At 67.0% G+C, this 106,312-nt stretch carries 92 protein-coding genes, 2 tRNA genes and 4 rRNA genes (1 of these 98 cut by a window edge); 43 read left to right on the top strand and 55 right to left on the bottom strand.

Translation table 11 applies throughout. The annotated features are described in order from the left end of the window. The 3 genes from AACH00_RS03995 to AACH00_RS04005 form a co-directional block, all read left to right on the top strand. Positions 1-559: the end of a hypothetical protein gene (locus tag AACH00_RS03995; RefSeq protein ID WP_341397704.1), read on the top strand. It extends 602 nt beyond the left edge of the window; the window shows 559 of its 1,161 coding nt (coding positions 603-1,161); its start codon lies beyond the left edge, outside the window; the stop codon is at positions 557-559. Beyond that, a complete protein-coding gene (locus AACH00_RS04000) occupies positions 556-1,191 on the top strand; it encodes an ABC transporter ATP-binding protein (protein ID WP_341397706.1) in 636 nt (211 codons plus the stop codon). Before AACH00_RS03995 ends, AACH00_RS04000 begins: the two co-directional genes overlap by 4 nt. Positions 1,192-1,294: 103 nt before the next feature. Further along, the gene (locus AACH00_RS04005; RefSeq protein ID WP_341397707.1) at positions 1,295-1,537 is read left to right on the top strand and encodes a hypothetical protein; all 243 of its coding nucleotides are present in this window, start codon (positions 1,295-1,297) and stop codon (positions 1,535-1,537) included. On the opposite strand, the gene AACH00_RS04010 is transcribed toward AACH00_RS04005, so the two are convergent. Beyond that, complete coding sequence (locus tag AACH00_RS04010; RefSeq protein WP_341397708.1) at positions 1,538-2,404, bottom strand: hypothetical protein; 867 nt, start codon at positions 2,402-2,404, stop codon at positions 1,538-1,540. It abuts the gene before it with no gap. Continuing rightward, on the bottom strand, positions 2,401-4,662 hold the full coding sequence (locus tag AACH00_RS04015) for a M1 family metallopeptidase (protein WP_341397710.1): 2,262 nt from the start codon (positions 4,660-4,662) through the stop codon (positions 2,401-2,403). The genes AACH00_RS04010 and AACH00_RS04015 overlap by 4 nt, the downstream gene beginning before the upstream one ends. A gap of 132 nt (positions 4,663-4,794) precedes the next feature. On the opposite strand from AACH00_RS04015, the gene AACH00_RS04020 reads away from it, so the two are divergent. After that, a complete protein-coding gene (locus tag AACH00_RS04020; protein WP_341397712.1) occupies positions 4,795-5,082 on the top strand; it encodes a YciI family protein in 288 nt (95 codons plus the stop codon). A 19-nt stretch (positions 5,083-5,101) separates the two neighbouring features. On the opposite strand, the gene AACH00_RS04025 is transcribed toward AACH00_RS04020, so the two are convergent. The 3 genes from AACH00_RS04025 to AACH00_RS04035 all read right to left on the bottom strand — a co-directional run bounded on the left by AACH00_RS04025 (position 5,102) and on the right by AACH00_RS04035 (position 8,481). After that, the gene (locus AACH00_RS04025; protein ID WP_341397714.1) at positions 5,102-5,923 is read right to left on the bottom strand and encodes a nuclear transport factor 2 family protein; all 822 of its coding nucleotides are present in this window, start codon (positions 5,921-5,923) and stop codon (positions 5,102-5,104) included. 353 nt (positions 5,924-6,276) lie between these two features. After that, positions 6,277-7,044 carry an SDR family oxidoreductase gene (locus tag AACH00_RS04030; protein ID WP_341397716.1) on the bottom strand — a complete coding sequence of 256 codons (768 nt, stop codon included), beginning with the start codon at positions 7,042-7,044 and terminating at the stop codon, positions 6,277-6,279. A gap of 63 nt (positions 7,045-7,107) precedes the next feature. After that, positions 7,108-8,481 carry an NnrS family protein gene (locus AACH00_RS04035; RefSeq protein ID WP_341397717.1) on the bottom strand — a complete coding sequence of 458 codons (1,374 nt, stop codon included), beginning with the start codon at positions 8,479-8,481 and terminating at the stop codon, positions 7,108-7,110. 203 nt (positions 8,482-8,684) lie between these two features. Between AACH00_RS04035 and AACH00_RS04040 the strand changes: the two genes are divergently transcribed. Further along, positions 8,685-10,010 carry a DEAD/DEAH box helicase gene (locus AACH00_RS04040; RefSeq protein ID WP_341397719.1) on the top strand — a complete coding sequence of 442 codons (1,326 nt, stop codon included), beginning with the start codon at positions 8,685-8,687 and terminating at the stop codon, positions 10,008-10,010. Positions 10,011-10,100: 90 nt separating this feature from the next. After that, positions 10,101-10,310, top strand: a complete 210-nt coding sequence (locus AACH00_RS04045) for a hypothetical protein (protein WP_341397720.1) — start codon at positions 10,101-10,103, stop codon at positions 10,308-10,310. Between the two features lie 7 nt (positions 10,311-10,317). Here AACH00_RS04045 and fghA read toward each other — a convergent pair whose 3' ends face one another. From fghA to AACH00_RS04085, 8 genes are all read right to left on the bottom strand, one after another. Then, positions 10,318-11,190, bottom strand: coding sequence for an S-formylglutathione hydrolase (gene fghA / locus AACH00_RS04050; RefSeq protein WP_341397721.1), 873 nt, complete (start codon positions 11,188-11,190; stop codon positions 10,318-10,320). Positions 11,191-11,200: 10 nt separating this feature from the next. Further along, positions 11,201-12,307: an S-(hydroxymethyl)glutathione dehydrogenase/class III alcohol dehydrogenase gene (locus AACH00_RS04055; RefSeq protein WP_341397849.1), complete on the bottom strand. Its 1,107-nt coding sequence runs from the start codon at positions 12,305-12,307 to the stop codon at positions 11,201-11,203. A 93-nt stretch (positions 12,308-12,400) separates the two neighbouring features. Beyond that, positions 12,401-12,646, bottom strand: a complete 246-nt coding sequence (locus tag AACH00_RS04060; protein WP_341397723.1) for a formate dehydrogenase subunit delta — start codon at positions 12,644-12,646, stop codon at positions 12,401-12,403. Positions 12,647-12,658: 12 nt separating this feature from the next. Next, positions 12,659-13,558: a formate dehydrogenase accessory sulfurtransferase FdhD gene (gene fdhD / locus AACH00_RS04065; RefSeq protein WP_423221890.1), complete on the bottom strand. Its 900-nt coding sequence runs from the start codon at positions 13,556-13,558 to the stop codon at positions 12,659-12,661. Continuing rightward, positions 13,555-16,467 (bottom strand): formate dehydrogenase subunit alpha, encoded by a 2,913-nt coding sequence (gene fdhF / locus AACH00_RS04070; RefSeq protein WP_341397724.1) that lies wholly within the window; start codon positions 16,465-16,467, stop codon positions 13,555-13,557. Before fdhF ends, fdhD begins: the two co-directional genes overlap by 4 nt. 11 nt (positions 16,468-16,478) lie before the next feature. Next, positions 16,479-18,059 carry a formate dehydrogenase beta subunit gene (locus AACH00_RS04075; protein WP_341397725.1) on the bottom strand — a complete coding sequence of 527 codons (1,581 nt, stop codon included), beginning with the start codon at positions 18,057-18,059 and terminating at the stop codon, positions 16,479-16,481. Further along, positions 18,056-18,562, bottom strand: coding sequence for a formate dehydrogenase subunit gamma (locus tag AACH00_RS04080; RefSeq protein WP_423221893.1), 507 nt, complete (start codon positions 18,560-18,562; stop codon positions 18,056-18,058). Before AACH00_RS04080 ends, AACH00_RS04075 begins: the two co-directional genes overlap by 4 nt. 224 nt (positions 18,563-18,786) lie before the next feature. Then, complete coding sequence (locus AACH00_RS04085) at positions 18,787-20,469, bottom strand: OFA family MFS transporter (RefSeq protein WP_341397727.1); 1,683 nt, start codon at positions 20,467-20,469, stop codon at positions 18,787-18,789. A 160-nt stretch (positions 20,470-20,629) separates the two neighbouring features. On the opposite strand from AACH00_RS04085, the gene AACH00_RS04090 reads away from it, so the two are divergent. Both AACH00_RS04090 and AACH00_RS04095 read left to right on the top strand, forming a co-directional pair. Then, entirely contained in the window at positions 20,630-21,706 is a 1,077-nt protein-coding gene (locus AACH00_RS04090; RefSeq protein WP_341397729.1) for a substrate-binding domain-containing protein, read from the top strand. Between the two features lie 4 nt (positions 21,707-21,710). Continuing rightward, positions 21,711-22,820 (top strand): NAD(P)/FAD-dependent oxidoreductase, encoded by a 1,110-nt coding sequence (locus tag AACH00_RS04095; RefSeq protein WP_341397730.1) that lies wholly within the window; start codon positions 21,711-21,713, stop codon positions 22,818-22,820. On the opposite strand, the gene AACH00_RS04100 is transcribed toward AACH00_RS04095, so the two are convergent. The 4 genes from AACH00_RS04100 to AACH00_RS04115 all read right to left on the bottom strand — a co-directional run bounded on the left by AACH00_RS04100 (position 22,809) and on the right by AACH00_RS04115 (position 25,760). Next, positions 22,809-23,012: a hypothetical protein gene (locus AACH00_RS04100; RefSeq protein ID WP_341397731.1), complete on the bottom strand. Its 204-nt coding sequence runs from the start codon at positions 23,010-23,012 to the stop codon at positions 22,809-22,811. The genes AACH00_RS04095 and AACH00_RS04100 overlap by 12 nt on opposite strands. 162 nt (positions 23,013-23,174) lie before the next feature. Further along, positions 23,175-24,938, bottom strand: coding sequence for an MFS transporter (locus AACH00_RS04105; RefSeq protein WP_341397732.1), 1,764 nt, complete (start codon positions 24,936-24,938; stop codon positions 23,175-23,177). A 136-nt stretch (positions 24,939-25,074) separates the two neighbouring features. After that, on the bottom strand, positions 25,075-25,323 hold the full coding sequence (locus tag AACH00_RS04110; protein WP_341397734.1) for a DUF1289 domain-containing protein: 249 nt from the start codon (positions 25,321-25,323) through the stop codon (positions 25,075-25,077). Then, the gene (locus AACH00_RS04115) at positions 25,320-25,760 is read right to left on the bottom strand and encodes a YbaK/EbsC family protein (RefSeq protein ID WP_423221894.1); all 441 of its coding nucleotides are present in this window, start codon (positions 25,758-25,760) and stop codon (positions 25,320-25,322) included. Before AACH00_RS04115 ends, AACH00_RS04110 begins: the two co-directional genes overlap by 4 nt. Positions 25,761-25,931: 171 nt before the next feature. Here AACH00_RS04115 and AACH00_RS04120 point away from each other — a divergent pair, with 171 nt between their 5' ends. After that, positions 25,932-26,534: a DUF1415 domain-containing protein gene (locus AACH00_RS04120; protein WP_341397738.1), complete on the top strand. Its 603-nt coding sequence runs from the start codon at positions 25,932-25,934 to the stop codon at positions 26,532-26,534. A 23-nt stretch (positions 26,535-26,557) separates the two neighbouring features. Here AACH00_RS04120 and AACH00_RS04125 read toward each other — a convergent pair whose 3' ends face one another. From AACH00_RS04125 to AACH00_RS04155, 7 genes are all read right to left on the bottom strand, one after another. Beyond that, positions 26,558-27,472 (bottom strand): hydroxymethylglutaryl-CoA lyase, encoded by a 915-nt coding sequence (locus AACH00_RS04125; RefSeq protein ID WP_341397740.1) that lies wholly within the window; start codon positions 27,470-27,472, stop codon positions 26,558-26,560. A 4-nt stretch (positions 27,473-27,476) separates the two neighbouring features. Then, positions 27,477-29,504, bottom strand: a complete 2,028-nt coding sequence (locus AACH00_RS04130; protein ID WP_341397741.1) for an acetyl/propionyl/methylcrotonyl-CoA carboxylase subunit alpha — start codon at positions 29,502-29,504, stop codon at positions 27,477-27,479. Between the two features lie 14 nt (positions 29,505-29,518). Beyond that, positions 29,519-30,166 carry a DUF4126 domain-containing protein gene (locus AACH00_RS04135; RefSeq protein WP_341397743.1) on the bottom strand — a complete coding sequence of 216 codons (648 nt, stop codon included), beginning with the start codon at positions 30,164-30,166 and terminating at the stop codon, positions 29,519-29,521. After that, complete coding sequence (locus AACH00_RS04140; RefSeq protein ID WP_341397745.1) at positions 30,166-30,948, bottom strand: enoyl-CoA hydratase/isomerase family protein; 783 nt, start codon at positions 30,946-30,948, stop codon at positions 30,166-30,168. Before AACH00_RS04140 ends, AACH00_RS04135 begins: the two co-directional genes overlap by 1 nt. 33 nt (positions 30,949-30,981) lie before the next feature. Continuing rightward, positions 30,982-31,929 carry a hypothetical protein gene (locus tag AACH00_RS04145; RefSeq protein WP_341397747.1) on the bottom strand — a complete coding sequence of 316 codons (948 nt, stop codon included), beginning with the start codon at positions 31,927-31,929 and terminating at the stop codon, positions 30,982-30,984. A gap of 15 nt (positions 31,930-31,944) precedes the next feature. Further along, positions 31,945-33,579 carry a carboxyl transferase domain-containing protein gene (locus AACH00_RS04150; RefSeq protein WP_341397749.1) on the bottom strand — a complete coding sequence of 545 codons (1,635 nt, stop codon included), beginning with the start codon at positions 33,577-33,579 and terminating at the stop codon, positions 31,945-31,947. Between the two features lie 73 nt (positions 33,580-33,652). Beyond that, a complete protein-coding gene (locus AACH00_RS04155) occupies positions 33,653-34,825 on the bottom strand; it encodes an isovaleryl-CoA dehydrogenase (protein WP_341397750.1) in 1,173 nt (390 codons plus the stop codon). A gap of 156 nt (positions 34,826-34,981) precedes the next feature. Here AACH00_RS04155 and AACH00_RS04160 point away from each other — a divergent pair, with 156 nt between their 5' ends. Further along, positions 34,982-35,695, top strand: a complete 714-nt coding sequence (locus AACH00_RS04160) for a TetR/AcrR family transcriptional regulator (RefSeq protein WP_341397751.1) — start codon at positions 34,982-34,984, stop codon at positions 35,693-35,695. Between the two features lie 24 nt (positions 35,696-35,719). Here AACH00_RS04160 and AACH00_RS04165 read toward each other — a convergent pair whose 3' ends face one another. Continuing rightward, entirely contained in the window at positions 35,720-36,802 is a 1,083-nt protein-coding gene (locus AACH00_RS04165) for an acyltransferase family protein (RefSeq protein WP_341397753.1), read from the bottom strand. A 393-nt stretch (positions 36,803-37,195) separates the two neighbouring features. Here AACH00_RS04165 and AACH00_RS04170 point away from each other — a divergent pair, with 393 nt between their 5' ends. Then, entirely contained in the window at positions 37,196-38,560 is a 1,365-nt protein-coding gene (locus tag AACH00_RS04170) for a dicarboxylate/amino acid:cation symporter (protein ID WP_341397755.1), read from the top strand. Between the two features lie 11 nt (positions 38,561-38,571). Here AACH00_RS04170 and AACH00_RS04175 read toward each other — a convergent pair whose 3' ends face one another. After that, positions 38,572-39,177, bottom strand: coding sequence for a 2-hydroxychromene-2-carboxylate isomerase (locus tag AACH00_RS04175; RefSeq protein ID WP_341397756.1), 606 nt, complete (start codon positions 39,175-39,177; stop codon positions 38,572-38,574). Positions 39,178-39,307: 130 nt separating this feature from the next. Here AACH00_RS04175 and AACH00_RS04180 point away from each other — a divergent pair, with 130 nt between their 5' ends. Then, positions 39,308-39,922, top strand: a complete 615-nt coding sequence (locus AACH00_RS04180; protein WP_341397757.1) for a hypothetical protein — start codon at positions 39,308-39,310, stop codon at positions 39,920-39,922. Between the two features lie 198 nt (positions 39,923-40,120). Further along, complete coding sequence (locus AACH00_RS04185) at positions 40,121-40,981, top strand: amino acid ABC transporter substrate-binding protein (protein WP_341397854.1); 861 nt, start codon at positions 40,121-40,123, stop codon at positions 40,979-40,981. Here AACH00_RS04185 and AACH00_RS04190 read toward each other — a convergent pair. The 8 genes from AACH00_RS04190 to AACH00_RS04225 all read right to left on the bottom strand — a co-directional run bounded on the left by AACH00_RS04190 (position 40,974) and on the right by AACH00_RS04225 (position 47,951). Beyond that, positions 40,974-42,161, bottom strand: coding sequence for a methyltransferase (locus AACH00_RS04190; RefSeq protein ID WP_341397856.1), 1,188 nt, complete (start codon positions 42,159-42,161; stop codon positions 40,974-40,976). The two genes, AACH00_RS04185 and AACH00_RS04190, sit on opposite strands and share 8 nt — an antisense overlap. 141 nt (positions 42,162-42,302) lie before the next feature. Continuing rightward, the gene (locus AACH00_RS04195; RefSeq protein WP_341397759.1) at positions 42,303-43,433 is read right to left on the bottom strand and encodes an acyl-CoA dehydrogenase family protein; all 1,131 of its coding nucleotides are present in this window, start codon (positions 43,431-43,433) and stop codon (positions 42,303-42,305) included. Between the two features lies 1 nt (position 43,434). Further along, on the bottom strand, positions 43,435-43,938 hold the full coding sequence (locus AACH00_RS04200) for a MaoC family dehydratase (protein WP_341397760.1): 504 nt from the start codon (positions 43,936-43,938) through the stop codon (positions 43,435-43,437). A 22-nt stretch (positions 43,939-43,960) separates the two neighbouring features. After that, positions 43,961-44,665, bottom strand: coding sequence for an SDR family oxidoreductase (locus AACH00_RS04205; protein ID WP_341397761.1), 705 nt, complete (start codon positions 44,663-44,665; stop codon positions 43,961-43,963). Continuing rightward, positions 44,662-45,390, bottom strand: coding sequence for a LysE family translocator (locus AACH00_RS04210; RefSeq protein WP_341397762.1), 729 nt, complete (start codon positions 45,388-45,390; stop codon positions 44,662-44,664). The genes AACH00_RS04205 and AACH00_RS04210 overlap by 4 nt, the downstream gene beginning before the upstream one ends. Beyond that, on the bottom strand, positions 45,356-46,534 hold the full coding sequence (locus tag AACH00_RS04215) for an acetyl-CoA C-acyltransferase (RefSeq protein ID WP_341397764.1): 1,179 nt from the start codon (positions 46,532-46,534) through the stop codon (positions 45,356-45,358). The genes AACH00_RS04210 and AACH00_RS04215 overlap by 35 nt, the downstream gene beginning before the upstream one ends. A gap of 57 nt (positions 46,535-46,591) precedes the next feature. Next, the gene (can, locus tag AACH00_RS04220; protein ID WP_341397765.1) at positions 46,592-47,254 is read right to left on the bottom strand and encodes a carbonate dehydratase; all 663 of its coding nucleotides are present in this window, start codon (positions 47,252-47,254) and stop codon (positions 46,592-46,594) included. A gap of 160 nt (positions 47,255-47,414) precedes the next feature. Next, a complete protein-coding gene (locus AACH00_RS04225; protein WP_341397766.1) occupies positions 47,415-47,951 on the bottom strand; it encodes a MerR family transcriptional regulator in 537 nt (178 codons plus the stop codon). A gap of 173 nt (positions 47,952-48,124) precedes the next feature. Here AACH00_RS04225 and AACH00_RS04230 point away from each other — a divergent pair, with 173 nt between their 5' ends. After that, positions 48,125-49,186, top strand: coding sequence for an MBL fold metallo-hydrolase (locus AACH00_RS04230; RefSeq protein ID WP_341397768.1), 1,062 nt, complete (start codon positions 48,125-48,127; stop codon positions 49,184-49,186). A gap of 216 nt (positions 49,187-49,402) precedes the next feature. Here the strand turns inward: AACH00_RS04230 and AACH00_RS04235 are convergent, their stop codons facing one another. The 7 genes from AACH00_RS04235 to AACH00_RS04265 form a co-directional block, all read right to left on the bottom strand. Further along, on the bottom strand, positions 49,403-50,350 hold the full coding sequence (locus tag AACH00_RS04235; protein WP_341397769.1) for a M48 family metallopeptidase: 948 nt from the start codon (positions 50,348-50,350) through the stop codon (positions 49,403-49,405). Between the two features lie 27 nt (positions 50,351-50,377). After that, positions 50,378-51,157: a lysophospholipid acyltransferase family protein gene (locus AACH00_RS04240; protein ID WP_341397770.1), complete on the bottom strand. Its 780-nt coding sequence runs from the start codon at positions 51,155-51,157 to the stop codon at positions 50,378-50,380. Positions 51,158-51,162: 5 nt separating this feature from the next. Next, entirely contained in the window at positions 51,163-51,747 is a 585-nt protein-coding gene (gene gmhB / locus AACH00_RS04245; protein ID WP_341397772.1) for a D-glycero-beta-D-manno-heptose 1,7-bisphosphate 7-phosphatase, read from the bottom strand. Positions 51,748-51,772: 25 nt separating this feature from the next. Beyond that, entirely contained in the window at positions 51,773-53,917 is a 2,145-nt protein-coding gene (gene glyS, locus AACH00_RS04250) for a glycine--tRNA ligase subunit beta (protein WP_341397774.1), read from the bottom strand. 6 nt (positions 53,918-53,923) lie between these two features. Further along, the gene (gene glyQ / locus AACH00_RS04255) at positions 53,924-54,886 is read right to left on the bottom strand and encodes a glycine--tRNA ligase subunit alpha (RefSeq protein ID WP_341397775.1); all 963 of its coding nucleotides are present in this window, start codon (positions 54,884-54,886) and stop codon (positions 53,924-53,926) included. Between the two features lie 92 nt (positions 54,887-54,978). After that, entirely contained in the window at positions 54,979-56,511 is a 1,533-nt protein-coding gene (gene lnt, locus AACH00_RS04260; RefSeq protein WP_341397777.1) for an apolipoprotein N-acyltransferase, read from the bottom strand. Continuing rightward, the gene (locus AACH00_RS04265; RefSeq protein ID WP_341397778.1) at positions 56,508-57,398 is read right to left on the bottom strand and encodes an HlyC/CorC family transporter; all 891 of its coding nucleotides are present in this window, start codon (positions 57,396-57,398) and stop codon (positions 56,508-56,510) included. Before AACH00_RS04265 ends, lnt begins: the two co-directional genes overlap by 4 nt. 147 nt (positions 57,399-57,545) lie before the next feature. Here AACH00_RS04265 and AACH00_RS04270 point away from each other — a divergent pair, with 147 nt between their 5' ends. The 6 genes from AACH00_RS04270 to AACH00_RS04300 all read left to right on the top strand — a co-directional run bounded on the left by AACH00_RS04270 (position 57,546) and on the right by AACH00_RS04300 (position 64,238). Beyond that, positions 57,546-58,586, top strand: coding sequence for a CobW family GTP-binding protein (locus AACH00_RS04270; protein ID WP_341397780.1), 1,041 nt, complete (start codon positions 57,546-57,548; stop codon positions 58,584-58,586). A 121-nt stretch (positions 58,587-58,707) separates the two neighbouring features. Beyond that, positions 58,708-59,508: an RNA polymerase-binding protein DksA gene (gene dksA, locus AACH00_RS19870; protein ID WP_423221895.1), complete on the top strand. Its 801-nt coding sequence runs from the start codon at positions 58,708-58,710 to the stop codon at positions 59,506-59,508. A 75-nt stretch (positions 59,509-59,583) separates the two neighbouring features. Further along, positions 59,584-61,242, top strand: a complete 1,659-nt coding sequence (locus tag AACH00_RS04285; RefSeq protein WP_341397785.1) for an STAS domain-containing protein — start codon at positions 59,584-59,586, stop codon at positions 61,240-61,242. A 103-nt stretch (positions 61,243-61,345) separates the two neighbouring features. Then, entirely contained in the window at positions 61,346-61,939 is a 594-nt protein-coding gene (hslV, locus tag AACH00_RS04290) for an ATP-dependent protease subunit HslV (protein ID WP_341397787.1), read from the top strand. Further along, positions 61,936-63,303: an ATP-dependent protease ATPase subunit HslU gene (gene hslU / locus AACH00_RS04295; protein WP_341397789.1), complete on the top strand. Its 1,368-nt coding sequence runs from the start codon at positions 61,936-61,938 to the stop codon at positions 63,301-63,303. Before hslV ends, hslU begins: the two co-directional genes overlap by 4 nt. Positions 63,304-63,365: 62 nt before the next feature. After that, positions 63,366-64,238 carry a potassium channel family protein gene (locus AACH00_RS04300; RefSeq protein WP_341397791.1) on the top strand — a complete coding sequence of 291 codons (873 nt, stop codon included), beginning with the start codon at positions 63,366-63,368 and terminating at the stop codon, positions 64,236-64,238. On the opposite strand, the gene AACH00_RS04305 is transcribed toward AACH00_RS04300, so the two are convergent. After that, positions 64,239-65,006: a type III pantothenate kinase gene (locus AACH00_RS04305; protein ID WP_341397792.1), complete on the bottom strand. Its 768-nt coding sequence runs from the start codon at positions 65,004-65,006 to the stop codon at positions 64,239-64,241. Positions 65,007-65,175: 169 nt separating this feature from the next. Between AACH00_RS04305 and icmF the strand changes: the two genes are divergently transcribed. The 3 genes from icmF (at position 65,176) to AACH00_RS04320 (ending at position 70,517) form a co-directional block, all read left to right on the top strand. Further along, positions 65,176-68,466 carry a fused isobutyryl-CoA mutase/GTPase IcmF gene (icmF, locus tag AACH00_RS04310; RefSeq protein ID WP_341397794.1) on the top strand — a complete coding sequence of 1,097 codons (3,291 nt, stop codon included), beginning with the start codon at positions 65,176-65,178 and terminating at the stop codon, positions 68,464-68,466. A 94-nt stretch (positions 68,467-68,560) separates the two neighbouring features. Further along, positions 68,561-68,728: a hypothetical protein gene (locus AACH00_RS04315; RefSeq protein ID WP_341397796.1), complete on the top strand. Its 168-nt coding sequence runs from the start codon at positions 68,561-68,563 to the stop codon at positions 68,726-68,728. Between the two features lie 115 nt (positions 68,729-68,843). Continuing rightward, the gene (locus tag AACH00_RS04320) at positions 68,844-70,517 is read left to right on the top strand and encodes an NAD(P)/FAD-dependent oxidoreductase (RefSeq protein ID WP_341397797.1); all 1,674 of its coding nucleotides are present in this window, start codon (positions 68,844-68,846) and stop codon (positions 70,515-70,517) included. 14 nt (positions 70,518-70,531) lie between these two features. Here AACH00_RS04320 and AACH00_RS04325 read toward each other — a convergent pair whose 3' ends face one another. From AACH00_RS04325 to AACH00_RS04345, 5 genes are all read right to left on the bottom strand, one after another. Next, positions 70,532-71,761, bottom strand: coding sequence for a lytic murein transglycosylase (locus AACH00_RS04325; protein WP_423221896.1), 1,230 nt, complete (start codon positions 71,759-71,761; stop codon positions 70,532-70,534). Positions 71,762-71,831: 70 nt separating this feature from the next. Beyond that, on the bottom strand, positions 71,832-72,758 hold the full coding sequence (locus tag AACH00_RS04330) for a sigma-70 family RNA polymerase sigma factor (protein WP_341397858.1): 927 nt from the start codon (positions 72,756-72,758) through the stop codon (positions 71,832-71,834). 110 nt (positions 72,759-72,868) lie between these two features. Beyond that, a complete protein-coding gene (locus AACH00_RS04335; protein WP_341397800.1) occupies positions 72,869-76,435 on the bottom strand; it encodes a PAS domain-containing protein in 3,567 nt (1,188 codons plus the stop codon). Positions 76,436-76,563: 128 nt separating this feature from the next. Further along, positions 76,564-77,118 (bottom strand): pyruvoyl-dependent arginine decarboxylase, encoded by a 555-nt coding sequence (locus AACH00_RS04340; RefSeq protein ID WP_341397801.1) that lies wholly within the window; start codon positions 77,116-77,118, stop codon positions 76,564-76,566. Between the two features lie 150 nt (positions 77,119-77,268). Beyond that, positions 77,269-78,213, bottom strand: a complete 945-nt coding sequence (locus tag AACH00_RS04345) for a M14 family zinc carboxypeptidase (RefSeq protein WP_341397803.1) — start codon at positions 78,211-78,213, stop codon at positions 77,269-77,271. A gap of 123 nt (positions 78,214-78,336) precedes the next feature. Between AACH00_RS04345 and AACH00_RS04350 the strand changes: the two genes are divergently transcribed. The 12 genes from AACH00_RS04350 (at position 78,337) to AACH00_RS04405 (ending at position 89,349) form a co-directional block, all read left to right on the top strand. Then, on the top strand, positions 78,337-79,806 hold the full coding sequence (locus AACH00_RS04350) for an AMP nucleosidase (protein WP_341397806.1): 1,470 nt from the start codon (positions 78,337-78,339) through the stop codon (positions 79,804-79,806). A 169-nt stretch (positions 79,807-79,975) separates the two neighbouring features. Beyond that, positions 79,976-80,716, top strand: coding sequence for an energy transducer TonB (locus AACH00_RS04355; RefSeq protein WP_341397807.1), 741 nt, complete (start codon positions 79,976-79,978; stop codon positions 80,714-80,716). Positions 80,717-80,754: 38 nt separating this feature from the next. Further along, positions 80,755-81,534, top strand: a complete 780-nt coding sequence (locus AACH00_RS04360) for a MotA/TolQ/ExbB proton channel family protein (RefSeq protein WP_341397809.1) — start codon at positions 80,755-80,757, stop codon at positions 81,532-81,534. A 10-nt stretch (positions 81,535-81,544) separates the two neighbouring features. Beyond that, the gene (locus tag AACH00_RS04365) at positions 81,545-81,964 is read left to right on the top strand and encodes an ExbD/TolR family protein (RefSeq protein ID WP_341397810.1); all 420 of its coding nucleotides are present in this window, start codon (positions 81,545-81,547) and stop codon (positions 81,962-81,964) included. Between the two features lie 159 nt (positions 81,965-82,123). Further along, positions 82,124-84,304: a TonB-dependent receptor gene (locus AACH00_RS04370; protein WP_341397812.1), complete on the top strand. Its 2,181-nt coding sequence runs from the start codon at positions 82,124-82,126 to the stop codon at positions 84,302-84,304. Positions 84,305-84,325: 21 nt separating this feature from the next. Then, positions 84,326-85,009, top strand: a complete 684-nt coding sequence (locus AACH00_RS04375; RefSeq protein ID WP_341397813.1) for a Fe2+-dependent dioxygenase — start codon at positions 84,326-84,328, stop codon at positions 85,007-85,009. Beyond that, entirely contained in the window at positions 85,006-86,085 is a 1,080-nt protein-coding gene (locus AACH00_RS04380) for an alpha-hydroxy acid oxidase (RefSeq protein ID WP_341397815.1), read from the top strand. The genes AACH00_RS04375 and AACH00_RS04380 overlap by 4 nt, the downstream gene beginning before the upstream one ends. Before the next feature lie 73 nt (positions 86,086-86,158). Beyond that, positions 86,159-86,761: a hypothetical protein gene (locus AACH00_RS04385; protein WP_341397817.1), complete on the top strand. Its 603-nt coding sequence runs from the start codon at positions 86,159-86,161 to the stop codon at positions 86,759-86,761. Positions 86,762-87,107: 346 nt separating this feature from the next. Next, on the top strand, positions 87,108-87,275 hold the full coding sequence (locus tag AACH00_RS04390) for a hypothetical protein (protein ID WP_341397818.1): 168 nt from the start codon (positions 87,108-87,110) through the stop codon (positions 87,273-87,275). A gap of 67 nt (positions 87,276-87,342) precedes the next feature. Then, the gene (locus AACH00_RS04395) at positions 87,343-87,615 is read left to right on the top strand and encodes a hypothetical protein (protein ID WP_341397820.1); all 273 of its coding nucleotides are present in this window, start codon (positions 87,343-87,345) and stop codon (positions 87,613-87,615) included. Between the two features lie 108 nt (positions 87,616-87,723). Further along, a complete protein-coding gene (locus AACH00_RS04400) occupies positions 87,724-88,575 on the top strand; it encodes an HDOD domain-containing protein (protein ID WP_341397822.1) in 852 nt (283 codons plus the stop codon). Positions 88,576-88,686: 111 nt separating this feature from the next. Continuing rightward, a complete protein-coding gene (locus tag AACH00_RS04405) occupies positions 88,687-89,349 on the top strand; it encodes a hypothetical protein (protein ID WP_341397824.1) in 663 nt (220 codons plus the stop codon). Between the two features lie 4 nt (positions 89,350-89,353). Here the strand turns inward: AACH00_RS04405 and AACH00_RS04410 are convergent, their stop codons facing one another. Next, on the bottom strand, positions 89,354-91,006 hold the full coding sequence (locus tag AACH00_RS04410; protein ID WP_341397826.1) for a GMC family oxidoreductase N-terminal domain-containing protein: 1,653 nt from the start codon (positions 91,004-91,006) through the stop codon (positions 89,354-89,356). Positions 91,007-91,020: 14 nt separating this feature from the next. Then, the gene (locus AACH00_RS04415) at positions 91,021-91,527 is read right to left on the bottom strand and encodes a hypothetical protein (RefSeq protein WP_341397827.1); all 507 of its coding nucleotides are present in this window, start codon (positions 91,525-91,527) and stop codon (positions 91,021-91,023) included. A 94-nt stretch (positions 91,528-91,621) separates the two neighbouring features. Between AACH00_RS04415 and AACH00_RS04420 the strand changes: the two genes are divergently transcribed. The 8 genes from AACH00_RS04420 to AACH00_RS04455 all read left to right on the top strand — a co-directional run bounded on the left by AACH00_RS04420 (position 91,622) and on the right by AACH00_RS04455 (position 100,504). Then, entirely contained in the window at positions 91,622-92,347 is a 726-nt protein-coding gene (locus tag AACH00_RS04420; RefSeq protein ID WP_341397829.1) for a DUF8198 family protein, read from the top strand. A gap of 80 nt (positions 92,348-92,427) precedes the next feature. Further along, positions 92,428-94,119 (top strand): long-chain-fatty-acid--CoA ligase, encoded by a 1,692-nt coding sequence (locus tag AACH00_RS04425; protein ID WP_341397860.1) that lies wholly within the window; start codon positions 92,428-92,430, stop codon positions 94,117-94,119. Beyond that, complete coding sequence (locus AACH00_RS04430; protein ID WP_341397830.1) at positions 94,116-95,078, top strand: MBL fold metallo-hydrolase; 963 nt, start codon at positions 94,116-94,118, stop codon at positions 95,076-95,078. Before AACH00_RS04425 ends, AACH00_RS04430 begins: the two co-directional genes overlap by 4 nt. 27 nt (positions 95,079-95,105) lie before the next feature. Beyond that, positions 95,106-96,266 carry a hypothetical protein gene (locus AACH00_RS04435; protein WP_341397832.1) on the top strand — a complete coding sequence of 387 codons (1,161 nt, stop codon included), beginning with the start codon at positions 95,106-95,108 and terminating at the stop codon, positions 96,264-96,266. Beyond that, positions 96,263-97,675: a cytochrome P450 gene (locus tag AACH00_RS04440; protein WP_341397834.1), complete on the top strand. Its 1,413-nt coding sequence runs from the start codon at positions 96,263-96,265 to the stop codon at positions 97,673-97,675. Before AACH00_RS04435 ends, AACH00_RS04440 begins: the two co-directional genes overlap by 4 nt. Continuing rightward, complete coding sequence (locus AACH00_RS04445) at positions 97,672-98,016, top strand: hypothetical protein (protein WP_341397836.1); 345 nt, start codon at positions 97,672-97,674, stop codon at positions 98,014-98,016. Before AACH00_RS04440 ends, AACH00_RS04445 begins: the two co-directional genes overlap by 4 nt. After that, entirely contained in the window at positions 98,016-99,293 is a 1,278-nt protein-coding gene (locus AACH00_RS04450; protein WP_341397838.1) for a hypothetical protein, read from the top strand. Before AACH00_RS04445 ends, AACH00_RS04450 begins: the two co-directional genes overlap by 1 nt. Next, positions 99,290-100,504, top strand: a complete 1,215-nt coding sequence (locus tag AACH00_RS04455; RefSeq protein WP_341397839.1) for a glycosyltransferase — start codon at positions 99,290-99,292, stop codon at positions 100,502-100,504. The genes AACH00_RS04450 and AACH00_RS04455 overlap by 4 nt, the downstream gene beginning before the upstream one ends. Before the next feature lie 90 nt (positions 100,505-100,594). Here AACH00_RS04455 and rrf (AACH00_RS04460) read toward each other — a convergent pair. The 6 genes from rrf (AACH00_RS04460) to rrf (AACH00_RS04485) form a co-directional block, all read right to left on the bottom strand. Beyond that, positions 100,595-100,707 (bottom strand): 5S ribosomal RNA (rrf, locus tag AACH00_RS04460). Between the two features lie 182 nt (positions 100,708-100,889). Further along, positions 100,890-103,769 (bottom strand): 23S ribosomal RNA (locus AACH00_RS04465). A 320-nt stretch (positions 103,770-104,089) separates the two neighbouring features. After that, positions 104,090-104,165, bottom strand: a tRNA-Ala gene (locus AACH00_RS04470). 18 nt (positions 104,166-104,183) lie between these two features. Beyond that, a tRNA-Ile gene (locus AACH00_RS04475) sits at positions 104,184-104,260 on the bottom strand. A gap of 165 nt (positions 104,261-104,425) precedes the next feature. After that, positions 104,426-105,954 (bottom strand): 16S ribosomal RNA (locus tag AACH00_RS04480). 251 nt (positions 105,955-106,205) lie between these two features. Beyond that, positions 106,206-106,312 (bottom strand): 5S ribosomal RNA (rrf, locus tag AACH00_RS04485); the annotation flags it as partial.

Here is a 106,312-nt window from a genome sequence, read left to right on the forward strand (position 1 = left end):
GTCCACCACGTCACGCCGCCGGTTCAGCCCGCCGTGGGCAGGCTGGCGCTGGGCCCTGCTCTGGCAACCGCTGTGGCGCGGGCCGGCGCAAGCGCTGGGCCGCTGGCTGCTGGTGGCTGCTCTGGCACCGGTCTCGGTGGCGGTGGTGTTGACGGTGCTGGCCACACACCCCGCCGGGCCCAACTGGGCACTGGCCGCCGCCGGCCTGCTCCTCTGGGTGTGGGTGGGCCGGGCGCAGGCCTTGTCCCGCGCCCTGCTATCACCGCTGTTGCTCACGGCCGCTTCGGTGTGGCCCCTGCCCCTGCACCGCCTCGAAGCCGCGCGGCGCCATCAACTGATGCTGGCCGCGGCCGCCGGCGGCCTGTGCACCGTGCTGAGCCTGATGGCCTGTGCGCCTGCGCCCCTGCGCAGCGGGGTGTTGCTGGCCTGGTGCGCTTGCTGGACGTCCCTGAGCCTGCTGGAAATCAGCAGCCACCCCCAAGCCACAGGCGACCATGCCGCCCGCTGGTGGTTCGGCCTGGTCTTGTTGCTGGCCTTGAGTTCGGAGATCACCCCATGAGCGCCCAACTGCTGATCAACGATCTGGTGTTTGGCTGGCCCGGCCGCCCGCTTTTTGCCGGCTGGAGCAGCCATGTCGAGGCTGGCGTGACCTGGCTGCAAGGCCCCAACGGTTGCGGCAAATCGACCTTGCTGAAGCTGCTGGCCGGCGCCTTGCCGATGGCCCATGGCAGCGCGCGCCTGCGCCTGCCGGGTCAGCCCGAGATGCAAGCGGCAGACGACCCGCTGGCCTGGCGGCAGCAAGTGGTGTGGAGCGGCCCTGACGGCCCGCCCTTCACCCACCTGACTGCGGCCGAACAGGGCGGCTTGCTGCAGCAGCTGTACCCGGCCTTCGATGCCAAAGCCTGGCACGCCGCCGTGGATGCGCTGGGCCTGTGGCCGGCCCTCGGGCAAACCGTGGCGGAGCTGTCGAGCGGCACGCGGCGCAAGGTCGGGCTCGCAGGTGCACTGGCGATCGCAGCGCCGGTGCTGCTGCTGGACGAGCCGCTGGCGGCGCTGGACGCCGCCTCGATGGCTTATGTGCGGCAGGTGCTGGAGACCGAACTAGCGGCTGCACGCCGCATCGTTTTGGTGGTCAGCCATGAGCCGGTGCCGGCCTCCCGGGTGCAGATCATCCGGGCTGCCGGCGACTGATCACGCTGCTTCGTCGCTTCGTCGCTCAGGGCGTGCAAGGGGCCGGGGCGACTCCTAAAGTGCACTCATCGAACAACGCCTGACGCACCCCAAGGAGCCCACCATGACCCGCTTTGCAGCCCCCACGTCGCTGACCACTTCGCAGACCACCCACACCGCCCCGTTGAGCACGCCTGTGGCGGTACGCGCCAGCGCACTGGCCCTGGCGATGGTCGTCACGTTCAGCGTGCTGGCCGGTCTGGGCGGCACGGCGGATCACCAGTTTGATTCGGCCGTGATGGCCCAGGGCCGCAGCTGCAGCCCGGGCGTGGCGCTCTGGGTGAAGCCCGCCACGCCGCGGGCCTGATCAGCGGCCGCGCTCGCGGCCCGCTTCGATCAAGGCAAACAGGCGGGCACCGCGCATCCACGCGGTCAGCACCACCAGCGCCAGGCCCAGCAGCACGGCAGCCGACACACCCAGCACGCCGACAGGCGCAGCGTGCAAGCGCAGCAGCGCGAGCAGCCCCAGCCCCGCCAGCGCGGGCAGGCTGATCAGCAGATACACCCACAGGCCACGGCCACGCTGGCCGAGCAACAGGCGCCAGCCGCGCCACCAGGCCACCACGGCCGAGCGCGCATGCGGGTTCAGCGCCAGCACCGCACGGCCGGCGTCCAGGCTGGCCTGCGCCACCAGCACCAGCAAGGCCGTGAAGCCCAGCGCCAGGTGCTGCAACAGCTCACCATCGGCCTCCAGCGTGGCCGAGGCGCCGTGTTCACCGGCGGCGTCCAGCAGCACGCCGCCCAGGCCTGCCGCGATGCCCAGCGGCACCACCGACCACAGCAGCATGCGGCCCAGCCGGCCGTACTCGCGCCAGCCGCCCAGGAACAGATCCCCCATGCCCAGCGGGCGGTTGGCCCGCGCCGAGGTGACGAGCAGGCCGGTCAGCCAAGGCGACAGCAACAACGTCAGCAGCAAACCGGCGAGGCCCAGATCGACCGCCGAAAAGCGTTGCTTCTCCAGACCGGCCAGTGCTTCCACCAGCATCGCCGGGTCGAAGTTCAAGGCCAGCGCCGACGACGCCAGCGCATGGTTGAGCAGGCCGCTAAAGGCGCGCCACAGCGGCAGCACCACCAGCAAGGTGGGCAGCGCCAGCGCCAGCACCCACCACAGCAACAGGCGCCATTGCAGCGCGGCACCGGCCGCGCGGCGCCACAAGACCAGGATCGACTTCATAGCGTGGCCACCAAGGCAAACAGGGTGTGAATCAGGCTGGCCCCTTCCAGGGTCCAGCGCGTGGAGGCGACACGATCAGCCTTGACCGTGCGTCCGTTGTCCAGCAGGCGCGTGTCCATCAGGTTCTGCTTGAGCGGGTCGAGCTCGGCCGACACCAGCTTGGCCGGCTTGACCACGCTGAAGCGCTTCCAGCGGCTGTCGTCTGCCCAGCTGAATCGCTCTACGGTGCCGTCTTCGAAACGCAGCACCACCGTCTGCGGCACGGCGATGCCGGCACGTCGCACCTCCACCGTGCTGCGCCACGGGAACGGCCCGTCGTCCTTCTTCGCGTTCGGGTTCGCCTTTTTCCAGGCCTTGCGCAACTCGGACACGCGCTTGTCGACGTCCTCGCTGGTCAGCTCCTTCCAGCCGCCGGGGCCGGCGCTGGTGCCGGCCTGCAGGGGCAGCTCTTCTTCGCTGACGATCTTCTCGATGCGGTCGTCAACCCGGCTGGCCGCATACACATGGCGGTTGAAGATGGCGGCCACCACGTCCGGCTTGCCGCTGGACTGCGACAGGCTGGCCTGCAGGTCGGCGATGCCGGGGTGGCGGAACTTCCAGGTCTGGTAGTAGGCCTTGAAGGCCTTTTCCGTGGCTTCCTTGCCCAGCTGCGCTTCCAGGTCGCGCATGGCGCTGGCGGTGCGGGCATAGACGCTGCCGTAGCTGCCGCTGGAATGGCGGTGCCAGGAGTTGGCGCCCAGCGGGTCCAGCGGCTCGCCCAGTACGCCTTGCAGGCGCTCGAAGGCGAATGCGTCGATCTGGCTGCCCAGGCCCAGCTTGCGCAGGAAGGCCGTGGTCAGCGGAATCTGCTGGCCGCGGTCGCGGATCATGCGCAGGTTCCAGTACTCGTTCAGGCCTTCGTCGAGCATCGGCTCTTCAAACTCGTTGGAGCCGAGGATGCCGTAGAAGTAGCCATGGCCGAATTCGTGGATGGTCACGAAGTCGAGCTGGTAGCCGTTCATCGTGCCGGCGTCCGAGTTGGCATAGCTGCTGGCGGTGAAGAACGTCGGGTACTCCATGCCGCCGGCTTCTTCGGCATTCCAGGGCGGCACCACCGCGGTCACCGTCTTGTACGGATAGCGGCCCAGCGTGTCGGAGAAGTAGGTCAGCGAGTCGAGCGTGGCCTTCAGCACCGGCTGCGCGTTCTGCGCGTACTCGGGCGGGAACAGCACCGTCACCTTCACCTCCGGCGCATCGGGCGCGTGGCGCCAGGTGGCGGTCAGGGGCTCGGCAAAGCGCTTGTCGGCGGTCCAGGCGAAGTCGTGCACGTCGCCCTGCACGAAGCGCTGGGTGACCCAGCCGTCCTGTTCAACCGGCGCGCCCTGCGGCTCACCGGTGGCGCCGACGCGGTAGCCCTTGGGTACCGTGATCGCCACATCGAACAGGCCGTAATCGGCGAAGAACTCGCTGTGCATGTGGAACTCATGCGCGTTCCAGCGCGGCGCCGTCAGGCCCCGCTCGCCGGGCAATTCCAGCACGGCGATCTTCGGGAACCACTGGCCCACCAGGTGGAAGCTGCCGAAGTGGCCGGTGCGGGCCAGCACGCGCGGCAACTTCGCATTGAAGTCGATGTTCAGCGCGGTGGAGGCGCCGGGCGCCACCGCCTGCGGCAGGTCCATACGCACCACGGTGTGGTCGGTCGACGGGCCGCCATCAGGCTGCACGAAGTGCCAGGGCACCGCCTGGCCGGCCTGCTTCACGGAGGTCATCTGGATGTGACCCCAGTCGCCGTCCTTCACGTCCACATCGCTGCGGAAGCCGAAGCCCAGGCGCCGCTTCTCGGTCATGAAGGTGCTGCCCTGGCCCTCGAAGGCATTCAGGTAGAGGTGCACGTACACCGAGCGCACCGGCACGGCGCTGCGGTTGCGCCAGGTGAGCTGCTGGCGGCCATCGAGCGTGTGCTTGTCGGGGTCGAGCTTGGCCTCGATGCGGTACTCGACCACGCGGTCAGACAGCGTGGCCTGCTGGTCGGTGCGCGGACCGCCCCAGGCGTTGGCGGCGCTGGGCACCGTCACGAAGGCCGCGTCGGCCGTGGCCAGCGGAATGCCGTCGAGCGACGGCGGCACGGCGGAGGCCGCAGGTGCCACCACGGGCACAACAGATGCGGATGTGGCGGTGGACAGATCACCCGGATCACGGGTCTTCCACCAAACCACCCCTGCCACCACGATCAGCAAGGCCGATAGGCCGCCGATCTGCAGAGTTTTACGACGGGACATGTCAATCCAGCTCATGAGAAAGGGTGGTGGCATGTTAGGGGCGTTCGAGGGTGTTGTGAGACCACCCCGATGGCCGAGGCACCGAGGGGATTCACCCAGATGCGCCCGTGCAACGGCCTAAACTTGCGCGCCATGTACCTGATCCTGCTGACCTACATCCGCCCGCTGCCTGAAGTGGAGGCCGTGCTCGAAGCCCACCGCGCCTACCTGCGTGAGGCGCCCGAGGCTGCCAGCATCGTGCTGACCGGGCGCAAGGCCACCCGCGACGGCGGGCTGGTGATGCTGCGGGCACCCAGCCGCGCCGCCGTCGACGACTTCATCGTCCGCGACCCGTACGCCACCGCAGGTGTGGCCGCGTTCGAGGTGATCGAGTTCGACGTGGCCCAGGTGGGCGCGGGGCTGGAAGCGCTGAAGGGTTGAACCCGGCCGGGCCGGAGGCTCAGGCCGTGAGGCTGTCGCCCCGCTCAGCGGGCAAGCGCGCCCCGAAGTTGAACACCGCATTGCGGATCAGCCCGCCCTGCACCTGGTAGATGGCCTGCAGCGCCACCCAGCCGGGGCCGTCGTCGAACGGGCGGGCCACCGACTCGTCGTCGATCACCAGATCTCCCCGCACGGTGCGGCTGAGCAGCCGCGCATGCAGCAGCGGGTCGGCAAAGCGGGGCGCCATGCGCTCGCTGATCTGCGCGTGGCCCTGCGCCAGCAAGGTCGCCGGGAAGGCGTACTGGCTGGCGTCGGGGGCGTAGGTGACCAGCCAGGCGGGCAGGTCGCGGGCGTTGTAGGCATCGAGCTGCCGCTGCACCACGGCCACCGGGCTGTCGGGGCCTTCGGCCAGCCAGGTGTCGTGGCGCTCGCGCCGCTCGCCCCGCAGGTTGGTCACCTCCAGGCGAATGCCGTCGGGGTCGTCGAGGTAGGTCGCCACGTAATCGGGCGCGTAATCGGGCATCCGCGTGGCGGGCGTGCAGGCCACGCCGCGCTGCTGCAGGGCCTGCGCCACGGCCCGCACCTCGCTCGCATGATCCACCCGCAGACACAGATGGTGCAGGCCCGGGGCATAGGGCTGGTGCGCCTGCTGCACCCGGGCGGGCCGCAGCACCAGGCCGAAATGCGCATTGAAGTAATGCACATGCGGCTCGCCGTTCAGCGCAAACCGGTTCTTGCGGTGGCCCAGCACCTCGCCAAGCAGCAGGTCGTAAAACGCCTCCGAGCGCGACAGCTCGCTGACGCTGAGGTAGATGTGGTCTATGCCTTGAAGTTGGATCATCAGACAGCCTCTGCTGGCGCCCGCAGACGCCCATTCCGGGGTGACTGCCTCATCTGGAGGCAGCGGAAGAAAACACTTTGAAGATCAAGCACTTGGCAGATCGCCACACGGCTTTTCCACATGGTTGCTCCCCTCTGGCGGGGACAAGCATGAGCGCACTCGCCCCGGTGGACAAGGCTGTGGGCGCGCCTGTGGATCGTCATGTGGACAGCCCTGTTGGCAAGTCTGTTCACAACCCTGTTGAAAACCTGTTTCCACCTTGTTCAAAACCTGTGGCCAGGGTGCTTTCAGGTTGTGCGTGAGTTGTGGATCAGGTGTGGATGGCCTGTGGATGCGCTGTGGAGGACGCGGCCTCAGCCCCGCCCCACATACGGCATGCCGGTGGCCATCACGGTCATGAATAGCACGTTGGCGTTGAGCGGCATGTTGGCCACATGCACCAGGGTGTCCGCCACATGCTTCACGTCCATGCGCGCCTCGGCCTTCACCGAGCCATCGGCCTGGCGCATGCCGGCGGCCATGGCGGTGGTCATGTCGGTGGCGGCGTTGCCGATGTCGATCTGGCCGACGGCGATGTCGAAGTCACGCCCGTCCAGCGCAGCCGAGCGGGTCAGGCCGGTCATGGCGTGTTTGGTGGCGGTGTAGGACACGGCATTCGGCCGGGGCACATGGGCCGCGATCGAGCCGTTGTTGACGATGCGCCCGCCCCGCGGCACCTGCGCCTTCATCAGGCGGAACGCGGCGCGCAGGCACAGGAAGGCGCCGGTGAGGTTGGTGTCCACGGCCGCGCGCCAGTCGGCCAGCGGCAACTCGTCGATGGGCACACCCGCGGTGAACACGCCAGCGTTGTTGAACAGCAGATCAAGCCGGCCATGGCGGGCCTGGATGCCGTCGAACAGCGCCTGCACCGAAGCTTCGTCAGTGACGTCGCACACGCAGGCCTCGGCCTTGGCCGGATGTTCAGACGCGGCGATGGCCGCCTGCAGCGTGGCCAGACGGCGACCGGCGAACACCACGGTCCAGCCGTCCGCCAGCAGGGCGCGGGCACACGACAGACCGATGCCACTGCCCGCCCCGGTGACCAGGGCGATGCGGGAGCGGGAAGAAGACGCGAGGGACATGGCAGGCACCGGCTGAAGAAGTGGATCAACAGCCGGTGAGTCTGCCATGCTCGGTTGCCAGCCTCAGCCGGCGCCGCCGTCGACGCGCAGGCGCCCCATCCACGGGCCATGGCGCACACCCCAGGTCAGGGCCGCCACCACGAAGAACTGCGCCGCGAGCAGCGTCAGGGGCGTGGCTGCAGCCGGGAACAAGCCCGCCAGCACCTGGCACGACACCCCCACCTGCACCACGCCGCACAGCACCCACAGCCAGGCATCCGCCCGCAAGGCCCGGCCCGACAGCTGCAGCGCCTGCTGCGACGCCAGCGCGAGGGCGCCCGCCCCCAGAAAGCCCAGCGTGTAGGCATGCACCGGCGCGAGGCCCAGCGACATCTGACCGCCGGTGAGTGCCATCAGCGTCAGTGACACGCCGTTGAGCGTGAACGCGACCGCCAGCCAGAACAGCGCGACGTGCAGCATCGCCAGCAGACGCAATGCGCTGCGCGGCACCGTCACGGCACGGCCTTCGGCATCGACGCCCGGCGCGCTGCGGCGCAGGCTCACCCGCAGGCCCCAGCGCAAGGACAACCACATCAGCAGCAAGCCCCCGGCCAGCGACGGCCCCGCGGCCAGCACGGCTGCGCCGCCCGCCAGCGCCCCGCCACCCAGCACCTGGGCCGCTGCGAACGGCGCCTGCCACGCCACCAGCGCGGCCAGCACGCCCAGCAGCATGCGCGAACGCCACACGCCCATCGCCGGCAGCAGCAAGCCGCTGAAAGCCGGCAGGCTGCGGTGCAGCACCGCCACCATGGCCAGTCCCAGGCCCGCCCACAGCGCCACGGGGGCACAGGCGCGCACCAAGGTGTCGTGGCCGAGCGCCAGGAAGATGGCCGCCGCCCACAGGCTCACGGCCATCACGCCCTGGCCCAGCAACAGCAGGCGGGCGTGGTCGCGGTCAGGCTGGCGGCTCTCCAGCAGCAGCACGGCCTGCCGGCCAGCCAGCAAGGCCAGGCCCAGGGCCACGACACACAGGCCCGCTGCCGCCAGCGCGCGGTGGACATGAAAGCCGACCAGCGCCAGTGCCCAGCCAGCCAGCAGGGCCAGCACCGGCAACAAGAGTGAGCGCGCGGACACGGCGGGCACCGCGAGCCAGCGCGGCACCACGCTGAACGCCACGCCCGCCAGAAACAGGGGCAGCGCCCCGAACGTGCCAGCCAGCGCGTGCGCAGCAGCCGGTTCCACCGCCCAGGGCAGCGCCAGGCTGTAGGCCTGCGCCAGCAAGGCCAGTCCCCACCACACGGCCAGCACCGCCAGCAGCAGGGTGGCGGCGGCCATCGTCAGACGCGCGGGCGCGGCCAGCAGGCGACGAAACTGCCACCCCTGGGCACCGGAGCGGGCACGGCGGCCACCGATGGTGCCGGAAGGCAGGCCGGCGGGCTGAGGCTGGGACGGGATCATCAGGGCTCCAGGCGAGTGGATCGCGGCCAGAACCGCGGGAAAACCCTATTTTCGCTGCAGCGCAGCAAAAAAGGTTCAATCCCGACCACGGTACGGGCGCTTGCGCACACGGCTTTGCGGACTTATTCAACAGCCCGCCGGGCGACGCCGTCTACACTCCCCGGCCACCCCGCCCCTTGTTTTGCCTTTCCCGGACACCCGCCATGCCGTTTTCCTCCCTGGGCCTGTTGCCCGTTCTGCAGCGCGCGGTCGAAGAGCTGGGGTTCGTGCAACCCACGCCGGTGCAGGCCGCGGCCATCGGGCCGATGCTGGCAGGCCGTGACCTGCTGGTGCAGGCGCGCACAGGCTCCGGCAAGACGGCCGCCTTTGCGCTGCCCTTGCTGCAGCAATGGCTGAACGGTGCCCCGCAGGCGCCGAAGCCAGTGCGTGGCCTGGTGCTGGTGCCCACGCGTGAGCTGGCTCTTCAGGTGGGCCAGGTGCTGCGGGATGTGTCCAGCCGGATGCCGGGCCTCGCGAAGATTGCGGTGGTGTTTGGCGGCGTGTCCATCAACCCGCAGATGATGGGCCTGCGCGGTGGCGCCGACATCGTCGTGGCCACGCCCGGCCGACTGCTGGATCTGGTGCGGAACAACGCACTGAAGCTCGGCCAGGTGGAGACGCTGGTGCTTGACGAAGCCGACCGCCTGCTCGACCTGGGCTTCAACGAAGAATTGAGCGAAGTGCTGGCACTGCTGCCGGCGCAGCGCCAGACGGTGTTCTGCTCGGCCACCTTCCCGCCGGCCGTGAAGGCCCTGGCCGCACAGTTGCTGGTGGAGCCGCAAGAGGTGCGCATCGCCGAGCTGGTGGCCGCTCTGCCTGACATCGAACAACGCGCCATCACGGTGGACGCCGAGCGCCGCACCAGCCTGCTGAAGCACCTGGTGCTGGCCAGCCCGGACGACCGCGCGCTGGTGTTCGTGGCCACCAAGTACGCCACCGAGCTGGTGGCTGACAAACTCGGCCGCGTCGGCATTCGCGCCGGTTATTTCCATGGCGAGATGAGCCAGGGCGCGCGCACGGCCACGCTGGACGCGTTCAAGGCCGGCGAGCTGCAGGTGCTGGTGGCCACCGACATGGCGGCCCGCGGCCTGCACATTGATGCGCTGCCGGTGGTGGTGAATTACGACCTGCCGCGCGCCGCCGAAGACCACATCCACCGCATCGGCCGCACGGGCCGCGCCGGTGGCAAGGGCCTGGCCATCAGCTTCATCACCACCGACTCGGAAGCGCATTTCCGGCTGATTGAAAAGCGCCAGGGGCAGCGGGTGCCGCGCGAGGTGGTGGCGGGCTTCGAGCCGACTGCTGTGCAGGCTGCCGTGGCCGACGAGTCAGCAGGCGCTGACGACAACGCCAGCACCACACCCGCCGGCGCCGGCACGGGCCTTGACCCGAACGGTGGCGTCAAGGGCAAGCGCCCGAGCAAGAAGGACAAGCTGCGTGCCGCTGCGGCCGATGCCGCCAGCGACCGCGCTGCGCGCAAACCACGCTGAACTTCCCGGCCGCCGCCGACCCGCGTTGCTGCCAGCAGCACCCGCCAGGCGGCATGCGATGATCCAGACAGACCAGAGAAAGGCCGGGCGATGTTGACCTTGGACGAAATGCTGAGCCGCAGCCTGCTCACCCCCGAGCAGCATGCAGAGATCGGCGCCTGGACGCGTCAGGCACGCACCCCCGAAGCCATCATGGCGATGCCCGAGCCGCTGTGGCGCGCGCTCTCGCTGGCCAGCATGCTGATGAACGTGGATGCTGACCTGCAGCAGCCACCCTGCTTCGAACACGCCGAACCCTGAAGCCGCCTCAGGCGCGCAATTGCGCCGCGTGGTGGCGCAGGTGGTCGTCAATGACGCTGGCGATGAAGTAATAGCCGTGGTCATACCCGGCATGGCGGCGCAGCGTCAGTGGCTGCCCGACCTGTGCGCAGGCGGCCTCCAGCAACTCGGGCTTGAGTTGCTCCACCAGGAATTTGTCGGCCAGGCCCTGGTCGATCAGCACACCCGCCGGGTAGGGCGCTGCGGTTTGCGCGGCCATCAAGGCGGTGGCGTCATGCGCGGCCCAGGTGCTGCGGTCGTCGCCCAGATAACCGCCCAGCGCCTTGTGGCCCCAGGGGCACTGCGTGGGCGCACAGATCGGCGCCAGCGCTGACAAACTCGCGAAGCGGCCGGGGTGGCGCAGCGCCAGCGTCAACGCCCCATGCCCGCCCATCGAATGGCCAGACAGGCCCAGCCGCTGGGCGTCCACCGGGAAGGTGGCGCACACGCCCGGCAGCAACTCGTTCAGCAGGTAGCTTTCCATGCGCCAGTGCGGCGCCCACGGCGCTTGCGTGGCATCCAGGTAGAAGCCTGCCGCCAGGCCGAAGTCCCAGGCGTCCGCCTCACCCGGCACACCGGCACCACGCGGGCTGGTGTCGGGCATCAGCAGCGCCAGGCCCAGCTCGGCGGCCAGACGCTGGGCGCCGGCCTTCATCGCGAAGGTTTCTTCCGTGCAGGTCAGCCCTGCCAGAAAGGTGAGCAGCGGCACCCGGGCACCGGCCAGCGCCTGCGGCGGCAGGTACAGCGCGAAGCGCATCGGCAAGCCGATCTCTGCCGACGCGTGTTGATAAAAGCGCTGTTCGCCACCGAAGCTGGCGTGCTGCGACTGCAGGGCCAGACCGGCCAGGGTGATGCTGCTCATGCGGGGGCGCTCAGAACTCGACGACCGCGCGGATCGACTCGCCGCGCTTCATCAGATCGAAGCCTTCGTTGATCTGCTCCAGCTTGAGCTTGTGGGTGATCAGGTCATCGATGTTGAGCTTGCCGTCCATGTACCAGTCGACGATCTTCGGCACGTCGGTGCGGCCGCGTGCGCCACCGAAGGCCGAGCCTTCCCACTTGCGGCCGGTGACCAGCTGGAACGGCCGCGTGCTGATCTCGGCGCCGGCTTCCGCCACGCCGATGATGATGCTGCGGCCCCAGCCCTTGTGGGTGCACTCCAGCGCGTCGCGCATGACCTTGGTGTTGCCGATGCACTCGAAGCTGTAGTCGGCGCCGCCATCGGTCAGCTGCACGATCGCATCGACCGTGTTCGGCACGTCCTTCGGGTTGATGAAGTGGGTCATGCCGAAACGGCGTGCCATGGCTTCACGGCCCGGGTTGATGTCGACGCCGATGATCTTGTCGGCGCCCACCATCTTCGCGGCCTGGATCACGTTCAGGCCGATGCCGCCGAGGCCGAACACGACCACGTTCGCACCCGCCTCGACCTTGGCCGAGAACAGCACGGCCCCCACCCCTGTGGTGACGCCGCAGCCGATGTAGCAGACCTTGTCGAACGGTGCGTCCGGGCGGATCTTGGCCAGCGCGATGCCCGGCACCACGATGTGGTTGGCGAAGGTGCTGGTGCCCATGTAATGGAAGATCGGCTCGCCATTAAGAGAGAAGCGGCTGGAGCCGTCCGGCATCAGGCCCTTGCCCTGCGTGCTGCGGATGGCCTGGCACAGGTTGGTCTTCTTCGACAGGCAGAACTTGCACTGGCGGCATTCGGGCGTGTAGAGCGGAATGACGTGGTCGCCCGGCTTCAGCCAGGTCACGCCCTTGCCCACTTCCAGCACCACACCGGCGCCTTCATGGCCGAGGATGGCCGGGAAGATGCCTTCGGGGTCCGCACCGCTGAGGGTGTAGTAGTCGGTGTGGCAGATGCCGGTGGCCTTGACCTCGACCAGCACCTCGCCGTCGCGCGGGCCCGCGAGTTCAACTTCTTCGATGGTGAGTGGGGCGCCGGCCTTCCAGGCCACGGCTGCGCGAGTCTTGATCACGGTGTTCTCCAGTGGGTAAATCGTTCAATCGCTGCACTATATGCAATATCGATGGCGCAGCGTGCGAGGCGGGGCTTGCCCGCCGATGGTTCAGGGATTCACGACCTCAGCCACCACCAGCACATCGGGCCGGGCCGCCAGGGCCTCGCGCACGATGGGCAGCAGCTCATGGGTTTCGGGGGCCGCCAGCGCGTTGGCCAGACCGCGCCGCATGCGCGGCTCCCAGAACTTGCGGATGTGGTTGGCGATGCCGTCCAGCGCCTCGGCGCGGTCGGGCATGGCTTCAAAGAATTGGCCGATGCGGTTGGCCATGTGAACCAGGTTGGCAATGTCCATGGGGTTCTCGGGTCAGGTGTTCAAGGCCGTGGGAGCGGCAGGCGCCGGTGCTGCCGCAGTGGCCTGGGCGGCCAAGCCCAGGCGCTCAGGATAGGTGTAGGCCACCAGGTCGTCGCCGCGCACGAAACCGGCCAGCAGCACGCCGGCTTCCAGCGCCACATCCACCGCCAGCGCGGTGGGGGCCGACACAGCCGCCAGCACGCCGATGCCGGCCATGGCCGCCTTCTGCACCATCTCGAAGCTGGCGCGGCTGGTGATGCAGGCAAAGCCCGGCGCTGCCGCCAGACCGCCCTCGACGGGCGTACACACGCCCTGCTGTACCAGGGCGCCGATGAGCTTGTCGAGCGCGTTGTGGCGCCCCACGTCTTCGCGCACGCACAGCACCTCACCGGCTGGAGAGCACCAGGCGGCGGCATGCGTGGCGCCGGTGAGTTGCTGCAGGGCCTGCCAGGCACGCAGGCCTTGCTGCGCGCGCGCCAGTGCTTCGGGCAACACCTGCTGCGGCACTACAGCCGGCAAGGCCCGGCGAACCTGGGCCAGGCTGTCGGTGCCGCACAAGCCGCAACCGGTGCGGCCCGCCAGGGTGCGGCGCCGCTCAGCCAGCCGGTGCGCGCAGGCCGAAGCCACGGTCATGTGCAACTCGATGCCGGCGGGCACGGTCTGCACCTCCACGCCATACAACTCGGCGGGCCGCGCCAGCAAGCCTTCGGTCAGGCCGAAGCCCAGCGCGAACGCTTCCAGGTTGTCCGGCGTGGCCATCATCACCGCATGCGAAATGCCGTTGAGCACCAAGGCCACCGGCACCTCTTCAGCCAGCCAGTCCCGGGCCGCCGCAGCGCGCCCGCCGCGCACATGGCTCACCACCGCCTGGCGAACGCCCGGCGGCAGCGGCGGGTCGCCCAGCTCGCTCACCGGCCGCCCGCTTCCACCGGGTAGGTGGCCTGGGCCAGCAGGTCGAGCTGCTGGCGGTTGAAGTCGGCGTAGCCCTGCTGCCAACTGCTGGGCTGGCTGACCGGCATGACCTGCACCGCCGTCACCTTGTACTCCGGGCAATTGGTGGCCCAGTCGGACGAGTCGGTGGTGATGACGTTGGCCCCGCTCTCGGGGAAGTGGAAGGTGGTGTAGACCACGCCCGGCTGCATGCGCTCGCTGACCCGCGCGCGCAGCACCGTCTCGCCGGCCCGGCTTTGAATGCCGACCCAGTCGCCGTCCTTCACGCCGCGTTCTTCCGCGTCATGCGGATGCAGCTCGAGCAGGTCTTCGTCATGCCACTGGTTGTTGGGCGTGCGGCGGGTTTGCGCGCCCACGTTGTACTGGCTCAGGATGCGGCCGGTGGTGAGCAGCAGCGGGAAGCGGCGGGTCACCTTTTCATCGCTCGCCACATACTGCGTGACGAAGAACTTGCCCTTGCCGCGCACGAACTGCTCGCGGTGCATGATGGCCGTGCCGGCTTCGTCGGTGTTGCTGTTGCAGGGCCATTGCACGCTGCCCAGGCGCTCGATCTTGGCGTAGTTCACACCGGCAAAGCTCGGCGTGAGGGCGGCGATCTCCTGCATGATCTGCTCGGGGTGCTCGTAGTGCATGGGGTAGCCCAGCGCGGTGCTGAGGCGCGCAGTCACTTCCCAGTCGCCCAGGCCCGACATCGGCGGCATCACCTGACGCACGCGGCTGATGCGGCGCTCGGCATTGGTGAAGGTGCCGTCCTTCTCCAGGAACGACGAGCCCGGCAGGAAGACATGCGCGTACTTCGCGGTTTCGTTCAGGAAGATGTCTTGCACCACGATGCAGTCCATCTTCTCGAGCGCCGCCGCCACATGCTGGGTGTTGGGGTCACTCTGGACGATGTCTTCGCCCTGGCAATACAAGCCGCGGAAGCTGCCGTCGAGGGCGGCCTCGAACATGTTGGGAATGCGCAGGCCGGGCTCGGGGCTGAGCGTCACGCCCCAGGCGGCTTCGAACTGGCCACGCACGGTGCTGTCGCTGATGTGGCGATAGCCCGGCAGCTCGTGCGGGAAGCTTCCCATGTCACAGCTGCCCTGCACATTGTTCTGGCCGCGCAGCGGGTTCACGCCCACGCCTTCGCGGCCGACCATGCCGCAGGCCATCGCCAGATTGGCAATGCCCATCACCATGGTGGAGCCCTGCGCATGCTCGGTCACGCCCAGGCCGTAGTAGATGGCCGAGTTCGGGCCGGCGGCGTACAGCCGCGCAGCGGCACGCACCTCGGCCGCTGGCACGCCGGTCACGGCCTCGAAGGCCTCGGGCGAGTTCTCCGGCCGGGACACAAAAGCGCGCCAGTCATTGAAGCTCTTGGTCTCGCAACGCTCGGCCACATAGGCCTCGTTCACCAGGCCTTCGGTCACCACCACATGGGCCATGGCGGTGATCACGGCCACGTTGGTGCCGGGCTTGAGTGCCAGGTGGTGATCGGCGCGCACATGCGGCGACTTCACCAGGTCGATGCGACGAGGATCGACCACCACCAGCCGCGCCTTGCCGGCCACGCTGCCGTCGCTGCGCAGGCGACGCTTCATGCGGGAGGCGAACACCGGGTGGGCATCGGTCGGGTTGGCGCCGATGACGACGATCACATCGGCCTGCTCGACGCTCTTGAAGGTTTGTGTGCCGGCCGAGGTGCCGAAGGTCTGGCCCATGCCGTAGCCGGTGGGGCTGTGGCAGACGCGGGCGCAGGTGTCGACGTTGTTGGTGTTGAAGGCGGCGCGGATCAGCTTCTGGACCAGGTACACCTCTTCGTTGGTGCAGCGGCTGGAGGTAATGCCGCCCACCGAATCCTTGCCGTACTGCGCCTGGATGGCCTTGAAGCGGCCGGCCGCAAAGCCGATGGCCTCGTCCCAGCTCACCTCGCGCCAAGGGTCGGTGATGCGCTCGCGGATCATCGGCGTGGTGATGCGGTCAGCGTGGGTGGCATAGCCCCAGGCGAAGCGGCCCTTGACACAGCTGTGGCCCTCGTTGGCCTTGCCGTCCTTCCACGGCACCATGCGCACCACCGTGTTGCCCTTCATCTCGGCCTTGAAGCCGCAGCCCACGCCGCAGTAGGCGCAGGTGGTGATGACGCTGTGCTCGGGCTGGCCGAGCTCGATCACGCTCTTCTCCTGCAGCGTGGCGGTGGGGCAGGCCTCGACGCAGGCGCCGCAGCTCACGCACTCGCTGTCCATGAACGACTGGCTTTGGCCCGGCGACACCCGGCTCTCGAAACCGCGGCCCGAGATGGTGAGCGCGAAGGTGCCCTGCGTTTCTTCGCAGGCCCGCACACAGCGGTTGCAGACGATGCACTTCGATGCGTCGTAGGTGAAGTACGGGTTGGACTCGTCCTTCTCCGCATCGCAGTGGTGGGCGCCCGAGACACCATCAACTTCCTTGCCGGCCACGCCGTAGCGCACATTGCGCAGGCCGGTCACGCCGGCCATGTCCTGCAGCTCGCAGTTGCCGTTGGCGCTGCAGGTCAGGCAGTCGAGCGGGTGGTCAGAGATGTAGAGCTCCATCACGCCCTTGCGCAGCTCCTGCAGGCGCGGCGTCTGGGTGTGCACCACCATGCCGTTGTCGGCCGGGGTGGTGCAGCTGGCCGGAAAGCCCTTGCGGCCGTCGATCTCCACCAGGCACAGCCGGCAGGAGCCAAAGGGCTCCAGGCTGTCGGTGGCGCACAGCTTGGGCACGCGGATGCCCGCATCCACGGCGGCACGCATCAGCGACGTGCCCTTGGGCACCGTCACCGGGTAGCCGTCGATCTTCAGGGTGACGGTCTCGGCGGCCTCACGGGCCGGGGTGCCGAAATCAATGTCCTGCTTCAGGTGGTCCAACATGGCGGGTCTCCTCAGGCGGTCGCCGCCGGGGCGGTGGAGGTGGTGGGTGAGTTGGTGGGCAGGCCGAAATCTTCGGGATAGTGAGTCAGCGCCGACAGCACCGGATAGGGCGTCATGCCGCCCATCGCGCACAGGCTGCCGTGCATCATCGTGTCGCACAGGTCGCGCAGCAAGTGCACCTGCTGCGCCTTGTTGGGGCCATGGGCGATGCGGTCGATCACCTCCACGCCGCGGGTGGAGCCGATGCGGCAGGGTGTGCACTTGCCACAGCTCTCCAGCGCGCAGAACTCCATCGCGTAGCGGGCCAGGCCGGCCATGTTGGCCGTGTCGTCATGCACCACGATGCCGCCGTGGCCCACCACCGCGCCCATCGCGGCGTAGGCTTCGTAGTCGAGCGGCACGTCCCACTGCGATTCAGGGATGTAGGCGCCCAGCGGCCCACCCACCTGCACCGCCTTCACCGGCCGGCCACTGCGGGTGCCGCCGCCAAAACCGTAGATCAGCTCGCGCAGCGTCAGACCGAAGGCCTTTTCCACCAGGCCGCCCTGACGGATGTTGCCGGCCAGCTGGAACGGCAGCGTGCCGTGCGAACGGCCGACGCCGTAGTCGCGGTAGGCCTGCGCCCCGCGCGCCAGGATGATGGGCACGGTGGCCAGGGTGATGACGTTGTTGATGACGGTGGGCAAGCCGAACAGGCCCTCAATGGCTGGCAGCGGCGGCTTGGCGCGCACGATGCCGCGCTTGCCCTCGATGCTTTCAAGCATCGCGGTTTCTTCACCGCACACATAGGCGCCTGCGGCCTTGCGCACTTCCAGCTCGAAGCTGCGGCCACTGCCCAGCACGTTGGCACCGAGAAAGCCGGCCTCGCGGGCCAGCACGATGGCCTGGGTCATCGTGGCCACCGCGTGCGGGTACTCGCTGCGGATGTAGACATAGCCTTGCGTGGCGCCCACGGCCAGCGCGGCAATCAACATGCCTTCGATCAGCATGAAGGGATCCCCCTCCATGGTCATGCGGTCCGAGTAGGTGCCGGAGTCGCCTTCGTCGGCATTGCAGACCACAACCTTCTGCGGCGCCATCGCGCCCGCCACGGTCTGCCATTTGATGCCGGCCGGGAAGGCCGCACCGCCCCGGCCGCGCAGGCCCGAGTGCGTCACTTCCGCCAGCAGCTCGGTGGCCGACAGGGTCAGCGCGCGGCGCAGGCCGGCCCAGCCTTCATGGGCTTCGTAATCTGCCAGCGAGAGGGGATCGGTCACGCCCATGCGACGGAAGGTCAGGCGCTCCTGCAGCGCGAGGAAAGGGATCTGCTCGGTCACGCCCAGCCGCAAGGCGTGCGCCGCGCCCTGCAGCACGCCGGCGTCCAGCAAGCCCGGCACGTCCTCGGGGGTGAGCGGCCCGTAGGCGATGCGGCCCTCGGGCGTGGCCACCTCCAGCAGCGGCTCCAGCCAGAACATTCCACGTGAGCTGTTGCGCACCAGCTTGATGGCCAGTCCGCGCTGGCTGCATTGCGCCAGCAATTCCAGCGCGACGTCGTCGGCGCCTGCGGCCAGGGCCGCGGAGTCGCGCGGCAGGTAGAGCGTCACGGCGCTCATGGCTGCACCGCCATGTCGCTCACCAGGCGAGCCAGTCGCTCGGGTGTGACCCGCGCATGCACCCGGTCATTGATCTGGATGGCTGGCGACGAGGCGCACAAGCCCAGGCAGTACACCGGCTCCAGCGACACGGCGCCGTCAGCGCGGGTGGCGTGTGGCGCGCAGCCCAGCAGCCGCTCGGCCTGAGCCATCAAGGCCTCCGAGCCGCAGGCCTGGCAGGCCTCTGCGCGGCACACCTGGACCACCTGTCGACCCGGCGGGGTGCTGCGGAAGAAGTGGTAATAACTGATGACGCCATGCACTTCGGCGCGCGACAGGCCCAGCCCTTCGGAGATCAGCGGCACGCTGTCGGCGGGCACGTAGCCGAGCGCGTCCTGCACGTCATGCAGCAGCGGCAGCAAGGCGCCGGGGCGCTGCGCATGCCGCGCCAGCAGCGTGGCCATCAGGGCCGGCAGCTCAGGCAGGCCGCACGAGGGCGGTGTCACGGGGGTTGGCAGAGACATCATCAGCTTTCGTTTCAATGCGACGGACACAGAAGGCCCGGGCACAGGCAGGGCAAGCGTCCGCGACTGTAGGCAAGCGCTTGGCCGTCCACAATATGCGCCGGTTGGCGCTGCGCATGTGCCCTGCGCCGCATAAAAGGTTTACCCGTAGGCTTCGGCGGAAAAAAGGGGCCTTCGAACGTGCGTCGAAGGCCCCTTCCGCTTTCAGTCACACCGAGTCAGGCTCAGTGGAAGAACTTGGCCACGCTCAGGCCGGTGCGGTAAACGCCCCAGGCCATCGGCAGGCCCACGGCCAGCCAGCCCAGCACCACCAGCAAAGCCGGCGTGGCTGAGCCACCGCCCGCACCCGCACCCACTTCAGCCGCCGCTGCGCGCTCATGTGCCAGGCGCTTTTCCTCGGCCAGCTCGGACGCGCTCATGAAGTGCCTGGCGGCCACCGGACGGATCATCAGGTTGGCGATCAGGCCGATCACCAGCATGCCCACCAGGATGTACATGGTCTGGTTGTAGACCTGCTCACGCGGAATGCCCAAGCCCAGCTGGTAGTCACGCATGTAGCCCACCACCACCGGGCCGAGCACGCCGGCCGTGGCCCAGGCGGTCAGCAGGCGACCGTGGATGGCGCCCACCATCTGCGTGCCGAACAGGTCAGCCAGGTAAGCCGGCACGGTGGCAAAACCGCCGCCATACATGCTCAGGATGACGCAAGCCGCACCGACGAACAGCAGCTGGTTGCCCGCTGCAGCGCTGGCCGGCATGCTGGCGTACATCACGCCACCCAGCACGAAGAAGATCGCGTAGGTCAGCTTGCGGCCGAGCTTGTCAGACAGGCTGGCCCAGAAGAAACGGCCACCGATGTTGAACAGGCTCAGCAGTGCGGTGAAACCTGCCGCCACACCGGCGATGGCCGTGAGCTGGGTCTTGTCGAGCGCACCGAAACGCGCACCTTCGCCGCTCAGGCCGATCAGGCTGCCGCCGAAGATTTCCTGCAGCATCGGGCTCGCCATGCCGATCACGCCGATGCCGGCGGACACGTTCATGCACAGCACCACCCACACCAGCCAGAACTGCGGAATGCCCCACACCTTGCGCACATGCACATGGCCCTGGGTGATCATGGCGTTGGACGCCTGCACGGCCGGCGGGGTCCAGCCTTCAGGCTTCCAGCCGGTGGCCGGCACGCGGTAGGCCAGCGCGCCACCCATCATGAAGACGAAGTACACCAGCGCCATCACGACGAAGGTGGAGGCCACACCCACATCGGTCGGGGTGGCGAAGTGCTTCATCAGCTCGGCGGCCATCGGCGAGCCGATCATCGCGCCGCCGCCGAAGCCCATGATGGCCATGCCGGTGGCCATGCCCCGCTTGTCCGGGAACCACTTGATCAGCGTGCTGACCGGCGAGATGTAGCCCAGGCCCAGCCCGATGCCACCGATCACGCCAGAGCCCAGCAGCATCATCCAGAACTGATGCTGCGCCACGCCGACCGCCGAGATCAGCATGCCGCCACACCAGCACACCGCGCTGACCACACCGGCCTTGCGCGGGCCGGCACGTTCCAGCCAGCCGCCCCAGATGGCGGCCGAGCTGCCGAGCAGCACGAAGAACAGCGTGTACATCCACTGCAGCGTCGAGATCTTCCAGTCACAGGTGGTGACAAAAAGTTCCTGCAGCAATCCGACTTCCGGGCCGCACTTGATCGACTCCTTGATGCCCAGGGCCTTGGACAGCGGCAGCCAGAACACGGAAAAACCGTAGGCCATGCCGATGCACAGGTGAATCGCCAGCGCAGCCGGTGGCACCAGCCAGCGGTTGAAGCCGGGGGCGGCGATGATGCGCTCCTTCGATAGAAAGCCTGTCTCGGCGGTAGCGCCTGACAGCGCGCCGTTGGCCTGGGCAGTGGACATTCAAACTCCTCAAGATTTGGTATGAAGGCTGGCTTGTGGCCAGCTCGCGCACATACAGTGAGCGGATCGCATGCTCGCTGCAACGCGGGCCCGCCGCAATATGCAAGGCTTTGCAGGTGGCTCTCCACACAACACTGCGCTTTCCCTTGGGGAAAACGACATGAAACGCATCTCCATCAAACCCGTCTGGACGCTGCTCGACACCGACGGCAACGCCCTGCCGCCGCGCCTGCTTGAATTGCTCGTGCAGGTGCAGGCGCACGGCAGCCTGCTGGCGGCCTGCCAGCACCTGGGCCTGTCGTACCGCCATGCCTGGGACCTGGTTCGCCAGGGCGAAGCGCACTTCAACGCGGCCCTGCTGCACATGGCCCGCGGCAAGGGCTCGACGCTGTCGGCGCTGGGCGAAAAACTGGTCTGGGCTGACCACCGCATCAGCGCCCGGCTCAAGCCGGTGCTGGATTCATTGGCGTCAGAGCTGGCCGTCGAGATCCACCGCGCCGTCGTGGGTGAGCCCATCGCGCTGCGCGTGCAGGCGAGCCACGGCTACGCCATCGCCCACCTGCTCGACCAGCTCGTGGCCGGCGGCATGGCGGTGGAGCGCAAGTACGGCAGCAGCATCGAGGCCGTGGCCGCGCTGCGCGACGGGGCCTGCGACGCCGCCGGCCTGCACCTGCCGATCGGCCCGCTGCAGGCCGGCGTGCTGGCGCACTACCAGACCTGGCTGCAAGACCGCGACGTGGTGGTGGTGGACATCGCCACCCGCCGTCAGGGCCTGATGGTGGCACCGGGCAACCCCTGCAAGATTTATGAGCTGCGCGACCTGCTGCGCAGCGATGTGCGCTTCATCAATCGCCAGGCGGGCTCCGGCACGCGCTTCCTGATCGAGCAGCTGCTGCAGGCCCAAGGCCTGGCTCACGACCTGATCCCGGGCTTCGAGCAAGGCGAGTTCACCCACGCCGCCGTGGCTGCCTACGTGGCCAGTGGCATGGCCGACGTGGGCTTCGGCCTGGAAACCCCGGCGCGCCAGTTCAAGCTGGATTTCCTGCCACTGGCCCATGAGCGCTACTTCCTGCTGACCCATGCCGACACACTGGCGCAGGCACCGATGCAGGCGCTGCTCGCGGCCCTGCAGCAGCCCGAGCTGCGCGACGCCATCCATGCCCTGCCCGGCTACCAGACCACAGATGCCGGCCGCGTGACGCCACTGGCGCAGGCCTTCATGACCAGCGCGGAGTGAGCTGATGGACGATATCGACACCGTGGTGATCGGCGCCGGCGTGGTGGGCCTGGCCTGCGCACGCGCACTGGCCCGGGCCGGCCATGACGTGGTCATTCTGGAAGCGGAGAACGCCTTTGGCACCGCCACCAGCGCCCGCAACAGCGAGGTGCTGCATGCCGGCATCTACTACCCCACCGGCTCGCTGCGTGCCCGCCTGTGCGTGCAGGGAAGAAGACAACTGTTGGCCTATGCGCAAAGCCATGGCGTGGCCCACCGCCTGTGCGGCAAGCTGATCGTGGCCACCGATGCACACGATGTGGCGCGGCTCGACCAAGTGCTGGCCCAGGCCTGCGCCAACGGCGTGGATGACCTGACGCTGCTGAGCGGCGCAGAGGCGCGTGCACTCGAGCCCGCGCTGGCCTGCGAAGCGGCGCTGCTGTCACCGTCCACCGGCATCATCGACAGCCACGGCCTGATGCTGGCCTTGCTGGGTGATGCCGAAGACGCCGGCGCGATGCTGGCCGTGCTGTCGCCACTGCAGCGCGCGCGCTGGCACCAGGGCCACTGGGAGCTTGAGGTGGGCAGCGCCACCCCCAGCCGGCTGCGCGCCCGCCAGGTGGTGAATGCCGCCGGCCTGAATGCCTGCACTCTGGCCACACGGTTTGAGGGCTTGGCCAGTTCGTACGTGCCCACGCCGCACTATGCGCAGGGCGCGTACTTCAGCTTGACCGGGCGCGCGCCGTTTTCACGGCTGATCTACCCGGTGCCGGGCGAAAGCAGCCACCTGGGTGTGCACCTGACGCTCGACCTGGGCGGGCAGGCGCGTTTCGGCCCGAGCTTCCGCTGGGTGGATGAGGTGGATTACCGCGTGGACGCGGCCGATGGCGCGGGCTTCGAGACAGAGATTCGCCACTACTGGCCAGGCCTGCCGGCCGATGCGCTGTTGCCCGGTTATGCGGGCGTGCGGCCGAAAATCAGCGGCCCGGGTGAGCCGGCCGCTGATTTCCGCATTGACGGGCCGGCGCTGCATGGCCTGCCCGGGCTGGTCAACCTGTTCGGCATTGAATCGCCGGGGTTGACCGCCAGCCTCGCCATTGCTGACGAGGTGATGCTGGCCTTGTCAGCCGGCTGAAGCGGCCGAAGCTGCGGCCGACGCCGCAGGTGCCACAGGTACAACGACGGCGGCCGAAGCCGGCGCATCCGGCGCGTGCACGGCATCAGCGCCGTGCTTTTCGCCGCCCATGTCCAGGCTGTCGCCGCCCTTGCTGATGACCCACAGCGCCACGCCGGCGAACACCGCAAAACCCAAAGCCAGTTTCCACATGATCAAGATCTCCAGAAGGTAAAGGTATGTCGGTGGCTGTGCCAGGTGCCGGGCATCGGCCCTCTGGCAACAAGCTACCGTCTCACAAAAAGAACAAGGCGACCGAAGCCGCCTTGTCGAACACCCGCCGGGGCAGCATCAGCCGCCCGGGCAGTGGCAGGATCAGTCGCCTGCGTAGATGTCGACGTCCTTGGTTTCCTTGACGAACAGCATGCCGATGACGAAGGTCGCGCCGGCGATGATGATCGGGTACCAGAGGCCGTTGTACATGTTGCCGGTCTGCGCCACGATGGCGAAGGCGGTGGTTGGCAGCAGGCCGCCGAACCAGCCGTTGCCGATGTGGTACGGCAGGCTCATCGAGGTGTAGCGGATGCGGGTCGGGAACATTTCCACCAGCATCGCGGCGATCGGGCCGTAGACCATGGTCACCAGCAGCACCAGGAAGGACAGGATCAGCACGATCTTGACCTTGTCCAGCTTGGCCGGGTCAGCCTTGTCCGGGTAGCCGGCGGCCTTCAGGGCGGCCTTCAGCTTGCCGGTCAGCACGGCGTCCTTGGCGGTCTTCTCGTCGCTCAGGGCCTTCACGCTGGCGGTGGCAGCAGCCACAGCCTTGGCATCCGGCGTCGGAGCGGCGGTCAGGTCAGCCAGCTTCTTCTCGGCAGCGCCCTTGGCGGTCGCGATATCTTCCGGCGTCACGGCCATCGAGATCTCGACCTCACCCACCTTGATGGTGGCCGGCTTGCCGGGCAGATCGACGTTGTCATAGCTCACCGAAGCGGCTGCCAGCTTCTGCTTGGCGATGTCGCACGAGGAGGTGAACTTCTTGGTGCCGGTCGGGTTGAACTGGAACGAGCACTCGGCCGGATCCGCCGTGACCACCACCTTGGCAGAAGCTTGCGCCTTGGCCAGGTCAGGGTTGGCGGCTTCCGTCAGCATCTTGAAGACCGGGAAGTAGGTCAGGCAGGCGATCAGGCAGCCGGCCATGATGATGGGCTTGCGGCCGATCTTGTCCGACAGCGAGCCGAACACGATGAAGAACGGCGTGCCGATCAGCAGCGAGATGGCCACCAGGATGTTGGCGGTGGCACCGTCAACCTTCAGCGCCTGCGTCAGGAAGAACAGGGCGTAGAACTGGCCCGTGTACCAGACGACGGCCTGGCCGGCGGTCAGGCCCACCAGTGCCAGGATGACGATCTTCAGGTTCTTCCACTGGCCGAAGGATTCGGTCAGCGGTGCCTTGGAGGTCTTGCCCTCGGCCTTCATCTTCTTGAAGGCAGGCGATTCGTTCATCGACAGACGGATCCAGACCGAGATGGCCAGCAGCAGGATCGACACGATGAACGGCACACGCCAGCCCCAGGCAGCGAATTCGTCTTCGCCGATCGCGGTGCGGGTGCCCAGGATGACCATCAGCGACAGGAACAGGCCCAGCGTGGCGGTGGTCTGGATCCACGCCGTGTAGGCGCCGCGCTTGCCGTGCGGTGCGTGTTCAGCCACGTAGGTGGCAGCGCCACCGTACTCGCCGCCCAGGGCCAGGCCCTGCAGCAGGCGCAGGCCGATCAGGATGACCGGAGCGGCCACGCCGATCGACGCATAGTTCGGCAGCACACCGACGATGAACGTCGACAGGCCCATGATCAGGATCGTGACCAGGAAGGTGTACTTGCGGCCGATCATGTCGCCGAGGCGACCGAAGACCAGCGCACCGAACGGACGCACGATGAAGCCGGCGGCAAAAGCCAGCAGCGCGAAGATGAACGCCGAGTTCGGGTCCAGGCCTGCGAAGAACTGCTTGGCGATGATGGCCGCCAAGGAACCGTACAGGTAGAAGTCGTACCACTCGAACACCGTGCCCAGCGACGAGGCGAAGATGACCTTCTTTTCCTCTGCCGTCATTGGCGCGGTGGATGCCACTGCAGTTGCCATGATTTGTCTCCGTTGATCTTCGGTGCGCCGCCCCAACGGCTGCGCATGTCGCGACTATCGAAGCGCCCTCTGACCGTCTTCTGACGCGGCGCTGAACGGAAACTGACAAATTCAGGCGCAACCCTGACGATTCATTTCAGGATGTGGGATCAGGACCCTTTGTTCGGGAAATTCCTGACAAGCTTGCTGGGGCACGTTCAGCGATCTTTTCGCAGATGTCCCACTTCGCCCCGTCGTCTAGGCGCGACCAAGCGGCAATCTCGTCGATCGTGCGGTGGCAGCCTTCGCACAGGCCCGTGGCGGCCACCATGCGGCAGATGCCGATGCACGGTGAGGGCACGGCGTTGCCGCCAGGAGCGCTGTTCACGTTGTTGTTGTCGCTCATGCCTGCACCACGTCCACCACCGGCGCGCCTGTCAGCCGCTCCAGGTCTGCCGGGGCCAGGCGAAATACGCCGTGCGGATGGCCCGCTGCGGCCCACACCTCATCGAAGCGGAACAGCTCGCGGTCGATCAGGGTGACGGGGCGCGTCAGGTGGCCGACGGGCGAGACGCCGCCAATCGAAAACCCGGTGCGCGACTTGACGAAGTCGGCATCCGCGCGGCCGATGGGGCCGACCAGCGCCGCCACCTTCCTCTCATCGACCCGCTTGTCGCCCGAGGCGACCACCAGCACGGCCACCTCGTCAGCGCGGCGCCGGAAGATCACGCTCTTGGCGATCTGGCCCGTCTGCAGGCCCAGCGCTTCAGCGGCTTCCTGACAAGTGCGGGCGGGCACCGACAGCCACTGCGGCACATGCGGGTGGTTCAACTCGGCCAGCACCTGGCTGACCTGGACAAAGCCTTCATGCAGGGCGGAATCAGATTCAGAGCTCACGGGCAGGGGCGGCGCGGGGCCGCGTCAACATCAACAGCGCGCATTGTCGCCAATGCCAGGCGGCCGCTCTGCCGCGCAGCGAGGCCGGGGCAGCTGCCAGCAGGGACAATGCAGGCCATGAGCACCCTGCCCGCCTCCTCCCCAGACGCCCGTCCCGACAACGCCACCGTGATCGCAGAGATGCGCGACTGGCTGGAAAAAGCCGTCATCGGCCTGAACCTGTGCCCGTTCGCCAAGGCGGTGTACGTGAAGGAGCAGGTGCGTTACGTGGTGAGCGAGGCCACCACCACTGACGAGCTGCTGGAGCAACTGCGGCAAGAGCTGGAGCATCTGGCCGAGGTGTCGCCGGAGAAGACCGACACCACGCTGCTGATGCATCCGCAGGTGCTGGCCGACTTCCTCGACTTCAATGATTTCCTGGAGCAGGCCGACGCGCTGCTGGAAGCGCTGGAGCTCGACGGCATCCTGCAGATCGCCGAGTTCCACCCGGAGTTCCAGTTCGAAGGCACGCGGCCGGACGACATCAGCAACTTCACCAACCGGGCGCCGTGGCCGACACTGCACCTGCTGCGCGAAGAGAGCATCGACCGTGCGGTGGAGGCCTTCCCGGAGGCCGAGGCGATTTACGAGCGCAACATCGAGACGCTCGACCAGCTGGGCGAATCAGGCTGGCGCGCGCTGTTTGCCGGCGCCGCACGGGTGCCCGGCATCAAGGGCTGAGCCACACCCCGCCGAGTGGGGCTTCAGCCGGCCCGCTTGGCCAGTACCGCCCGCGCCACGCGTGAGCCATTCGGCTGGCCGAGTGCATCACGCACAAAGGCGCCGGCATCAATCAAGGCATCCAGGTTGATGCCGGTGCTGATGCCCAGGCCGTGCAGCAGGTAGACCACGTCTTCGGTCGCCACATTGCCCGTCGCGCCCTTGGCATACGGGCAGCCGCCCAGACCGGACACGCTGGTATCGAAGGTGCTGATGCCCACTTCCAGGCTGGCATACACGTTCGACAGCGCCTGGCCGTAGGTGTCGTGGAAATGCCCGCTCACCTCGTTGATCGGGTAGTGCAGCAGCGCGGCCTCCAGGGCCTTCTGCACACGCCGCGGCGTGCCCACGCCTATGGTGTCGGCCACGCCCACATGGGCCACACCGATCTCCTTCATCAGCCGCGCCACCAGCGCCACGCGCTCAGGCGCAATGTCGCCTTCATACGGGCAGCCCACGGCGCATGAGATGGCCCCGCGCACCTTCACGCCCGCCGCCCGCGCTGCGGCTACCACCGGCGCAAAACGTTCGATCGACTCGGCGATGGAGCAGTTGATGTTGCGCTGGCTGAAGGCCTCGCTGGCGGCGCCGAACACGACGATCTCGTCGGGTTGCGTCAGGGCCGCAGCCTGCCAGCCTTGCATGTTCGGCGTGAGCACCGCATAGCGCACACCCGCCTGGCGCTGCACACCCGCCATCACCTCGGCGTTGTCGGCCATCTGCGGCACCCACTTGGGCGAGACGAAGCTGGTCACCTCGATCTCGCGCAGACCAGCGGCCTGCAGGCGGTGCACCAGCTCGATCTTGACGGCCGCGGGCACGGCCTGCTTTTCGTTCTGCAGGCCGTCACGCGGGCCGACTTCAACCAGGGTGACGTGGGTTGGAAGGGTGTGGCTCATGGGGTCATTCTCCCTGCAGCTGCAGCAGCTCGGCGCCTTCGGCCACCTGGTCGCCCACGGCGTACAGCAGCTCGGCCACCACGCCGTCGCGCGGCGCATTCAGCGTGTGTTCCATCTTCATGGCTTCCATCACCGCCACGGCCTGCCCGGCCTGCACGCTGTCACCAGCCGCCACCAGGAAGGCGATGACCTTGCCGGGCATCGGCGCGGTCAGGCGCCCACCGGCAGCGCCACCCGCCGCGGCCTGCGCCAGCGGGTCGATGTGGGTGAGCGTGAGAGAGCCGGCGTCGCCAAACACGGCGCGGGCCTGGCCGTGGGCATGCACGGTCAGCACATGGCGAACACCGTCCAGTACCAGCTCGTGGCGGTGCTCACCCAAGGCCCGGTGAACCAGGCTCAGGCGCGCATCGCCCAGACCAATTTCAAGTGTTTCTCCGGTGCCGCGTTGCAGCGTCACGGCATGCTGCGCATCGCCCAGCGCCAGGTGCAGGCGGCGGCGCGCGCCACCGTGCATGCGCCAGCCGTCGCGGTGGCTCCAGGGGTCGGTGCCGGCTGCGCTGCGTTCGGTGGCCAGCTCATGCGCCACCACGGCAGCCACCGCCAGCGGCAGCGGCAGGCCGGGCTGGTCGAACAGCACGGCGCGCTCGCGCTCGATCAGCGCGGTGTCAAGATCCGCGGTGGCAAAGGCCTGGCTGCCCACCACGCGGCGCAGGAAGGCCACGTTGGTGTGCAAGCCGACGATGTGGGTGTCGCGCAGCGCGGCGTCCAGGCGAGCCAGCGCCTGTGCACGGTCTTCACCCCACACGATGAGCTTGGCGATCATCGAGTCGTAGAACGGGCTGATGGCATCGCCCTGCACCACGCCGGTGTCCACCCGCACGGCGGCCGGGTTCTGGCGGCCATCGCCTTCCGCATTGCGCGTGAAAGCCACGTGGGCGGGCCACTGCAGCACGTTCAGCTGGCCGGTGGCCGGCAGGAAGCCGCCGTCGGGTTGTTCGGCGCAGATGCGCGCTTCGATGGCATGGCCATGCATGCGCAGATCGGCCTGCGCCACCGGCAGCGGCTGGCCGGCGGCCACACGCAGCTGCCACTCCACCAGGTCGTGGCCGGTGATGGCTTCGGTGACCGGATGCTCCACCTGCAGGCGGGTGTTCATCTCCATGAAGTAGAAGCGCAGGTCGCCGTCGTCGAGCTCTTCGGCGATGAATTCCACCGTGCCGGCACCCACGTAGTTCACCGCCTTGGCCGCGGCCACTGCCGCCGCGCCCATCTCGGCGCGGCGCGCCGCGCTCATGCCCGGGGCCGGCGCCTCTTCCAGCACCTTCTGGTGGCGGCGCTGCACCGAGCAGTCGCGCTCGAACAGGTAGACGCACTGGCCCTGGGTGTCGCCAAACACCTGGATCTCGATGTGCCGGGGACGCGTCACGTAGCGCTCGACCAGCACATGGTCGTTGCCGAAACTGGCCGCCGCTTCACGCTGGCACGAGCGCAGCGCGGCCGCAAAGTCTTCGGCCCGGTCCACCCGCCGCATGCCGCGGCCACCACCACCGGCGCTGGCCTTGATGAGCACCGGATAGCCCATGGCATCGGCTTCGCGCTGCAGCAGTGCGGGGTCGTTGTCGGCGCCGTGGTAACCCGGCACCAGCGGCACGCCGGCTTGCGCCATCAGCGACTTGGCTGCGGCCTTGCTGCCCATGGCCGCAATGGCTTCCGGCGGCGGGCCGATGAACACCAGGCCGGCCGCTGCGCAGGCGCGGGCGAAGTCTTCGTTTTCGCTCAGGAAGCCATAGCCGGGATGCACGGCCTGTGCGCCGGTGGCAATGGCGGCATCGAGGATGCGCTGCCACTGCAGGTAGCTGTCGCGCGCGGCCGAGCCACCGATGTGCACCGCTTCGTCGCAGGCGGCCACATGGCGGGCCTGCGCGTCAGCGTCGGAATACACCGCGACGGTGTTGATGCCCATGCGGCGGGCCGTCTTGGCGACGCGGCAGGCGATCTCGCCCCGGTTCGCGATCAGGATCTTCTTGAACATGTGTCTTGTCTCCATCAGGCCTGGCGCTGAGCCGGGCCAAACCGCGCTTGCAGGCGGCGCAGCAGCCCCCGCACGAACTTGAACAGCAGCAGCGTCAACGCCACCATCAGCGCCAGCACCACCGCCAGCACCACAAAAAAGGCCACCGGGTGCGACCACGACAACCACAGCATGGCGGGCACGCTCACATCACCCAGCAATGACAAGCCGATGTTGGAAAACGGCTCGGGTGATGTGTTGGCCGCCGCCCGGGTGGTGGCCTTGGCCAGGTGCGAGGTGGCCGCCAGCGTGCCACCCAGCAGCGCGGCGATCACCTGCAGCGCCTCGGCATGCTCGCCGCCCACCGAAACACCGCCGCCAAACACGGCAGCAGCCAGCGCCGCACCGGCCGGAATGCGCACCAGCGTGTGCACCGCGTCCCAGGCCGAATCGACCAGCGGGATCTTGTCAGCCAGGAACTCCACCACCAGCATCACGCCGGCGGCGCCCAGCACCCACGGGTGCTGCAGCACGGCCAGGCCCGGCGGCAAAGGCAGCCAGCCCATCGCGCCCACCAGCCCCACCAGAAACACCACGCCGTACAGCCGCAGCCCGCTGGCCCAGCCGAGCGCGGCGGCCAGGGCCACCAGCTGGGTGAAATCAAAGCTGGGCAGCATCGCCATCACAGCCAGCCAGGCGCCCGTTTTTGCAGGAAGGCTGACACACCCTCCTTGCCTTCGGCGCTGCCACGCACATCGGCGATGCGGCGGGCAGTATCGGCGCGCAGATCGGCCGTCACCGGGCGGCTGGCCACGTCCTGCACCAGTTGCTTGCAGGCGCGCACCGCGGCCGGCCCGTTGGCCACCAGCGCCGCCACCATGGCCTGCACGCGCTCGTCCAGCGCTTCGGCAGGGCACACCTCATGGGCCAGGCCGATGCGGTGAGCCTCGGCGGCCGTGAAGCGCTCGGCGGTGACGAAGTAACGCTGCGCCGCGCGCTCGCCCATGGCCTTCACCACATACGGGCCGATGGTGGCTGGCAGCAAGCCCAGTCGCGCTTCGCTCAGGCAGAAGTTGGCGGTGTCGGCGGCCAGCACCACATCGCATACCGCGGCCAGGCCCACGCCACCGGCATAACAGTCGGCATGCACACGGCCGATCACCGGCACCGGGCAGCTGTGGATGGCCCACAGCATGTCAGCCAGGGCCTGGGCATCGGCGCGGTTCTGCTCCCAGGTGTAGTCGGCCATGGCGCGCATCCAGTTCAGGTCAGCGCCGGCACAGAAGGCCTTGCCGTGGCCGCCCAGCACCACCACGCGCACGTCGGGGTCGGCCGCCAGCGCCGTGAAGGCCTGGGTCAGCTCGGCGATCACGCCGTCGTTGAAGGCGTTGCGCAGGTCGGGCCGGTTCAGCCACACCTCGGCCACATGGGGCGAGGGGCGGCGCAGGTCGAGGGTGCTGCTCATGGACGGGGTGGTTTCGGGTTTGAAAAAGGGCGCTCAGGCGGCCAGGTGCAAGCGGGCATTGGCCATGTCGAGCGTGACGCGCCAGCCGCCGAGGGCGGCCATCGGCAAGCGGCCCGCCACGGGGCGGCCCACCTGCGCGGACAGGTCTTGCAGCGTGCGCTCAGGCGTGACGCTGAACCACACCGGCCCGCTGCTCAGCCCGGCCATCTGCACGGCGGGCACCTGGATCCAGGCGCCTTGGGTGTGGCGGTCGGCGGCGTCCAGCCACGGCCAGTCAGGGTGGGCGCTGCGCCAGCGCGCGGCGATTGATTCACTGATCTGCCCGACGCTGACGGGCAAGGCGGCACCGCCCGATCTGGCCGCAGCGGCGCGCTGGGCCGCAGGCGTGGCGAAGGCGGCAGCCGCGGTGTCGAACAACAAGATCAGCGGCTCACCGGCCACCTGCACATCGGTGGTGGCCAGGCCGGATTCGCGGTGCATGGCCAGCGCCCAGGTGGCGGCCTTGCCGGCGGCCGGCGGCGTGCCGAGTGCGAAGGTGCCGTCGCGGGCGTCCAGCGTCCAGCAGCGGCCAGCCAGCCAGGGTGCGCCCAGCACCAGCTCGGCACCGTCGAGCCAGGCTTGCTCAGCGAGGCCCACGGCCATGTAGGTCAGGCTAGGCGGCTGGCTGCCCCCCAGCGGTGCGGGCAGGCCGCTCTGGCCGGCCACCGCGGGCCAGGCACTGCGCGGTGCGGCCATGCGGGCACCGGTGCTGCGCTGCGCGCCAAGCCGGGCGCCCAGGGCTTCAACACCCCACAGGCCGCTGGCCGATGCCACCAGCGCCCGCACGGTGTTGCCGCTGCCGGTCTGGATGTCGAGCATGGGCCGGCCGCCCTGCCAGCGGGCACGCCAGCCGGCCGCCGGCAGCGCCAGCAAATCAGCGGGCGTGGCAAGGCCAGCCACAACGGCGGGCAGGCAACTCAGGGCAGTTCGTCGCAGCACCATGGCAGCCTCGATGTCTTACATGCGGAAGACGCCGAACTTCGCGTCGGGGATGGGCGCGTTGAGGCTGGCACTCAGGCCCAGCGCCAGCACGCGGCGGGTATCGACCGGGTCGATCACACCATCGTCCCACAGGCGGGCGCTGGCAAAGTAGGGGTGGCCCTGGGCTTCGTACTGGTCGCGGATCGGCGCCTTGAAGGCCGCTTCTTCCTCCGCACTCCACTGCCCGCCCTTGCCTTCAATGCCGTCACGCTTGACGGTGGCCAGCACGCTGGCCGCCTGCTCGCCACCCATCACCGAGATGCGCGCATTCGGCCACATCCACAGGAAGCGCGGGCTGAAGGCGCGACCGCACATGCCGTAGTTGCCGGCGCCGAAGCTGCCACCAATGATCACGGTGAACTTGGGCACGTTGGCGCAGGCCACGGCCGTCACCATCTTGGCGCCGGCGCGGGCAATGCCTTCGTTCTCGACCTTGCGGCCCACCATGAAGCCGGTGATGTTCTGCAGGAACACCAGCGGGATCTTGCGCTGGCAGCACAGCTCGATGAAGTGCGCGCCCTTGTTGGCGCTTTCGGTGAACAGGATGCCGTTGTTGGCGACGATGCCCACCGGCATGCCTTCGATGTGGGCGAAGCCGCACACCAGCGTGCTGCCGTAGCGCGCCTTGAATTCGTCGAACTCGGAGCCGTCGACCACGCGGGCGATGATCTCGCGCACATCAAACGGCTTGCGGGTGTCGGTGGGAATCACGCTCAGCAGGTCAGCCGGCTCATGCAGCGGCGGGCGTGGCTCGGTCAGGCGCAGCGGCATGTCCTTGCGCCAGTTCAGGTTCGACACGATCTGGCGGGCCAGCGCCAGCGCATGCAGGTCGTTGTCGGCCAGGTGGTCGGCCACGCCCGACAGGCGGGTGTGCACATCGCCACCGCCCAGGTCTTCGGCGCTCACCACCTCGCCGGTGGCGGCCTTCACCAGCGGCGGGCCGCCCAGGAAGATCGTGCCCTGCTGCTTGACGATGATGGTCTCGTCGCTCATGGCCGGCACATACGCACCGCCGGCCGTGCACGAGCCCATCACCACCGCAATTTGCGGCACGCCCTGGGCCGACAGGTTGGCCTGGTTGTAGAAGATGCGGCCGAAGTGGTCGCGGTCCGGAAAGACGTCGTCCTGGTTGGGCAGGTTGGCGCCGCCCGAATCCACCAGGTAGATGCACGGCAGACGGTTCTGCGCAGCAACCTCCTGGGCGCGCAGGTGCTTCTTCACCGTCAGCGGGTAGTAGGTGCCACCCTTCACCGTGGCGTCGTTGCAGACGATCACGCATTCCACACCGGCGATGCGGCCGATGCCGGCGATCATGCCGGCGCTGGGCGCGGCGTCACGCGTGCCGCCCTGCCCGTCTTTCTCGGCGTACATGCCGAGCGCGGCCAGCGGGGCGATCTCAAGGAACGGCGTGTCGGGGTCGAGCAGCAGTTCGACGCGGTCACGCGGCAGCAGCTTGCCGCGGCTCAGGTGCTTGGCCCGCGCGGCTTCACCGCCGCCCTGGGCGATGGCCGTCAGCTTGGCTCGGAGGTCGTCGACCAGCGCACGCATGGCGGCCGCATTGGCCTGCGATTCAGCCGATCGCGGATTGATGTGGGACGCAAGGACAGCCATGCGGGGCTCCGTTTCAGCAGGGGTGCAAGGGACACAGCAGTGATGTGGGCGGCGCACCGCCCACATCAGGCGCTCACAGCGTTTCGGCGAACAGCTCGCGGCCGATCAGCATGCGGCGGATCTCGCTGGTGCCTGCACCGATTTCATACAGCTTCGCGTCGCGCCACAGGCGGCCCGTGGGGTACTCGTTGGTGTAGCCCACGCCACCCAGCGCCTGGATGGCTTCACCCGCCATCCAGGTGGCCTTCTCGGCGGTGTAGAGGATGACGCCGGCAGCGTCCTTGCGCAGCGTGCGGGCATGGTCGCCGCGGTCGCAGGCCTGGGCCACGGCATAGGCGTAGGCGCGGCAAGCCTGGAAGGTGGAATACATGTCGGCCAGCTTGCCCTGCATCAGCTGGAATTCGCCGATGGCCTGGCCAAACTGCTTGCGCTCATGCACGAAGGGCACGACCACGTCCATGCAGGCGGCCATGATGCCCAGCGGGCCACCGGAGAGCACCACGCGCTCGTAATCGAGGCCGCTCATCAGCACCTTGGCGCCGTTGCCCTCACCGCCCAGCACGTTCTCGGCCGGCACTTCGCAGTTGTCGAAGAACAGCGGGAAGGTGTTGGAGCCGCGCATGCCGAGCTTGTCCAGGTGCTCACCCTTGGTGAAGCCCTTGAAGCCCTTTTCGATGATGAAGGCGGTCATGCCGCGGGCGCCCATCTGCGGCTCGGTCTTGGCATAGACCACCAGGGTGTCGGCATCGCCGCCGTTGGTGATCCACATCTTGCTGCCGTTCAGCACATACACGTCGCCGCGGCGTTCGGCGCGCAGCGTCATGCTGATCACGTCGGAGCCGGCACCCGGCTCGCTCATCGCCAGTGCGCCCACCTGCGTGCCGGCGATCAGGCCCGGCAGGTACTTGCGCTTCTGCGCTTCGGTGCCATTGCGGTGGATCTGGTTCACGCACAGGTTGCTGTGGGCGCCGTAGCTCAGGCCCACCGACGCACTGGCGCGGCTGATTTCTTCCATCGCCACCATGTGGGCCACGTAGCCCATGCCGGTCCCGCCGTAGGCCTCATCAACCGTCAGACCATGCACGCCCAACTCACCCAGCTTCTGCCACATGTCGGCCGGGAACAGGTTGTCGCGGTCGATCTGCGCGGCGCGCGGCGCGATCTCGTTCTGCGCGAAGTCGCGCACCGCGTCGCGCAGGGCGGCGATGTCGTCACCGAGCGGGAAGGTGAAAGTGGATTCGAACATGCGGTCTCCTTGTAGGTGCCCCGCAGCCCGCGGGGTTGAGTCATCCTCAATACAAACCCGTAGGCCACGCGCGGAGCGCAAGCCTCAGGCTGCATGGGCGCCAATCTAGCAGCCGCCAGCTTGCTGCACAAGCTATTTTTGAGTAATACTCAACTTATGCCCGAAGCCACCCAAACCCCGAGCACCACGCCGCCTGCGGCCCGCCGCGGCGCCGCCAGCGCCAAGAGCGAGCAGCGCATCCGCGACATCCTGCGCGTGGGCCGCGAGGTCTTCGCCGAAAAGGGGTATGAGCACGCCACGACGATCGAGATCGCCCAGCGCCTGGGCATCTCCGAGGCCACGGTGTTCACCTATTTCCGTGGCAAGCGCGAGCTGTGCGTGCGGGTGATCGGCGACTGGTACGACGAGATCATCGGCGCCATGGCCGCCGCCCTGCCGGCCGACGGCACGGCCCGGGCGCAGCTGGCCGTGTTCATGCACACCCACCTGCGACTGTTCCTGATCCAGGGCACTGGCCTGTGCGCGCTGGTGCTGTCAGAAGGCCGCAGCAAGGGCCCGGGGCTAGGGGACGCCATCAAGCCGCTGCAGCGGCGCTACACGGTGGCGCTGATGGACCTGCTGGCGCGTGGCCAGCAGGCGGGCGAGATCCGTACCGACATGCCCTTGCGGCTGATGCGCACCATGGTGCTGGGCCCGATGGAGCATGTGCTGTGGGAAGCCGTGGCGCAGGACAAGCCGATCGACAGCGAGCGCACCGCCGAAGCGCTGGTGCAGATGGTGTGGGCGGCGATCAGCGCCGGCGACACCGAGGTGCAGCAGCTGCGGCAGCTGCGCACCGACCTGCAGGGCGCACTGACCCGGGCGGGCTGAAGCCAGCTCCGCCGGTAGCAGCGCTCAGGCGCTGGCCGCAGCCGGCACCACGCGCGGCGTGGCCGGTCGGCTGAACAGCTTGTTCAGGCCCACACCCGCCATCAGGCTCAAGCCCCAGGCGGCCATCAGGCCCATGAAGTTGATGGGCAGCGAATCAGGCCACCAGTTGTGCACCACGGCGCCCACCAGCAGGCTGACCGGGTAGTGCATCAGGAACACCTCGTACGAGATGCCCGAGAGCCAGCGCGCCAGCGGCATCAGGGCCGACGCCGCCAGCGTGCGGCCACCCAGGCCGCTGCCCAGCCACACGGCCATGGCACCGGCCAGCGCGATGCGGCTGCGCCAGTCCACCCACAGCGCCACGCCCACCACGGCCGCCAGCGCCAGCAGCCAGCCCGCCCGGTAGCGGCGCTGCCGCACCCAGTGGGCCAGCACGCCGAGGCCATAGCTGCCGAAGAAGTAGATCGCCCACATGTCGAGATCGGCATGGCGGTTGAAATCGCACAGCGACGCCACCACCAGCCCGCCAACCAGAGTCACGGCCACCGCGGCCAGGGCCCGGTCGCGCAGGCGCGTCAGCCGCAGCCCGGCACTGAGCACGGCCAGGCCGACGAACAGCTGCAGGTCGATCGCGACATACCAGAGGCCGACCGTCAGGGCGTCTTCGCCGACGATGTCCTGCAGGAACAGCGCATTGGCGAGGGCCTGTCGCCAGGTGGGCGCCGGCGGGGTGCTCGGGTCGTCCATCAGCCAGCGCGCCACCAGCGCGGCCAGCAGCGCTGCAGCCAATGCCACCAGGGCCGGCTTGGCCAGGCGCCAGTAGCGGGTCACGGCCAGTTCGGGCAAGGCCTGCCAGCGGGCCTGGGCCGCACGGGCGGGCTCAGGCATCAGGGAACGCGCAGCCAGGTAGCCACCGATCACCAGGAACAACTGCACCACGAGACGGGCCGGATCAGCCAGCCAGGCGAACACGTCAGGGGCCAGCGGGTCTGCCTCGCGGGCCATCGGGCCGTAGATCACCAGGTGGTGCAGGACGATCAACTGCGAAGCGACGGCCTTGCCCCAGTCCACCAGGGGCACGGAAGAAACACGGGAACGCGAAGACATCAGCGAAATCGACCATGCCGCCGCCCTTCCGGCTTGTGGCCAGCAGGCAGCAGCGCTTGAGTAGGGGGCCGGAGGCAGCGCAGGCACAGGCCGCACGCCTCAGGAAATGGGGGTGTCGCAGCAGCCATCAAAGCCTGCCGGCGAAACCGCGCATTCTAGGCGCGCGAGGCCTTCCCGTCACTGCCTCATCGTGTGGCAGCGCAAAGCTTTACCTTTGGAATCAGCGACTTGCAGCCGCGCCACACGGCTTGTCCACACCCTTGTCCACGGTGCACGGGGACAAAGCGCCGCACGCGGCACCTGTGGATAGCCGCTACGCAATACCCACAGGGAAAACCCGAAGTTCGCTCCGTAGACTCGCGCCTCGCCCTTCAGCGTTCATCCGGAGCTTCCATGTCTGCCGCACGCACCCCGATCTATCGTTCCCTCTATGCCCAGGTGTTGGTGGCCATCGCCATCGGCATCGCCCTCGGCCATTTCGCGCCTGCGCTCGGCGAGCAGATGAAGCCGCTGGGTGATGGCTTCATCAAGCTGATCAAGATGATCATCGCGCCGATCATCTTCTGCACGGTGGTGCTCGGCATCGCCGGCATGGAGAACATGAAGAAGGTCGGCAAGACCGGCGGCCTGGCGCTGCTGTACTTCGAGGTCGTGTCGAGCCTGGCGCTGGTCATCGGCCTGGTGGTGGTGAACCTGGTGCAGCCGGGTGCCGGCATGCATGTCGACCCCGCCCAGCTGGACACCAAGGGCATTGCCAACTACGTGGCACCGGGCAAGATGACCGGCACGGTCGACTTCCTGCTCAACGTGATCCCGACCAGCGTGGTCGATGCATTCGCCAAGGGCGAGATCCTGCAGGTGCTGCTGTTCTCGGTGCTGTTCGGCTTTGCGCTGCAGAAGTTCGGCGGCAAGCACAACATCGTCTTCACCTTCATCGACAAGCTCTCGCACGTGCTGTTCGCCATCGTCGGCGCCATCATGAAGGTGGCCCCGATCGGTGCCTTCGGCGCGATGGCCTTCACCATCGGCAAGTACGGCGTGGGCACCTTGCTGCAACTGGCCCAGCTGATGGGTGCGTTCTACGGCACCTGCCTGCTGTTCGTCTTCGGCGTGCTGGGCCTGATCGCCCGGGCGCACGGCTTCTCGATCGTCAAGTTCATCGCCTTCATCAAGGAAGAACTGCTGATCGTGCTGGGCACCTCGTCGAGCGAATCGGTGCTGCCGCGCATGATGCGCAAGATGGAACATGCCGGCGCCGAGAAGTCGGTGGTGGGCCTGGTGATTCCCACCGGCTACTCGTTCAACCTCGACGGCACCTCGATCTACCTGACGATGGCTGCGGTGTTCATCGCCCAGGCCACCGACACCCCGATGAGCCTGATGCAGCAGCTGACCCTGCTGGCCGTGCTGCTGCTGACCAGCAAGGGCGCCGCCGGCGTGACGGGCTCCGGCTTCATCGTGCTGGCCGCCACGCTGAGCGCGGTGGGCGGCGTACCCGTGGCCGGCCTGGCGCTGATCCTCGGCATCGACCGCTTCATGAGCGAAGCCCGCGCCCTGACCAACCTGGTGGGCAACGGCGTGGCCACGCTGGTGGTGGCCAAGTGGTGCGGCCAGCTCGATGAAACGCAATTGAAGGCCGCGCTGGTGGACCGCGCCCCGATGCCCGAAGCCGATGAAACCACGCTGACGGCCGCGATGCAGTCAGCCGGTCAATCGCTGCCGCTGGCGGTGCACGAAGCGGCACCCGGCGCGCGCTGAAACCAGGCGCCTCAGAACGGGCCCTGGCGCAGCCAGCGCTCGATCTGCTCCTTGCGGTCATTGCCCCAGAACGGCTCGCCGTCGACCACCAGCCACGGCGCGCCGAACACACCCGCCGCCAAGGCCTGCTCATTGGCCTGCCGCAGACGGTCTTTCCAGACCACAGCGCCCCAGGCGGCCTCGGCCGCCTCGGCATCCACGCCTGACTCTGCCGCCAGCGCCTTCAAGGCAGCCGGGTCATTCAGGGCGACACCGCGGGTGAAGTAGGCCCGGAAAGCCGCGCGGGCCCAGGCGGCTGCCGCTTCCGATCCTTGCGTGTCGTGCAGCCACCAGAACACCCGTGCCGCGTTGTGGCTGGCGATCGGGAAAGGCTCGGGCTGCACATACGGCACGCGCTCATGGCGCGCCGATCGGGCGAAATCGCGCAGCGTGTATTCACGCTTCAACGGGTACGAGACCGGGCTCTTCAGCTCGGCCGCCTGGAACGTCACGCCGAGCAGCATGGCGTGGCGGCGCACGGTGCGGCCATGGCGCGCGGCCAGGGCATCCACCCACTCGTTGGCGATGTAGGCGTAGGGCGACGAGAAGTCGAAATAGAAATCAATGGCAGAAGGCATGGGTGCACGTTAGCCCGTGCAAGCCCCTGCCGTGGCTCGGGGTTTTCCGGGGCGTGAGCACATCGACGCGCCTTGAGGTCAATTGACACTGCGCAGTCGGCGCCGCGCCACACGCGACAGAATCGGTGGCATGTGGATGGAGTTGTCACTGCTGATGGCCGCGATGGTGGTGGCGCTGGGTCTGCAACCCTGGCGTGCGCTGCCAGCCGAGGGCCCGCCCTGGGCCTGGCTGGCCTGGTGGTCGATCATGCCCGTGCTGTGGGGCGCCGACAGCCTCTCGCATGTGCCGCTGGTGCAGCCCTTGTCGGGCGCGTGCCTGCTGGCCTTGATGGCGGGCTGGCCATTGACGATGCTGGCCCTGCTGCCGGTGGCGGTGGTGACATGCTGGCTCGGCGGCCTGCCCTGGGAAGCCGGCGCCACCCGGCTGCTGTGGCTGGGCGTGATGCCGGCCACGCTGGCCTTTGGTCTCGGGCTGGGCATACGCCGCTGGCTGCCCAACCACCTGTTTGTCTACATCCTGGGCCGGGGGTTCTTCGCCCCGGCGGTGGCCATCACGCTGGCGGGGGCACTGGCCCTGGCAGTGCAAGGCCCGCCGCACGGCATCAGCAGTGAAGACACCTTGCTCGGCCGCTGGCTCAGCGCCTGGGGCGATGCCTTCCTCACGGGCGGCCTCACCGCCATCTTCGTGGCCTTCCGGCCGCACTGGCTGGCCACCTACTCCGACCGCCTGTACCTGCCGCGCTGACCGCCGTGAAAACCCGCCCCCATCGGGCACGGCGATTGCGGATTGACGCGCACCACCGACGGCAGCACCCGGCCATGACCGTTCGCACCGTCGGAAATCCGTTCTAAACAGGAAGGTCGTTGTATGGGAATCCGTTCGTCACAAGCGCTGCGGGGTTGGATGCTGGCCGCGGCCACCTCCGTTGTCGCTGCACTCGGCATGACGCTGGCGCCAGGCGCCCGGGCCGCAGAAGCCGGGCCGGTGCTGGACAAACTCCGGCGGGGTGAGCCGCTGGTCATCGCGCACCGCGAATCGTCGGTGCCGTTTTCGTTCGTGCAGGCCGGGCAGGCCCAGCCGGTGGGTTATGCGATCGACCTGTGCCTGAAGGTGGCCGAGTCGGTGCGCGCCTCGCTGGGGCTGAAAGCCCTGCCAGTGCGCTGGAAGCTGGTCACCGGCGCCAACCGCATCGAGGCGATCCAGACGCACCAGGCCGACATCGAATGCGGCTCGACCACCAACAATGCCGAGCGGCGCGAGAAGGTGGCGTTCACGGTGCCGCACTACATCACCGGCGCGCGCATGCTGGTGCCGGCGGCCAGCCGGGTGGCCGAGCTGACCGACCTCGAAGGCAAGCGGCTGGTGTCGACCAAGGGCACCACGCCGATGAAGGCCGTGAGCAGCGCCAACCGCGAGCGGATGCTGAACATCCAGGTGCTGGAAGCGCCCGACCACGCCCGCGCGCTGGACATGGTGGTGCGCGGTGAGGCCGACGCCTTCGCGATGGACGACGTGCTGCTCTACGGCCTGATCGCCAGCCAGCCCGACCCCGCCAAGTTAAAGGTGGTGGGCAAGATGTTCACCATCGAAGCCCTGGCGATGATGCTGCCGAAGGACGACCCGGCGTTCAAGCGTCTGGTCGACGACGAGATGAAGCGCCTGATCCGCAGCCGCGAGGCCCATGCGGTGTACGAGCGCTGGTTCATGCAGCCGATTCCGCCGCGCCAGCAGGCCCTGAACCTGCCGATGAACTACCTGCTCAAGGACTTCTGGAAGTACCCGACGGACGAGTTGTTCAACTGAGCGCCGGTGCCGGCGCTTCGGCCCGGCCCAGGCGCCACAGCGAGGTCATCTCGGCCGCGCGGGCGCGGTGCAGCGGGTCGGCGGCATCGCTGGCGCGCGCATGCACCGGAGGCGTCTCGGTGCGCCCGAGCACTTGCAGGCCCGCCGCACTGATCCAGCCCAGCAGCTCTTCGCGGCTGCGCAGGCCCAGGTGCTCGGCCAGGTCCGACAGGATCAGCCAGCCCTCGCCGCCCGGCGCCAGGTGCGCGGCCAGGCCGTCGAGGAAGCCGCGCAGCATGCGGCTGTCGGGGTCGTAAACGGCACCGTCCAGCGCCGAGCCCGCAGGCCCCGGCACCCACGGCGGGTTGCACACCACCAGGCCGAACCGGCCCTTCGGATACAGGCTCTGCGGCAGCAGGGTGACGCGCTCTTTCAGCTCCAGCCGGGTGAGGTTGTCTTCGCTGCAGGCCAGCGCGGCGGGCGACACATCGGTGGCCACCACCCACAGGCCGCGGCGCGCCAGCACCGCGCACAGCACGCCGCTGCCGCAGCCCAGCTCCAGCGCACGCGCCGGCTTGGCCGCAGCGGGCAGCTTGGTGCGCGCCACCAGGTCGACGTACTCACCGCGCACGGGCGAGAACACGCCGTGGTGAGGATGGATGTTGTCTTTCAGGGCCGCCACCGGCACGCCGGTCTTGCGCCATTCGTGGGCGCCGATCACGCCCTGCAATTCACGCAGCGACGCCACATACGGCTCGTTGACGACGCCATGCGCTTCCAAACCGGCCTCGCGCACATCGGGTGCGCGGCGCAGCGGCACGCCGTGGTCGGCATCAAACGGCAGCAGCAAGGCGCCAAGGATGCGCGTGCGCTCGTTCTGCTCGCGGCGCTGCGCAGCAAACGCCTCGGCCATGGCCGGTGAGCCCAGCGCAGGCAAGGCCGGCGCGGCGCCATCGGGCCTGGCCACACGGCGCCCGTCGATGCGGGCCTTGAGCCGCCGCCCCAGGGCCTGCAGCAGATGCCGCGCGTTCTGGTAATCGCCCACCCACAGCAAGCCGGTGCCGGCCCGGGCCATGCGGTAGGCGTCGTCGGCGGGCGTGGCGTCATCCACCAGCACCACACGCTCGAACGGCGCATGGCCTGCCAGCGAACGCCACACCGCCTGCTGCGGCTGGTCGTCGGCATCCAGCCAGCGCACCATCGGAGAGGCGGCGGGCGCGTCGTGAGCGCCAGTGCCTGAAAGGGTGGCCGAAGGGATATCCGATGGGTCGTCGGACTTCAGGGGAATCGGCGCGTCGCTGCTGGGGTTGTGCATGGCGCATTGTCCATGCACAGGCCTTCGTCAGGCGAGCGCGCGGCCGATCAGGATCTTTTGCACCTCGGAGGTGCCTTCGTAGATCTGGCACACCCGCACGTCGCGGTAGATGCGCTCAACCGGGAAGTCGCTCACATAGCCGTAACCACCGAACACCTGGATGGCCGCCGAGCACACCTTCTCGGCCATCTCGCTGGCGAACAGCTTGGCCATCGCAGCCTCCTTCAGGCACGGCACACCCGCGTCCTTCAGGCTGGCGGCATGCCAGATGAGCTGGCGCGCCGCCTCGATCTGGGTGGCCATGTCGGCCAGCTTGTGCTGCACCGCCTGGTGCTGGAAGATCGGCTGGCCGAAGCTCTGCCGGTCCTTGCTGTAGGCCAGCGCCGCCTCGAAGGCCGCGCGGGCCATGCCCAGGCTTTGCGCACCGATGCCGATGCGACCACCTTCCAGGCCCGACAACGCGATCTTCAGGCCCTGGCCTTCTTCACCCAGCAGGTTGGCGGCGGGCACGCGGCAGTTGTCGAAGTTGATCTGCGCGGTGTCGCTGCTGTGCTGGCCCATCTTGTCTTCGAGCCGCGCGACGTTGAAGCCGGGCGTGCGCGTGGGCACGAGGAAGGCACTGATGCCCTTCTTGCCCGCGGCCTTGTCGGTGACGGCCATCACGATGGCCACGTCGCCGTTCTTGCCGCTGGTGATGAACTGCTTGACGCCGTTGAGCACGTAGTGGTCGCCATCACGCTGCGCGGTGGTGCGCAGGCCACCGGCCTCGGAGCCCACATGCGGCTCGGTCAGGCAGAAGGCACCGAGCATGTCGCCACGCGCCAGCGGCTTGAGGAACTGCTGCTTCTGGTCCTCGTTGCCGAAGGCCATCAGGATCGAGCACACCGGGCAGTTGTTGACGCTGACCACGGTGGAGGTGCCGCCGTCGCCGGCCGCCACTTCCTCCAGAATCAGCGCCAGCGACAGGTAATCAAGCCCTGCGCCGTCGTACTCGGTGGGCACGGCCACACCGTAGCAACCCAGCGCCGCCAGGCCCTTGAGCTGCTCGGCCGGAAAGTGGTGCTCCTTGTCCCAACGCGCGGCGTGCGGGGCGATCTGCTCCTGCACATAGGTGCGCACGGCGTCCTGCACCGCGCGATGGTCTTCACTCAACATCATCTCAGTCGTCTCCGGAGGGGTCGGGGCCCATCGCCTTGACCAGCACCGTGCCCCGCGCCACCACGCATGGTGTGCCGCGCACGACGCTGGCCTGGCCGGTGAGTTCACCCACCAGGCCCCCTAATTTGGAATTGAAACTCACGCTGTCAACACGCCACACCAGCTGCAAATCCTGGTCGGCGAACACCGGTGCCTTGAAGGCGAAATTGAAATTCAGGCACAGCATTTCGCGTGCAAGACCATCGTCGTCGCGCGAAAAATGCGTGGCCACCATGCCCATCATGTGGGCGGCCGTCTGCTGACCGCTGGCGATGATTTCGCCGTGGCGAGCCCGCTGGGCCGCCTGTCTGTCGTGGTGCAGCGGGTTGTGGTCGTGGGTGGCGCGCGCGAAGCTGGCGATGTCGTCGCGGCTGTAACGCACGGTCAGGTCGAACTGCTCGCCGACGGAAATCAGGGTGGCCTCAACAGGGGCCTTGGCGGCGTTGGAGTAGGTGATGTCGCTCATGGCGATCAGCATACGGCACCTGTCACCACGGCAACACCTCGCCAGTGTGATCAAGCAGGTGTCCGTGGTGGGCCGGTTGCAGCCGTTGCAGCACGCTGCGCAGGCCTGCCACGCTGGCGGTCACCTCCAGATCAGCGCCCGGTCCGCCCATGTCGGTGCGCACCCAGCCCGGGTGCAGCGCCACACACAGCGCACGGCCCTGGAGCACCAGCGCCACATCGCACAGCACCGAATTCAGCGCCGCCTTCGATGCTCGATAAAGCCATCCCGCCGGACTGTTGCGCAGCGCCATGCTGCCCATGCGGGACGACATCAGCGCCAGCCGGGCATTCGGGGCCAGCGCATCCACCAGTTGCGGCAGCAGGCGCATGGCGGCCAGCACATTGGTGTGCATGACGGTGTCGAAGTCCGCGCCGGTCGGGGTGTCGAGGCCTTGCGTCGCCGGGCCATAGACCCCGGCATTGAGCACCACCAGGTCGAAAGCCTCGCCGTCGATCTGCCAGGCCAGCGCCGATGCGCCCGCCGCACTGGCCACGTCCAGCATCAAGGCCTTGGCGCCAGCGCGCTGCAGGCGGCCAAGCCCGTCAGCCTGCCGCGCCGTGGCGGTGACCTGACAGCCTTCGGCGATGTACTGCCGCACCAGCTCGAAGCCGATGCCGCGCGACGCGCCGATGATCAGCACATGGCGAGGCGCCCAGCTGCCCGTGTCTTGTTGCTCTTTGGTCATCGTGCCACTCCTGTGTCAGCCGTGGCCAGCCGCACCGCCAGCACCATGAACAAGGTCCCGGCCAGGCCATTCAGCCAACGCGCCAGCCGGGGTGAGGCGCCGAGGTGCCGCAGGCGCGCGGTGACCGCCACCAGCGCCAGCAGGAAGACCGTGCCCTGGGCCACCATCCACGCACCAAGCACCAGAAAGGCGACTGTGGGGTGCGCGCTGCCAGGTTCGATGAACTGCGGCAGGAAGGCCAGGAAAAACAGTGCCACCTTCGGGTTGAGCACATTGGTCAGCAAGCCCTGCCGAAACACGGCCTGCCAGGGGCGGGCGGTGGCCGGTGCGGCCGCCGTTGACGCCTCACTGCCTCGCCACGCCGTGCGCAGCAAACCCCATGCCATCCAGGCCAGATAGACGGCGCCCGCGATCTTCAGGGCCGTGAAGGCCCAGGCCGACACCGCCAGCATCGCCGCCAGCCCGAAGGCCGCCAGCAGCGCATGCACCACGCAGCCCGCGGAAATGCCCAGCCCCGCCGCCACGCCCTGCCGCCAGCCACCGGCCAGCGTGCGCGAGACCGTGTAGAGCATGTCCACCCCGGGCGTGGCATTGAGCACCAGCACGGTCAGGGCGAACAGCCCCAGGCTGTGCAGCCCGAGGTCGGCGAAGAAGGCGGGCATCACGCGGGGCGCCGGGTTGGACGGCCGGTCAGACCAGCTCGACGGCCAGCGCGGTGGCTTCACCACCGCCGATGCACAGCGCCGCCATGCCGCGCTGCTTGCCCTGACGCTTCAGCGCGCCCAGCAGCGTGACGATGATGCGGGCGCCGGACGCGCCGATCGGATGGCCCAGCGCACAGGCGCCGCCATGCACATTGACGATGTCGTGCGGCAGATCGAACTCGGCCATGGCCGCCATGGTGACGGCGGCAAAGGCCTCGTTCACTTCCCACAGGTCGACCTGCTGCGCGGTCCAGCCAGCCTTGCTCAGGGCCTTCTGGATGGCGCCGGCCGGCGCGGTCGAGAACCACTCGGGCGCCTGGGCGTGCACCGCATGCGAAACGATGCGTGCCACCGGCGTCAGGCCGCGCGCGCGGGCCGTCGATTCACGCATCAGCACCAGCGCAGCGGCGCCGTCGGAGATGCTGGAGGCATTGGCGGCGGTGATGGTGCCGTCCTTCTTGAACGCCGGCTTCAGGCCGGGGATCTTGTCGAGCTTGGCCTTGAACGGCTGCTCGTCATGGCGGATGACGGTGTCACCACCACGGCCGGCCAGCGTGACCGGCGCCACTTCCCAATCGAAGCTGCCGTTTTCATTGGCGGCCTTGGCGCGCGTGGTGGACGCCACGGCAAAGGCATCCTGTGCCTCGCGGGTGAAGCCGTACTTGGCGACGCAGGCTTCGGCGAACACGCCCATGGCCTGCCCGCGCTGGTAAGCGTCTTCCAGGCCGTCGAGGGCCATGTGGTCGAACATCTGCGCGGCGCCGTACTTCACGCCCTTGCGCGCGAACATCAGGTGGGGCGCATTGGTCATGCTTTCCATGCCGCCTGCCACCATCACATCCACGCTGCCAGCCACCAGCATGTCGTGCGCCAGCATGGTCGCGCGCATGCCGGAGCCGCACATCTTGCTCAGCGTGACGGCACCGGCCGATTGCGGCAGACCCGCCTTGAGCACGGCTTGCCGCGCCGGCGCCTGGCCCTGGCCGGCCATCAGGCAATTGCCCATCAGCACCTCGTCCACCGCATCACCGGGCACACCGGCGCGCTCAACCGCAGCGCGGATGGCGACGGCGCCCAGCTCCCAGGCGGGCACGGCGGCGAAGTCGCCCAGAAGGCCGCCGATCGGGGTGCGGGCGGCTGAAACGATGACGATGGGGTCGCTCATGGGAATGTCTCCTGTCGAGATGTTGGAAGGGAATCGACGACCACGCCCCTCGGCGGCTCAGCCGCCCAGGTAGCGCTGGCGAATGCTGACCAGCGCCTGGGCGTAGGCCGGGGCCACGTCGTCCAGGCAACGGGCCGTGATCTTCAGGTCTTGCAGCAGGCCGTTGTGCAGGCCGTAGACCCAGCCGTGCACCACCACCTCCTGGCCGCGGGTCCAGGCGTCCTGCACCACCGTGGTGTCGCAGACGTTGCGGGCCTGCTCCAGCACATTCAGCTCGACCAGCGCATTCACGCGGGCGTCTTCGGGCACCTCGGCGAGCAGCGCCGCATGCTGGTTGCGCACGTCCTTGACGTGGCGGATCCAGTTGTCGACCAGGCCGAGGCGCAGGTCGTTCAGGGCGGCCTTCACGCCACCGCAATTGGAATGGCCGACGACGATGACGTGCTGCACCTTGAGGCCGTCGACCGCGAACTGGATGACCGACAGTGCATTGAGGTCGGAGTGGGCCACCACATTGGCCACATTGCGATGCACGAACAGCTCGCCCGGCAGCAGGCCGACCAGCTCGTTCGCCGGCACCCGGCTGTCGGCACAGCCGATCCACAGGTACTGGGGCGTCTGCTGCTCCAGCAAACGGGTGAAGAAACCCGGTTCCCGCTGTTCCGTGTCGACCGCCCATTGGCGATTGCTGTCGAAGAGTTCTGTCAGTTGCGTGCTCATGGTCTTGTTTTGTGCAGTGCGTCAATAACAGGTCGCAGTGTACGGACGGACAGTTTCACGAGGAATTCATTCGGTTGACGTTTACGTCAACGTCAATCAACCTGCGCCATTCTAGCGGCGCGTGCCCGGGCTTGCTGCACAGGCCTTCGGCGTGTGTGGATCAGGCCTTGCGGCTGACGCTCTTGCGAGGCGCGGCGGTCTTGGTGGTCTTCGCAGCCGCCTTGGCCGTGCCCTTGCCCACCCCGGCGAGCAGGCTGCGGCAACGCGCCGCATGCTGCTCGATCTCCGCCAGCGTGACGGTGATGTCGTCGAGCTGCTGCTCCAGCTGGCGGCGGTGGTTGTCGAGCACCTCCAGGAAGGCTTCGAGCTGCGGCCGGGCATCGGTGCCAGACTCGTACATGTCGACCAGCTGCTTCACCTCCAGCAGCGACAGGCCCAGCCGCTTGCCACGCAGGGTGAGCTTCAGCCGGGTGCGGTCACGGTGGGTGTAGACGCGGTTGCGACCGGAGCGCGCGGGCTCCAGCAGGCCGACGTCCTCGTAGAACCGGATCGCGCGGGGCGTGATGTCGAATTCCTGGGCCAGCTCGGTGATGGTGAAGGTCGGCGCATCCTGCCTGGGCGCGTCGGCGCCCGCTGCGACAGCGGGCTCGCTCGGATTGGCGGTGCGTTTCCGGGGGGCGCGGGCAAGGATCGACATGGCGGGAGTGACGTTGACGTTAACGTCAGTCTACGCGAGAGTTCAGCGATCGTCGTCCATCACAGGTCGCCAGGGTGACAGCCCGCAGGGCGCGGCTGAAGCACGATCGCCCTTGCCTGTTGCCCGCATGATGCCCGCATCTCGCCCCGCCACCCCGTTGCAAAGCCCACGCCATGTCAGCCACCGAAGAAGCCCGCCTGCATTACCCCTTCGGCAGCCAGCTGCCTGCGCTCGGCGAGGTGATGGAGGTGGCGCCGGGCGTGCGCTGGCTGCGCATGGGCCTGCCCTTTGCGCTGGACCACATCAACCTGTGGCTGCTGCGTGATGTGGCCGATGACGGCACGCCGGGCTGGGCCATCGTCGACTGCGGCATCGACAACCCCGCCACCCGCGCCGCCTGGCAGCAGGTCTTCGCCAACGGGCTGGACGGCCTGCCCGTGGTGCGGGTGATCGTGACCCACATGCACCCGGACCACATCGGCCTGGCGCACTGGCTGTGCGAGCACTGGGCCTGCCGGCTGTGGATCAGCACGACAGACTGGCAGGCGGCGCGCATGGCCAGCGGCAACCTGCACGCGTTTGGCGGCGCTCAGACGGTGAACTTCTTCCGGCGGCACGGCCTAACCGATGCCGCCACGCTGGCCCTGCTGGACGACCGCGGCGGCTACTACGCGCAGATGGTGCCCGCGGTGCCGGCCCAGCACCGCCGCCTGCTGGACGGCCAGACCCTGCGCATCGGTGAGCACAGCTGGACCACCATCGCAGGTTACGGCCACGCGCCGGAGCACATGGCCCTGCACTGCGCCGCACTGGGCGTGCTGATTTCGGGCGACATGGTGCTGCCGCGCATCTCGACCAACGTGAGCGTGATCGACCTGGAGCCGGAAGCCGACCCGCTGACGCTGTACCTGCAGTCACTGCGGCTCTACCTGCCGCTGGCAGACAACACGCTGGTGCTGCCCTCGCATGGCAAGCCGTTCGTCGGGCTGCATGAGCGCATCAGCCAGCTGCAGCAGCACCATGAAGACCGCTTCGTGGAGGTGGTGGCCGCTTGCGCAGAGGCGCCGCAGTCAGCGGCCGACCTGCTGCCGGTGCTGTTCAAGCGGGCGCTGGATGCCCACCAGACCACCTTTGCCATGGGTGAATCCGTGGCCCACCTGCATGCGCTGCTGTACCAGGGCCGGCTGCGGAAGGTAGCGACCGACGACGGGGTGATCCGCTTCGGCACACCGTGAACCCGGGGCGGTTCAGGAAATAAAAAAGCCGGTCGATGTGAACATCGACCGGCTTGCCGAGCGGGGTTGAACCCCTGCGACCTTCCCTGATCTTTCCTCGGAAACGTGCTTGACAGCGTTGGGATCGACTGTGCCCACCCCCACCCCCCCTTCACATCCCCCAATGGGGGGGATGACCTCAATCTCCCCGCACAAACCCGAGGAAAAGACTGATCGTCAGTCGAAGAGCGGCAGAGTGGGCTCGCGCAGCTGGGCCTTGCGCTGGTCGAGGTCGGGGATGACCGAGCGCACCACGTCCCAGAAGGCGGGGCTGTGGTTCATCTCGCGCAGGTGGGCCAGTTCATGGGCCACCACATAGTCGATCACCGGCAGGCCGAAGTGCACCAGGCGCCAGTTCAGGCGGATGGAGCCGTCAGCTGACGCGCTGCCCCAGCGGGTTTGCGCAGAACTCAGGCGCAGACGCGTCATGCGCACGCCCAGTTGCTCGGCGAAATACTGGCAGCGTTGCTCGAACAGGGTGCGGGCCTGGCGCTGCATCCAGCTTTGCACCGCGTCGCGGATCTGCGCAGGTTCAGCCGATTGCGGCAGGCCGACATGCAGCGTGCGCTGCGGCACGCCCGGCAAGCCCTCGGCGTCGGTGTTCAGATGCACGCCCGCCACTCGGGGGTCGAGCACCACGATGAGGGTGTCGCCAAGGTAGGGCAAGCTGGTGCCGTCGCGCCATTCCACCCGCGCGGCATCGATGCGCCGTGCGCGGTCCCGCTGCTCAGACAACTTGCGCAGGATCCAGCCCGACTTGTCGCGCAGGGCCTGGTCGATGTCACCCACCCCGACCCAGCGGGGTGCGCTCACCGTCAGGCCTTCGGTGCTGATGGCAAAACCGATGGAGCGGCGGCGCGCGCGGCGCAGCCGGTAGGCCACCAGGCAATCACCCAGACGGATTTCGCGGTCGGCTTCGGCATGCCGGTACTCGGCCGAGGCCACCGGCGCCGCAACCGCCACAGGGGCCGGCGGCCGAATCGGGGCGCGCTCGGTGACTGGCGTCGGCGCCATGGCTGGCGCAACAGATGCGGCAGGTGCGGCAGGCGCCGACGGGAACACGGTGTCGATCAGGTCGAACAGAGACATCTGATGCGCGGCGTTGGAAGGGCGTCCGGAAGCCATGGACGCCGATTCTAGGACCTGCGCGTGTCAGGCCGTGGCGGCCGGCTCGACCTGGCCCACGTAGGCCTCAGGGTCAAGGCGGCGCATTTCGGCTTCGATCCACGTTTCCACCTGCTGCATCAGCTCTTCAGGTGCACGGCCTTCAACAGGAATCGGCTGACCGATGGAGATGTCGATCACGCCCGGGCGCAGCAGGAAGCTCTTGCGCGGCCAGCAGCGTCCGGAGGTGACGGCGATCGGCACGATGGGCACGCCCACCGTGATGGCCAGGCGCGACGCGCCGGTCTTGTAGCTGCCCTTTTCGCCGCGGGCGGCACGGGTGCCCTCCGGGAACATGATGACCCAGCTGCCCAGGCCCATGATGCGCTTGCCTTGCTCGGCCACCTTGCGCCAGGCCTCGGCGCGGCGGCTGCGGTCGATGTGGATCATGTCGAGGCTGCCGATGGCCCAGCCGAAGAACGGGATCCACAGCAACTCACGCTTGAACACATAGGCCAGCGGGTGCGGCATCAGCGAGGGGTAGGCAAAGGTTTCCCAGGTCGACTGGTGCTTCGACGCGAGCAGCACGGCTGCCTTTCCGTCTTCGGCGGTCGGCACGTTGCTCATGCCCTGGATGCGGTGGCGGACACCGCAGATGACGCGCGCGCCCCAGATCGCCGTGCTCAGCCAGCCTGCGCATAGCCAGTACAGCTGGGTGCTGCTGACAAACAGGGACACCAGCACCACCACCGTGGCCCAGGGGATCACGGTGACGGTGAGAAAGACGAAGAACACGGCTGAGCGCAGGGCCCAGATCAACTTTTGCATGGGGTTCAAGCTCCGGACTGGCGCGCAGGCGTCGTGGCAAGCAATGCCGCGGCGAACGAGGCCAGGTCTTCATGAACCAGCGTGCCGGGCACGCTGGCGGCCCACTGGGCCAGTTCCTCGTCGCTGGCACGCTGGGCGCGCGCGCTCTTCACCAGGTGCGGCTGGCAGCCGGCCGCCTGCGCGGCCAGCAGATCGCGGTGGGTGTCCACCACCATCGGCACGTTCTTCAGGTCCACGCCGTAGCGCTTGGCGATGTCGAACATCATGCCGGGCTGCGGCTTGCGGCACTCGCATTGCTCTTCCGCCGCATGCGGGCAGAAGAACACCGCATCGATGCGTCCGCCCTTGGCCGCCAGCAGCTTCATCATGTGCTGGTGCACGCTGTTGACGGTCGCCATGTCGACCAGGCCGCGGCCGATGCCCGCCTGGTTGGTGGCCACCACCAGGTGCCAGCCCGCATGGTTGAGCCGGGCCACGGCCTCCAGGGCGCCGGGCACGGGGTCCCACTCGGACGGATCCTTCACATGGTCCTCGCGGAACCGGTTCAGGATGCCGTCGCGGCCAATGATGATCAGCTTGGGGGTTTGCATCGCGGTGCCCGGTGGACGGTGTGGCTCAGGCCGCCAGACGGGACAGGTCAGCCACCCGGTTCATCGCGGCATGCAGGCCCGCCAGCAGGGCCAGGCGGTTGTTGCGCAGCGCCGCGTCCTCGGCGTTCACCATCACGTCGTCGAAGAAGGCGTCGACCGGCGTGCGCAGGGCCGCCAGCGCGGTCAGCGAGCCAGCGTAGTCGTGCTGGGCAAACAACTGGTCCGCTTGCGGGCCCACCTGGGCCAGCGCTGCTGCCAGTTGCTGCTCGGCCGGCTCCACCAGCAGGGCGGCATCGATGGTGGTGGGCAGTTCGCCCTCCACCTTCTTCAGGATGTTGCCGACGCGCTTGTTGGCGGCGGCCAGCGCTGCGGCTTCGGGCAGCGCGGCAAAGCTGCGCACCGCTTCGAGGCGGCGAGGCACATCGCCCAGGCGGCTCGGCGCCAGCGACAGCACGGCGTCGACTTCCTGGGCGCTGTAGCCCAGGTCACGCAGCAGCACCGACAAGCGATCAGCGAAGAAAGCGCGCAGCGCGGTGGTCGGATCGGTGATCAGTTCACCGAAGGCCGGCACGGCCGATTGCAGCAGCTCCGGCAGGTCCAGCGGCAGGTTCTTCTCGAGCAGGATGCGGATCACGCCCAGTGCATGGCGACGCAGCGCGAACGGGTCCTTGTCGCCGGTGGGCAGCTGGCCGATGCCGAACAGGCCGACCAGGGTTTCGAGCTTGTCGGCCAGGGCCACCACCGTGCCGGTGTGGTTGCGCGGCAGCGCGTCGCCGGCGAAGCGGGGCTTGTAGTGGTCCTCGATGGCGATGGCCACGCCGTCGCGCAGGCCTTCATGGCGGGCGTAATAGCCACCCATGATGCCCTGCAGCTCGGGGAACTCGCCGACCATGTCGGTCAGCAGGTCGGTCTTGGCCAGGGCTGCGGCTTCGCGCACCTTGCTGTCCAGCACCTCGAACTCGTCCTTGGCGTCCACCGTGTAGGGCACGGTGGCCATGCGCATCTGGTTGACGATGGCGTGGCCAATGGCCGCCACCCGCTCGCTGCGTTCACCTTGCGTGCCCAGCTTGCCGTGGTAGACCACCTTGGCCAGGCCTTCGATGCGCGAAGCCAGCGTCTTCTTGCGGTCCTGGTCGAAGAAGAACTTGGCGTCAGCCAAGCGCGGGCGAACCACCCGCTCATTGCCCTGGATGACGGCGCTCGCATCGGCCGGGCTGATGTTGCTCACCAGCAGGAACTTGTTGGTCAGCTTGCCAGCTGCGTCCAGCAGCGGGAAGTACTTCTGGTTGGCCTTCATCGTCAGGATGAGGCACTCCTGCGGCACGCCCAGGAATTCCTGTTCGAACTGGCAGGTCAGCACGTTCGGGCGCTCGACCAGTGCGGTCACTTCATCGAGCAGCGCGTCGTCGTCGATCGGCTTGAGGCCCTCGACCGACGCAGCAGCCGTCAGCTGGCGCACGATCTCGGCACGGCGCTCGTCGAAGCTGGCGATCACGGCGCCCTGCTCACGCAACTGCGCTGCGTAGGTGTCGGCGCTGGTGATGCTCAGCACCGGCACGCTGGCTTCAAAGCGGTGGCCCAGCGTTTCGCGACCGGCCGTCAGGCCCAGCGCCTTCAGCGTCACCAGATCCGCGCCATGCAGCGCGGTTAGGCGATGGGCCGGGCGCACGAACTTCACGTCGCTCCAGCCGTCGGCCAGCTGGTAGGTCATGACCTTCGGGATCGGCAGCTTCGCCAGCGCTTCGTCCAGGGCCTTCTGCAGGCCGTCGGCCAGAGTAGCGCCTGGCACCAGGCTGTCGAAGAACAAGGCCTCGGCCTTGCCGTCGGGCAGGCGCTTGAGCTGCGGCAGCACGCTGGCATCAGCGCCCACGCTGGCCAGCTTCTTCAGCAGCGCCGGGGTGGCCTGGCCGTCGGCCGTCAGGGCCACGGCCACGGGCATCAGCTTGAGCTGGACCGCGCGGTCGGCTGCCTTGGCTGCCACGGCCGTGATGTGCACGGCCAGACGACGCGGCGAGGCGAACGGCGTCACCACGGCATCAGCGCCGGCCAGGCCCTGGGCCTGCAGGCTGGCAGCCAGGGTGCCGGCGAACGACTCACCCAGCTTCTTCAGCGCCTTGGGCGGCAGTTCTTCGACAAACAGTTCAACGAGGAGATTCGGGAGAGTGCTCATGTCGGGTCAGGCCTTCGCGTCGGACTTGGCGGCCTTCTCGGCCTTGGCTGCGAGCTGGGCGGCGACTTCATCGCCCCAGGCCTTGGGCGCCATCGGGAAGCCCAGGCGGGCGCGGCTGTCGAGGTAGCTTTGCGCCACGGCGCGCGCCAGATTGCGGATGCGACCGATGTAGGCCGCACGCTCGGTCACGCTGATGGCGCCGCGGGCGTCCAGCAGGTTGAAGGTGTGGCCGGCCTTGAGCAGTTGCTCGTAGGCGGGCAGCGCCAGCTGCTGCGTCATCAGGTACTGGCTCTGCTTTTCGTGGGCACCGAAGGCATGCAGCAGGAACTCGACGTCGCTGTGCTCGAAGTTGTAGGTCGACTGCTCGATCTCGTTCTGCAGGAAGACGTCGCCGTACTTGATGTCAGGCGCGCCGTTCTGGCCCTTGGCGTAGATCAGGTCATAGACGTTCTCGACGCCCTGCAGGTACATCGCCAGGCGCTCGAGGCCGTAGGTGATCTCGCCGGTGATGGGCTTGCAGTCAATGCCGCCGACCTGCTGGAAGTAGGTGAACTGAGTCACTTCCATGCCGTTCAGCCAGACCTCCCAGCCCAGGCCCCAGCAGCCCAGCGTCGGGTTTTCCCAATCGTCCTCGACGAAGCGGACGTCGTTCTTCTTCAGATCGAAGCCCAGCGCTTCGAGCGAGCCGAGGTAGAGCTCCAGGATGTTGGCCGGTGCTGGCTTGAGCACGACCTGGTACTGGTAATAGTGCTGCAGGCGGTTCGGGTTCTGGCCGTAGCGGCCGTCCTTCGGGCGGCGGCTGGGCTGAACGTAGGCGGCCTTCCAGGGCTCCGGGCCGATGGCGCGCAAAAACGTGGCCGTGTGGCTGGTGCCGGCGCCGACTTCCATGTCGTACGGCTGCAGCAGTGCGCAGCCCTGGGCGTCCCAGTAGTCCTGAAGCCGGAGGATGAGTTGCTGGAAGGTGAGCATGTGTGGAAGGGCCGGGCGGCGCAGCAAGCCAGCGCAGCCGCCGGCAACACCTGCGCGGCCACCAGCCGCAGTCAAGGGGAAAGCAGCCGATTCTACGGGGCGGCCCGGCGCTTCCAGCCCACCAGCACCACGATCAGCGACAGCAGCCACAGCGGCCACAAGCCCGCCGCACTGACCCACCGGGCGTACGGCGTGGCGCCGACGCGCCCTTCCACCGTGGCCTCCAGCGTGCCGGGCTGCCCGGCGGGCAGGCGGTCCACCACCTCGCCGAGGTGATTCACCACCGCCGTGGCGCCGGTGTTGGTGGCCCGCACGAGCGGGCGCTGCAGCTCCAGTGCCCGCATGCGCGAGAACTGCAGATGCTGGTCCTGCACCATCCAGCGCCCGAACCAGGCCAGGTTGGTGGCATTGGCCAGCACCGTGGCACCTTCGGCTCCCAGCGTGGTGGCCGCGAAGTCTTCGCCGAACAAATCCTCGTAGCAGATCAGCGGGCGCACGCGCTGCCCGGCCACTGGCAGCAAGGCCAGGCTCTGCCCGCTGGCCTGGTCGCCCAGCGGGATCTGCATCATGTCGACCAGCCAGCGAAAGCCCGGCGGCACGAACTCGCCAAACGGCAACAGGTGCCGCTTGCCGTAGCGGTAGAAGTTGTCTGCGCCCAGCCGCCCGGCGGACACCCCGGCCAGCGAATTCACGTAGCCGTCGGTCTCATTGCCCAGGAAAGTGCCGATGAGCGCCGCCCGCCCGGGACGCTCGAACGGCGCGGTGAGCGTGCCCCAATAGCCCGGATCGAGCTGTGCCTGCGCCAGCGGCAGCACCGACTCGGGCGTGACGACCAGCGTGCCGCGCGCCTGCTGCACCTGGGCCGCCAGGGCCACCATGTTGGCGGCGATGTGGTCCGGATCAAATTTCAGGTCTTGCGCCACATTGGGCTGCAGCAGACTGACCGACAGCAGGCCCGTGCCCGTGGTGAACTGCGACGGCGCAAGCCACCCCAGCACGGGCCAGGTGAGCGCCACCAGCGTGGCCAGGCCGCGACCGGGCTGGCGCCGATCCAGCCAGGCCGCTCCGGCTGCCGCCAGCAGGGCCGCAGCCGCCCCGATGCCGTACACCCCCACCCAAGGCGCGAGCGTGGCCAACGGACCGGTGGTGTGCGCATAACCAGAGGCGATCCACGGGAAACCAGTGAAGAGCTGGCCACGCGCCAGCTCGGCCAGCAGCCAGCACGCCGCGAACACCACGGCGTTCACCAGCGCATGGCGCTGGCGCAGGCGGGCAGCCAAAGCCATCGCAGCCGCCATGTAGAGCGACAAGGCACCGCACAGCGCCAGCACCGCCGCAGCCGCCAGCGCCGCCGGCATGCCGCCGAAGTCGTGCATGCTGATCCACAGCCACCACAGCCCGGACGTCAACCAGCCCAGGCTGAAGCAGCCGCCGAGCCACGCGGCACGGCGCACCGGCACATGCATCACGGCGTGGGCGAGCGCAGCGAGGCTGGCCAGCTGCAGCCACCACCAGTCGTTTGGTGCGAAAGACGCGGTGTGCAGCGCACCGGCCAGCACGGCCGCAGCGCCCACCCCGAGCCGGCCACGCCAGCCCGGCGCAGCCAGCCAAGTGAGCAGGCTCACGCCGCGCCCGCCTGGCCGCTCTTGGCCGTCACCCGGCGCACACGGAACCAGCGCACGGCGCCGCCGCGCGTCAGCATCACGGTGAACGACAAGCCACCGGTTTCCACCGTCTCGCCGCGGCGGGGCACGCGGCCCAGCTGGTGGGCAATCAGGCCGCCGATGGTGTCGAAGTCGGCTTCGGAGTAACCGAGCGCGAAGGCCTCGTTGACCGCCGAGATGTCGGCATCGCCCGCCACCCGGTAGCTGCCGTCGGCCAGCGTGTAGACACCGCTTTCGGCATCCGCCACGTCGAATTCGTCTTCGATCTCGCCGACGATTTCTTCCAGCACGTCCTCGATGGTGATCAGGCCGGCGGTGGTGCCGAACTCATCAATCACGATGGCCAGGTGGTTGCGGTTCGAGCGGAAATCACGCAGCAGCTCGTTCAGGCCCTTGCTTTCAGGCACGAACACCGCAGGCCGCAGCAGGGTGCGCAGGTTCAGGTCTGGCGAGCGCTGCAGCTTGAGCAGGTCCTTCGCCATCAGGATGCCGATGATGTTGTCGCGCCCGTCCTCGGTGACCGGGAACCGGGAGTGCCCGGTGTCAATCACCGACGCGAGCAGCTCGTCATAAGGAGCGTCGATATCGAGCACGTCCATGCGAGGGGCGGCGACCATCACGTCGCCCGCCACCATGTCGGCCATGCGGATCACGCCTTCGAGCATGGCGCGTGACTCCGGCTCGATCAGCTCACGGTCCTCGGCATCCGCCAGGGTTTCGATCAGCTCATCGGTGGAATCGGGGCCGGGCGAGAGGAACTCGACCAGGCGCTCGAACAAGGTACGACGGTCGGCAAGACCGTGGGGGTGGCCGCCTCGGGGCGGCCGGCCGGAATGTGGTTCAGACACGAAGTCGGTGTCGGCAGTGAAGACCGCCCGAGAATACTCGATTAACTTGACAGGGTCGCTACCCTGTAGAAGAGTTGCGCGCCTCCGGAATGGCGCACACTCTTGGCTGTTCCCTCTTTTTTGGCCTTACCGCTTCTGCGACGCACCATGTCCCTCATCCCCGCGACCATCCTCACCGGCTTCCTCGGCGCCGGCAAGACCACCTTGCTGAAACGCATCCTGACCGAAGCCCACGGCCAGAAGATCGCGGTGATCGAGAACGAATTCGGCGAAGAGAACATCGACACCGACATCCTCATCTCGGACACCAACGAGCAGGTGATCCAGATGAGCAACGGCTGCGTCTGCTGCACCATCCGCGAAGACCTGCGCACGACGCTGGCCGATCTGGCCGCGCGCCGCCGCAAGGGCGAACTTAGCTTTGACCGCGTGGTGATCGAGACCACTGGCCTGGCCGACCCCGGCCCCGTCGCACAGACGTTCTTCATGGACGACGAGGTGGCCGAGAGCTTCCTGCTCGACTCCATCCTGACCCTGGTGGACGCCAAGCACGCCAACGAGCAGCTGGACACCCGCCAGGAAGCGCGCCGCCAGGTGGGCTTTGCTGACCAGATCTTCATCAGCAAGACCGACCTGGTCGAGCCTGCCGCCGTCGAGGCGCTGAAGCACCGCCTGAAGCACATGAACCCGCGTGCGCCGCACCACCAGGTGCATTTCGGCGAAGTGCCGATCGCCAGCGTGTTCGACCTGAAGGGCTTCAACCTGAATGCCAAGCTCGACATCGACCCCGACTTCCTGAACGAAGGCGGCAGCCACGGCCATGATCACCACCACGATCACGACCATGAGCATGGCGAGCACTGCGACCACCCGCATCACCACCACCACGATGACGACGTGAAGTCGTTCGTGTTCCGTGCCGACAAGCCCCTGTCGCCCGCCAAGCTGGAAGACTTCCTGGGCGCCATCGTGCAGGTTTACGGCCCGAAGATGCTGCGCTACAAGGGCGTGCTGCACATCAAGGGCAGCGACCGCAAGGTGATCTTCCAGGGCGTGCACCAGCTGATGGGCAGCGACCTGGGTCCGAAGTGGGCACCGGGCGAAGCCAAGGTCAGCAAAATGGTTTTCATTGGTATCGATCTGCCACGCGAGATCCTGCTGCAGGGTCTGGAAGGCTGCATCGCCTGACCTGAGTCAGGAAAAACCATCAAGCGTGGGGCGCGTGACTACAATCCGCGCGCCCAACGTGGCGGTTGCACCACAACCGTCGGGCGTGACGGGGTATAACGCCTCTTTCACGAGCGCAGTGGTGAGGAGACGGACCGTGAGCAAGACCTCGGCAAGTACCGCAGCCCCTAACAAGGACGCGGCAGAAACAGCCACCCCGGCAAAGAAGGCCCCGGCGAAAAGCGCCGCGAGCAAGGCCGCCGCCGTGAAATCCGTCGCCGAACCTGGCACCGCGAAGGCCAAAAGCCCTTCTGCTGCCAAGCCAGCTGCCCCTAAAGTGACCAATCCGCCAGCACCGAATGCCAGCGGCGCAACCCGAATGGCTGCACCCAGCCCTTCTACCGCGAGTTTTGCCGAGCGCTTTTCGCCGGCCAAGCCGCCTGCAAGAACCTATCCTGAACCGATGAATGCTGTGAAGCCCGCCGTGAAAGCGGACCCGAAATTGGCCAACGCCTGGAAGACCAAGGCTGGCCGCGACTTGACCGAAGCCGAGCTGCACGCCATGCCGGAAGCGGAGTACATGAACGACAAGCAACTGGAGTTCTTCCGCGCCCGCCTGCAAGCGCTGAAGGACGACCTGCTGTCGAACGCCGGTGAAACCACCGAGCACCTCCGCGAAGACACGTCCATCGTCCCCGATCCGGCCGACCGCGCCACCATCGAGGAAGAGCACGCCCTGGAACTGCGCACCCGTGACCGTGAGCGCAAGCTGCTCAAGAAGATCTCGCAGTCCATCCAGCGCATCGACGCCAACGACTACGGCTTCTGCGACGAAACTGGCGAGCCGATCGGCCTGGGCCGCCTGCTGGCCCGTCCGACCGCCACGCTGTCGCTGGAAGCCCAGCAACGGCGCGAGCTGAAGCAGAAGATGTTCGGGGACTGACCTCCCGCTCCTCACGCGCCTGCCCCGCCGCTCACGATGGCCAGCCCTCCCGATAGCCAAGGCGTTTTGCGCCGCATGGTCAGCCGCATGGCTGCCCCGGCGCGTGACCTGATGGGGCGCAGCGACGACCCTGCCAGCCAGTTCGCCGACATCGAGAAGGCGGAACTCAAGGCCATGATCGAGCGCAAGCGGCGCAACGACTTCGTGCGCAAGCGCGAACTCGACATGCTGCGCCGCATCCGCCGCGAAGGCTTGTCGGCCGAGCAGGCAGCGTCGCTGAACGCCACCTCCCGGCTCGACGACTCCGAGGTCAAGGCCACCCAGCCGCCCAACCATGCCGCGCCGGGCGTGAAGGCCAAGATCGACGCGATCGAGCGCCAGATGGTGGGCTCCGCCGTGCCGGTGGCCCCGCGCCGCTCACCCCCCGGCGGCGTGGTGCCGCCCACCCTGACCGCGCAAGTCCAGGATCCGGACGCGACCGTGCCCGCCGACATCGGCGACGACAGCGTGCCGATGGTCACCCGGCCGATGCCCAGGCAGCTGGAGCCGCTGGAATTCCGGGTTGAAGACCTGCCGGCCGCAGCTCCTGCACCGGCCTCAGCCGGCGCCGGCAAGCTGGTGGCCGTGAACGCCAATGCCATGCCGTCGGTCGAGGTGAGTGAAGTCACCCACGACCACGAGCTGGATGAAGCCGTGATCGCCTTCGCGAATGCCGACTTCAACCATTGCGAGCGTGCACTGCTGCAGCTGACCGGCCCGCAAGGCGCCCGCCAGAGCCACAGCGACACCTGGCTGGTGCTGTTCGACCTGTTCCGCGCCACCGGCCAGCAACAGCGCTTCGAGAGCACGGCGCTCGAGTATTCCCAGAAGCTGCAGCGTTCGCCGCCGCAGTGGTTCTCGCTGCCGCGCCTGGTGGCCGACGCCACCTTGTCGACCGTGGCGCGTGGCCCCGACTCCGGCGACATTGGCTGGCTCAGCCCCGAACGCCTGGACGCCGATGCGGTCGCGCAACTGAATTCGCACACGCTGCAACTGCCGCAGCCTTGGGTGCTTGACTGGACCCGCCTGCAGCGCATCGAACCTGACGGCGCCGCCGCCCTGCGCCAGCTGCTGCGCCGCTGGTCCCAGCAGGTGCTGGAAATGCGCTGGATGACAGCCGACCGCCTGTTCACCGTGCTGCAGGAAGCGGCACCCGTGGGCGTGCGCGATGCAGATCCGTCGTACTGGCTGGCCCGCCTGGAAGCGCTGCGCCTGGTCAACCGCCCGGATCAGTTCGACGAAATCGCGATTGATTACTGCGTGACCTACGAGGTGTCGCCGCCCAGCTGGGAAGCCACCCGCTGCGTGGCGCGCGTCGCGGGCTCGCCGCTGAATACGCAAACCGCTGCGCTGTCTGTGCTGAGCGACGCCGTGACCACGGTGCAGGGCGGCCTGGAAGGCGCCAGCGGCGTGGCCGTCACCTCGCTGGATCTGTCCGGCCAGCTGTCGGGCGACCTGAGCAGCCTGCTGCACACGCTGGACGCCAACCTGAAGACTGCCCGCATCGTGCGCATCTCCTGCGCGCTGCTGATCCGCGTCGATTTCATCGCTGCCGGTGACCTGCTGAACTGGGTCATCGCCAAGCGCGCGGAAGGCCGCCATATCAGCTTCACCGATGTGCACCGCCTGGTCGCCCTGATGTTCGGCGCGATGGGCATCACCGAACACGCGCCGGTGCAGCTGCGCCAGGCCTGAGCGGCGCGGCGCGCTCCACAGCGCTAAACACGGCCCGACCGGGGCCTTGCAGCCGGGCCATCCGTGCCCATATGCCTGAAGTCTCATCCACGAACTTCAGGCCATGGACTCCTATCACGGCACCACCATCGTCAGCGTGCGCCGACGCACCCCCACCGGCTGGCAAGTCGCCCTGGGCGGCGACGGCCAGGTCACGCTGGGGCACATCGTCGTCAAGGCCAGCGCGCGCAAAGTCCGCAAGCTGCACCACAACAAGGTGCTGGCCGGTTTTGCCGGCGCCACGGCGGACGCCTTCACCCTGTTCGAGCGCTTCGAGGCCAAGCTGGAGAAACACTCCGGGCACCTCGTGCGCGCCGCCATCGAGCTGACGCGTGACTGGCGCACCGACAAGGTCCTGCGCAACCTGGAGGCCATGCTCGCCGTGGCCGACCACGAGGCGTCGCTGATCATCACCGGCAACGGCGATGTGCTGGAGCCCGAACACGGCCTGGTGGCCATCGGCTCCGGCGGCGCCTATGCGCAGGCCGCGGCCCGCGCCCTGATCGCCCACACCGACATGAGCGCGCCCGACATCGTCAAGCGCTCGCTCGAGATCGCGGGCGACATCTGCATCTACACCAACCAGAACCACACCATCGAGATCCTGGAAGCGCCGCTGCCCGGACCGGCCCAGATCAGCATGGAGACCGTCGCATGAGCATGACCCCGCAAGAGATCGTCTCCGAACTCGACCGCCACATCGTCGGCCAGCAGGCTGCCAAGCGCGCCGTGGCCATCGCCCTGCGCAACCGCTGGCGGCGCCAGCAGGTCGACGACAAGCTGCGCGCCGAGATCACGCCGAAGAACATCCTGATGATCGGCCCGACCGGCGTGGGCAAGACCGAGATCGCCCGGCGCCTGGCCAAGCTGGCCGACGCGCCCTTCATCAAGGTGGAAGCCACCAAGTTCACCGAGGTGGGCTATGTGGGCAAGGACGTGGACACCATCATCCGCGACCTGATGGAAGTGGGCCTGAAGCAGGAGCGCGACCTGGCGCTCAAGCGCGCCCGCATCAAGGCGGAAGACGCCGCCGAGGAGCGCCTGCTGGACGTGCTGGTGCCACCGCCACGCCACGCCGCCACCGCCACGGGCAACGAGTTCGGCTTCACCGCGCCGGCCCCGGCTGCCGCACCGAATGCCGCCGAAAGCACGGCCCGCCAGGTGATGCGCAAGCGCCTGCGCGAAGGTGCACTCGACGACAAGGAAGTCGAGCTGGAACTGGCCGAGGCCAAGGCAGGCGTGGACATCATGAGCCCGCCCGGCATGGAGGAGATGGCCGAGCAGCTCAAGGGTTTGTTCTCGCAGATGGCGGCCACCCGCAAGTCCAGCCGCAAGCTCAAGGTGGTCGATGCCCTGAAGGCGCTGGCCGACGAAGAAGCCGCCAAGCTGGTGAACGAGGACGAGATCCGCAGCGCGGCACTGCACAACGTCGAGCAGAACGGCATCGTTTTCATCGACGAGATCGACAAGGTGGCGGCGCGCAGCAACACCCAGGGCACGGATGTGTCACGCCAGGGCGTTCAGCGGGACCTGCTGCCGCTGGTGGAAGGCACGACCGTGACCACCAAGCACGGCATGGTCCGCACCGACCACATCCTGTTCATCGCCTCGGGCGCCTTTCACCTGGCCAAGCCGAGCGACCTGATTCCGGAGTTGCAGGGGCGGTTCCCGATCCGTGTGGAGTTGCAGGCGCTGAGCGTTGACGACTTCGAGGCCATTCTCGGCAGCACGCATGCCAATCTGGTGCGCCAGTACCAGGCGCTGCTGGCCACCGAGGGCGTGACGCTGAGCATCTCGCCCGACGGCATCCGCCGGCTGGCGCAGGTGGCGTTTGACGTGAATGAGCGCACCGAGAACATCGGCGCGCGCCGCCTGGCCACGGTGATGGAGCGGCTGCTGGACGACATCAGCTTCGACGCACCGAGGCTCTCGGGCCAGACGGTGACGCTGGACGCCGCCACGGTCAACGCCAAGCTGGGTGCGCTGGCGGCAGACGAAGACTTGTCGCGCTACATCCTCTGAGGACCCGGCCCGGGCTTGAGGCGCATCAAGACTCGCAGCCGCGGTCTCGTTACGCTGGGGGCATGGCATCCACCACGCCCCCGCCCGAGCCGCCGCTGCCGCCCTCCCCCGGCAGCGTCCACCACGCCGATACGCAAACCTTCATGCGCCGGCTGCCGCGCTGGGGTCTGTCGCCCGCGCCGCACCACAACAGCCGCGCCACCCGCATCGAGCGGATGTGGCGCTGGCCGACGCTGGTGGTTCTGCTGCTCACGGTGCCGGCCTTCTATGCCGACCTGCTGCAAGCCGGCGCCAGCCCCCTGGCCGATGCCACTTACCTGGTCGCCGCGCTGGTGGTGGCCGCCGGCCTGTGGCACGTGGGGCGGGCCAGCCACCGCCCACTGGAACATGCGCTGGGCAACCCGACCGACCTGCTGCTGGTGACCGGCCTGGTGCTGGCGGCCGCACTGCCCAGCAGCCAGGTGTCATCGGCGGCGCTGGGGCTGCGGCTGCTGGTGGCCTTCGGCACGCTGCTGCGCATGGTGTGGGCCACCCAGCACCTGATCACCCGGGGCGGGCTGACCTACCTGCTGACGATGGCGGTGGGCGTGCTGCTGCTGTGCGGCCTCGGCTTCTGGTGGCTGGAGCCCACGGTGCACACGCTCGGCGACGGGCTCTGGCTGGCCTTCACCACGGCGGCCACGGTGGGCTATGGCGACGTGGTGCCCACCACGCCGGCGGCCAAGATCTTCTCGGTGTTCGTGGTGCTGCTGGGCTTCGGCGTGCTGACGCTGGTGACCGCCGCCATCGCCACCTCCTGGGTGGAAACCGAGGAGCGCCGCATCGAGCGGGAAATCATGCGTGACATGCGCCGCGAGATGGCCTCGGTGCGGCACGAACTGGTGGCCCTGCGCCGCGAGCTGGAAAGTGCCCGCGGCCAGTCCTTCAAGCCCTGATCAGACGGGCCAGCGCTGCGACTGGATGTGCAGCAGGCCATCGAAGATGAGCGATTCGATCAGCTCATGCTGCATGTCGAGCCAGGGCGCAACCTTCCAGCCGGCACCGCCGGTCATCAGGGCCACGGGCTCTTCGCCGCAGCGCTCACGCAGGTGGCGGCCCATGCGCTCGATGGCGCCGGTGATGGCGTAGGTGCCGCCGCTGGTCAGTGCGTCCGAGGTGTTCGACGGGAACGGCGTGACCTCACCCGTGGGCACCCGCAGGCCGGCCGTGCCGCTTTCGAGCGAGCGCAGCATGATGCCGTGGCCGGGCAGGATGAGGCCGCCGAGGAAGGTGCCGTCGCGGTCGAGTGCGTCCACCGTCACGGCCGTTCCCACCATCACCACCAGCGCCGGCCGGGCCGGGCCGCGCGACAGCACATGGCCGCGCGCGCCGATCAGCGCCACCCAGCGGTCCGCGCCAAGGCGCATCGGGTGGTCATAGCCATTGATCACACCGGCCTCGCTGGCCTGCGGCACCACCCAGCGCGGGGTCAGGTCCCACATCTCCAGCTGCTCTTCGACGCGGCGGCGAACGGCCTCACCGGCCACCACGCAACCCAGCATGCTGGCGGGCGGGGGCAGGTTCTTCCAGTCCTGCTCGGCGAGCTCGTCGATGGTCTCGAGAAAGCGTGCGCCGTGGGCCAGCAAGGTGGCCCCGGGCTGGGGGGATGCGTACAAGGCCCACTTCAAGCGGGTGTTGCCGATGTCGATGGCCAGAAAGCTCATGAGGCCAGAGGGTAACAGGGGCCCGCATGCGCAATATTGACTACGGGAAAACACCCAGCCAGCCGGGCGTCAGCTGTCAGGCACGCCTCAAGCGGCAATGGCATGATCACGCAATTGACGTTGACGTAAACGTCAACCACGAACAACCTCTGCTGCGAGCGCTCACCCCATGACCGACCTGTCCGCCGACTTCCAGGCCCTGGCCAACTACCGCCCCACCCGCAAGGTCCGGTTCGTCACGGCCGCCAGCCTGTTTGACGGGCATGACGCCGCCATCAACATCATGCGGCGCATCCTGCAGGGCATGGGCGCCGAGGTCATCCACCTCGGGCACAACCGCTCGGTCGATGAAGTGGTCACCGCGGCGCTGCAGGAAGATGTGCAGGGCATCGCCGTCTCCAGCTACCAGGGCGGCCACAACGAATACTTCACCTACATGGTCGAGCTGCTGAAGGCCCGCGGCGGCGAACACATCCAGGTGTTCGGTGGTGGCGGGGGCGTGATCGTGCCCGAGGAAATCTCGATGCTGGCGCAGCACGGCGTGCGCATCTTCAGCCCGGAAGACGGCCAGCGCATGGGCCTGCAGGGCATGATCGGCGAGATGGTGATGCGCTGCGACAAGAGCCTGTCGGCCTGGGCGCCCACCACGCTGGCCGCCGTGCAAGGCCAGACCGACACCGCCTGGCGCGCACTGGCACAGCTCATCACGGTGCTGGAAAACGGTGACGCGGCACCGGCCCTGGTGGCCGAGGTGCGCGCTGCCGCAGCGCAGAGCACCACGCCGGTGGTGGGCATCACCGGCACGGGCGGCGCGGGCAAGTCGAGCCTGACGGACGAGCTGATCCGCCGCTTCCGCCTGGACCAGGACGACGCCCTGCGCATCGCCGTGATCAGCATCGACCCTTCACGCCGCAAGAGCGGCGGCGCCCTGCTCGGTGACCGTATCCGCATGAACGCGACGGGCCCGTGGCAGAAGGGTCAGCGCGTGTTCATGCGCAGCCTGGCCACCCGCGACACCGGCAGCGAGATTTCGGCGGCCCTGCCCGACGTGCTGGCCGCCACCAAGGCCGCCGGCTTCGATCTGATCATCGTCGAGACCTCGGGCATCGGCCAGGGCGATGCGGCGATCGTGCCGCATGTGCAGGTGCCGATGTACGTGATGACGCCGGAGTTCGGCGCGGCCAGCCAGCTCGAGAAGATCGACATGCTCGACTTCGCCGAGTTCGTCGCCATCAACAAGTTCGACCGCAAGGGTGCGGCGGATGCGCTGCGCGACGTGGCCAAGCAGGTGCAGCGCAACCGCGAAGCCTTCACCGTGATGCCCGATGCCATGCCGGTGTTCGGCACCATGGCCAGCCGCTTCAACGACGACGGCGTGACCGCCCTGTACCAGGCGCTGAAGGTGCGCCTGCAGGGCCTGGGCCTGCCGCTGGCTGAAGGCCGCCTGCCGCTGGTGAAGACCCGCCACAGCACCCACCAGACCCCCATCGTGCCGGGCGCCCGCGTGCGCTACCTGGCCGAGATCAGCGACACCGTGCGCGGCTACAAGGCGCGTGCCCGGGCGCAGGCCCAGCTGGTGCGCGAGATGCAACAGCTGCGCGAAGCCGCCCGCATGTTGAGCACCGACAAGGCGCACCGCCCCAAGGCCGCCGAAGCCGCGCTCGACCTGGCCGAGCAGCGCAGCCTGCGCGTGGACGCCGACGCCCGCAAGCTGCTGGCCCAGTGGCCCGACCTGGTGCAGGCTTATGCCGGCGACGACTACGTGGTGAAGATCCGCGACAAAGAGATCCGCACCGCGCTGACCCACACTACGCTGAGCGGCAACAAGATCCGCAAGGTGGCGCTGCCGAAGTACGTGGACGAGGGCGAGATCCTGCAGTGGCTGATGCTCGACAACGTGCCGGGCAGCTACCCCTACACCGCCGGCACCTTCGCCTTCAAGCGCGAGGGTGAAGACCCGACCCGCATGTTCGCGGGCGAAGGCGACGCCTTCCGCACCAACCGCCGCTTCAAGCTGGTCAGCGAAGGCATGCCGGCCAAACGTTTGTCCACCGCCTTCGACTCGGTCACGCTGTACGGCAACGATCCCGACCTGCGTCCGGACATCTACGGCAAGGTGGGCAACTCCGGCGTCAGCATCGCGACGCTCGACGACCTGAAGGTGCTGTATTCGGGCTTTGATCTGTGCAGCCCCAGCACCTCGGTCTCGATGACGATCAACGGCCCGGCGCCGTCGATCCTGGCGATGTTCATGAACACCGCCATCGACCAGCAGCTCGACAAGTTCCGCGCCGACAACGGCCGCGAGCCTTCGGATACCGAGAGCCAGAAGATCCGCGCCTGGGTGCTGGCCAATGTGCGCGGCACGGTGCAGGCCGACATCCTGAAGGAAGACCAGGGCCAGAACACCTGCATCTTCTCGACCGAGTTTTCGCTGAAGGTGATGGGCGACGTGGCCGAGTACTTCGTGCACCACGACGTGCGCAACTTCTACTCGGTGAGCATCTCGGGCTATCACATCGCCGAAGCCGGCGCGAACCCGATCAGCCAGCTGGCCTTCACGCTCAGCAACGGCTTCACCTTCGTGGAGGCCTATCTTGCGCGCGGCATGCACATCGATGACTTCGCGCCCAACCTGAGCTTCTTCTTCAGCAACGGCATGGACCCGGAATACACCGTGATGGGCCGCGTGGCGCGCCGCATCTGGGCCGTGGCGATGAAGGAGAAGTACGGCGCGAACGAGCGCTCGCAGAAGCTGAAATATCACATCCAGACCTCGGGCCGCAGCCTGCATGCGCAGGAGATCCAGTTCAACGACATCCGCACCACGCTGCAGGCCCTGATCGCCATCTACGACAACTGCAACTCGCTGCACACCAACGCGTTTGATGAGGCCATCACCACGCCGACCGAAGACAGCGTGCGCCGGGCCATGGCCATCCAGCTCATCATCAACCGCGAGTGGGGCCTGGCGAAGAACGAGAACCCGAGCCAGGGCGCGTTCATCATCGACGAGCTGACCGAGCTGGTGGAAGAAGCGGTGCTCGCAGAGTTCGAGAAGATCGCCGAGCGGGGCGGCGTGCTGGGCGCGATGGAGACCGGCTACCAGCGCAGCAAGATCCAGGAAGAGTCGATGCACTACGAGATGCTCAAGCACACGGGCGAGTACCCCATCATCGGCGTCAACACCTTCCGCAACCCGCACGGCGACGCGGCGCAGGGCCCGATCGAGCTGGCCCGCTCCACCGAGGAAGAAAAGCAGAGCCAGCTGCAGCGCCTGGCGGACTTCCACCGGCGCCACGCGGACGAGGCGCCGCGCCAGCTGGCCCGCCTGCGCCAAGCCGTGATCGACAACACCAACGTGTTCGAGGTGCTGATGGACGCGGTGCGCGTGTGCTCGCTGGGCCAGATCACCGCCACGCTGTTTGAAGTGGGCGGGCAGTACCGCCGGAGCATGTGAGCCGCCTCAAAAAATGGCGGGCTCGCGTTTTTATGGCCTAATTACGGGTTCTGCGAGTTTTCGCCCCATTTCCTTTTGTTCACCGGAGCCACTCATGGGCAACAAGATCAAGACCGAAGCCGACCGCATCGCCACCCCCCGCCCGGCCGTTCCTGCCGGTGTGGCATTCACCACCGCCCGTGGCCAGCGCATCAGCCTGGAACGTGGTTCGCACACCCGCTCCAAGAAGAACCCGGGCAAGCGCGCCAAGAGCGGCGGCTGATACAGCCCGCCAGTGTTCAACGCGCGAGCTTGAACACGGCAACCCCAAGCGGCCTGGTCAAACGACCCGGCCGCTTTGTCGTTTCTGACCCGCCTGCCGATCTGAGCCGTCTGCCATGCTTCGCATCACCGAACTCCGCCTGCCGCTGAACCACCCGGAAGACGCGCTGCGTCCAGCCATCGTGGCCCGCCTGGGCGTGGCGGATGCCGACCTGCGTGATTTCACCGTCTTCAAGCGCGCCTATGACGCCCGCAAGAAGAGCGCGATCCTGCTGATCTACACGGTGGATTGCGACGTGGCGAACGAGGCCGCCGTGCTGAAGCGTCATGGTGGCGACCAGCACATCAAGCCCAGCCCGGACACCCAGTACAAGTTTGCCGGCCATGCGCCGGTGGATTTCTACAACGGCGGCGAGCGGCTGCGCCCGGTGATCATCGGCTTCGGGCCGTGCGGCATCCTGTGTGCGCTGATCCTGGCGCAGATGGGCCTCAAGCCCATCGTGCTGGAGCGCGGCAAGCAGGTGCGTGAGCGAACCAAAGACACCTGGGGCCTGTGGCGCCAGGGCCAGCTCGACCCCGGCTCGAACGTGCAGTTCGGCGAAGGCGGCGCCGGCACCTTCAGTGACGGCAAGCTCTGGAGCCAGATCTCCGACCCGCGCCACCTGACCCGCAAGGTGCTGACCGAGTTCGTGAAGGCCGGCGCGCCCGAAGAGATCCTCTACGTCAGCAAGCCCCACGTCGGCACCTTCCGGCTGGTGAGCATGGTCGAGAAGATTCGCGCCGACATCGAGGCGCTGGGCGGCGAGATCCGCTTCCAGCAACAGGTGACCGACCTGCTGCTGGAAGGCCGGGGCGAAACGCGCCGTGTGCGGGGCGTGACCCTGGCCTCGGGCGAGCAGATCCGCACCAACCATGTGGTGCTGGCCCTGGGCCACAGCGCGCGCGACACCTTCACGATGCTGCATGAGCGCGGCGTCTACATGGAGGCCAAGCCCTTCTCCATCGGCTACCGCATCGAGCACCCGCAAGGCGTGGTCGACCGGGCGCGCTTCGGCAGCAACGCCGGCAACCCCATCCTGGGCGCGGCCGACTACAAGCTGGTGCACCACGCCGCCAACGGCCGCTCGGTCTACAGCTTCTGCATGTGCCCGGGCGGCACGGTGGTGGCCGCCACGTCCGAGCCCGACCGGGTGGTGACGAACGGCATGAGCCAGTACTCGCGCAATGAGCGCAATGCCAACGCCGGCATCGTCGTGGGCATCAGCCCGGAAGACTACCGGCGTGACCCGGGCGGCAGCGGCCCGGTCAATCCGCTCGACGGCATGGCCTTCCAGCGCATCTGGGAGTCGCGTGCGTTCGAGCTGGGCGGTGGCGGCTACATCGCCCCGGGCCAGCTGGTCGGTGACTTCATCAAGAAACAACGCGGCCCCGCCGCCGGCTTTGGCAGCGTCATGCCGTCGTACAAGCCCGGCGTGCACCTGACCGACCTGAGTGAGCCGGGCCGCGAAAGCCTGCCCACCTACGCGCTGGACGCGATCCGTGAAGCGCTGCCCGCGTTCGAGCGGCAGATCAAGGGTTTCTCGATGGCGGACGCTGTGTTGACCGGCGTGGAAACGCGCACCTCGTCACCGCTGCGCATCACCCGCGCGAAGAACCTGCAAAGCGTGAACGTGGGCGGCCTGTACCCCGCCGGTGAAGGCGCGGGTTACGCCGGCGGCATCATGAGCGCGGGCGTCGACGGCATCGAAGTGGCCGAAGCCCTGGGCGCAGCGCTGCTGGCCGAGGGCTGAGGCCAGATCGAAATTCAGCCCGGGCTCGACGGCTGCGGCTGCGTCTGCAGCACCTTGAGCAAGCGCTGCCCCGCCCGGCCGTCTTCCGGCCAACCCAGCCGCTTCTGCTCCGCCTGGATAGCGCGCCGCGTGGCGGTGCCCAGCAGGCCGTCCACCTCGCCGATCGGGTGGCCGCGTGCTGCCAGCGCCGTCTGCAGCGCACGACGCTCCAGGCGCGACAGGCCGGTGTCGTCGGTCGGCCAGGCGGTTTGCCACGGGCTGCCGCCACGCAGGCGATCAGACAGGTGCGAGATCGCCAGGGCGTAGCTCTCGGCCGCGTTGTAGCCATAGATGGCGTCGAAGTTGCGCGTCACCAGGAACGCCGGGCCCTTCAGGCCGGCTGGCGCCACCAGGCCCAGCTCACCGGTCAAACCCGCTGCACTCAGCGGGCGGCCATCCACCAGCTTCACGCCGCGCGCGGCCCAGTCCGCCTGCGGCCGCTTGGCGCGCCGGCCCACCAGCGCGCTGTCCAGCCCGTCGGGCACCCGCACTTCCACACCCCAGGGCTGGCCAGACACCCAGCCGGCCTTGTCGAGGAAGTTGGCGGTGGACGCCAGCGCGTCAGGCACGCTGCCGACCAGGTCGCGGCGGCCGTCGCCGTCACCGTCCACGGCCAGACGCAGGTAGGTCGACGGCATGAACTGGGTGTGGCCAAACGCGCCGGCCCAGGAGCCGACGAGGCCCTCCGACCGCAAGTCACCGCGGTCGATCAGCCGCACCAGGCTGAACAGCTCGCCGCGGAAATAGGCCTGGCGGCGGCCGAAGCAACTCAGGGTCGCCAGCGAGTTCAGCAAGGGGCGCTTGCCGAAGCTGCGGCCGTAATCGCTTTCCACGCCCCACACCGCCACCACCGTGGCTGCATCAACGCCCTGGGCCTTGGCGATTGGCGCCAGCACCGCGGCCCACTGCTGCAGCATCGCCTGGCCGTCGGCCACGCGCTGTTCATCCACCAGCACGGCGAGGTAATCCCAGATCGGCGTCTTGAATTCGGGTTGGGCGTCGAGCAGTTCGAGCACGCTCATGTCGGCCTCGATGCCCTTGGTCCACTGGCGCCAGGCCGCGCCGCTCAAGCCGGTGCGGGCCGCGTCGTCAGCGAGGTTGCCCAGGCAGGTGGGCAGATCAGCGGGCGCCGGAGCAGCCACGGCCACCGGCGATGCGCAGGACGCGCACAGCGGCAACAGAACAGCCAGGGTCAGGCGAGGCAGGGCGTGGGTGAGGAATCGGGGCAGCATCCGCGGATTGTCACCGCGGCGATCGCCCACGAAGGGCTTTTGATCAACCCCAGCGGGTGCCCGGACCCACTTCCAGGTAGTCGTCGCCCGCATCGGCGGGGCGTTTGGCGGCGGTCTGGGCCAGCACCTGTTCCATCAGGCTGCCCCAGTTGCCCTGGCCGGTTTCGCCCAGGGCCTGCTCGCGCTCCTTGATGAGCTGGGCAAACGCGGCGGTGCGGGTATCGGGCACCTTGTCGGTGGCACGCTTGCGCGGTGTCTCTGGCGTCTCGAAGTGCGCCGCCACCCGGCGAACCACCGCGTGATAGATCTGCGACACCCGCGACGGCGTGACGTTCAGTGACTGTGCCACCTCGATCGGCGTGAGGCCGACGCCGAGGTAAGCATCGATCACCATGCGCTCGCGCTCAGGCAGTTCGGCGAAGAACTTCTCGAGCCGGCGCAGCACGATGGCGGTGTCGACCCGGGCTTCAACTTCCTCCTGCGGCGTGGCCGGGTGGAAGCGGTGCGGGTGGTCATCGTCGTGGTCTTCGTCAACGCTGACCTGGTGGCGGCCCAGCTGGTCAGCCTGCAGCAGCGACGAGATTTCGCTCATCGGCATGCCGGTGGTGGTGGCCAGCTTGCTGAGCGTGGGCTCGGTGCCGTGTTCGCTGCGATGGCGTTCACGGGCGATCTGGATGACCTTGATCTTGCGGCGCTCACCCCGGGTGAGGAAGTCCATCTGGCGCAGCTCGTCGAGCATCGCGCCCTTGACCCGCATGCGGGCATAGCGCACGAAGGCCTCTTGCGCTGCCTCGGTGTCGCGATCACCTTCCCACTCAAAGCTCACGGCCGCCTGGGCCACCGCGATCAGCCCGACCTGGATCAGGTCGGCGCGCTCCACGTTGGCCGGCAGGTGGCGCACCAGTGCCTGGGCCTGTTTACGGACCCAAGACTGGTTCTTCGCAATGAGAACCGATGGCACGCCCTGCATGGAAATCATGGATCCGATCTTAGGCAGCAGCGTCCGGATCGATCACTCAAGCAGGGCGGCTTTCCCCCTTGATATCAGCGCCTGCCACTTATTCCCTCAATTTCGCAGGGTCATTGGCCGGGCAGATACGCGGTCAGCAGCGCACGCAGGCGCTCGGGCGCCACGGGCTTGGACACATGGTCGTTCATGCCGACGGCCAGGCAGGCCTCGCGGTCTTCGTCGAAGGCATTGGCGGTCATCGCCAGGATGGGCGTGAGCGCATGGTTGGGCAAGGCGCGGATCAGCCGCGTGGCGGCCAGACCGTCCAGCACCGGCATCTGCATGTCCATGAGGATGAGGTCAAAAGCCTCGCGGCGGGCCAGCGCCAGCGCCTCGGCGCCGTCATTGGCCACCGCAACCGCCAGGCCCATGCCCAGCAGCATGGCCTGGGCGACCTCCTGGTTCACCGGGTTGTCTTCGGCCAGCAGTACGCGGCCGCGCAGGGGCGCAGCGTCAGCGCGCTGCAGCGCGGGCTCCGGGCGGCCGTCGAGCGCCGCCGGCAATGGCTCCTGCCAGAGTGCGGCCAAGGCCTGCGCCAGATCGGCGGTGCTGACGGGGGTCAGGCAACCATGCGCCGACGAGGCCGCGGGGGCGGCCAGGCCGGACAGCGCGCGAGTGGCAGCCGCGAGCGCGGGTTCCGATCGGGCCAGCGGCAGCACGGCGGGGCACACCGCTGCACCGCCGTGCCCGGCGCCAGGCACCAGCTCCGCCAGGTCCAGGCCTTGAATCGGCAGCGCCAGCAGCACGGCGGCGTAGGGCGTGGCGTAAGACATGCTGTGCGCGAAGGCATCGCCCGACCCTGCGCCGGAACTGACCGGCCACTGCGCCTTCAGCGCCAGGGCACTGTCCGCTTCGTCCACCAGCAGGCCGAGCGCCCGCAGCTGCCGCGCCAGCGCACACCGCGACGCCACCAGGTCATCGGCCAGCAGCACGCGCCGGCCCCGCCAGGCAGACGGCCACACCGGCTCGGGCTCATCGGCTTCCGGCGCGCCCAGCTGGATGATGAAGCTGAAGCGGCTGCCCTGCCCCAAGGTGCTCTGCACCGTGAGCTCACCACCCATCAGCTGCACCAGCCGACGGGCGATCGTCAGCCCGAGACCGGTGCCGCCATAGCGCCGCGTGGTCGACGAATCCGCCTGCTGGAACGGGGCGAACAGGCGCTCGGTCTGGTCGGGCTCCAGCCCGATGCCGGTGTCCTCGACCGTGAAGCGCACCCGCCAGCCCGGCGCATCGGCGCTGGCCAGTGGAGCCAGGCACTCGGCCTTCACGCCCACCCAGCCGCGCTCGGTGAACTTCAGGGCATTGCCCAGCAGGTTCAGCAGCACCTGCACCAGCCGGGTCGGGTCGCCGTGCATCTGGGCGGGCAAATCCTGCACATCGAGCACCAGCGCCAGCTGCTTTTCCTGGGCCTTGTCGGCCAGCACCGCCCGCAGGCGATCAAACACCTCGTCGCGGCTGAAGGTGATGGCTTCAAACACCATCGCGCCGGATTCGATCTTGGAGAGGTCGAGGATGTCGTTGATGACCTGCAGCAGATGCTGGGCCGCATCCCCGATGCGCTTGAGGCGGGTGCGCTGCAGCGGGTCGGTCAGCTGCTGCCCCAGCAGGTGCGCAGAGCCGAGGATGGCGTTCATCGGCGTGCGGATCTCGTGGCTCATGTTGGCCAGGAACGCGCTCTTGGCCCGGCTGCCCTGCTCGGCCCGGTCGCGAGCCAGTGCCAGTTCGTCATTCAGCGTGCGCAGGCGCTGCTCGGCCTGTTTGGGGGCCGTGATGTCAGAGGCCAGCACGAAATAGCCGGCCACGGCACCGTCCTGCCAGTCAGGGATGAACGTGACCCAGGTGATGAGCGTTTCGCCGGAGGGGGTGTGCACGCTGCGCTCGAAATCCTGGCGCTGGCCGAGCAGCACGGCCTCGATGTGCGGCCGGGTGAGGCGGTGGCCGTCTTCGCCCAGCAACTCTTCCACCGTCATCGTCAGCAGCTTGTCGGGCGGGTGGCCGTACCAGCGCGAGAACGTGGCATTGGCGAAACGGCAGCGCAGATGCTTGTCCCAGTAGGCGACCAGGCCCGGCAGGTTGTCGGCGATGGTTCGCACGAAGTTCAGCGTCTGCAGGCGGCTCTCGTTGGCCTGCTCCAGGGCCCGGCTGCGTTCGGTCACCAGCTCTTCAAGGTGGTCGCGGTGGCGGCGCAACTCGACCTCCAGGCGCTGGTCCTCGGTCACATCGCGCGAGATGCCGAACATGCCGATGACCTGGCCGGATTCATCCCTCAAGGGCCCCTTGGTGGCCCGGTAGACACGCACCTCGCCGCTTTCCTGGGACGTCACCTGCTCTTCATAGTTGAAGATGCGCCCCTCCCGCATGACCTGCTCGTCGTGCGCCTGCACTTGCGCTGCCTGCTCCGTCGACAGGAAGAAGCCGGCGGTCTGGCCCAGCACCTGGGACGCCGGGAAACCCGCCACGCGCTCGGAGCCGCTGTTGAACAGGCGGTACCGCCCCAGTCGGTCCTTGGCATAGATCGGGTCAGGTGAGCTCTGCGCGATGGCTTCGAGCAGCGCCAGCGCGCGGTGCTTTTCCGACTGCTGGCGTTGCACCTCGCGCTGCTGCCGCAGGGCCTGCCGCTGCCGGTACTGGCGCAGCGCGATGCTGGACAAGGCCATGGCCACGGCACCGGCCGCGGCAATCCACCAGGCCCGGAGGAGCGAGCGCCACAACAGCTCCGCCCGGTCGATCTTCGCCACCACCCACCAATCGGCATCAGGCACCATGCGCGCCGCGCCGAAGACCATCTCGCCCCGCCAGTCTCGCCCCTGCGCCACCTTGCCGGGCTCCACCTCGTTGCCCAGCAGGCGCGTGACCAGCAGGTTGGCATCGCTCAAGGTCATCGTCAGGTGGCCGGCAGCAGACGGGCGGCCGCGCAGCGGTGACAGCAGCAAGGCGTCATCCCAGCGACGCAGCAGCAGCACGGTTTCGGCGCTGGTGCTGTCGTGCGGCCAGGTGCTCAGCATGGGAAAGAGTTGATCGTCCGGTCGCCCGCGCAGCACCACGACCGCCGAGGCATCGGGGATCGGGGCGACAAAGTCGATGCGCATGCGCGTCTCGCGTTCGGCCAACGGCGATGCGGTCGAATCAGCAGCCCTGTCAGCAACGGTCTCCGCCGCAGCGTAAAGCTCGGTGCGCTGCACATCGCCGCTGCGCCGGGCGCGCAGCACGGTGTCGAGCAGTTCGGCCGACAGCACGGGCGGCTGCTCGCCCTCCCACACCCGGGCCACGCCGTCGGCATCCACGACCAGCACCTCGTCCATCGCATTGGCGCGGCGGAACGCGGTGAGCCGGGCGATCAGGTCTTCCCGGGCTTTGTTGCTCCCGGCGACAGTCCATTGCCTGTAGAGCTCACCGAGTGCGCTGCTGCGTGCCACCACACGGCTGGCAGCCATGCTCTGCAGCAGCCAGGTCGCCGTCTGGGCGGCGCGCAATTCGGCCACGGCCTCGACGCGCTCGGACTCCCGCTCGACGGTCTGATTCACGCTGACGCTGATGGCCAGCAGCACCACGGCCAGAATCGCCGCCGAGCTGAGCAGCAGCGGCCAGCGCAGCGAGCCCCGTGAAAAGCCCTGGCTGTCCATCAGCCCGAACGGCACGAGCGGTCAGCCAGCAAGAGTGCGTCGTTCATGGTCGCCAGCGGCAGACGGCGCTGCGTGTAGTTGCCACGCAGCGATTCTGGGGCCGCTGTCCGGTCACGCACAAGGCGTCCGGACCCTGATGCGGTTCACCAGGGCTCGGAGCGAAACACGGCCACGACGAGGGCACACACGGGGTCGTTCTCGCACTGCATGCCGGCAATTTCGGTGCTGACCGGGCCGAAGGAGACGCCCCGGTCTTTCTGCATGTGGTGAAGGGTGGTGTGCAGGCCACGGGTCAGCCGGTCTTCGTCGGCATCCTGCAAGTCCACCAGCAAGCCCTGCCCGCCCACGGGCTCACGGGCCCAGCCCAGGCCGGCATACACGCTGCGCCCGGGCCGGCTTTCGGTGGCGATCGACAGCACGCCATACAACCGCTGACCGAACTCCAGCGGATGGCCCTGAAGCCGGCCACGCACGATCTGGCTGCCCGGCGGCATGGCGGCGCCCAGCGGAATGAGGTGATAGTTGCCAAGGCCTGCGTTCAGCATGGCGCTGTCACGGGCGGCCTGCACGGTGGGGCCGCTGCCCACGCCCCGCGCGATGCGGATCACGCCGAAAGGCACCAGCATCGGTCGGCGTGCGGCGGACTCCAGGTGCTGCCCGCTCGGGGCGGGGGGGCTGGGCGCAAGGGTGTTGTGCATCTTCGTACTCCCTGTTGTGCAGCGCCTCCGGCTTGCGGGCCAGGGTGCTGCTTGCAGGGACATACGGCGTCGCCGGGTGAAACCGGACACGCGTGTCGCCAAACACCAGAAGCTAGGGGGGCGCGCCTCAGCGCGCAGGCCTTCGCGCTTTCAGGGCTTCGGCGCCTGCGCCACGTTGATCAACCGCCGGTCGATCCAGCCCAGCAGATCGCCCCACATCGCGGCCACATCGCGGGGCGGCACGGCCTTCGCGTTTTTCAGCTCCAGCGTGACGACCGGCAACTGCCGCGAGATGCCGGCGTAGTTGCCCAGCGAGCCGGGGAACACGCCGACCTGATCGAGGTGCAGGTTGCCCAGCTTGTCCGGCGCCGGTGGTGGACCATCAAAGTCGAGCACCCCATACGGCGCGTGCACCGAAACGATCAGATGCGGCTTGAATGATTCAATCTGCTGCAGCACCCAGCGGGTTTCGGGCTCGGACACGGCTTGCGGGCCGGGGTAGCGACGCGGGTCTTTGCCCGTGCGGCTGGCCCAGTAGCTGTGCGCCCGCTCCGTCCAGTCGACCGTGGGGAAGTTGCGGTTGAGGTCGACCCCTCGGGCATTCACCCGGGTGGCCGGCTGGCGCAGCAGACCGTCCGGGTTGATCAGCGGCACCATGCGCCAGTGGATCGGCTCTTCGCGGGTGCGCACCGACTTGGCCAGCCAGTCGAACACCAGGTTCACCGAGGCCATCTCGTCGCCGTGGATGCCGCCGAGCACCAGCACGCGCAGGCGCGTCGGGCCCTTCACGGGCAACACATCGCGCGACCAGATCGGCGTGCCACGCACCGAGCGCCCCTCGCCGGGCAACAGGCCTGAGGCGAGGCACTGTGCGGACTGCAGCGCGGGCACCTTCAGGCTGATGGCCTTGCACCAGTCGGCCAGAGAGACCGGCGCGGGCGCTGCGGCAGGCTTGGGCGGCTGCTTTGGAGACGGCTTTGCAGGCGCCTTGCTGGCCGGGCGCGATGCAGGGTGTGAGGCAGGGTGTGAGGCCTGCTGAGGTGTCGAGTGCGGCGTTGCCACCGCGGCCGCCGGCCCGTGCAGAACGGCGAACATGACCGCCGGCACCACAGCCAGCGCCGCTGAACGCGCCCTGCTCATCCCGACAATGCGTTGAAAACTTGTGCTTGTCATCTCTGGGCCTCAGTGTAGAGGCAGCCCTCACGCCACAATCAAGCCATGATCGAAGCATCCTTTGTTCCTCGTCAGTCCTTTGATGACGCCGACGCCGCCCTGGCCCAGGTCATGGCGATTTACCAGGCCCAGGTCGGTCATCTGCGACAGCAGTTGCAGGCCTACATCAGCGGCCAGGTGCCTGCGCAGCGGGTGCGCGCCTGGTACCCCAGCGTGCGGGTGCAGACCGATACCGTGGCGATGCCTGACACCCGGCTGAGCTTCGGCTTTGTGGCCGGGCCGGGATCGTTCGAAACCACGCTGACCCGGCCTGATTTGTTCGCCGACTACTACCGCGAGCAGTTCCGCCTGCTGCTGCGCAACCACGGCGTGGCCCTCGACATTGGCCTGGGCAATCAGCCCATCCCGGTGCACTTTTCGCTGGCCGAGGCCGACCATGTGGAAGGCAATCTGAACGCCGAACAGCGGCTGCGCCTGCGTGACCATTTCGACCTGCCCGACCTGGCGGCGATGGACGACGGCATCGCCAACGGCACCTTCGAGCCCGCCCCGCGCGAGCCGGCGCCGCTGGCGCTGTTCACCGCACCGCGGGTCGACTATTCACTCCACCGCCTGCGCCACTACACCGGCACGGCGCCGGAGCACTTCCAGAACTTCGTGCTCTTCACGAACTACCAGTTCTACATCGACGAGTTCATCCGCCTGGGCCACCAGCTGATGCAGAGCCCGCAGAGCGACTACACCGCCTTCGTCGAGCCCGGCAACGTCATCACCCCGCGCGAAGGCGGCGAGGCCCTGGCCAGCGGCACGCCGCCGCCCCGGCTGCCGCAGATGCCCGCCTACCACCTGGTGCGCGAAGGGCATGGCGGCATCACGATGGTCAACATCGGCGTCGGCCCGGCCAACGCCAAGACCATCACCGACCACATCGCCGTGCTGCGCCCGCACGTCTGGCTGATGCTTGGCCACTGCGCCGGCCTGCGCAACACCCAGCAACTGGGCGACTACGTGCTGGCCCACGGCTATGTGCGCGAGGACCATGTGCTGGACGAGGAACTGCCGCTGTGGGTGCCGATCCCCGCGCTGGCCGAAGTGCAGGTGGCGCTGGAGCAGGCCGTGGCCGAGGTGACCCAGCTGGCGGGCTACGAGCTGAAGAAGGTGATGCGCACCGGCACCGTGGCGTCCACCGACAACCGGAACTGGGAGCTGCTGCCGCATCCGGGCCCCGAGCGTCGCTTCAGCCAGAGCCGGGCGATTGCGCTCGACATGGAAAGCGCCACCATCGCCGCCAACGGCTTCCGCTTCCGCGTGCCATACGGCACCTTGCTGTGCGTGAGCGACAAGCCGCTGCACGGCGAGATCAAGCTGCCCGGCATGGCCAATCACTTCTACCGGGAGCGGGTGGACCAGCACCTGCGCATCGGCATCCGAGCGGTGGAGTTGCTGCGTGAAGCCGGCGTGAGCCAGCTGCACAGCCGCAAGCTGCGCGGCTTCGCGGAGGTGGCTTTCCAGTAAGTGCTGGCGGGCGGGAGGTGTCGCCAATTGCGACGCCCTCGCCACAACCGACACAACAACCAGCGCCAAAACCATGCGATAGCAATCGCAATCTATTTGCGACTCATTCGCATTTGCATTAACATGCAGGCATTGTTTCTTCAGATGCCTGCGCCGCAGGCCATGCCGCATGCCTGCGATCGCCGCCGTCAACCACCCCACCGAGCCAGCGCAGCCCGCGCGTCGCCGTCGCCCGGTTGAACGCTCGGAAGCCCTGCCCGCCAGTGGACAGCGCGCCCTGGGCGCAGGCGTGGTCGCCCTGCACATTGCCGGCGCCTGGGCCTTGATGCAGGTCGACGCCGTGCGCCAGGCAGTGGCTGAATCGGCTCCGCTGATGGTGCAGTGGATCGCCCCGCCGGCACCGCTGCCCACCCCGCCGCAGCCAACGCGGGCCCCCACGCCCCCTGCGCCGCAGCGCACCGCCCCGGTGCTGGCCGCAGCACCCGCACCGGTGCCCGCCACGCCAGCCTGGGTGGCGCCGCCCCCTGCGCCCACGCCGGCCCCAACGGTGACGCCCGTCACCACGGCCGCGCCGGCAGCCGTCAGCACCGCGCCTGCCGCCAGCCCGCCCCCGGCGCCGCCCTCGCCGAAGCAGATCGCCAGCAGCGACATCCGCTACTTGGTGGCGCCGGCCCAGGCCTACCCGCTGGCGTCTCGCCGCACGGGTGAACAAGGCACCGTCCTGGTTCGCCTGGTGGTCGACACGGCCGGCCTGCCACAACGCATCACGCTGCACCGCTCATCGGGCCACGCCCGCTTGGACGAGCAGGCCCTGCAAGCCATGCGTGCTGCCCGCTTCAAGCCCTATCTGCAAGACGGCGTCGCGGTGGAATGGACCGCCGTGGCACCGCTTGAATACGCGCTCGACTGAGCCCTCCCGAACACCTCACCCTGCCCGCTGACAAGATCATGGACACCACCACCACCTCGCTCGGCTTCGGCCACTTCCTGGCCCAGGCTGACACCGTCGGCAAGACGCTGCTGGCCCTGCTGCTGCTGATGTCGGCCGCCTCGTGGATCATCATCGCCACCAAGGCCCTGACCACCGTGCTGCGCCAGCGCCGCGCCGCCGGTTTTCTCGACCGCTTCTGGAACGCCGGCACGCTGGAGCAGGTGCAGGCCGACATCGACGCGCATGGCGCCAGCGATGCGTTCTCGCACCTGTCGGCCCAAGCCCTGCACGCCCAGGCCCACCACGCCCGACACGGCGCCCAGCGCCTGGCCGAGGCCGGCAGCGCCAGCGAATTCCTGACCCGCACCATCAAGAAGGTGCTGGACGAAGAAACCACCCGCGTGGAGTCCGGGCTGACCACGCTCGCCACGGTCGGCGCCACCGCCCCGTTTGTCGGCCTGTTCGGCACGGTGTGGGGCGTCTATCACGCGCTGCTGGGCATTGGCATGAGCGGCGCCGGCACCCTCGACAAGGTCGCCGGCCCGGTGGGCGAGGCGCTGATCATGACGGGGCTGGGCCTGGCTGTGGCCATCCCGGCGGTGGTGGCCTACAACGCCTTCACCCGCAGCAACCGCGTGCTGTGTGGCCGCCTCGATGCCTTCGCCTTCGAGCTCCACAGCTTCCTGACGATGGGCGAAGCGCCGGGTGCCGCCGTGCCGGCCGCGAACAGCAATGTGCGCGCGATCAAGCCGCAGATCGCCGTTGCCACCGCCAGCACCCCTGCCACCGCAGCCTGAGCACCACCCCATGGCCTTCGCCTCTTTCGACAAGCAGCGCACCGCGGCGCCGGTGGCCGAGATCAACATGGTCCCGCTGATCGACGTGATGCTGGTGCTGCTGGTGATTTTCATCGTCACCGCCCCGCTGCTCACCCACGCCGTGAAGCTGGACCTGCCCCGGGCGGATGCCCAGGTCAACCAGCAGCAGCCTGACAAGATCGACTTTGCCATCGATGCCGCAGGCCAGCGCTACTGGAACGGTGAGCCCCTGAGCCGCGAGCAGGCGGCCGAACGATTCACACAAGCCGGCCAGCAGCAGCCGCAACCGGAAGTGCACCTGCGAGCCGATGAAGCCGCGGCCTACCGCACGGTGGCGCAAACCCTGGCCGATGCCTCGCGCGCCGGCCTGGCCAAGGTGGGCTTCGTGAGCCAGCCCGAAGCGAAGTGATGGGGGCCTGAGGGTCAAACCTCACCTCATCTCTCCGCGCGACAACGCACCGCACGCACACCCCATCACTGACCGAAAAAGCTGCCCGCGAAGGCAGCAGGGCAGCGCTGTGCCCGACGCTTTTCAGAAACAACAACCCAACGACCACAAGGAGCCTTCATGACTCGCCGCCCGACCGTTACCCGCACCGTCCGACATGCCGTGCTGCCCCTGGGCGCACTGGCTGCCGGCTTCGCCATGGCGCAAACCGCACCGGCCCCTGCCGCTGCCAGCAAGCCCGCTGAAGCCGTGACCGAAGCCACCACCGTGCTGCCTACCGTCAAGCTCAAGGCCACCGCCGACGTGCAAGGCAAGGACAGCCTGCAAGCCACCACCACCCGCATCGGCAAGGGCACGCAGGAGCTGCGCGACGTGCCGCAATCGGTGACCGTGGTGACCGAACGCCTGATCGACGACCGCAACCTCGACACCCTGAAGCAGGCCCTGCACAACGCAGCCGGCATCACCTTCCAGGCGGCCGAAGGTGGTGAAGAAGACATCCGCGTGCGCGGCTTCTCGCTGTCGGGCACGGGCGACCTGTATGTGGACGGCATGCGCGACCCCGCGCTGTACGACCGCGACACCTTCAACAACGACCGCATTGAAGTGCTGCGCGGCTCGGCCTCGATGTTGTTCGGCCGTGGCTCGACCGGCGGCGTGGTGAACCAGGCCAGCAAGAACCCGCTGCTGATGAACCAGGGCCAGGTGGATGTGACCGTGGGCTCGGGCGAATACTTGCGCACCGTGGCCGACGTGAACGTGCGCACCGGCGACGACTCGGCCTTCCGCGTGAATGCGATGCTGACCCAGGCCGACAACTACGGCGCGAAGATCGACAAGAAAGGGGTGGCACCGAGCTTCCGCTGGGGCATTGGCACGGCAGATGAGTTCCTGGCCAGTTTCTATCACCTCGAATACAACAACGTGCCCAACTACGGCATCGGCTGGGTCAACGGCACCACCGCCAACATCCCGGCGAAGAACTTCTACGGCATGGCCAGCGACTACGTGGTTGGCGGCGCTGATTTCGCCACGCTGAGCCACACCCACCGCTTTGGTGACGGCGGCGAGCTGAAGACCATGGCACGCACCGGCCGCTACACCCGCGACTTCTGGGCCAGCACCATCCGCTTCCCCACAGGCACCACCAGCCTGACCAACAGCACGGTGATCAACCGCGGCAACCAGGGCCGCGCCCATGAATACAACACGCACTACGTGCAGAGCGACTACACCCGCACCTTCAATGCGCTGGGCTTCAAGCACAGCCTGATCGCGGGTGCCGACTTCGCCATCGAAGGGGCTGACCGCGACAACTACAGCAGCAACCCGATCAAGCCGACCACCACCGTGGGCACGCCGAACGACGGCGCCAGCATCGCCGACACCCGCAAGCGCGCATGGTCGCGCAGCTTCGACAGCAAGGCCGCCGGCGTGTATGCACAGGACATGGTCGAGCTGAGCCCGACCTGGAAGGTGGTGGGCGGCCTGCGCTTTGACCGCTTCTCGGGCAGCAACGACTTTGCCGCCGTCACCGCCACCAACGGCACCGTGACCCCGGGCGGCCACTATGAGCGCAGCGACAACATGTGGAGCCACCGCGTGGGCGTGATGTGGCAGCCAGATCCGCTGTGGTCCTTCCACTTCAGCCACGGCACGTCCTTCAACACCTCGGGCGACACCTACAGCTACGACGCCCTGGGCAGCAAGACGCCGCCGGAAAAGAGCCGCAACATCGAGTTGGGCGCCAAGCTGGACCTGCTGGACGGCGCGCTGTCGTCACGCGTGGCCCTCTTCCACAGCGAGAAGTTCAACGAGCGCAACCGTGACCCGGACACCGCCGCCGCGCAATACCTGCTGTCGGGCAAGCGCCATGCACAAGGCATGGAAGTGGACTTCGCCGGCAAGCTGACGCCACAGTGGGAGCTGTATGCGTCGTGGGCCTGGACGTGGACCGCGACCATCGACGCCAGCGTGACCGCCAGTGAAGTGGGCACCAACCCGGGCCTGACGCCCAAGCACAGCGGCTCCGTGTGGTCGACCTACCAGATCACCCCGAAGCTGCGTGTGGGCGCCGGCGCCAACGGCGTATCGCGCCAGTCACCGGTCGGCAACACCGCCGTGGTGGCCAAGGGCTATGTGACGGCGGACCTGATGGCCGAGTACCGGCTCGACCCCATCACCCTGAAGCTGAACGTGACAAATGTGGCCGATGTCCTTTATGGTGACCAGCTCTACCGTGGCCACGCCGTGGCGGGTGCACCGCGCACGGTGCAGCTCACGGTGAGCACCAAGTTCTGACCCTGTTGAAGGCCTGACCCCATGCTGTTGCACGTGCCCGAGGTATTGACCGCCGCCGAGCTGACCCAGGCCCGCGCCTGGCTGGCCGAGGCGGACTGGACCGACGGCCGCAGCAGCGCGGGGCCGCAGGCACAAACCGTCAAGCGCAACCAGCAACTGCCGGCCGATGCGCCGCAGACCCGGGCCCTGCAGGGCCTGGTGCTGGCGGCCCTGCAACGCCATGCGGTGTGGTTCTCGGCGGCGCTGCCCAAACGCATCCTGCCACCGATGTTCAACCGCTACGGCGGCGATTCGAACTTCTATGGCGACCATGTCGACCAGGCCATCCGGTTTGGTGGGCCCGATGCCACCCGGGTGCGGACCGACATCTCGTGCACCCTCTTTCTGGCCGACCCCGACAGCTACGACGGCGGCGAGCTGGTGGTGCAGGACACCTTCGGCGAGCAGGCCGTGAAACTGCCGGCCGGCGACCTGGTGCTCTACCCCGGCACCAGCGTGCACCGCGTCAACCCGGTGACGCGCGGGGCACGGCTGGCCAGCTTCTTCTGGGTGGAAAGCATGGTGCGCAGCGACGAGCAACGGCGTCTGCTGTTTGATCTGGACATGACGCTGATGCAACTGCGCACCCAGCATGGCGAAACGCCGGAAGCCGTGAAGCTGACCGGCACGTATCACAACCTCCTTCGCATGTGGGGCGACACATGAGCGGCGATTCGCCCGCCTGGGTGAACCTGCATGAGCTGGCGGACGCCGCCGGCCCGAAGCTCAGCGCACAGGCCGCCGCCTACTTCAACGGTGGCGCCGGGGACGAACACACGCTCGCTGCCAATCCAGCCGATTGGCAGCGTTTGCATTTGTGGCCCCGCACCTTGGCCCCGCTGGATGGCAGCCACACCCGCACGATGATCGGCCCGAATGCAGTGGCACACCCGATCTGGCTGGCCCCGGTGGCCTACCAGCAACTGGCGCACCCGGAAGGTGAAGTGGCCACGGCAATGGCCGCTGCCGCGCAGAGTGCGGGCATGGTGCTGTCGTCGCAGTCGAGCGTGGCGGTGGAAGATGTGGCGAACGCGATGCGCACCGTGGCTGACCCGGCTGGCGATGTTGCGCCACTGTGGTTCCAGCTGTACTGGCAGCCCGACCGCGCGCTGACGCTGAACCTGATCCAGCGGGCCGAAGCTGCCGGCTGCAGCGCGCTGGTGTTGACGGTGGACGCCCCCGTGCACGGTGTGCGCGACTGCGAACGCCGTGCCGGCTTCAGCCTGCCGGCCGGCGTGCGTGCCGTGCACCTGCCCCACGGCGTGGCCCAGGCCAGCACGCTGGCGCCCCTGCTGCAGGCCGCACCCACCTGGCACGACCTGAACTGGCTGCGTGAACACACCCGGCTGCCGATCTGGCTCAAGGGCGTGTTGCACCCGGCGGATGCCGCTTTGGCACGCACCGCCGGCATGGATGGCCTGATCGTGTCGAACCATGGCGGACGAACCTTGGACACCTGCGTGAGCACCGCCTGGGCTTTGCCTCGCGTGGCCGACGCCGTGCAGGGCGAGCTGCCCTTGCTCGTGGACGGCGGCATTCGCCGTGGCACCGACGTGCTCAAGGCCGTGGCCCTGGGCGCACAAGGCGTGTTGATCGGCCGGCCGCAGGTGCACGCCCTGGCCTGCGGCGGCGCGCTGGGCGTGGCCCGGATGATCCGGCTGCTGCGTGACGAGCTGGCGGTGGCCATGGCGCTGTGCGGCTGCAGTGATCTGCGTCACGCCAACCGCGATTTGCTGGCCTGAGCACGGCCCCGAACGCAATCTGTCAAAGCCCCCTCGTCCAGCAGATGGGCAAGCGGGCTTTATCATTCGGGCCATGCAGCAACCCCGCGACGTGGCAGCGATCCGCCTCGACAACGCCCTCATCCTGTTCGACGAATTCGTGCGCAGCGCCGCGAAGAACGCAGACGCAGCCACCCTCCGCGGCCTCGAGCGGCGTTTCGCCGAACGGCTGCAGATCCAGCCCAGCTACTGGAGCCAGATCAAGGGCCGCTCGCGGCAGATCGGTGAGCGCCTGGCGCGCCAGTTTGAGCAGTGCTGCAACAAGCCCTGGGGCTGGATGGATCAGGCGCAAGGGCCTGCCGCCACGCCCGTGGCCGACATCGCCCCGGATGACCTGACGCCGCAGGACGACGACGAGCGCTTCATCGTGGGCCTGGTGCTGACGTACTACCGGCGGCACCCGCAGAAGGCCCGCACCCGGTTGCTGGATCTGCTGGGCGAGGTGCTGATGCCGCCGGCAACTGCGCCAGCCAGTGCGCCGTCAGCAGCCCCCTCAGCCGCGGCGTCCAAAGTGGCGCCAGGCGCCACCGCCGGCAAGCCGGGCGCCGCCAAGCCAGCCGCAGCCCCGGTAGACGACATGCAAGGCCTTTGGCTGCAGGCCGCTGGCCGCGTGGCCCCGCTAAAGAACAAGCGCTGAGGCGCCAGCCTCATCGACACGACGTGCCCGCAGCCGGGAGGCTGCAGCGGCGCCGTGCCGTGCCTTGCTTTGTCTTGATTGGGCTGATAAAAAACACTTGCGCAAGATAATCATTCGTTTATCATTTGACGCACATCAGGGCACTTCAACGCCTTGATGTTGTTTGAACCCTCGGCCCGTGCGCTGCACCGGCCCCAGCCGTTCCCAGTCTGAAGACCTGCACGCGCCCCGGCGCCCACGCGGTCTGCCCCGTGTTTCATCTGCTGCTTCCGGACTCGCCCTGCGCGAGGCTGAGCCGCGCTTTTGCCGACAGCTTCCCGCTGTCATCTGCATCAAGGAGTTCGCCATGTCCTTCGTCATCCAAACCTCCAAGCCCCGCAACCCGCTGGTCGCACTGGCACGACAACGCGTGGCCGGTGCACACGGCCCGAACAACAGTGCCCGCCGCCAAGCCGACCGACGTGCGTTGGCACGCGAAATCGCGCGTGTCGACGCTGACCGCCGCAGTCCCTGAAGCCATCCCCCCCCCTCGCGCCTGCCCCAGATGAAATGCACGGCAAGGCGCCCCCCTGGAGACTCACATGCTTCGCCCCTTGCTCACCGTGCATGGCGTTTTGTCGCCCCGCCTTGCCAGCCACGCCTATCGCTACAGCGCCGCACGCGGCTTGCGGCTCGTGGCAGCCACGCTCTTGCGCCTCTCGCGCCGCCTGACCGCCGCGCAACCCGCCGCCCTGTACAAGCGCCCGATCACCGACCTGCCCCGGCTGGAATTCCACGCCGAAGCCGGTGCGCCCGAGGGCGCCTTGTATGTTGACGGCGAGTATGTCGGGCACCTGCCGCTGACCCGGCTTTGATTGCCCGGCGGCCCGGGCCGAGGGTGGCTGCGGCATGACCCGGGACGGCAACGTCAAGTTACCGTCCACAATGCCGATATCCCAGGAAGGATGACCCTCGGCCCGCCCATGTCCGCCACACCTTCGATCCCCACCGCCCCGCGCCGCATGCCCCTGGATGTGGCCGGCTGGGTGCGGTACTTCCAGCTGGTTGAAATTCCGGTGCTGGCCCAGACAGCCGGCGAACTGGAGGACATGCGTGCCAATGAGGACGCGGTCGACGCCCGGATGATCGGTGAAGTGGTGTCTGCAGACCCCTTGATGACGCTGAAGCTGCTGGCCCACACCTCCAGCCTGCACCGTGTCGGCCGGCTGAACTCGGACGTGGAAACCGTGACCGAGGGCCTGGTGCTGATGGGTATCACGCCGTTCTTCAATACCTTCGGGCCGCAACCCACGGTGCAGCAGCATCTGGAGGAACAGCCCGCAGCGCTGGCCGGCTTGATGTCGGTGGTCCAACGCTCGCACCGCGCCGCCAAGTTCGCACTCGGCTTCGCGGCGCACCGGCTGGACCCGGATGTGGCGGTCATCTACGAAGCCGCCTTGCTGTATGACTTCACCGAGATGCTGCTGTGGCTGCACGCCCCCGCGCTGGCCCTGGAAATCCAGCAGCGCCAGCTGAATGACCCGTCGCTGCGCAGCGTGACAGCCCAGCGCGACGTGTTGAATGTGACGCTGCAAGACATCCAGCAAAGCCTGCTGCGCAGCTGGCGCCTGCCTGAATTGCTGCTGCGCATCACCGACGAGCGCCACCAGGAAGCCACGCAGGTGCGCAACGTGCTGCTGGCGATTCGCCTCGCCCGGCACAGCGCCAAAGGCTGGGACAACCCCGCCCTGCCCGACGACATCACCGACCTCAGCCACTTGCTGAACATGGCCCCCGCGCATGTGCAGCGCCTGGTGACCGACCTCGACGCCTGAGCCCCCCCCATTCGGATGAGGCGCTCAGGACACGCCCCCTCGTGAGGGCGATGGTGCAATGCGACATGAATCGAGACACTGAAGGTCTTAATTCACAAGGCTGTTGTTGTCATGACACCCGAACTGGCACGTCGCTGCGAACTCTTTCTCTTTTGCGCCATGGCCGCGGCCGTGGGGGCGGGGCTTTGGGTGGTGCCCGCGTTTGACATCTTCGGAGCTCTTCAGCGCCTGCAGGCACCGTTCGGCCTGATTGCGGCGGTCAGCCATGTGCTGCTGGCCTGGCTGAGCGGCGAGCTGGTGCTGGCGCGGCTGGCGCGTCGCCATCACTCAGCCTGGCAACGCCGTGCGGTGCGTGCAGGCCTGGTGGTGCTGGTGATGGGTGCGATGGCCGTGTGGATGTCGTCGCTGTGGCACCCGCACGGCGCGGATGCCCGGGCGCTGCTCTGGCTGCAGATGCTGCCCTTGTGGCTGTGGCCGGCCGGCCTGATGGGGCCGCGCCAGGGCCGGCTGCCGCAGTACCTGCGTGACGCCCAGCGCGACATGGCGACGGCCACCGACAGCGGCCAGCACCTGCAGCATGACACGGGCTCGATGAAGTCCGCCGAGATCAACCGCGTCGGCCACATGGCACTGGTGAACCCGAACAGCCTTACCGGCTTCGCCGCCCCGGCCGAACACCGACGCGACCATCAACGCGCCCCGCTGCGTGACACGCGCCGCGTCGCCTCGCTGCGCAGCGGCACCGTCACCCCCCGCGACCGCCTGGCCGCCTGAGGTTTCAGCCTGCGAGGGCCAACGGCTTGGCGCCCAAGGCGGTGACCAGCCCGTGGCTCAGGCGATTGACCAGACCGTAAATCGACAACTGCGGGTTCGCGCCGATGCTCGTCGGGAAGATCGAGCCGTCGTGCACCGAGAGGTTGTCAATCTGCCAGTGAACGCCATCTGGCCGCACCACGCCTTGCGAGGCATCGGCCGCCATGCCGCAGCCGCCCATCACGTGGGCGCTCACCACCTTGGTCAGATGCGGCTTCATCGGCAGCGCCTGGATGGTGGCTTTGGCCTGGGCCCACGTGCGCTGTGACCCGGCCTGCTCGTGCACCGGGAAGACCTCGCGGGCCCCGGCCGCGAACTGCAGCTCAGCCATGCTCAGCAAGGCGCGACGCGCACCTTCCATCACGAATGGCGTGAGCGGGTAATCCAGCTCCGGCGTCCCGTCACCTCGCAGCCGCACCTGACCGCCGGGCGCTTCCGGATGGAAACCATCGCGCAACAGCGCCAGCAGCGTGTGGGTGTTCGGAAACTGCTTCAGCAGCGCCGCCTGCTGGGTGCCGAAGCCGACCAGCGAGCTCGCGAAGATCACCGGGTGCATCGGAGGCGCTTCCAGCTTGTAGCCAATCGGCCCGTCCACGGGCTGGGTGTGCAGGAAGTGGTCTGAGTAGATGGTCTGCGGGGCGCCCTGCCAGCCGGCCACGGTCTGATCGAACACGGCCGCCGACATCACCACCGGATGCAGGAAGGTGCGCACGCCCAGGCGCTGGTGCGGGTCGGGCAATTTGGAGCGCAGCATCAGGCCGGGTGAGTTGATGGCGCCACCGGCCACCACCACATGCCTGGCCACGATGCGCGTGCCGCCACTGGTGGCTGGGTTGCCATCGGCCTGCATTGGCGCCACCAGCACCGCCTCGACGTGGTTGTTGCGCACCTCCAGCGTCATCGCCCGCGTTTGCACCAGCAGGCGAGCGCCCGCGTCGAGGGCCGTGGGCAAGGTGGTCACCAGCATCGACTGCTTGGCGTTGGTCGGGCAACCGAGACCGCAGGAGCCGAGGTTCCAGCAACCCTTCACGTTGCGCCGGATGCTGGACGCTTCGATGCCGAGCTTCTTCGCCCCCGTGCGCAGCAACTCGTTGTTTTCATTCGGCGCCGTCAACCAGTCGCTGATGTTCAGGCGGGCCTCGGCCTGGGCGAACCACGGCGCCATCGAGGCTTCGCCGAACTCCTTCAGACCGAAGTGCTCAGCCCAGTGCGCCAGCGTGGACGGCGGCGTGCGGAACGAGCTGGTCCAGTTGACCGTGGTGGAGCCCCCGACGCTGCGGCCCTGCAGGATGTTGATGGCCTTGTCTGCCGTCTTGCGGGCGGCACTTTCCTGGTACAGGCTGGGGTAGGCCTCAGCTTCCAGCTGGCGGAAATCGGTACTGGATTTCAGCGGGCCTTCTTCGATGATCACGACGTCCAGGCCGGCACGCGAGAGCATCTCGGCGGTGATGCCGGCGCCCGCCCCGCTGCCGATGATGGCGACGTCACAGGTGATCTGGGCAGGGGCGCTGCCGTGCGGCCCGCCCATCACTTTCCAGCCGCGTTGCAGGCCGGCACGAATGGGGTCAGGAATGCTGGCAGGCGTGGCCGAAGCCACCGGCGGCAGAGTGGTCGTCATGCGCTTGATGCTGTTCAGAGGGCCCGCGGGCCCGGGTAGCCCATCTGGGCCCAATGTGCGGCATCGGAAAACCAGGATGCCGTGGTGAGGTCACGCAGTGCGTGATAGATCTGCTGCCGGGTGTCCATGCTGCTCATGCGCATCATTTCCAGCGCCGCACTGACCTCCGCCACGCTCGCGGTTTCCCAGGGGGTGTGCAGTGACATCAGCGACCAGCGCCCGGCCGCGGAGGACAGCAGCGCCAGCAGATCAGACAACTCCTTGCGCGTGGCAGGCGGCAGGTTGGCCACCGTCAGCTCGAAGCGCCCAAGTTGCGCTTGCAGCGCCAGCGCGCGCGCCTCGGGGGCTGCGGGCAGCAGCCCGTCCAGCACCGCCGAACTGATCGCATTGACCATGGTTCTGGCGCCCGGACTCAGCTTGCCCGCCGACAAACCCGGCGCCCACAGCGCAGCCCCGGTACCGGCCACCGCGATGACGGCCCCTGCGCCCAGACTCAGGCGAAGCAGTGTTCTTCGTTGCATGCGGACAGTGTTTCATCTGCCGGAGGGCGTGGGTTAGGGATGCACCACTAGCCAGCGCCCTGACAAACCCTCGGCCGCCCGCTACGCTGGCGACATGGCAACACCCGCGCAAGACATTCTGGATGAGCTGTCCAAGGTGGAGGCGCTGCGTGAGCAACGTCGCGCCGATGTGGGCCTCGGCCAGCGCACCGCTGCGCTGCGTGATTACCAGCACCGGCGGTTCGCCCGCACCCATGCCGATCTGCTGACGCACCCCCAGTACGGTGCTGCGGCCCGTTTCTTTCTCGAAGACCTTTATGGCCCGACGGATTTTGGTGAACGAGACGCCCAGTTCGTGCGCATCGTGCCGGCCATCGTCCGCATGTTCCCGGCCGGCATCGTGGGCACCGTGCGGGAGCTGGCCGAGCTGCATGCCTTGTCTGAAGACCTCGACAACGCGATGGCACGCAACCTGGCAGGCAAGGGGCCGATCACCGCATCGCGGTACGTGGCGGCCTGGCAGGCCACGGGCCGCGCCAATGACCGGGCGCATCAATTGGCACTCGTCATGCGGGTCGGCGAACAACTCGACGTGATGACCCGCAGCCGGATGCTGCGCAACACGCTTCGCCTGATGCGCGTACCCGCCAGAACCGCAGGCCTGGCGGCCTTGCAGGCTTTTCTGGAACGGGGCTTCGACAGCTTCGCGGCCATGGGCGGTGCCGGGCCCTTTCTTGCGCAGCTGCAGGCGCGCGAGGCGCACCTGATGCAATGTCTGTTCGACTGCGCCGACAGCGACAAATCACCGGATGTCGCCAAAGCGATAGGACAACTACCGTAGCGCCAGCGCGCACTCTCACGCAGCATCGTGCCCTGATTCGATCTCAACTTTCAGGAACGTACGTGTCTGCACCTGTTTCCATCGCACAACCTTGGCTGTCCAACTACCCTGCCGGCGTTGCAGCCAACGTCGACATGTCCAGCTACGGCTCGCTGGTCGATTTGCTGGATGACGCCTGGCGCAAGCACGCCCAGCGCGACGCCGCCGTCTGCATGGGTGCACGTCTGACCTTCGGGCAGATCGACGACATGTCGCAGGCGCTGGCCGCCTGGATCCAGGCCAAGGGCCTGGTCAAGGGCGACCGCGTGGCGGTGATGATGCCGAACCTGCCGCAATACATGGCCGCCATCGGCGCGGTGCTGCGTGCGGGCTGCGTCGTGGTCAACGTCAACCCGTTGTACACCGCGCGTGAGCTGGAGCATCAGCTCAAGGATTCGGGCGCCAAGGCCATCATCGTCCTTGAGAACTTCGCCCACACGCTGGAAGAAGTGATTGACGCCACCGACGTGAAGCACGTGGTGCTGGCCGCCATGGGTGACCAGCTCGGCTTCTGGAAGGGTGCATTCGTGAATCTGGCGGTGCGCCATCTGAAGAAGATGGTGCCGGAGTTCCGCCTGCCGACCGACAAGGGCCGCACGCTCACCCGCTACAACATGGCGGTGGCCGAAGGCACTCGCCTGCCGTTCAAGCGCGTGCCCCTGACGCCTGACGACGTGGCCTTCCTGCAGTACACCGGCGGCACCACGGGCGTGTCCAAGGGCGCCACCCTGCTGCACCGCAACGTGGTGGCCAACATCCTGCAGACCGAAGCCTGGTTCAAGCCCATGCTCGACACCCTCGGCAACAAGCAGCTGACCGTCGTTTGCGCCCTGCCGCTGTATCACATCTTCGCCCTGACCATCTGCTACATGATGGGCGCGCGCCTGGGCATGAAGAACCTGCTGATCCCCAACCCGCGCGACATCCCTGGCCTGATCAAGACGCTGTCGCAGCACAAGGTCAACATGTTCCCGGCGGTGAACACGCTGTTCAACGCGCTGGCGAACGACCCGGAATTTGCGCGTCTCGACTTTTCTGAACTGCGCGTCTCCAACGGTGGCGGCATGGCGGTGCAGCAGGCCACGGCCGAGAAGTGGCTGAAGATCACTGGCTGCCCGGTGGTCGAGGGCTACGGCCTGTCGGAGACCTCACCGGTGGCCACCAGCAACCGCCTGGACACCAGCGAGTTCACCGGCACGATCGGCTTGCCGATTCCGTCCACCGACATCGCCATCCGCGATGACGACGGCAAGGACATGCCGTTCGGGCAGCCAGGCGAAATCTGCATCCGCGGCCCGCAGGTGATGGCCGGTTACTGGAACCGCCCGGACGAAACCGCGAAGGTCATGACCGACGACGGCTTCTTCAAGAGCGGCGACGTGGGCATCATGGACGAGCGGGGCTACGTGCGCATCGTTGACCGCAAGAAGGACATGATCCTGGTCTCGGGCTTCAATGTGTACCCGACGGAAATCGAGCAGGTCGTGAACCTGCACGCCGGCGTGCTGGAGTGCGCAGCGGTGGGCGTGCCTGATCCGAAGTCGGGTGAGGCCGTGAAGCTGTACGTGGTGAAGAAGGATCCTTCGCTGGACGAAGAAGACATCGCCGCCTACTGCCGCGACAACTTCACCGCCTACAAGCGGCCGCGCTACATCGAGTTCCGCGATGAGCTGCCGAAGTCCAACGTCGGCAAGGTGCTGCGCCGCGAGCTGCGCACGACCACGGCGGCATGAGCGACCGGCCACCTCAGGGTGGCTTCGCTGCCCTGGCCGATGCGCTGGGGCTGCAGCTGCTGCAGCGCGATTGGCTGTCGGCCAACAACATCGTGTTTGCGGCCTGCGGCGACACCACATCGGTCGTGGTGGATACGGGCTACGCCCGCCATGCGCCGCTCACCAGCGCCCTGGTCAGCCATGCATTGAAGGGTGCGCCGCTCGCGCGCATCATCAATACCCACCTCCACTCGGACCACTGCGGCGGCAACCGCCACCTGCAGACCATCCACCAAGTTCAAACCCATGTGCCTGCGCCCTCCCTGAAGGCGGTGCAGGTATGGGACGAGGACCTGCTGACCTACCGCACCACCGGCCAGTTCTGCGAACGCTTTGCAGCTGATCATGCGTTGCACGACGGCGATGTGCTGGACCTGGGCGCAGCCAGCTGGCGGGTGGTGGATGCGCCGGGGCATGACCCGGATGCCTTGATGCTCTTCGAGCCCCATAGCCGCACGCTGATCGCGGGTGATGCGCTGTGGGAAGACCGCCTCGCCATCATTTTCCCCGAGCTCGAAGGCGGGCCGGGCTTCCAGCAGACCCGGGCCACCTTGGCGCTGATCGAGCAGCTGGCTCCGCACTGGGTGATCCCGGGCCATGGCCGCCCGTTTGAGGCTGTGGAAGAGGCCCTGCGCGCCAGCAGGCAACGACTGGATGCCTTCGAGGCCAACCCGGCACGGCACACACGCCATGCGGCCCGGGCGCTGTTGATGTTCCACATGATGGAGCACCAGATGCTGGGCGAAGGCGTGCTGCATGACTGGCTGCTGCAGACGCCGCTGTTCATGCAGATGTGTGCGCTGATCCGTGCTGAAACCGAATCCCAGACGGCATGGGCCACGCGGCTGGTGCAGGGCCTGGTCGACGACGGGCTGCTGGTGCGCAGCGACAACAAGCTCCACTTGTCGACAGCCGATTGAACGCGCCCGAGGCGCCACAATCAACCCATGCCCCTGCATCGGCGCGTGTTCTTCATTGGCGGGTTTGATCCTCGCAGCCCTCGGCACACCTGGCGGCTGTTCCGCCAGGCTGCGCAGGCCCATCCCGCGTCCGCCCTTGGCGAAGAGATCGTACTGACCGCGCCCGAGGCCAGTGGCAGCCGGGCTGAAGCCGACTGGCAGGTGTCCGGCGAAACGATCGCCCGCAGCCAATTCCAGATATGGGCCTGGGACGACATCGTGCGGCAGCACTGGCGCAGAACACCGTGGCGTGTCCTGCGCGATCTGTGGGTAGTTTATGTGCGCGCGGCCAGCGAGGGCTTGCTGTCACAGGTTCGCCGGCAGGCACCGGCCGCGTTCTGGCTGAGCGTGGTGCCCTGCCTCATGGTGGTTGGCGTTGTGCTCTTGATCGTGATGGCGGGCATCACGCTTGCCGCGCTGCAAACCCGCATCAGCTGGTTGAACGGTCCGCTCGGCGCATCCCTGCCCTGGCTGCTGGCGTTGACGATGGGTGCATTGGCCTGGTGGCGGCTCAGCGTTCGCCTGGATGTGACCTGGCTGCTGCGCCTCTTCGGCTTCACCTGGACCCAGTCCAATCAGCAGGTCGACCACATGGACGCGCGCATGTCGGACTGGGCAGCTTCGGTCATCAGCGCCGCGAGTGAGGAGCATTGCGACGAGGTGCTGATCGTCGCTCACAGCACGGGCGGCATGTGGGCGGTCTCTGTGCTGGCTCAGGCCCTGCGCCAGGCACCCTGGCTGGGCCAGCGCGGCCCGCAGCTGGGTTTGCTCACGCTCGGGCACTGCATGCCGATCTTGTCTGGCCTGCCGAGCGCGCAATCATTCAGGGCCGATCTGCAACTGCTGCAGGCGCATGGCGCGCTGACCTGGCTGGACGTGAGCGCACCAGCAGACTGGGCCGCCTTTGCGCGAGTGCCTCCGTGGCTCGGCGAAGGCCAGGCGCGGCTGCGGCAATGTTCTCCGCGCTTTCACCAGACCTTGTCGATCCCACATTACCAGGCGTTGCTGGCAGACCGACATGCGCTGCACATGCAGTATCTGCGTGCACCCGACGTGGCAGGCGGATACGATCCAGTCAGCTGGATCTTCGGCCCTGACACCCTGCAAAAGCGGTACGCCGACATGGCGCCCACAACCCCATCGGCATGAGCCACTTCTGCCCTCATTACCCGCCGCCGTCGGCCAAGCGCCCTTCAGCCTGGCGGATGTTCTTCAGCAAGCGCCGCTCGTGGCTCGACGGCCTGTACGCGCGCAGCTACGAGATGAAGATGGGCGAGGTGCGGCTGCCCGGCCTCGACTTGTTCATGGTGAACGAGCCTGCCGTGGTGCGCCGCGTGCTGGTGGAGCAGTCGAAGGCGTTTCCGAAAGCCGCCCTGCTGGCCGATGCCTTGCGGCCCTTGCTGGGCGACAGCATCTTCACGACCAATGGCGCCGTGTGGGAGCGCCAGCGCAGCCTGATGAACCCGTCGTTCGAGGCGGCGCGGGTGTCCCTGGTGTACGGCCGCATGTGCGAAGCCGCCGAGGCGATGCTGCAGCGGCTGCGGGCCATGCCCGATGGCGTGGAGTTGGACGTGGACGTGGAGATGACCCACGTGGCCGCCGACATCATCTTGCGCACCATCCTGTCGCAGCCCCTGGACGGCGTCGAGGCACGGCGGGTTTTCGAGGCGTTCGAGCGCTACCAGGTGCTGGCGCCGCGGCTGATGCTGCCGGCGTTTTTTGGTGTGCGCTGGCTGCGGCCCTGGTGGGAAAAGCGGCGCAGCCAACAGGCCGCCACCGAGATCCGCGACTTGCTGGCCGCCATGATCAAGCCACGTTTCGAGGCCCATGCCAGTGGTGATGACGCAGGCTTGTCGGATGACATCCTGGGGTCGCTGCTGCGCGCTCGCGACCCGGACACTGGCGCGGGTTTCAGCTTCGACGAATTGGTCGATCAGGTGGCCATGCTCTTCCTGGCGGGACATGAAACCTCCGCCAGCGCACTCTCATGGTCCCTGCATCTGCTGGCGCATGCCGAGGACGTGCAGGAGCGCCTGCACGTCGAGGTGGTGCCCCACGATCTGCTGACCGAGCCGGGCGGGCCATCGGTGCTCAAGGACTTGCCGCTGACGCGCAATGTCTTCCGGGAGACGCTCCGACTGTTTCCGCCGGTGGGCTTCCTGGCGCGCGAGAGTGCTGAAGGGTGCACGCTGCGAGACAAGCATGTGCCTGCAGGCGCGGCGGTGATCGTGTCGCCCTGGCTCATCCACCGACACCGCCAGCTTTGGCAAGATCCGGATGTGTTCAACCCCGATCGTTACGACTCCGGTGATGCTGCTGCGGACCAGGCCACGCGCGAGTCGCTGCGTCAGGCTTATCTGCCGTTCGGCATGGGGCCGCGGGTGTGCATCGGCACGGCGTTTGCGCTGCAGGAGGCCAGCCTCATCCTGGCAAGCTTTTGTCGGGAATTCCGGGTGGCGCCCGTGCCAGGCCACGTGCCGGAGCCCGTGGGTCGGTTGACGGTGCGCTCAGCCAACGGTATCCGGTTGCTGCTGTCGAAGAGGATGTTGTCGGCATGAAAGAGCGCATGGTGGGCTTCCTGCTGATGACGGCCATCGTGCCGCTGGCGGTCGCCGGGTATTTGCTGCTGGTGGGGGTCGGCTTCTTTGGCCGAACGTCTCGCGGCCGCGCAGGTGTGCGTGCGCTCGACCATTTCGTGAACGCCACCTTGTTCAACGGCTATGCGTGGGAGTCGGTGTCGTCACACGCGTGGCGCATGCGCGAGCGGCGTTGGGCGCGCGTCGTCATCTGGTGCACCGACCATTTCCAGAAGGGTCACTGCCAGCGCGCCAACAAGCGAGAGCAGCCGATGGTGGATCTGATGCTGAGCAAGGGGCTGCACAAGCAGACCATCTTCTGATGACAGCCAGTTCCCTGCCTGCTCCTGACGTGGCCGCAGCGCCTGTGCGCCGTCGCCTGGTCTGCTACTTCAGCGGCTTCGATCCGCAAGGGCCCGGGCACTATCACCAGCTGTTCAAGGACGAGGCAGCGAAGCAGTCCCAGGTGAGCGGCTATGCGCTCGAGGTCGGGCCGCGCAAGAAGGTGACAGCGGACATTGTTGCGTGGGAGGTGCGAGGCGAGTTCCCTGATGACGCCTGTTCAGCGGCGGTGGTCGACACGCGTGTTGAATTCCTGCGTTGGGACGACCTGATCCGGGCCCATTGGCCTCGTGGTCGCCGGGCCGTATTGGCCACTGTCGCATGGGCCTCCTGGGAAGGCTGGCGGCAGGGTGTGCTGATGCGCACGCTGCGGCAGTCCTGGCCATTTTTCCTCACCATCGGTGCGCCCAGCATCTGGTTGGCGCTTGTCCTGCTCAGCGGCTTGATACTGGCCCTCTCGTGGCCGGGTTCGGGCAGCTCGACGGCGATGGTTCTCTTCGGCGCTGCTGTGCTGACATGGGCGTGCGGACTGGTCGGCGTCGCCTGGTGGGCTGACAAGCGTATGCGCCTGGGCTGGCTCTTGCGGAGCCTGGCTTTCATCATCAGGCAGGGACGCGGAGAAATTGATGGCCTTGCGCCGCGTGTGCAGGGCTTTTGCAAGCACGTCGAGAGGCAGATCCGCAGCGGTGCGTTCGACGAAGTCATCATCGTCGGACACAGCTCCGGCGCCATGCTGGCAATGTCGGTGATGGCGGAGGCGCTGAGATCGCTGCGCACAGCCGCTGACACCGATGGCGGCGACGACGCTCATCCAGGCTGCCAGCTCAGTTTATTGACACTCGGCCACTGCACACCACTGCTGTCGGTCCAACCGGCCGCGCAGTGGTTCCGTGATGATGTGTCTACCTTGCTCGGCTCGAAGGCTGTGTCGTGGGTGGACTATGCCGCTCCACCCGACGGGTGCTGCTTTTCCCTTCAAGATCCCAGTCTCGGTCTGCAGAGCGCCACTCAGTCGGCCTATCGCCCCAAGTGCCTGAACCCGCGGTTTGCAGAGCTGTTCGCAGGTGAACGCTATCAGGCCATTCGCCGCGACAAGTTTCGCTGCCACTTTCAGTACGTCATGGCTGGCGACCTTCGGTCGAGCTATGACTACTTCGCCATGACGTGCGGGCCGCGGACTTTGCCACAGTGGCATGCGCACATGCCGTCGGTGGTCGGCTGGCGTGGTTTCTGGACATTCGGCGGACCACGCCTGTGAACGTCGTTGTTGCCACCCTCGGCAGCCGCGGCGATCTGCATCCGTTTCTCGCCATCGCCAGGGCCATGCACGAGCAGGGGCACAAGGTCCACGTTCTTTCACAGGAATCGCATCGCGTCGAAGTGGAGAGTCAGGGTCTGCGATTCATTGCGATCGCGACTCATAGAGATTACGAGCGCACCCTTGCCCACCCCGACTTGTGGCATCCCATTCGAGGCTTCGGCGTGTTGTGGCGGCATCTGGCCGTCCCGGCCATAGGACCCACCATGACCGCCCTCGCCGCATTGCGCAACGAGCATGGACCGCGATTGACTGTGCTGGCGTCTCCCATGGTCGTTGGCGCGCGCTTGGCTGCGGAGCTTGATCAGGTTCGCTTGATAACCGGCCACACGGCACCGCAGGGCATCCGCAGTCATCAGCACCCGATGTATGTCGGCGGCTACCTGGTGCCCAGCTGGGTCGGCGATTTCGGCCGCGCCGCCTTGTGGCGGCTGATCGATCAATACAAACTAGACCCGCTCGCTCGAAGCACATTGGGAAAATGGCGTACGCAACTTGGACTACCTGCGCTGGAGAAGGGCGCATTTGCCCACTGGATCCATTCTCCAGAGCTGGTGATCGGTTTGTTCGACGCGCGCTTGGGAGAACTGCCGACCGACTGGCGAACAAGCGTTGAGATGACAGGCTTCCCGCTCTACGAGGCACATAGGCACAACGCCGTCCCGACGGAGTTGCTTCCTCCAGGCCCTATCGACGTCGTCCTGTATGGAGGCCCGCAGGGCCACCCAAGCCGTTCCCACATCGAGCAGTTGGGCGTTCAAGCCGCAGCCCGCGGCCTGCACACTTTGTTGATAGGCACGGCGCCTAGCGGCGAAGCACCTGGTCGCCTGAAGACAATGCCAACCGTGGATATGCCGAGTGCGCTCGACCAAGCACGGCTACTCGTACACCACGGCGGAATCGGCACGGCTGCCCAAGCACTAGCTGCCAACTGTCCGCAGCTCATCATTCCGGCCGCTTACGACCAGCACGACAACAGCTATCGGCTCAACGGTGGCCTCCAGCCGGCGCAGGTCACTCTTGAGATGCTTATCGCGAAGGTTTCTGGACCTCGCCAAAGCCCGTTAGCCGGATCAAGCGGGCAGTACAGCAGACCCGGAGCACCAAACCGTGGGGTATTGCGCGCCGCCGCGCTAATTGCCGACGAGTAGCCCGACTCGCCTTATGGTGAGAACATGCCGGTAGGCTCTAGAAACGAGAAAAGCCCACTGGCAACTGCCAGTGGGCTTTCAGGATTATTAGCCTGACGATGTCCTACTTTCACACGGGAACCCGCACTATCATCGGCGCTGAGTCGTTTCACTGTCCTGTTCGGGATGGGAAGGAGTGGGACCAACTCGCTATGGTCATCAGGCTTAAACTTTTTGCCACATCCACGGCGCTCTTCGCTCGCCCTGTCGGGTCTGCTCGAGCTGGCCGGGAGGGCCAATTCAAAGAGTCAAATCAGATTTTATATGATTGCGTACACCACTACGGGCATAACTGTTTTCAATACTCAACCAATCCACTGACGTAGACATTCTACATCAAAGTTATAGGGTCAAGCCTCACGAGCAATTAGTACTGGTTAGCTTAACGCATTACTGCGCTTCCACACCCAGCCTATCAACGTCCTGGTCTCGAACGACTCTTCAGGGGGCTCAAGGCCCCGGCAAGACTCATCTTGAGACGAGTTTCCCGCTTAGATGCTTTCAGCGGTTATCTCTTCCGCACTTAGCTACTCGGCAATGCCACTGGCGTGACAACCGATACACCAGAGGTGCGTCCACTCCGGTCCTCTCGTACTAGGAGCAGGCTCTCTCAATCTTGCAGCGCCCACGGAAGATAGGGACCAAACTGTCTCACGACGTTTTAAACCCAGCTCACGTACCTCTTTAAATGGCGAACAGCCATACCCTTGGGACCGGCTACAGCCCCAGGATGAGATGAGCCGACATCGAGGTGCCAAACACCGCCGTCGATATGAACTCTTGGGCGGTATCAGCCTGTTATCCCCAGAGTACCTTTTATCCGTTGAGCGATGGCCCTTCCATACAGAACCACCGGATCACTTTGTCCTACTTTCGTACCTGCTCGACTTGTCAGTCTCGCAGTCAAGCACGCTTATGCCAATGCACTATCACCACGATTTCCGACCGTGGCTAGCGTACCTTCGAACTCCTCCGTTACACTTTGGGAGGAGACCGCCCCAGTCAAACTGCCCACCATACACTGTCCCCAATCCCGATAAGGGACCAAGGTTAGAACCTCAAACACACCAGGGTGGTATTTCAACGTCGGCTCCACCTGATCTAGCGACCAGGTTTCAAAGCCTCCCACCTATCCTACACAGATCTGTTCAAAGTCCAATGTAAAGCTACAGTAAAGGTTCATGGGGTCTTTCCGTCTTTCCGCGGGGAGATTGCATCATCACAAACATTTCAACTTCGCTGAGTCTCTGGAGGAGACAGTGTGGCCATCGTTACGCCATTCGTGCAGGTCGGAACTTACCCGACAAGGAATTTCGCTACCTTAGGACCGTTATAGTTACGGCCGCCGTTTACTGGGACTTCAATCAAGAGCTTGCACCCCATCATTTAATCTTCCAGCACCGGGCAGGCGTCACACCCTATACGTCGACTTTCGTCTTTGCAGAGTGCTGTGTTTTTAATAAACAGTCGCAGCCACCGATTCTCTGCGGCCTCATTGGGCTTCTGGAGTAAATCCATACACCTACTAAAGGCACACCTTCTTCCGAAGTTACGGTGTCAATTTGCCGAGTTCCTTCTCCAGAGTTCTCTCAAGCGCCTGAGAATACTCATCACGCGCACCAGTGTCGGTTTGCGGTACGGTCGTCTATAGCTGAAGCTTAGTGGCTTTTCCTGGAAGCAGGGTATCACTCACTTCGTCTGCAAGCAGACTCGTTATCACCCCTCATCTAAGCCCGGCGGATTTGCCTACCAGGCACGACTACAGGCTTGAACCAACATTTCCAACAGTTGGCTGAGCTAACCTTCTCCGTCCCCACATCGCACTATAGATCGGTACAGGAATATTGACCTGTTTCCCATCAGCTACGCATCTCTGCCTCGCCTTAGGGGCCGACTCACCCTACGCCGATGAACGTTGCGTAGGAAACCTTGCGCTTACGGCGAGGGGGCTTTTCACCCCCTTTAACGCTACTCATGTCAGCATTCGCACTTCTGATACCTCCAGCAGACCTCACGATCCACCTTCACAGGCGTACAGAACGCTCTCCTACCACTCACAGTAAACTGTGAATCCGCAGCTTCGGTAACTGGCTTAGCCCCGTTACATCTTCCGCGCAGGACGACTCGATCAGTGAGCTATTACGCTTTCTTTAAATGATGGCTGCTTCTAAGCCAACATCCTGACTGTTTTAGCCTTCCCACTTCGTTTCCCACTTAGCCAATTTTGGGGACCTTAGCTGGCGGTCTGGGTTGTTTCCCTCTTGAGTCCGGACGTTAGCACCCGGTGCTCTGTCTCCCAAGCTGTACTCATCGGTATTCGGAGTTTGCAATGGTTTGGTAAGTCGCCATGACCCCCTAGCCATAACAGTGCTCTACCCCCGATGGTAATACTTGAGGCACTACCTAAATAGTTTTCGGAGAGAACCAGCTATCTCCAGGTTTGTTTAGCCTTTCACCCCTATCCACAGCTCATCCGCTAGTTTTGCAACACTAGTCGGTTCGGACCTCCAGTGCGTGTTACCGCACCTTCATCCTGGCCATGGATAGATCACCTGGTTTCGGGTCTACACCCAGCGACTAGACGCCCTATTCGGACTCGGTTTCCCTTCGCCTTCCCTATTCGGTTAAGCTTGCCACTGAATGTAAGTCGCTGACCCATTATACAAAAGGTACGCAGTCACCCCTGAGGGCTCCTACTTTTTGTATGCATGCGGTTTCAGGATCTATTTCACTCCCCTCCCGGGGTTCTTTTCGCCTTTCCCTCACGGTACTAGTTCACTATCGGTCGATTACGAGTATTTAGCCTTGGAGGATGGTCCCCCCATATTCAGACAGGATTTCACGTGTCCCGCCCTACTTGTCGTGCACTTAGTTCCACAAATCTCTTTTTCCATACGGGGCTATCACCCGCTCTGGCCGGACTTTCCATTCCGTTCTGATAAGAGTCTTGCTAAAGAGCACAGGCTGTTCCGATTTCGCTCGCCACTACTTTCGGAATCTCGGTTGATGTCTTTTCCTCGAGCTACTGAGATGTTTCAGTTCACCCGGTTCGCCTCGCATACCTATGTATTCAGTATGCGATACCTCTTGCGAGGTGGGTTCCCCCATTCGGAAATCTCCGGATCAAAGCTAATTTGCCAGCTCCCCGAAGCTTATCGCAGGCTATCACGTCCTTCGTCGCCTGTAATCGCCAAGGCATCCACCACATGCACTTAGTCACTTGACCCTATAACTTTGACGTCCAATGCTTCAGACGCCGGTCAAGGACTGGTTACCAATCACCCACGCTAGAGTGATCAGTATTTTTGAGTATTCACGTTATGCCGTTCTTCATACCTCTTCTTTAAAGAGTTGAAGTTTGGTGACGCAATCATAGGTTGCCGACGGCACGGTGCACTGCAAGCCCTAGAGCCCACAATACTTTCCGCCGACAACACTGATTCGACTCTTTGAATTGTTAAAGAACAACAGCCTTCTATCGAAGACAAACCCAAGATCCTGCTCTCGCAGAAGCTTGGGTTTGCACCCGACACGATAAGAAGTTAATGGTGGAGGATGACGGGATCGAACCGACGACCCCCTGCTTGCAAAGCAGGTGCTCTCCCAGCTGAGCTAATCCCCCATTCTTCGCAGAACAAGTTGGTGGGTCTGGTTGGATTCGAACCAACGACCCCCGCCTTATCAAGACGGTGCTCTAACCGACTGAGCTACAGACCCACGCTTTCCTACTCGGGGCGCGTGTGCCTGGCTACTTTTCTGCGTCAGCCTGACTTGTTAGCGGCCATCTTGACGCTCACCAGGCTCACACTTTCACCAATTAACTACTGTTGTGTTTTTCACAGCCGATAAGTGTGGGCGCAAGAATTTGAGTGAATTTTCCAGAAAGGAGGTGATCCAGCCGCACCTTCCGATACGGCTACCTTGTTACGACTTCACCCCAGTCACGAACCCTGCCGTGGTAATCGCCCCCCTTGCGGTTAGGCTAACTACTTCTGGCAGAACCCGCTCCCATGGTGTGACGGGCGGTGTGTACAAGACCCGGGAACGTATTCACCGCGACATTCTGATCCGCGATTACTAGCGATTCCGACTTCACGCAGTCGAGTTGCAGACTGCGATCCGGACTACGACCGGTTTTCTGGGATTAGCTCCCCCTCGCGGGTTGGCAGCCCTCTGTACCGGCCATTGTATGACGTGTGTAGCCCTACCCATAAGGGCCATGAGGACCTGACGTCATCCCCACCTTCCTCCGGTTTGTCACCGGCAGTCTCATTAGAGTGCCCTTTCGTAGCAACTAATGACAAGGGTTGCGCTCGTTGCGGGACTTAACCCAACATCTCACGACACGAGCTGACGACGGCCATGCAGCACCTGTGTTCTGATTCTCTTTCGAGCACTCCCACATCTCTGCAGGATTTCAGACATGTCAAGGGTAGGTAAGGTTTTTCGCGTTGCATCGAATTAAACCACATCATCCACCGCTTGTGCGGGTCCCCGTCAATTCCTTTGAGTTTCAACCTTGCGGCCGTACTCCCCAGGCGGTCAACTTCACGCGTTAGCTACGTTACTGAGAAGGAACCTTCCCAACAACCAGTTGACATCGTTTAGGGCGTGGACTACCAGGGTATCTAATCCTGTTTGCTCCCCACGCTTTCGTGCATGAGCGTCAGTGCAGGCCCAGGGGATTGCCTTCGCCATCGGTGTTCCTCCGCATATCTACGCATTTCACTGCTACACGCGGAATTCCATCCCCCTCTGCCGCACTCTAGCTATGCAGTCACAAATGCAGTTCCCAGGTTGAGCCCGGGGATTTCACATCTGTCTTGCATAACCGCCTGCGCACGCTTTACGCCCAGTAATTCCGATTAACGCTTGCACCCTACGTATTACCGCGGCTGCTGGCACGTAGTTAGCCGGTGCTTATTCTTCAGGTACCGTCATCCTCCCGAGTTATTAGCCCAGAAGATTTCTTCCCTGACAAAAGCGGTTTACAACCCGAAGGCCTTCTTCCCGCACGCGGCATGGCTGGATCAGACTTTCGTCCATTGTCCAAAATTCCCCACTGCTGCCTCCCGTAGGAGTCTGGGCCGTGTCTCAGTCCCAGTGTGGCTGGTCGTCCTCTCAGACCAGCTACAGATCGTCGCCTTGGTGAGCTTTTACCCCACCAACTAGCTAATCTGACATCGGCCGCTCCAATAGCGAGAGGTCTTGCGATCCCCCCCTTTCACCCTTAGGTCGTATGCGGTATTAATCCGGCTTTCGCCGGGCTATCCCCCACTACTGGGCACGTTCCGATGTATTACTCACCCGTTCGCCACTCGTCGCCAGGTTGCCCCGCGTTACCGTTCGACTTGCATGTGTAAGGCATGCCGCCAGCGTTCAATCTGAGCCAGGATCAAACTCTACAGTTCGATCTTGAATTTCGCTCAAAGAATTGAAGTGAACTTCACTTCCATGAGCATTTAAAGTCTTGCGACTCTGACATCTTGCGATGCCTGTCACTCGCCTTCAAACGCCCACGCTTATCGGCTGTTACTTGTTAAAGAGCAGTTGATCTTGCGATCTATCCAGCTTATCGCTGAAGGATGGGATCATAGCACGATCTCATCGTTCAGAGATAAAAACGCCCGGCAATAACCGGGCGTTTTACTCAGGATTATTAGCCTGACGATGTCCTACTTTCACACGGGAACCCGCACTATCATCGGCGCTGAGTCGTTTCACTGTCCTGTTCGGGATGGGAAGGAGTGGGACCAACTCGCTATGGTC

The organism is Ideonella margarita (assembly GCF_038066635.1).
Lineage (GTDB): Bacteria > Pseudomonadota > Gammaproteobacteria > Burkholderiales > Burkholderiaceae_C > Ideonella > Ideonella margarita.

What these genes read in the sequence shown, in the direction of transcription:
- AACH00_RS04085 (WP_341397727.1), bottom strand. Translation starts at nt 20,469, where the DNA reads ATGTCCACTGCCCAGGCCAACGGCGCGCTGTCAGGCGCTACCGCCGAG.
- AACH00_RS04175 (WP_341397756.1), bottom strand. Translation starts at nt 39,177, where the DNA reads ATGCCTTCTGCCATTGATTTCTATTTCGACTTCTCGTCGCCCTACGCC.
- AACH00_RS04410 (WP_341397826.1), bottom strand. Translation starts at nt 91,006, where the DNA reads ATGACGACCACTCTGCCGCCGGTGGCTTCGGCCACGCCTGCCAGCATT.
- AACH00_RS04060 (WP_341397723.1), bottom strand. Translation starts at nt 12,646, where the DNA reads ATGGACATTGCCAACCTGGTTCACATGGCCAACCGCATCGGCCAATTC.
- glyQ (WP_341397775.1), bottom strand. Translation starts at nt 54,886, where the DNA reads ATGCTCACCTTCCAGCAACTCATCCTCCGGCTTCAGGACTACTGGGAC.
- AACH00_RS04180 (WP_341397757.1), top strand. Translation starts at nt 39,308, where the DNA reads ATGTGGATGGAGTTGTCACTGCTGATGGCCGCGATGGTGGTGGCGCTG.
- AACH00_RS04385 (WP_341397817.1), top strand. Translation starts at nt 86,159, where the DNA reads ATGCAGCAACCCCGCGACGTGGCAGCGATCCGCCTCGACAACGCCCTC.
- AACH00_RS04165 (WP_341397753.1), bottom strand. Translation starts at nt 36,802, where the DNA reads ATGTCTTCGCGTTCCCGTGTTTCTTCCGTGCCCCTGGTGGACTGGGGC.
- AACH00_RS04305 (WP_341397792.1), bottom strand. Translation starts at nt 65,006, where the DNA reads ATGAGCTTTCTGGCCATCGACATCGGCAACACCCGCTTGAAGTGGGCC.
- AACH00_RS04140 (WP_341397745.1), bottom strand. Translation starts at nt 30,948, where the DNA reads ATGAGCAGCACCCTCGACCTGCGCCGCCCCTCGCCCCATGTGGCCGAG.
- AACH00_RS04130 (WP_341397741.1), bottom strand. Translation starts at nt 29,504, where the DNA reads ATGTTCAAGAAGATCCTGATCGCGAACCGGGGCGAGATCGCCTGCCGC.
- can (WP_341397765.1), bottom strand. Translation starts at nt 47,254, where the DNA reads ATGAGCACGCAACTGACAGAACTCTTCGACAGCAATCGCCAATGGGCG.
- AACH00_RS04215 (WP_341397764.1), bottom strand. Translation starts at nt 46,534, where the DNA reads ATGAGCGACCCCATCGTCATCGTTTCAGCCGCCCGCACCCCGATCGGC.
- AACH00_RS04110 (WP_341397734.1), bottom strand. Translation starts at nt 25,323, where the DNA reads ATGAGCGACAACAACAACGTGAACAGCGCTCCTGGCGGCAACGCCGTG.
- AACH00_RS04190 (WP_341397856.1), bottom strand. Translation starts at nt 42,161, where the DNA reads ATGGTGCGCTGGCTGGATGCCGACGACCAGCCGCAGCAGGCGGTGTGG.
- AACH00_RS04340 (WP_341397801.1), bottom strand. Translation starts at nt 77,118, where the DNA reads ATGCACAACACCCTTGCGCCCAGCCCCCCCGCCCCGAGCGGGCAGCAC.
- AACH00_RS04145 (WP_341397747.1), bottom strand. Translation starts at nt 31,929, where the DNA reads ATGGTGCTGCGACGAACTGCCCTGAGTTGCCTGCCCGCCGTTGTGGCT.
- AACH00_RS04040 (WP_341397719.1), top strand. Translation starts at nt 8,685, where the DNA reads ATGCCGTTTTCCTCCCTGGGCCTGTTGCCCGTTCTGCAGCGCGCGGTC.
- AACH00_RS04170 (WP_341397755.1), top strand. Translation starts at nt 37,196, where the DNA reads ATGTCTGCCGCACGCACCCCGATCTATCGTTCCCTCTATGCCCAGGTG.
- AACH00_RS04100 (WP_341397731.1), bottom strand. Translation starts at nt 23,012, where the DNA reads ATGTGGAAACTGGCTTTGGGTTTTGCGGTGTTCGCCGGCGTGGCGCTG.
- AACH00_RS04080 (WP_423221893.1), bottom strand. Translation starts at nt 18,562, where the DNA reads ATGTCTCTGCCAACCCCCGTGACACCGCCCTCGTGCGGCCTGCCTGAG.
- AACH00_RS04105 (WP_341397732.1), bottom strand. Translation starts at nt 24,938, where the DNA reads ATGGCAACTGCAGTGGCATCCACCGCGCCAATGACGGCAGAGGAAAAG.
- AACH00_RS04270 (WP_341397780.1), top strand. Translation starts at nt 57,546, where the DNA reads ATGTCCCTCATCCCCGCGACCATCCTCACCGGCTTCCTCGGCGCCGGC.
- AACH00_RS04400 (WP_341397822.1), top strand. Translation starts at nt 87,724, where the DNA reads ATGTCCGCCACACCTTCGATCCCCACCGCCCCGCGCCGCATGCCCCTG.
- AACH00_RS04160 (WP_341397751.1), top strand. Translation starts at nt 34,982, where the DNA reads ATGCCCGAAGCCACCCAAACCCCGAGCACCACGCCGCCTGCGGCCCGC.
- AACH00_RS04370 (WP_341397812.1), top strand. Translation starts at nt 82,124, where the DNA reads ATGACTCGCCGCCCGACCGTTACCCGCACCGTCCGACATGCCGTGCTG.
- AACH00_RS04240 (WP_341397770.1), bottom strand. Translation starts at nt 51,157, where the DNA reads ATGCAAAAGTTGATCTGGGCCCTGCGCTCAGCCGTGTTCTTCGTCTTT.
- AACH00_RS04025 (WP_341397714.1), bottom strand. Translation starts at nt 5,923, where the DNA reads ATGATCCAACTTCAAGGCATAGACCACATCTACCTCAGCGTCAGCGAG.
- AACH00_RS04155 (WP_341397750.1), bottom strand. Translation starts at nt 34,825, where the DNA reads ATGTTCGAATCCACTTTCACCTTCCCGCTCGGTGACGACATCGCCGCC.
- AACH00_RS04205 (WP_341397761.1), bottom strand. Translation starts at nt 44,665, where the DNA reads ATGACCAAAGAGCAACAAGACACGGGCAGCTGGGCGCCTCGCCATGTG.
- AACH00_RS04395 (WP_341397820.1), top strand. Translation starts at nt 87,343, where the DNA reads ATGCTTCGCCCCTTGCTCACCGTGCATGGCGTTTTGTCGCCCCGCCTT.
- AACH00_RS04405 (WP_341397824.1), top strand. Translation starts at nt 88,687, where the DNA reads ATGACACCCGAACTGGCACGTCGCTGCGAACTCTTTCTCTTTTGCGCC.
- AACH00_RS04000 (WP_341397706.1), top strand. Translation starts at nt 556, where the DNA reads ATGAGCGCCCAACTGCTGATCAACGATCTGGTGTTTGGCTGGCCCGGC.
- AACH00_RS04035 (WP_341397717.1), bottom strand. Translation starts at nt 8,481, where the DNA reads ATGATCCCGTCCCAGCCTCAGCCCGCCGGCCTGCCTTCCGGCACCATC.
- AACH00_RS04380 (WP_341397815.1), top strand. Translation starts at nt 85,006, where the DNA reads ATGAGCGGCGATTCGCCCGCCTGGGTGAACCTGCATGAGCTGGCGGAC.
- AACH00_RS04045 (WP_341397720.1), top strand. Translation starts at nt 10,101, where the DNA reads ATGTTGACCTTGGACGAAATGCTGAGCCGCAGCCTGCTCACCCCCGAG.
- AACH00_RS04235 (WP_341397769.1), bottom strand. Translation starts at nt 50,350, where the DNA reads ATGGCTTCCGGACGCCCTTCCAACGCCGCGCATCAGATGTCTCTGTTC.
- AACH00_RS04430 (WP_341397830.1), top strand. Translation starts at nt 94,116, where the DNA reads ATGAGCGACCGGCCACCTCAGGGTGGCTTCGCTGCCCTGGCCGATGCG.
- AACH00_RS04020 (WP_341397712.1), top strand. Translation starts at nt 4,795, where the DNA reads ATGTACCTGATCCTGCTGACCTACATCCGCCCGCTGCCTGAAGTGGAG.
- AACH00_RS04005 (WP_341397707.1), top strand. Translation starts at nt 1,295, where the DNA reads ATGACCCGCTTTGCAGCCCCCACGTCGCTGACCACTTCGCAGACCACC.
- AACH00_RS04355 (WP_341397807.1), top strand. Translation starts at nt 79,976, where the DNA reads ATGCCTGCGATCGCCGCCGTCAACCACCCCACCGAGCCAGCGCAGCCC.
- AACH00_RS04330 (WP_341397858.1), bottom strand. Translation starts at nt 72,758, where the DNA reads ATGCAGGGCGTGCCATCGGTTCTCATTGCGAAGAACCAGTCTTGGGTC.
- AACH00_RS04445 (WP_341397836.1), top strand. Translation starts at nt 97,672, where the DNA reads ATGAAAGAGCGCATGGTGGGCTTCCTGCTGATGACGGCCATCGTGCCG.
- AACH00_RS04285 (WP_341397785.1), top strand. Translation starts at nt 59,584, where the DNA reads ATGGTCAGCCGCATGGCTGCCCCGGCGCGTGACCTGATGGGGCGCAGC.
- AACH00_RS04230 (WP_341397768.1), top strand. Translation starts at nt 48,125, where the DNA reads ATGTCAGCCACCGAAGAAGCCCGCCTGCATTACCCCTTCGGCAGCCAG.
- AACH00_RS04365 (WP_341397810.1), top strand. Translation starts at nt 81,545, where the DNA reads ATGGCCTTCGCCTCTTTCGACAAGCAGCGCACCGCGGCGCCGGTGGCC.
- AACH00_RS04450 (WP_341397838.1), top strand. Translation starts at nt 98,016, where the DNA reads ATGACAGCCAGTTCCCTGCCTGCTCCTGACGTGGCCGCAGCGCCTGTG.
- fdhF (WP_341397724.1), bottom strand. Translation starts at nt 16,467, where the DNA reads ATGTTGGACCACCTGAAGCAGGACATTGATTTCGGCACCCCGGCCCGT.
- AACH00_RS04185 (WP_341397854.1), top strand. Translation starts at nt 40,121, where the DNA reads ATGACGCTGGCGCCAGGCGCCCGGGCCGCAGAAGCCGGGCCGGTGCTG.
- AACH00_RS04345 (WP_341397803.1), bottom strand. Translation starts at nt 78,213, where the DNA reads ATGTTCGCCGTTCTGCACGGGCCGGCGGCCGCGGTGGCAACGCCGCAC.
- AACH00_RS04440 (WP_341397834.1), top strand. Translation starts at nt 96,263, where the DNA reads ATGAGCCACTTCTGCCCTCATTACCCGCCGCCGTCGGCCAAGCGCCCT.
- AACH00_RS04075 (WP_341397725.1), bottom strand. Translation starts at nt 18,059, where the DNA reads ATGAGCGCCGTGACGCTCTACCTGCCGCGCGACTCCGCGGCCCTGGCC.
- AACH00_RS04200 (WP_341397760.1), bottom strand. Translation starts at nt 43,938, where the DNA reads ATGAGCGACATCACCTACTCCAACGCCGCCAAGGCCCCTGTTGAGGCC.
- hslV (WP_341397787.1), top strand. Translation starts at nt 61,346, where the DNA reads ATGGACTCCTATCACGGCACCACCATCGTCAGCGTGCGCCGACGCACC.
- AACH00_RS04375 (WP_341397813.1), top strand. Translation starts at nt 84,326, where the DNA reads ATGCTGTTGCACGTGCCCGAGGTATTGACCGCCGCCGAGCTGACCCAG.
- AACH00_RS04320 (WP_341397797.1), top strand. Translation starts at nt 68,844, where the DNA reads ATGCTTCGCATCACCGAACTCCGCCTGCCGCTGAACCACCCGGAAGAC.
- icmF (WP_341397794.1), top strand. Translation starts at nt 65,176, where the DNA reads ATGACCGACCTGTCCGCCGACTTCCAGGCCCTGGCCAACTACCGCCCC.
- AACH00_RS04350 (WP_341397806.1), top strand. Translation starts at nt 78,337, where the DNA reads ATGATCGAAGCATCCTTTGTTCCTCGTCAGTCCTTTGATGACGCCGAC.
- AACH00_RS04150 (WP_341397749.1), bottom strand. Translation starts at nt 33,579, where the DNA reads ATGGCTGTCCTTGCGTCCCACATCAATCCGCGATCGGCTGAATCGCAG.
- AACH00_RS04120 (WP_341397738.1), top strand. Translation starts at nt 25,932, where the DNA reads ATGAGCACCCTGCCCGCCTCCTCCCCAGACGCCCGTCCCGACAACGCC.
- glyS (WP_341397774.1), bottom strand. Translation starts at nt 53,917, where the DNA reads ATGAGCACTCTCCCGAATCTCCTCGTTGAACTGTTTGTCGAAGAACTG.
- AACH00_RS04015 (WP_341397710.1), bottom strand. Translation starts at nt 4,662, where the DNA reads ATGTCCCGTCGTAAAACTCTGCAGATCGGCGGCCTATCGGCCTTGCTG.
- gmhB (WP_341397772.1), bottom strand. Translation starts at nt 51,747, where the DNA reads ATGCAAACCCCCAAGCTGATCATCATTGGCCGCGACGGCATCCTGAAC.
- AACH00_RS04415 (WP_341397827.1), bottom strand. Translation starts at nt 91,527, where the DNA reads ATGCAACGAAGAACACTGCTTCGCCTGAGTCTGGGCGCAGGGGCCGTC.
- AACH00_RS04095 (WP_341397730.1), top strand. Translation starts at nt 21,711, where the DNA reads ATGGACGATATCGACACCGTGGTGATCGGCGCCGGCGTGGTGGGCCTG.
- fghA (WP_341397721.1), bottom strand. Translation starts at nt 11,190, where the DNA reads ATGAGCAGCATCACCCTGGCCGGTCTGGCCCTGCAGTCGCAGCACGCC.
- AACH00_RS04420 (WP_341397829.1), top strand. Translation starts at nt 91,622, where the DNA reads ATGGCAACACCCGCGCAAGACATTCTGGATGAGCTGTCCAAGGTGGAG.
- AACH00_RS04225 (WP_341397766.1), bottom strand. Translation starts at nt 47,951, where the DNA reads ATGTCGATCCTTGCCCGCGCCCCCCGGAAACGCACCGCCAATCCGAGC.
- AACH00_RS04390 (WP_341397818.1), top strand. Translation starts at nt 87,108, where the DNA reads ATGTCCTTCGTCATCCAAACCTCCAAGCCCCGCAACCCGCTGGTCGCA.
- AACH00_RS04135 (WP_341397743.1), bottom strand. Translation starts at nt 30,166, where the DNA reads ATGGCGATGCTGCCCAGCTTTGATTTCACCCAGCTGGTGGCCCTGGCC.
- AACH00_RS04030 (WP_341397716.1), bottom strand. Translation starts at nt 7,044, where the DNA reads ATGTCCCTCGCGTCTTCTTCCCGCTCCCGCATCGCCCTGGTCACCGGG.
- AACH00_RS04360 (WP_341397809.1), top strand. Translation starts at nt 80,755, where the DNA reads ATGGACACCACCACCACCTCGCTCGGCTTCGGCCACTTCCTGGCCCAG.
- AACH00_RS04195 (WP_341397759.1), bottom strand. Translation starts at nt 43,433, where the DNA reads ATGATGTTGAGTGAAGACCATCGCGCGGTGCAGGACGCCGTGCGCACC.
- AACH00_RS04300 (WP_341397791.1), top strand. Translation starts at nt 63,366, where the DNA reads ATGGCATCCACCACGCCCCCGCCCGAGCCGCCGCTGCCGCCCTCCCCC.
- AACH00_RS04090 (WP_341397729.1), top strand. Translation starts at nt 20,630, where the DNA reads ATGAAACGCATCTCCATCAAACCCGTCTGGACGCTGCTCGACACCGAC.
- AACH00_RS04435 (WP_341397832.1), top strand. Translation starts at nt 95,106, where the DNA reads ATGCCCCTGCATCGGCGCGTGTTCTTCATTGGCGGGTTTGATCCTCGC.
- AACH00_RS04125 (WP_341397740.1), bottom strand. Translation starts at nt 27,472, where the DNA reads ATGAGCCACACCCTTCCAACCCACGTCACCCTGGTTGAAGTCGGCCCG.
- AACH00_RS04315 (WP_341397796.1), top strand. Translation starts at nt 68,561, where the DNA reads ATGGGCAACAAGATCAAGACCGAAGCCGACCGCATCGCCACCCCCCGC.
- AACH00_RS04010 (WP_341397708.1), bottom strand. Translation starts at nt 2,404, where the DNA reads ATGAAGTCGATCCTGGTCTTGTGGCGCCGCGCGGCCGGTGCCGCGCTG.
- hslU (WP_341397789.1), top strand. Translation starts at nt 61,936, where the DNA reads ATGAGCATGACCCCGCAAGAGATCGTCTCCGAACTCGACCGCCACATC.